104 protein-coding genes, 2 tRNA genes and 1 riboswitch (1 of these 107 only partly in view) are annotated in these 109,972 nt (G+C 66.7%); of the genes, 49 read left to right on the top strand and 57 right to left on the bottom strand.

Annotated elements, in window-relative coordinates:
- The 6 genes from AC3QL2_RS08295 to AC3QL2_RS08270 form a co-directional block, all read left to right on the top strand.
- Positions 1–236, top strand: the 3' portion of a protein-coding gene (locus AC3QL2_RS08295; protein WP_493234669.1) for a chaperone NapD. It extends 52 nt beyond the left edge of the window; the window shows 236 of its 288 coding nt (coding positions 53–288); its start codon lies off the left edge, out of view; it ends in the stop codon at positions 234–236.
- Positions 233–2,797 carry a nitrate reductase catalytic subunit NapA gene (napA, locus tag AC3QL2_RS08290; protein ID WP_493234670.1) on the top strand — a complete coding sequence of 855 codons (2,565 nt, stop codon included), beginning with the start codon at positions 233–235 and terminating at the stop codon, positions 2,795–2,797. The genes AC3QL2_RS08295 and napA overlap by 4 nt, the downstream gene beginning before the upstream one ends.
- Before the next feature lie 85 nt (positions 2,798–2,882).
- On the top strand, positions 2,883–3,806 hold the full coding sequence (napG, locus tag AC3QL2_RS08285; protein ID WP_493234672.1) for a ferredoxin-type protein NapG: 924 nt from the start codon (positions 2,883–2,885) through the stop codon (positions 3,804–3,806).
- Positions 3,807–3,808: 2 nt separating this feature from the next.
- A complete protein-coding gene (napH, locus tag AC3QL2_RS08280; protein WP_493234674.1) occupies positions 3,809–4,669 on the top strand; it encodes a quinol dehydrogenase ferredoxin subunit NapH in 861 nt (286 codons plus the stop codon).
- Positions 4,669–5,157 carry a nitrate reductase cytochrome c-type subunit gene (locus AC3QL2_RS08275; RefSeq protein ID WP_493234675.1) on the top strand — a complete coding sequence of 163 codons (489 nt, stop codon included), beginning with the start codon at positions 4,669–4,671 and terminating at the stop codon, positions 5,155–5,157. The genes napH and AC3QL2_RS08275 overlap by 1 nt, the downstream gene beginning before the upstream one ends.
- 23 nt (positions 5,158–5,180) lie before the next feature.
- Entirely contained in the window at positions 5,181–5,840 is a 660-nt protein-coding gene (locus AC3QL2_RS08270; protein WP_493234677.1) for a NapC/NirT family cytochrome c, read from the top strand.
- Between the two features lie 177 nt (positions 5,841–6,017).
- Here AC3QL2_RS08270 and AC3QL2_RS08265 read toward each other — a convergent pair whose 3' ends face one another.
- Together AC3QL2_RS08265 and AC3QL2_RS08260 are read right to left on the bottom strand one after the other, a co-directional pair.
- Positions 6,018–7,136, bottom strand: a complete 1,119-nt coding sequence (locus AC3QL2_RS08265) for a phosphoserine transaminase (RefSeq protein ID WP_493234678.1) — start codon at positions 7,134–7,136, stop codon at positions 6,018–6,020.
- A gap of 10 nt (positions 7,137–7,146) precedes the next feature.
- Complete coding sequence (locus tag AC3QL2_RS08260) at positions 7,147–8,364, bottom strand: ATP-grasp domain-containing protein (RefSeq protein ID WP_493234679.1); 1,218 nt, start codon at positions 8,362–8,364, stop codon at positions 7,147–7,149.
- A 283-nt stretch (positions 8,365–8,647) separates the two neighbouring features.
- On the opposite strand from AC3QL2_RS08260, the gene AC3QL2_RS08255 reads away from it, so the two are divergent.
- The 4 genes from AC3QL2_RS08255 (at position 8,648) to AC3QL2_RS08240 (ending at position 12,395) form a co-directional block, all read left to right on the top strand.
- Positions 8,648–9,073, top strand: a complete 426-nt coding sequence (locus AC3QL2_RS08255; RefSeq protein WP_079435458.1) for a c-type cytochrome — start codon at positions 8,648–8,650, stop codon at positions 9,071–9,073.
- A 26-nt stretch (positions 9,074–9,099) separates the two neighbouring features.
- A complete protein-coding gene (locus AC3QL2_RS08250; protein WP_493234681.1) occupies positions 9,100–10,479 on the top strand; it encodes a cbb3-type cytochrome c oxidase subunit I in 1,380 nt (459 codons plus the stop codon).
- A 254-nt stretch (positions 10,480–10,733) separates the two neighbouring features.
- Positions 10,734–12,035, top strand: a complete 1,302-nt coding sequence (locus AC3QL2_RS08245; protein ID WP_493234683.1) for an ammonium transporter — start codon at positions 10,734–10,736, stop codon at positions 12,033–12,035.
- A 36-nt stretch (positions 12,036–12,071) separates the two neighbouring features.
- Positions 12,072–12,395, top strand: a complete 324-nt coding sequence (locus AC3QL2_RS08240; protein WP_493234685.1) for a hypothetical protein — start codon at positions 12,072–12,074, stop codon at positions 12,393–12,395.
- Here AC3QL2_RS08240 and AC3QL2_RS08235 read toward each other — a convergent pair.
- On the bottom strand, positions 12,374–13,807 hold the full coding sequence (locus tag AC3QL2_RS08235; RefSeq protein WP_493234687.1) for a bifunctional aminoglycoside phosphotransferase/ATP-binding protein: 1,434 nt from the start codon (positions 13,805–13,807) through the stop codon (positions 12,374–12,376). The two genes, AC3QL2_RS08240 and AC3QL2_RS08235, sit on opposite strands and share 22 nt — an antisense overlap.
- 143 nt (positions 13,808–13,950) lie before the next feature.
- A complete protein-coding gene (locus AC3QL2_RS08230; RefSeq protein ID WP_493234688.1) occupies positions 13,951–14,826 on the bottom strand; it encodes a toll/interleukin-1 receptor domain-containing protein in 876 nt (291 codons plus the stop codon).
- A 156-nt stretch (positions 14,827–14,982) separates the two neighbouring features.
- Here AC3QL2_RS08230 and AC3QL2_RS08225 point away from each other — a divergent pair, with 156 nt between their 5' ends.
- The 3 genes from AC3QL2_RS08225 (at position 14,983) to AC3QL2_RS08215 (ending at position 19,862) form a co-directional block, all read left to right on the top strand.
- Positions 14,983–15,222 (top strand): oxidoreductase-like domain-containing protein, encoded by a 240-nt coding sequence (locus tag AC3QL2_RS08225; RefSeq protein ID WP_493234689.1) that lies wholly within the window; start codon positions 14,983–14,985, stop codon positions 15,220–15,222.
- 49 nt (positions 15,223–15,271) lie between these two features.
- Positions 15,272–15,343: riboswitch (S-adenosyl-L-homocysteine riboswitch) on the top strand.
- Positions 15,344–15,431: 88 nt separating this feature from the next.
- The gene (gene metH, locus AC3QL2_RS08220; RefSeq protein WP_493234690.1) at positions 15,432–19,133 is read left to right on the top strand and encodes a methionine synthase; all 3,702 of its coding nucleotides are present in this window, start codon (positions 15,432–15,434) and stop codon (positions 19,131–19,133) included.
- Positions 19,134–19,226: 93 nt separating this feature from the next.
- On the top strand, positions 19,227–19,862 hold the full coding sequence (locus tag AC3QL2_RS08215; RefSeq protein ID WP_493234692.1) for a trimeric intracellular cation channel family protein: 636 nt from the start codon (positions 19,227–19,229) through the stop codon (positions 19,860–19,862).
- Positions 19,863–19,936: 74 nt separating this feature from the next.
- Here AC3QL2_RS08215 and AC3QL2_RS08210 read toward each other — a convergent pair whose 3' ends face one another.
- The 3 genes from AC3QL2_RS08210 to AC3QL2_RS08200 are packed head-to-tail and all read right to left on the bottom strand — an operon-like array spanning position 19,937 to position 21,590.
- Positions 19,937–20,734 carry a CbbQ/NirQ/NorQ/GpvN family protein gene (locus AC3QL2_RS08210; protein ID WP_493234693.1) on the bottom strand — a complete coding sequence of 266 codons (798 nt, stop codon included), beginning with the start codon at positions 20,732–20,734 and terminating at the stop codon, positions 19,937–19,939.
- On the bottom strand, positions 20,731–21,003 hold the full coding sequence (locus AC3QL2_RS08205) for a cytochrome C oxidase subunit IV family protein (protein ID WP_493234694.1): 273 nt from the start codon (positions 21,001–21,003) through the stop codon (positions 20,731–20,733). Before AC3QL2_RS08205 ends, AC3QL2_RS08210 begins: the two co-directional genes overlap by 4 nt.
- Positions 21,000–21,590 carry a cytochrome c oxidase subunit 3 family protein gene (locus tag AC3QL2_RS08200; RefSeq protein ID WP_493234696.1) on the bottom strand — a complete coding sequence of 197 codons (591 nt, stop codon included), beginning with the start codon at positions 21,588–21,590 and terminating at the stop codon, positions 21,000–21,002. The genes AC3QL2_RS08205 and AC3QL2_RS08200 overlap by 4 nt, the downstream gene beginning before the upstream one ends.
- Positions 21,591–21,737: 147 nt before the next feature.
- Here AC3QL2_RS08200 and AC3QL2_RS08195 point away from each other — a divergent pair, with 147 nt between their 5' ends.
- The gene (locus AC3QL2_RS08195; RefSeq protein WP_493234697.1) at positions 21,738–22,709 is read left to right on the top strand and encodes a diguanylate cyclase domain-containing protein; all 972 of its coding nucleotides are present in this window, start codon (positions 21,738–21,740) and stop codon (positions 22,707–22,709) included.
- Positions 22,710–22,727: 18 nt separating this feature from the next.
- Here AC3QL2_RS08195 and AC3QL2_RS08190 read toward each other — a convergent pair whose 3' ends face one another.
- Positions 22,728–23,042 carry a hypothetical protein gene (locus AC3QL2_RS08190; protein ID WP_493234698.1) on the bottom strand — a complete coding sequence of 105 codons (315 nt, stop codon included), beginning with the start codon at positions 23,040–23,042 and terminating at the stop codon, positions 22,728–22,730.
- A gap of 111 nt (positions 23,043–23,153) precedes the next feature.
- Between AC3QL2_RS08190 and AC3QL2_RS08185 the strand changes: the two genes are divergently transcribed.
- Entirely contained in the window at positions 23,154–24,416 is a 1,263-nt protein-coding gene (locus AC3QL2_RS08185) for an AmpG family muropeptide MFS transporter (RefSeq protein ID WP_493234699.1), read from the top strand.
- A 16-nt stretch (positions 24,417–24,432) separates the two neighbouring features.
- A complete protein-coding gene (locus AC3QL2_RS08180; protein WP_493234701.1) occupies positions 24,433–25,140 on the top strand; it encodes a uracil-DNA glycosylase family protein in 708 nt (235 codons plus the stop codon).
- Between the two features lie 83 nt (positions 25,141–25,223).
- On the opposite strand, the gene AC3QL2_RS08175 is transcribed toward AC3QL2_RS08180, so the two are convergent.
- The gene (locus tag AC3QL2_RS08175; RefSeq protein ID WP_493234703.1) at positions 25,224–26,768 is read right to left on the bottom strand and encodes a helicase HerA-like C-terminal domain-containing protein; all 1,545 of its coding nucleotides are present in this window, start codon (positions 26,766–26,768) and stop codon (positions 25,224–25,226) included.
- A gap of 160 nt (positions 26,769–26,928) precedes the next feature.
- On the opposite strand from AC3QL2_RS08175, the gene AC3QL2_RS08170 reads away from it, so the two are divergent.
- Together AC3QL2_RS08170 and AC3QL2_RS08165 are read left to right on the top strand one after the other, a co-directional pair.
- A complete protein-coding gene (locus tag AC3QL2_RS08170) occupies positions 26,929–28,467 on the top strand; it encodes an extracellular catalytic domain type 2 short-chain-length polyhydroxyalkanoate depolymerase (RefSeq protein WP_493234705.1) in 1,539 nt (512 codons plus the stop codon).
- A 77-nt stretch (positions 28,468–28,544) separates the two neighbouring features.
- Positions 28,545–29,276 carry a YebC/PmpR family DNA-binding transcriptional regulator gene (locus tag AC3QL2_RS08165; RefSeq protein WP_493234706.1) on the top strand — a complete coding sequence of 244 codons (732 nt, stop codon included), beginning with the start codon at positions 28,545–28,547 and terminating at the stop codon, positions 29,274–29,276.
- Between the two features lie 113 nt (positions 29,277–29,389).
- Here AC3QL2_RS08165 and AC3QL2_RS08160 read toward each other — a convergent pair whose 3' ends face one another.
- Positions 29,390–30,304, bottom strand: coding sequence for a PEP-CTERM sorting domain-containing protein (locus AC3QL2_RS08160; protein ID WP_493234708.1), 915 nt, complete (start codon positions 30,302–30,304; stop codon positions 29,390–29,392).
- A gap of 265 nt (positions 30,305–30,569) precedes the next feature.
- On the opposite strand from AC3QL2_RS08160, the gene AC3QL2_RS08155 reads away from it, so the two are divergent.
- Both AC3QL2_RS08155 and AC3QL2_RS08150 read left to right on the top strand, forming a co-directional pair.
- Positions 30,570–31,346, top strand: coding sequence for a ferredoxin--NADP reductase (locus AC3QL2_RS08155; RefSeq protein ID WP_493234710.1), 777 nt, complete (start codon positions 30,570–30,572; stop codon positions 31,344–31,346).
- Positions 31,347–31,430: 84 nt separating this feature from the next.
- A complete protein-coding gene (locus AC3QL2_RS08150) occupies positions 31,431–31,865 on the top strand; it encodes a hypothetical protein (RefSeq protein WP_493234711.1) in 435 nt (144 codons plus the stop codon).
- A gap of 79 nt (positions 31,866–31,944) precedes the next feature.
- Here AC3QL2_RS08150 and infA read toward each other — a convergent pair whose 3' ends face one another.
- The 12 genes from infA to ybgC all read right to left on the bottom strand — a co-directional run bounded on the left by infA (position 31,945) and on the right by ybgC (position 40,114).
- The gene (infA, locus tag AC3QL2_RS08145; RefSeq protein ID WP_079435438.1) at positions 31,945–32,208 is read right to left on the bottom strand and encodes a translation initiation factor IF-1; all 264 of its coding nucleotides are present in this window, start codon (positions 32,206–32,208) and stop codon (positions 31,945–31,947) included.
- An 840-nt stretch (positions 32,209–33,048) separates the two neighbouring features.
- Positions 33,049–33,124: transfer RNA gene (locus AC3QL2_RS08140), tRNA-Lys, on the bottom strand.
- Between the two features lie 43 nt (positions 33,125–33,167).
- Positions 33,168–33,243: transfer RNA gene (locus AC3QL2_RS08135), tRNA-Lys, on the bottom strand.
- A 127-nt stretch (positions 33,244–33,370) separates the two neighbouring features.
- Positions 33,371–34,072, bottom strand: a complete 702-nt coding sequence (gene queC, locus AC3QL2_RS08130; protein ID WP_493234713.1) for a 7-cyano-7-deazaguanine synthase QueC — start codon at positions 34,070–34,072, stop codon at positions 33,371–33,373.
- Between the two features lie 73 nt (positions 34,073–34,145).
- Positions 34,146–34,805, bottom strand: coding sequence for a 7-carboxy-7-deazaguanine synthase QueE (gene queE, locus AC3QL2_RS08125; RefSeq protein ID WP_493234715.1), 660 nt, complete (start codon positions 34,803–34,805; stop codon positions 34,146–34,148).
- 61 nt (positions 34,806–34,866) lie between these two features.
- Positions 34,867–35,613 carry a tol-pal system protein YbgF gene (ybgF, locus tag AC3QL2_RS08120; protein WP_493234717.1) on the bottom strand — a complete coding sequence of 249 codons (747 nt, stop codon included), beginning with the start codon at positions 35,611–35,613 and terminating at the stop codon, positions 34,867–34,869.
- Entirely contained in the window at positions 35,613–36,170 is a 558-nt protein-coding gene (pal, locus tag AC3QL2_RS08115; protein WP_493234718.1) for a peptidoglycan-associated lipoprotein Pal, read from the bottom strand. Before pal ends, ybgF begins: the two co-directional genes overlap by 1 nt.
- Before the next feature lie 46 nt (positions 36,171–36,216).
- Positions 36,217–37,503 (bottom strand): Tol-Pal system beta propeller repeat protein TolB, encoded by a 1,287-nt coding sequence (gene tolB, locus AC3QL2_RS08110; protein ID WP_493234719.1) that lies wholly within the window; start codon positions 37,501–37,503, stop codon positions 36,217–36,219.
- Positions 37,504–37,519: 16 nt separating this feature from the next.
- On the bottom strand, positions 37,520–38,575 hold the full coding sequence (gene tolA / locus AC3QL2_RS08105) for a cell envelope integrity protein TolA (RefSeq protein ID WP_493234720.1): 1,056 nt from the start codon (positions 38,573–38,575) through the stop codon (positions 37,520–37,522).
- Positions 38,572–38,979 carry a protein TolR gene (gene tolR / locus AC3QL2_RS08100; RefSeq protein ID WP_493234721.1) on the bottom strand — a complete coding sequence of 136 codons (408 nt, stop codon included), beginning with the start codon at positions 38,977–38,979 and terminating at the stop codon, positions 38,572–38,574. The genes tolA and tolR overlap by 4 nt, the downstream gene beginning before the upstream one ends.
- A gap of 15 nt (positions 38,980–38,994) precedes the next feature.
- Complete coding sequence (gene tolQ / locus AC3QL2_RS08095; RefSeq protein ID WP_481119819.1) at positions 38,995–39,669, bottom strand: protein TolQ; 675 nt, start codon at positions 39,667–39,669, stop codon at positions 38,995–38,997.
- On the bottom strand, positions 39,656–40,114 hold the full coding sequence (gene ybgC, locus AC3QL2_RS08090; RefSeq protein ID WP_493234722.1) for a tol-pal system-associated acyl-CoA thioesterase: 459 nt from the start codon (positions 40,112–40,114) through the stop codon (positions 39,656–39,658). The genes tolQ and ybgC overlap by 14 nt, the downstream gene beginning before the upstream one ends.
- 307 nt (positions 40,115–40,421) lie before the next feature.
- Here ybgC and dksA point away from each other — a divergent pair, with 307 nt between their 5' ends.
- From dksA to AC3QL2_RS08035, 11 genes are all read left to right on the top strand, one after another.
- Entirely contained in the window at positions 40,422–40,856 is a 435-nt protein-coding gene (dksA, locus tag AC3QL2_RS08085) for an RNA polymerase-binding protein DksA (protein WP_481115969.1), read from the top strand.
- Positions 40,857–40,900: 44 nt separating this feature from the next.
- Positions 40,901–41,959, top strand: a complete 1,059-nt coding sequence (locus AC3QL2_RS08080; protein WP_493234723.1) for a CobW family GTP-binding protein — start codon at positions 40,901–40,903, stop codon at positions 41,957–41,959.
- Positions 41,959–42,321 carry a hypothetical protein gene (locus AC3QL2_RS08075; RefSeq protein ID WP_493234724.1) on the top strand — a complete coding sequence of 121 codons (363 nt, stop codon included), beginning with the start codon at positions 41,959–41,961 and terminating at the stop codon, positions 42,319–42,321. The genes AC3QL2_RS08080 and AC3QL2_RS08075 overlap by 1 nt, the downstream gene beginning before the upstream one ends.
- Before the next feature lie 84 nt (positions 42,322–42,405).
- Positions 42,406–43,842 carry a hypothetical protein gene (locus tag AC3QL2_RS08070; protein ID WP_493234725.1) on the top strand — a complete coding sequence of 479 codons (1,437 nt, stop codon included), beginning with the start codon at positions 42,406–42,408 and terminating at the stop codon, positions 43,840–43,842.
- Positions 43,843–43,854: 12 nt separating this feature from the next.
- The gene (locus tag AC3QL2_RS08065) at positions 43,855–44,763 is read left to right on the top strand and encodes a metal ABC transporter substrate-binding protein (protein WP_493234726.1); all 909 of its coding nucleotides are present in this window, start codon (positions 43,855–43,857) and stop codon (positions 44,761–44,763) included.
- Between the two features lie 10 nt (positions 44,764–44,773).
- Positions 44,774–45,343, top strand: coding sequence for an ATP-binding cassette domain-containing protein (locus tag AC3QL2_RS08060; protein WP_493234727.1), 570 nt, complete (start codon positions 44,774–44,776; stop codon positions 45,341–45,343).
- Positions 45,340–46,131, top strand: a complete 792-nt coding sequence (locus AC3QL2_RS08055; protein ID WP_493234728.1) for a metal ABC transporter permease — start codon at positions 45,340–45,342, stop codon at positions 46,129–46,131. The genes AC3QL2_RS08060 and AC3QL2_RS08055 overlap by 4 nt, the downstream gene beginning before the upstream one ends.
- 325 nt (positions 46,132–46,456) lie before the next feature.
- Positions 46,457–47,431, top strand: a complete 975-nt coding sequence (locus AC3QL2_RS08050; protein WP_493234729.1) for an STAS domain-containing protein — start codon at positions 46,457–46,459, stop codon at positions 47,429–47,431.
- Between the two features lie 83 nt (positions 47,432–47,514).
- Positions 47,515–48,054, top strand: coding sequence for an ATP-dependent protease subunit HslV (gene hslV, locus AC3QL2_RS08045; RefSeq protein ID WP_481119810.1), 540 nt, complete (start codon positions 47,515–47,517; stop codon positions 48,052–48,054).
- Complete coding sequence (gene hslU, locus AC3QL2_RS08040) at positions 48,051–49,388, top strand: ATP-dependent protease ATPase subunit HslU (protein ID WP_493234730.1); 1,338 nt, start codon at positions 48,051–48,053, stop codon at positions 49,386–49,388. The genes hslV and hslU overlap by 4 nt, the downstream gene beginning before the upstream one ends.
- A 149-nt stretch (positions 49,389–49,537) precedes the next feature.
- Positions 49,538–50,410 (top strand): AEC family transporter, encoded by an 873-nt coding sequence (locus AC3QL2_RS08035; protein ID WP_493234731.1) that lies wholly within the window; start codon positions 49,538–49,540, stop codon positions 50,408–50,410.
- 16 nt (positions 50,411–50,426) lie between these two features.
- Here the strand turns inward: AC3QL2_RS08035 and AC3QL2_RS08030 are convergent, their stop codons facing one another.
- From AC3QL2_RS08030 to AC3QL2_RS08020, 3 genes are read right to left on the bottom strand one after another with little or no spacing between them, the layout of a single operon-like run.
- Entirely contained in the window at positions 50,427–50,828 is a 402-nt protein-coding gene (locus tag AC3QL2_RS08030) for an RNA-binding S4 domain-containing protein (protein WP_493234733.1), read from the bottom strand.
- A complete protein-coding gene (locus tag AC3QL2_RS08025) occupies positions 50,825–51,367 on the bottom strand; it encodes a response regulator transcription factor (protein WP_493234734.1) in 543 nt (180 codons plus the stop codon). Before AC3QL2_RS08025 ends, AC3QL2_RS08030 begins: the two co-directional genes overlap by 4 nt.
- On the bottom strand, positions 51,364–52,629 hold the full coding sequence (locus AC3QL2_RS08020) for an ATP-binding protein (RefSeq protein WP_493234735.1): 1,266 nt from the start codon (positions 52,627–52,629) through the stop codon (positions 51,364–51,366). Before AC3QL2_RS08020 ends, AC3QL2_RS08025 begins: the two co-directional genes overlap by 4 nt.
- Positions 52,630–52,918: 289 nt before the next feature.
- On the opposite strand from AC3QL2_RS08020, the gene AC3QL2_RS08015 reads away from it, so the two are divergent.
- Together AC3QL2_RS08015 and AC3QL2_RS08010 are read left to right on the top strand one after the other, a co-directional pair.
- Positions 52,919–53,137 (top strand): Nif11-like leader peptide family natural product precursor, encoded by a 219-nt coding sequence (locus tag AC3QL2_RS08015; protein WP_493234736.1) that lies wholly within the window; start codon positions 52,919–52,921, stop codon positions 53,135–53,137.
- Between the two features lie 257 nt (positions 53,138–53,394).
- Positions 53,395–53,601, top strand: a complete 207-nt coding sequence (locus AC3QL2_RS08010; protein WP_493234737.1) for a cold-shock protein — start codon at positions 53,395–53,397, stop codon at positions 53,599–53,601.
- A gap of 204 nt (positions 53,602–53,805) precedes the next feature.
- On the opposite strand, the gene AC3QL2_RS08005 is transcribed toward AC3QL2_RS08010, so the two are convergent.
- The 7 genes from AC3QL2_RS08005 to AC3QL2_RS07975 all read right to left on the bottom strand — a co-directional run bounded on the left by AC3QL2_RS08005 (position 53,806) and on the right by AC3QL2_RS07975 (position 62,834).
- Complete coding sequence (locus tag AC3QL2_RS08005; protein WP_493240412.1) at positions 53,806–55,431, bottom strand: cation acetate symporter; 1,626 nt, start codon at positions 55,429–55,431, stop codon at positions 53,806–53,808.
- 41 nt (positions 55,432–55,472) lie between these two features.
- Entirely contained in the window at positions 55,473–55,784 is a 312-nt protein-coding gene (locus AC3QL2_RS08000; protein ID WP_493234740.1) for a DUF485 domain-containing protein, read from the bottom strand.
- A 104-nt stretch (positions 55,785–55,888) separates the two neighbouring features.
- Entirely contained in the window at positions 55,889–57,520 is a 1,632-nt protein-coding gene (locus AC3QL2_RS07995) for an electron transfer flavoprotein-ubiquinone oxidoreductase (RefSeq protein WP_493234742.1), read from the bottom strand.
- A 93-nt stretch (positions 57,521–57,613) separates the two neighbouring features.
- Positions 57,614–59,404 carry an acyl-CoA dehydrogenase C-terminal domain-containing protein gene (locus tag AC3QL2_RS07990; RefSeq protein WP_493234744.1) on the bottom strand — a complete coding sequence of 597 codons (1,791 nt, stop codon included), beginning with the start codon at positions 59,402–59,404 and terminating at the stop codon, positions 57,614–57,616.
- Between the two features lie 79 nt (positions 59,405–59,483).
- Positions 59,484–60,419: an electron transfer flavoprotein subunit alpha/FixB family protein gene (locus tag AC3QL2_RS07985; protein WP_493234745.1), complete on the bottom strand. Its 936-nt coding sequence runs from the start codon at positions 60,417–60,419 to the stop codon at positions 59,484–59,486.
- A gap of 2 nt (positions 60,420–60,421) precedes the next feature.
- Positions 60,422–61,171 carry an electron transfer flavoprotein subunit beta/FixA family protein gene (locus AC3QL2_RS07980; RefSeq protein ID WP_493234747.1) on the bottom strand — a complete coding sequence of 250 codons (750 nt, stop codon included), beginning with the start codon at positions 61,169–61,171 and terminating at the stop codon, positions 60,422–60,424.
- Between the two features lie 22 nt (positions 61,172–61,193).
- A complete protein-coding gene (locus tag AC3QL2_RS07975; protein WP_493234749.1) occupies positions 61,194–62,834 on the bottom strand; it encodes an acyl-CoA synthetase in 1,641 nt (546 codons plus the stop codon).
- Positions 62,835–63,069: 235 nt separating this feature from the next.
- On the opposite strand from AC3QL2_RS07975, the gene AC3QL2_RS07970 reads away from it, so the two are divergent.
- The 3 genes from AC3QL2_RS07970 (at position 63,070) to AC3QL2_RS07960 (ending at position 66,494) form a co-directional block, all read left to right on the top strand.
- Complete coding sequence (locus AC3QL2_RS07970) at positions 63,070–65,160, top strand: PAS-domain containing protein (RefSeq protein ID WP_493234751.1); 2,091 nt, start codon at positions 63,070–63,072, stop codon at positions 65,158–65,160.
- A 16-nt stretch (positions 65,161–65,176) separates the two neighbouring features.
- Positions 65,177–65,896 carry a response regulator transcription factor gene (locus tag AC3QL2_RS07965; protein WP_493234752.1) on the top strand — a complete coding sequence of 240 codons (720 nt, stop codon included), beginning with the start codon at positions 65,177–65,179 and terminating at the stop codon, positions 65,894–65,896.
- A 121-nt stretch (positions 65,897–66,017) separates the two neighbouring features.
- Positions 66,018–66,494, top strand: a complete 477-nt coding sequence (locus tag AC3QL2_RS07960; RefSeq protein WP_493234754.1) for a copper chaperone PCu(A)C — start codon at positions 66,018–66,020, stop codon at positions 66,492–66,494.
- Between the two features lie 36 nt (positions 66,495–66,530).
- Here AC3QL2_RS07960 and AC3QL2_RS07955 read toward each other — a convergent pair whose 3' ends face one another.
- The 4 genes from AC3QL2_RS07955 to AC3QL2_RS07940 all read right to left on the bottom strand — a co-directional run bounded on the left by AC3QL2_RS07955 (position 66,531) and on the right by AC3QL2_RS07940 (position 70,203).
- Positions 66,531–67,025: a CZB domain-containing protein gene (locus tag AC3QL2_RS07955; protein ID WP_493234755.1), complete on the bottom strand. Its 495-nt coding sequence runs from the start codon at positions 67,023–67,025 to the stop codon at positions 66,531–66,533.
- An 80-nt stretch (positions 67,026–67,105) separates the two neighbouring features.
- Positions 67,106–67,480 carry a hypothetical protein gene (locus AC3QL2_RS07950; RefSeq protein WP_493234757.1) on the bottom strand — a complete coding sequence of 125 codons (375 nt, stop codon included), beginning with the start codon at positions 67,478–67,480 and terminating at the stop codon, positions 67,106–67,108.
- The gene (locus AC3QL2_RS07945) at positions 67,473–69,167 is read right to left on the bottom strand and encodes an AAA family ATPase (RefSeq protein WP_493234758.1); all 1,695 of its coding nucleotides are present in this window, start codon (positions 69,165–69,167) and stop codon (positions 67,473–67,475) included. Before AC3QL2_RS07945 ends, AC3QL2_RS07950 begins: the two co-directional genes overlap by 8 nt.
- Before the next feature lie 139 nt (positions 69,168–69,306).
- Entirely contained in the window at positions 69,307–70,203 is an 897-nt protein-coding gene (locus AC3QL2_RS07940) for a LysR family transcriptional regulator (RefSeq protein WP_493234759.1), read from the bottom strand.
- A gap of 97 nt (positions 70,204–70,300) precedes the next feature.
- On the opposite strand from AC3QL2_RS07940, the gene AC3QL2_RS07935 reads away from it, so the two are divergent.
- A complete protein-coding gene (locus AC3QL2_RS07935) occupies positions 70,301–71,194 on the top strand; it encodes a DMT family transporter (RefSeq protein ID WP_493234760.1) in 894 nt (297 codons plus the stop codon).
- Between the two features lie 39 nt (positions 71,195–71,233).
- On the opposite strand, the gene ppnN is transcribed toward AC3QL2_RS07935, so the two are convergent.
- A complete protein-coding gene (gene ppnN, locus AC3QL2_RS07930; RefSeq protein ID WP_493234761.1) occupies positions 71,234–72,616 on the bottom strand; it encodes a nucleotide 5'-monophosphate nucleosidase PpnN in 1,383 nt (460 codons plus the stop codon).
- A gap of 296 nt (positions 72,617–72,912) precedes the next feature.
- Here ppnN and AC3QL2_RS07925 point away from each other — a divergent pair, with 296 nt between their 5' ends.
- Both AC3QL2_RS07925 and cowN read left to right on the top strand, forming a co-directional pair.
- Positions 72,913–73,557, top strand: a complete 645-nt coding sequence (locus AC3QL2_RS07925; RefSeq protein WP_493234762.1) for a Crp/Fnr family transcriptional regulator — start codon at positions 72,913–72,915, stop codon at positions 73,555–73,557.
- 86 nt (positions 73,558–73,643) lie between these two features.
- Positions 73,644–73,952, top strand: a complete 309-nt coding sequence (cowN, locus tag AC3QL2_RS07920; RefSeq protein WP_493234763.1) for a N(2)-fixation sustaining protein CowN — start codon at positions 73,644–73,646, stop codon at positions 73,950–73,952.
- Positions 73,953–73,961: 9 nt separating this feature from the next.
- Here cowN and AC3QL2_RS07915 read toward each other — a convergent pair whose 3' ends face one another.
- Positions 73,962–75,458: a diguanylate cyclase domain-containing protein gene (locus AC3QL2_RS07915; protein ID WP_493234764.1), complete on the bottom strand. Its 1,497-nt coding sequence runs from the start codon at positions 75,456–75,458 to the stop codon at positions 73,962–73,964.
- A gap of 255 nt (positions 75,459–75,713) precedes the next feature.
- The gene (locus AC3QL2_RS07910; RefSeq protein WP_493234766.1) at positions 75,714–75,929 is read right to left on the bottom strand and encodes a VF530 family protein; all 216 of its coding nucleotides are present in this window, start codon (positions 75,927–75,929) and stop codon (positions 75,714–75,716) included.
- A 166-nt stretch (positions 75,930–76,095) separates the two neighbouring features.
- On the opposite strand from AC3QL2_RS07910, the gene AC3QL2_RS07905 reads away from it, so the two are divergent.
- A complete protein-coding gene (locus tag AC3QL2_RS07905) occupies positions 76,096–76,503 on the top strand; it encodes an MAPEG family protein (RefSeq protein WP_493234768.1) in 408 nt (135 codons plus the stop codon).
- 18 nt (positions 76,504–76,521) lie between these two features.
- Here the strand turns inward: AC3QL2_RS07905 and lgt are convergent, their stop codons facing one another.
- The 4 genes from lgt to uvrA form a co-directional block, all read right to left on the bottom strand.
- Positions 76,522–77,307: a prolipoprotein diacylglyceryl transferase gene (gene lgt, locus AC3QL2_RS07900; RefSeq protein ID WP_493234770.1), complete on the bottom strand. Its 786-nt coding sequence runs from the start codon at positions 77,305–77,307 to the stop codon at positions 76,522–76,524.
- A 107-nt stretch (positions 77,308–77,414) separates the two neighbouring features.
- Positions 77,415–78,113 (bottom strand): YceH family protein, encoded by a 699-nt coding sequence (locus AC3QL2_RS07895; RefSeq protein ID WP_493234771.1) that lies wholly within the window; start codon positions 78,111–78,113, stop codon positions 77,415–77,417.
- Between the two features lie 101 nt (positions 78,114–78,214).
- Positions 78,215–79,123 carry a DUF1186 domain-containing protein gene (locus AC3QL2_RS07890; RefSeq protein WP_493234773.1) on the bottom strand — a complete coding sequence of 303 codons (909 nt, stop codon included), beginning with the start codon at positions 79,121–79,123 and terminating at the stop codon, positions 78,215–78,217.
- A 93-nt stretch (positions 79,124–79,216) separates the two neighbouring features.
- The gene (uvrA, locus tag AC3QL2_RS07885) at positions 79,217–82,042 is read right to left on the bottom strand and encodes an excinuclease ABC subunit UvrA (RefSeq protein ID WP_493234775.1); all 2,826 of its coding nucleotides are present in this window, start codon (positions 82,040–82,042) and stop codon (positions 79,217–79,219) included.
- Positions 82,043–82,108: 66 nt separating this feature from the next.
- Here uvrA and AC3QL2_RS07880 point away from each other — a divergent pair, with 66 nt between their 5' ends.
- The 7 genes from AC3QL2_RS07880 to AC3QL2_RS07850 all read left to right on the top strand — a co-directional run bounded on the left by AC3QL2_RS07880 (position 82,109) and on the right by AC3QL2_RS07850 (position 88,602).
- Positions 82,109–83,305: an MFS transporter gene (locus AC3QL2_RS07880; RefSeq protein WP_493234777.1), complete on the top strand. Its 1,197-nt coding sequence runs from the start codon at positions 82,109–82,111 to the stop codon at positions 83,303–83,305.
- Between the two features lie 33 nt (positions 83,306–83,338).
- Positions 83,339–83,965, top strand: coding sequence for a single-stranded DNA-binding protein (gene ssb / locus AC3QL2_RS07875; RefSeq protein WP_493234779.1), 627 nt, complete (start codon positions 83,339–83,341; stop codon positions 83,963–83,965).
- Positions 83,966–84,203: 238 nt separating this feature from the next.
- Positions 84,204–84,617: a VOC family protein gene (locus tag AC3QL2_RS07870; protein WP_493234781.1), complete on the top strand. Its 414-nt coding sequence runs from the start codon at positions 84,204–84,206 to the stop codon at positions 84,615–84,617.
- 324 nt (positions 84,618–84,941) lie between these two features.
- The gene (locus AC3QL2_RS07865; protein ID WP_493234782.1) at positions 84,942–85,409 is read left to right on the top strand and encodes a hypothetical protein; all 468 of its coding nucleotides are present in this window, start codon (positions 84,942–84,944) and stop codon (positions 85,407–85,409) included.
- Positions 85,410–85,670: 261 nt separating this feature from the next.
- Positions 85,671–86,936 carry an IS256 family transposase gene (locus tag AC3QL2_RS07860; protein WP_493236435.1) on the top strand — a complete coding sequence of 422 codons (1,266 nt, stop codon included), beginning with the start codon at positions 85,671–85,673 and terminating at the stop codon, positions 86,934–86,936.
- A 526-nt stretch (positions 86,937–87,462) separates the two neighbouring features.
- The gene (locus AC3QL2_RS07855; protein WP_493235377.1) at positions 87,463–87,984 is read left to right on the top strand and encodes a DinB family protein; all 522 of its coding nucleotides are present in this window, start codon (positions 87,463–87,465) and stop codon (positions 87,982–87,984) included.
- Between the two features lie 372 nt (positions 87,985–88,356).
- Positions 88,357–88,602, top strand: a complete 246-nt coding sequence (locus tag AC3QL2_RS07850; protein WP_493235376.1) for a GlsB/YeaQ/YmgE family stress response membrane protein — start codon at positions 88,357–88,359, stop codon at positions 88,600–88,602.
- A gap of 74 nt (positions 88,603–88,676) precedes the next feature.
- Here the strand turns inward: AC3QL2_RS07850 and AC3QL2_RS07845 are convergent, their stop codons facing one another.
- Positions 88,677–89,612 (bottom strand): AraC family transcriptional regulator, encoded by a 936-nt coding sequence (locus AC3QL2_RS07845; RefSeq protein ID WP_493235375.1) that lies wholly within the window; start codon positions 89,610–89,612, stop codon positions 88,677–88,679.
- Between the two features lie 218 nt (positions 89,613–89,830).
- Here AC3QL2_RS07845 and AC3QL2_RS07840 point away from each other — a divergent pair, with 218 nt between their 5' ends.
- Complete coding sequence (locus AC3QL2_RS07840; protein WP_493240372.1) at positions 89,831–91,144, top strand: cytochrome P450; 1,314 nt, start codon at positions 89,831–89,833, stop codon at positions 91,142–91,144.
- On the opposite strand, the gene AC3QL2_RS07835 is transcribed toward AC3QL2_RS07840, so the two are convergent.
- From AC3QL2_RS07835 to AC3QL2_RS07775, 13 genes are all read right to left on the bottom strand, one after another.
- Positions 91,120–92,853: a putative bifunctional diguanylate cyclase/phosphodiesterase gene (locus tag AC3QL2_RS07835; protein WP_493235373.1), complete on the bottom strand. Its 1,734-nt coding sequence runs from the start codon at positions 92,851–92,853 to the stop codon at positions 91,120–91,122. The two genes, AC3QL2_RS07840 and AC3QL2_RS07835, sit on opposite strands and share 25 nt — an antisense overlap.
- 52 nt (positions 92,854–92,905) lie before the next feature.
- On the bottom strand, positions 92,906–93,673 hold the full coding sequence (locus AC3QL2_RS07830) for an oxygen-binding di-iron domain-containing protein (protein ID WP_493235372.1): 768 nt from the start codon (positions 93,671–93,673) through the stop codon (positions 92,906–92,908).
- 29 nt (positions 93,674–93,702) lie between these two features.
- Entirely contained in the window at positions 93,703–94,311 is a 609-nt protein-coding gene (locus tag AC3QL2_RS07825) for a methyl-accepting chemotaxis protein (RefSeq protein ID WP_493235371.1), read from the bottom strand.
- 11 nt (positions 94,312–94,322) lie between these two features.
- Entirely contained in the window at positions 94,323–96,260 is a 1,938-nt protein-coding gene (locus AC3QL2_RS07820; protein ID WP_493235370.1) for a methyl-accepting chemotaxis protein, read from the bottom strand.
- A 35-nt stretch (positions 96,261–96,295) separates the two neighbouring features.
- Positions 96,296–96,829: a chemotaxis protein CheW gene (locus AC3QL2_RS07815; protein WP_493235369.1), complete on the bottom strand. Its 534-nt coding sequence runs from the start codon at positions 96,827–96,829 to the stop codon at positions 96,296–96,298.
- A 33-nt stretch (positions 96,830–96,862) separates the two neighbouring features.
- A complete protein-coding gene (locus AC3QL2_RS07810; RefSeq protein WP_493235368.1) occupies positions 96,863–98,515 on the bottom strand; it encodes a methyl-accepting chemotaxis protein in 1,653 nt (550 codons plus the stop codon).
- Positions 98,516–98,553: 38 nt separating this feature from the next.
- Positions 98,554–100,716: a chemotaxis protein CheA gene (locus tag AC3QL2_RS07805; RefSeq protein ID WP_493235367.1), complete on the bottom strand. Its 2,163-nt coding sequence runs from the start codon at positions 100,714–100,716 to the stop codon at positions 98,554–98,556.
- A gap of 2 nt (positions 100,717–100,718) precedes the next feature.
- Positions 100,719–101,027, bottom strand: coding sequence for an STAS domain-containing protein (locus tag AC3QL2_RS07800; protein WP_493235366.1), 309 nt, complete (start codon positions 101,025–101,027; stop codon positions 100,719–100,721).
- Positions 101,028–101,055: 28 nt separating this feature from the next.
- Complete coding sequence (locus AC3QL2_RS07795; RefSeq protein ID WP_374482802.1) at positions 101,056–101,424, bottom strand: response regulator; 369 nt, start codon at positions 101,422–101,424, stop codon at positions 101,056–101,058.
- A gap of 10 nt (positions 101,425–101,434) precedes the next feature.
- Positions 101,435–102,622 (bottom strand): methyl-accepting chemotaxis protein, encoded by a 1,188-nt coding sequence (locus AC3QL2_RS07790; protein ID WP_493235365.1) that lies wholly within the window; start codon positions 102,620–102,622, stop codon positions 101,435–101,437.
- 385 nt (positions 102,623–103,007) lie between these two features.
- The gene (locus AC3QL2_RS07785; RefSeq protein ID WP_493235364.1) at positions 103,008–103,646 is read right to left on the bottom strand and encodes a response regulator; all 639 of its coding nucleotides are present in this window, start codon (positions 103,644–103,646) and stop codon (positions 103,008–103,010) included.
- A complete protein-coding gene (locus AC3QL2_RS07780) occupies positions 103,643–105,148 on the bottom strand; it encodes a hybrid sensor histidine kinase/response regulator (protein ID WP_493235363.1) in 1,506 nt (501 codons plus the stop codon). The genes AC3QL2_RS07785 and AC3QL2_RS07780 overlap by 4 nt, the downstream gene beginning before the upstream one ends.
- 19 nt (positions 105,149–105,167) lie before the next feature.
- On the bottom strand, positions 105,168–108,659 hold the full coding sequence (locus AC3QL2_RS07775) for a PAS domain-containing sensor histidine kinase (RefSeq protein WP_493235362.1): 3,492 nt from the start codon (positions 108,657–108,659) through the stop codon (positions 105,168–105,170).
- Between the two features lie 496 nt (positions 108,660–109,155).
- Here AC3QL2_RS07775 and AC3QL2_RS07770 point away from each other — a divergent pair, with 496 nt between their 5' ends.
- Positions 109,156–109,782: a response regulator gene (locus tag AC3QL2_RS07770; protein WP_493235361.1), complete on the top strand. Its 627-nt coding sequence runs from the start codon at positions 109,156–109,158 to the stop codon at positions 109,780–109,782.
- Positions 109,783–109,972: the final 190 nt, after the last annotated feature.

Raw genomic sequence — 109,972 nt, 5'->3', positions numbered from 1 at the left:
CCGAAGCGGCGCTGCTCGCCTTTCCTGGTGTCGAGTGCCACGCCATGTCCGACGACGGCAAGCTGATCGTCACCGTCGAGGACGCGGATGGCACCGCCATGTCGGACACCCTGATCGCCATTCACCGGGTCCCGCAGGTGCTGGCCGCCACGCTGGCCTACGAACACCGCGACGATCCCCAGCTTTCGAATCAACAGTCCGAAACGAATTCCCCCTGCGAGGAGGCTCAATCATGACCATCAACCGACGCGACTTCATCAAGACCCAGGCGATCGCCGCGGCCGCCGCCACGGCCGGCGTTTCCCTGCCCGCCCTTGCCGCCAAGAAGGAGGGCGCGCCGGCGCCGGCCGACACCGGTAACGCCAACGCGGTGCGCTGGGACAAGGCGCCGTGCCGCTTCTGCGGCACCGGCTGTTCGGTGCTGGTCGGCGTGCAGAACGGCCGCGTGGTGGCCACCCAGGGCGACCCGGACGCACCGGTCAACCGCGGCCTGAACTGCATCAAGGGCTACTTCCTGTCCAAGATCATGTACGGCGAGGACCGCCTGACCCGTCCGCTGCTGCGCATGAAGGACGGCAAGTACAGCAAGGACGGCGAATTCACGCCGATCAGCTGGAACCAGGCCTTCGACATCATGGCCGAGAAGTGGAAGGCCGCGCTGAAGGCCGAAGGTCCGGGCGCCGTCGGCATGTTCGGCTCCGGCCAATGGACGATCTTCGAGGGCTACGCCGCCTCCAAGCTGATGAAGGCCGGCTTCCGCTCCAACAACCTCGACCCCAACGCCCGCCACTGCATGGCCTCGGCGGTGACCGGCTTCATGCGCACCTTCGGTATGGACGAACCGATGGGCTGCTACGACGACATCGAGCAGGCCGACGCCTTTGTGCTGTGGGGCTCCAACATGGCCGAGATGCATCCCATCCTGTGGACCCGCATCACCGACCGCCGCCTGACCAAGACCGACGTGCAGGTGCACGTGCTGTCCACCTTCGAGCACCGCAGTTTCGAGTTGGCCGACAACGGCATGGTCTTCGTGCCGCAGACCGACCTGGCGATCCTCAACTACATCTGCAACCACATCATCCAGTCGGGCAAGGTCAACCAGGACTTCGTCAAGGCCCACGTGAACTTCAAGCAGGGCGAAACGGACATCGGCTACGGCCTGCGTCCCAACAACCCGCTGGAGAAGGATGCCAAGTTCAACGGCTATCCCGGCGCCGACGGCAAGCCGAAGAACAACCCCAACGACGCCAAGCCGATCACCTTCGAGGACTTCAAGAAGTTCGTGTCCACCTACACGCTGGACTACACGTCCAAGCTGTCCGGTGTGCCGAAGGAGCGCCTGCTGAAGCTGGCCGAGCTGTACGCCGACCCGAAGAAGAAGGTCGTCAGCTTCTGGACCATGGGTTTCAACCAGCACACCCGTGGCACCTGGGCCAACAACATGATCTACAACGTCCACCTGCTGGTGGGCAAGATCGCCACGCCGGGCTCCGGCCCGTTCTCGCTGACCGGCCAGCCCTCCGCCTGCGGCACCGCGCGGGAAGTGGGCACCTTCTCCCACCGCCTGCCGGCCGACATGCTGGTCACCAACCCCGAGCACCGCAAGCACGCCGAGGAGATCTGGCAACTGCCGGAAGGCACCATCCCCGACAAGATCGGCCTGCACGCGGTGGCCCAGAGCCGTGCGCTGAAGGATGGCAAGCTCAAGGTCTACTGGACCAGCACCAACAACAACATGCAGGCCGGCCCCAACGTCAACCAGGAGATCTATCCGGGCTGGCGTAATCCGGCGGCCTTCGTGGTGGTGTCCGATGTGTACCCGACCGTGTCGGCGATGGCTGCCGACCTGATCCTGCCGGCGGCGATGTGGACCGAGAAGGAGGGCGCTTTCGGCAACGCCGAGCGGCGCACCCAGGTGTGGCGTCAGCAGGTCAAGGCGCCGGGCGAGGCCAAGTCCGACCTGTGGCAGTTCCTCGAGTTTTCCAAGCGCTTCAAGGTGGAAGAGGTGTGGCCGGCCGAGTTGCTCGCCAAGAAGCCCGAGTACAAGGGCAAGACCTTGTACGACGTGCTGTACGCCAACAAGGTGGTGAACAAGTTCCCGAAGAGCGACGTGCAGAAGGTGAACGAGCACGCCATCAAGAACTACACCAATGACGAAGCGGAGGCTTTCGGCTTCTACGTGCAGAAGGGCCTGTTCGAGGAGTACGCGCTATTCGGCCGTGGCCATGGCCACGACCTGGCGCCCTTCGACATGTACCACAAGGCCCGCGGCATGCGCTGGCCGGTGGTGGACGGCAAGGAAACCCTGTGGCGCTACCGCGAGGGCTACGACCCGTACGTGAAGGCGGGCGAGGGCATCAAGTTCTACGGCCAGAAGGACGGCAAGGCGGTGATCTTCGCGTTGCCCTACCAGGATCCCCCCGAGAAGCCCGATGCCGACTACGACATGTGGCTGTGTACCGGCCGCGTGCTGGAACACTGGCACACCGGGACGATGACCCGGCGCGTGCCCGAATTGCACAAGGCCGTGCCGGAAGCCCAGGTCTTCATGCACCCGGACGACGCCAAGAAGCGTGGCCTGCAGCGCGGCATGGTGGTCAAGGTCCAGTCCCGTCGCGGTGAAATGACCGCCCGCCTGGAAACCAAGGGCCGCAACAAGCCGCCGGTGGGGCTGATCTTCGTGCCCTTCTTCGACGAGTCCAAGCTGGTTAACAAGGTCACTCTCGACGCCACCTGCCCGATCTCCAAGCAGACCGACTTCAAGAAGTGTGCGGTCAAGGTGGTGCGCGCCTGAGACCTGGGGTAACGCGCGACGTGCTGCGTGGGGCCAGTGAGCTTGTCCCCGCGGCTGTCGTGCGCGCTCAACGAATGGACTGATCGTGGACTCCGCCCGCCAACCCGCCCGCAAGTCGCCCGCTGCCGAATCGCCGGCATCGGCGGCGCGGCGCCGTTTCGTCAACGGCGTGGCCGCTGCCGCCGGTGGCGGCTGCCTGCTGGCGCTCGGCGCGGGGCTGTACTCGCGCAGTGCGTCGGCGCTGCCGGCCCAGGCCTTGCGACCGCCGGGGGCGCTGGCGGAAAGTGATTTCCTGGCTGCCTGCGTGCGCTGCGGGCTGTGCGTGCGTGACTGTCCCTATCACATCCTCAAGCTGGCCGACCTCGGCGAGCCGGTGCCGACCGGCACCCCGTATTTCACGGCCCGCCAGCTCCCCTGCGAGATGTGCGACGACATCCCGTGCGTGAAGGCCTGCCCGACCGGTGCGCTGGACCGGGAGCTGACCGACATCAACCAGGCCCGCATGGGCCTCGCGGCCCTCGTGGACCACGAGAGCTGCCTGAACTTTCTCGGCCTGCGCTGCGACGTGTGCTACCGGGTGTGCCCGGTGATCGACAAGGCGATCACGCTGGAGACCCAGCACAACCCGCGCTCGGACCGTCACGCGATGCTGCTGCCGACGGTGCATTCCGATGCCTGCACCGGCTGCGGCAAGTGCGAGAAGTCCTGCGTGCTGCCGGAGGCGGCGATCAAGGTCCTGCCGCGCAAGCTGGCCCAGGGCGCGCTGCCGGCCCACTACCGCAAGGGCTGGGAAGAGAAGGCCCGCAATGGCGGCTCGCTGATCGGCGAACAGGTGGAATTGCCGGTGCGTGGCTTCGAAGGTTCGACCGCCGGGCGCAGCGCCACCGAGAGCGTGGCAGCCCCCGCCGCACCGGCGTCGGCGCCTGCGCAGGCTGCGTCCGCGCCGCCGGCCAAGGACACGTCCGGCGTGATCCGCCGTGGCGGTCTGGACTCTCACTGGAAGCCCTGACCATGGCCAGCCTGCCCGTGTCTTCCAGCGATTCTGCCGTGCCGCGCAGCCTGTGGCAGCGCCAGCGCTGGCTGGTGCTGCGCCGGCTGAGCCAGGCGCTGGTGCTGCTGGCCTTCCTGTCCGGGCCGTGGTTCGGGCTGTGGATCGCCAAGGGCAACCTGTCCTCGTCGCTGACGCTGGGCGTGCTGCCGCTGACCGATCCGCTGCTGGCGCTGCAGACCCTGCTGACCGGCCATCTGCCGTATGCGGCTGCGCTGACCGGCGCGGCCATCGTGCTGGGCTTCTATCTGCTGGTCGGCGGCCGGGTGTTCTGCAGCTGGGTGTGCCCAGTGAACGTGGTGACCGACAGCGCCGCGTGGACGCGCCGCCGGCTGGGGATCAAGACCGGCCGGGTGCCCGACGCGGCGACACGCTACTGGCTGCTCGGCGGCCTCCTCGTGGCGGCCGCCGTCACCGGCCGGCTGGCCTGGGAGTGGGGCAATCCGGTGTCCCTGCTGCATCGGGGGCTTATTTTCGGGATGGGCGGCGGGCTGTTCGTGATCGCCGGCATCTTTCTTTACGACGTGCTGGTGGCCAGCCGTGGCTGGTGTGGCCACCTGTGCCCGATGGGCGCGTTTTACGGGTTGCTCGGCCGGACCGCGCTGCTGCGCATTTCCGCCGTCAAGCGCCGCGCCTGCGACGACTGCATGGACTGCTTCACCGTGTGCCCCGAGCCGCAGGTGATCCGCCCGGCCCTCAAGGCGGTCGGGCAGGCCGGGCCGCTGATTCTTTCGTCCGATTGCACCACCTGCGGGCGCTGCATCGATGTATGTGACAAACAGGTTTTCAAAATGACTCATAGGTTCGACCAAAGGAGCGAGTGATGAACAAGCCGACCTTCAATTCCGCCCGTCTGCGGGCAGCCGCACTGGCCCTGACCCTGTCTGCGGCCCTCGCCCAGACCTTCTTCGCTCCCGCCGCGGTGGCCGCCACGGAGGCGCCCGTCAAGCTGCAAAGCCTGCGTGGGGCCGAAATCAACGCCAGCGATCCGGAAGGCGACGGCACCCGCTACGGGCGCGACCAGCCGCCGCTGCCGCGGGATTTCGTCCAGCAGCCGCCGCTGATCCCGCACCAGATCAAGGGCTACAACATCACCAAGAACTTCAACAAGTGCCTGGATTGCCACGCCTGGAGCCGCGCCAAGGAAACGGGCGCGACCAAGATTTCGGTGACCCACTTCAAGACCCGTGAGGGCGAAGAGCTGTCCAGCGTGTCGCCGCGCCGCTATTTCTGCGTGCAATGCCACGTGCCGCAGAGCGATGCCCGTCCGCTGGTGGGCAACACCTTCAAGCCCGGCGCCGGCATGCGCTGACGGCCAGACAGGGAGTCTGACAAATGGATACCAACAAGAAAGGCTTCATCAGCCGCATCCGCTCGGTGGGCTGGGGCTTTGCCGCCATGCTGTTCATCGGCGGCATCCTGTTCTGGGGTGCCTTCAACACCGCCATGGAATTCACCAACCGGGAAGAGTTCTGCATCTCGTGCCACGAGATGAAGGACAACGTTTACCAGGAGTACCGCAACACCATCCACGCCTCGAACCGCTCGGGCGTGCGTGCCACCTGCCCGGACTGCCACGTGCCGAAGGACTGGACGCACAAGATGATCCGCAAGATCCAGGCGTCCAACGAGGTGCTGCACAAGATCCTCGGTTCCATCGACACGCCGGAGAAGTTCAACGCCAAGCGCCTGGAGCTGGCCAAGCATGAATGGGAGCGGATGAAGAAGACCGATTCCCGCGAGTGTCGCAACTGCCACAACTTCGAGGGCTTCGACTACGCCGAGCAGGGCCGCCGTTCGTCGCGCATGCACCAGACCGGCCTCAACGAGGGCAAGACCTGCATCGACTGCCACAAGGGCATCGCCCATACGCTGCCGGCTGTCGAACAGTCCATCGGTTCGCCGAAGGATGGCGCGACGCCGGAGGAATTCCATCCGCCGCTGAAGCCCGAAGAGGCCAAGCCGGAGTCGGCCGACAAGGCGCCGAAGAGCTAGAACCTGTAGGAGGGGGAGCAGACGCCGGGTCTTCGGGCCCGGCCTCTGGGGAGTAGGCGGGCCGCATTGCGGCCCGTCTGCTTTTGGGCGACGGAAATCCCGGTCGGGGGAATCATTCTGTGGAGGTGCCGCTGTCCCGCGCTTGTCACAGCGGGGACGCGGCTCCCCACACGGTGCTTACGCAGCTGGTGCGCGGCGCCGGAAGCCGTCCATGAAGTCCACCAGTTTTTCGACGGCGGCCAGCTGCAGGCCGTTGTAGATGGATGCGCGGATGCCGCCGATGCTGCGGTGGCCCGTCAGGCCGGAGAAGCCGGCGGAGCGGGCCTCGGCGAAGAAGGCGGCCTCCAGTTCCGGAGTCGGCAGGCAGAACACCACGTTCATCTTCGAGCGGTCGGCGGGGGCCGCATGGCCGGCGTAGAAGCCGTGGCTGGCGTCCAGCACGCCGTACAGCAGCGCGGCTTTGGCGGTGTTGCGGCGGTCCATCTCGGCGAGGCCGCCGATGTCCTGCAGCAGCCAGCGGGTGACCAGCAGCACCACGTAGATGGCGAACACCGGCGGCGTGTTGAGGATGGAGTGGGCGTCGATCTGCGCGCGATAGTCGAGGAAGGCCGGCAGGTCGTCCGGCGCGTTGGCGAGCAGTTCGTCGCGCAGCACCACCACAGTTACGCCGGCTGGCCCGATGTTCTTCTGCGCGTGGGCGTAGATCATCGCGAAGCGGCTGTAGTCGCCCGGCGCCGACAGGAAATCGGACGACATGTCGCAGATGCGCGGCACGTCGTCGCGGCCGAGCAGACGGTGGAACTGCAGGCCCTCGACGGTTTCGTTGGAGACGTAGTGCAGATAGGGCGCCCGCGGGTTGAAGTCGAGCTCGTCGTCGGTCGGCAGTTGCCGGAAGCGACAGGACTCGCCGCTCCAAAGCACGCGCACCGGCCCAACCTTGCGCGCCTCGGGCAGCGCCTTGCCGCTCCAGTAGCCGGTGTGCAGGTAGTCGGCGGGTTGGCTGCTGCCGGCCAGCAGGCTCATCGGCAGCATCGAGAACTGCTGGGTCGCGCCGCCCTGCAGGAACAGCACGCGGTAGTCCGCCGGCAGGCCCAGCAGCGTGCGGACGTTGTTCTCCAGTTCGTCCACGACGGCGGCGAACCAGTCGGAGCGGTGGCTGATGCCGAGGATGGACAGGCCGACCTCGGGCACGGCCCGGATCGCCTCCTGCACCTGTTGCAGCACGACGTCCGGCAGTGCGCCGGGGCCGCCGGAGAAGTTGAGCGCGTTGAGCGGGTTGGGGCCAGGTGTGGTCATCGGCGGGCGCTCAGAGCGGCTTGGGCTGGGAAGCCTGGAGGCGGTAAAGATAATCCTCGAAAGCCTGCTTTACCTTCAGCATGTGCACCTGCTTGTAGGGGAAGAGTTCTTCCGGGTCCATCGCGTGGACGACCATCGCATGGTCGATCTCGAAGATCAGCAGCGCGCCGTCGCGGGTTTCGGCGCAATCGATGCAGATGTAGTCCAGCCCCGAGCGGCGGTGGATCGCCTCCAGCGCGGTGGCGTGCCGGGCCGCGAAGTCGGCGAAGCCGTCCATGAAGGCCAGCTCGGCGGCGCGCTTGGCGGCGTCCTCGTACATGCCGGCGTTGAGGTAATGGATCATCCAGTGGGCCGACACGCCCATGTGGCAGGCGAAGGGCCGGCCGTCGATCAGCGCCACGCGCAGCTTGCGGAACAGCCCGTCGGCGCCGCTGTAGTCGATGAAGTTCGACAGGTAGAAGCTGTCGTCGGGCTCGGCCGCCAGATAGGTGCCGATTTCGGCGGGCGTGTCGATGCGCGCCAGGCCGTGGCCGCCGTGGGAGCCGACGGGGCGCAGGATCAGCGGGAAGCGCCCGCCGGGGAAGGCCTCTTCGACGGCGCGGCGGCCATCGGCGATGGCCGCCAGCGTGGCGCGATCCACCGGCCAGGTGGCCGGGATCAGCAGGCCGGGAACGTCCTGCAGCAGCGTGCTGGCGGCTTCCCGCTCGACGTTCGGAATGTGCTGCGGGGCGTTGATGACCGGCTTCGGCCAGTTGGCCAGCAGGGTCACGAGGGCGTCCAGGATGGGCTGGCTGGTTTCGCTGACCGACAGGCCGACCAGCAGCGCATCGTGCTCCGGCAGGTCGGCGGGCAAGGGTTCGGCGGCGCTGACGTACTGGTAGATCAGCTCCACGTCGCTGTCCTCGAGCAGGCAGTCGATCGGCGTGTTCTCGGCCAGATCGCCGGCGTTTTGCAACACCAGCAGGCGGCAGCGGGCCGGCTGGCGGCGGGCCGGTAGCGTGTAGCGGCGCTGTGCCTGCAGCGCCTGGGCCTGGATCGTCAGGCCCAGCTCTCGCTCGCCGATCGTGAAGAAGGCGGTGGCCAGGTTCATCCACAGGCTTGGGTTGTCCTGGTCCTGCTGGGCTTGTTCGAGCAGTGCCTGGGCAACCTGGCGCAGGTCGCCGCCGGCGATGCTGAGGCGCAGGAAGGGCGCGAGGCCGATGAAGTCGAGTTCGGGGCGGAGCGTCATGGCGGGGCGCGGGGATCGTTCGGACGGTGGCGATTATCCGGCCTCGCCGCGGGGCTGACTACCGCCGTGTTTCACGGGGATGTCCGTTTGTCCTGCCAGTGCTTGCATACGGCATTCGGCAACGCCTGGCCGGTGGGTGTTGGCATATTCTCCTGGCGTTTCATGGTGACTCACGGCAGAGGCTCATCCGGCGCCCTTGACCCGAGTCAAGGACGCCAACCCCCGCGATCCGGAATATCCGGCCCAAGCTGCGCCGTGCAGCGAAGCCATCCAGGGAGGTTCCATGAGCGGGACATTCACAAAATCCATGGCGCGTAACATTTTTTACGGGGGCACCGTGTTTTTTGCGCTCCTGTTCCTCGCGCTGACCTTCGATTCGATGCAGACCATTCCCAAGCGGGATAACCACGCCAATCTCACGCCGGCCGTCGTGGCGGGCAAGAAAGTGTGGGAGACCAACAACTGCATCGGCTGCCACACCCTGATGGGTGAGGGCGCCTACTTCGCCCCCGAACTGGGCAACGTCTACAAGCGTCGCGGCCCCGAGTTCATCAAGGCGTGGATCCAGTCCCAGCCCACCGGTGCGCCGGGCCGCCGCCAGATGCCCAATTTCCACCTGACGGAACAGCAACTCAACGACCTCGTCGAATTCCTGAAGTACTCGTCGGAAATCAACACCGCCAACTGGCCGCCCAACATCGAAGGCTGATCGCCGATCTGAAAGGAGCCATCACCATGCAATATTCCTCCCAGTCGGTCGCGAAGCCATACTTCATCGCGGCCATCGGGTTGTTCCTCGGTCAGGTGCTGTTCGGCCTGATCATGGGTCTGCAGTACGTCATCGGGGACTTCCTGTTCCCCGCCATCCCGTTCAACGTGGCCCGGATGGTCCACACCAACCTGCTGATCGTCTGGCTGCTGTTCGGCTTCATGGGCGCGGCCTACTACATGATCCCGGAGGAAACCGAGACCGAGCTGTATTCGCCGAAGCTGGCGATCGCGATGTTCTGGGTCTTCCTCATCGCTGGCGCGGCCACCATCCTCGGCTACCTGCTGGTGCCCTACGCCGCTCTGGCGCACTACACCGGCAACGACATCCTCGAGACGATGGGGCGGGAGTTCCTTGAACAACCGCTGATCACCAAGGTCGGCATCGTGGTCGTCGCCCTGGTGTTCCTGTTCAATCTCACGATGACCATGCTGAAGGGCCGCAAGACCTCGATCAGCTTGGTGCTGATGATGGGCTTGTGGGGCCTGGCGGTATTCTTCCTGTTCTCCTTCTACAACCCGTCCAACCTGGTGCTCGACAAGTACTTCTGGTGGTGGGTCGTGCACCTTTGGGTCGAAGGCGTCTGGGAACTGATCCTCGGCTCCCTGCTGGCCTTCGTGCTGATCAAGGTGACCGGCGTCGACCGCGAAGTGATCGAGAAGTGGCTGTATGTGATCATCACCATGACCCTGGTCACCGGCATCATCGGTACCGGCCACCACTATTTCTGGATCGGTACGCCGGAATACTGGCAGTGGTGGGGTTCCGTGTTCTCCGCGCTGGAGCCGATCCCGTTCTTCGCGATGACCGTGTTCGCCTTCAACATGGTGAACCGCCGCCGCCGCGAGCACCCGAACAAGGCCGCCACCCTGTGGGCCCTGGGCACCGGTGTGATGTCCTTCCTCGGCGCCGGCGTGTGGGGGTTCCTGCACACCCTGGCTCCGGTGAACTACTACACCCACGGCACGCAGATCACCGCTGCCCACGGTCACATGGCCTTCTACGGTGCCTACGCGATGGTTGTTCTCACCATCATCAGCTACGCGATGCCGATCCTGCGTGGTCGCGCCGCCAACAGCGAGCGTTCCCAGGTGCTGGAGATGTGGGCCTTCTGGCTGATGACCGTGGCGATGGTGTTCATCACCCTGTTCCTCACCGCGGCGGGCATCCTGCAGGTGTGGCTGCAGCGTTACAGCAGCACCCCGATCCCGTTCATGGCAGCCCAGGACCAGATCTCGATCTTCTACTGGCTGCGTGAAGGCACCGGCGTGATCTTCCTGATCGGTCTGCTGCTCTACATTGTCAGCTTCTTCGTCGGCGGTAGCGAGAAGGCCAAGGCGGCCTGATCCTTCGCTTGCTGATGCAGTAATGCACAAAGCCCGGCTCCGGCCGGGCTTTGTGCATTTGTGGCGCCCATCTTGAGCAAGTGTTGGTCCGATGCCAGCAGCTTGCACCAGGCCGGTGCTTCATGTCGGATGAGTGGGCGATCGGGGGGCGCGAGACGGGCAAAAACACCGGCTTTTCGGTGAATCCGGCCCGGCACAGGATTTGCTGCATGTGCACATGCGCCACTCGGGCGCCCTGTCTGCTGAAAGTGTCCATGCCGAAGAGTTCTGCCCCGTCCGTCCTGGCGCGCCTTGCCGCGGTGCCATTCTTTTCCCTGCTGTTTTCCGGTGCCGCACTGGCCGCATCGCCGGGTCAACCGGATGGTGGCAACACCGCCTGGATGCTGACCGCCAGCGCGCTGGTGCTGTTGATGACCCTGCCCGGCGTGGCGCTGTTCTACGGCGGCATGGTCCGCCGCCGCAATGTGCTGTCCACCATGAGCCAGAGCGTGGCGATCGCCGCGGTGGTGACGCTGACCTGGAGCCTCGTCGGTTACAGCCTGGCGCTGCGTCCCGGTTCGGCCTGGCTGGGCGGACTCGACCGGCTGTTCCTCGACGGCCTGCAACTGGATGGCCAGGCTGGCGTCGAGGGCGCCGGCATCCCCGAATCCGTGTTTGCGATGTTCCAGCTGACCTTCGCGATCATCACCACCGCCCTGGTGCCGGGCGCTTTCGCGGAGCGCATGAAGTTCTCGGCGGTATTGCTGTTCGCCGCCCTGTGGTCGGTGCTGGTGTATGCGCCGGTGGCCCACTGGGTGTGGGCGCCGGGCGGCTGGCTGGCGAAGCTGGGGGCGCTCGATTACGCCGGCGGGACCGTGGTGCACATCAACGCCGGCGTGGCCGGCTTGGTCTGCGCTGTGGTGTTGGGGCCGCGCGAAGGTTTCGGCCGGCAGGCCATGACGCCCTACAACCTGGCCCTGACGCTGACCGGCGCGGCCTTGCTGTGGGTCGGCTGGTTCGGCTTCAACGCCGGTTCGGCGCTGGCTGCCGACAGCCGGGCCGGCATGGCGATGCTGGTCACCCAGCTGGCGGCGGCGACAGCAGCGGTGTCCTGGATGGGTGCCGAGTGGTTGATGCGCGGTCGGCCGAGCGCCCTCGGTCTGGTGTCCGGCGCAGTCGGCGGGTTGGTGGCGGTGACGCCGGCTTCCGGCTACGTCACGCCGCAGGCGGCAGTGCTGATCGGCCTCGTCGCCGGTGTCGGCTGCTACCTGGGTGCCACCGCGCTGAAACGCATGCTCGGTTACGACGACGCGCTGGATGCCTTTGGCATCCACGGGGTCGGCGGCATTCTCGGTGCGCTGCTCACCGGTTGGCTGGCCTCGCCGGCCATCGGTGGCGTGCGGGGCGATGTGCTGGCCCAGTTGGCGGGCATTGCCGCCACGCTGGCCTACAGCGGAGCCGCCACTTTCTGCGTGCTGCAGCTCATCGACCGCCTGGTGGGGCTGCGCGTGGACGAACGGACCGAGGTGGAAGGCCTCGATCTCGTCGAGCACGGCGAAACCATCAGCCACGCCTGATCAACTGATTTTCAACGGAACCGGAAAGGAATCGCCATGGAGTCCGATACCGTCATCTACGGCCTGCTGGGCCGCATCCACCTGCTGATGCGCAGGGTCAGCAACCGCATCACCGACGTGGAATACATGCGGGTAAACAAGGACTACGCGCGGGAGATCGTGCGCCTGGCCCGGGAGGCCGGCAATCCCGAATTGGCCGACCTGGCCGCGCGGCTGACGGTTGCCATGGAGCTGGAGGAGGCGCCAGCGGATGGCGACGCGGCCAACGACCCGGTGGCCCGAGGCCTCCTCGATCGGCTGCGCTCATCGCGGCCCAATTCCACCCACCCGACCGAGCGCTACGTCGGCTCCCTGCGCTGAGGCGGCGGGATGACGCGGGCCTGCTCGTCCGCGTCCAGTTCCTCGATCCACTCCAGCTGCCGTTCGAGCACTTCGACGGTGGCTTCGGAAGGATCGTTGCGGCGGGCTTGCAGGCGGCGGCGCAGCTCGTCCACGGGTGCCGTGCAGGCGAGGATCGCGAAATCGGCATCGTGCCCTTGCGCCAGCTCGGCAAAGGACTGGCGCTCGCTGCGCTTCAGAAAGGCCGCATCGACGATCACCGACCAGCCGGCGTCCAGCATCTGGCCGGCCAGCTCGGTCAGGCGCGCGTAGGTACGGCGGGTTGCCTCCGGCGTGTAGATGCCGCCGGCCACGCAGGAGCGGCTGCTGGCCAGTGGCGGCAGGTTGTACAGGCGCTTGCGTTCCACGTCGGAGCGCAGGCGCAGCGTGGCGGCGTAGGGATCGGCGCGCAGGAGTTCGGCGCTGAGGCTGCTCTTGCCGGAGCCCGACAGGCCGTGGGTGATCACCAGCCGTGGGCGCGGCGCGGCGCTCAGGCGCTCGGCCTGGGCCAGATAGTCGTCGGTGGTGTCGGGCTGGCCGGCGAAGGCGGCGACCTTGGCGCGCACCATCGCCTTGTACACCGCGTAGAAGCGCAGTACCGGCACCGCGTCGAAATCGCCGGACTCGGTCAGCCATTCGTTGAGCAGCCATGCGGCCAGATCTGGCCGGCGGTGGTCGAGCAGGTCCACGTAGGTGAAGGCCAGCTCGGAGGCCACGTCGATCCAGCGGAAGTCGTCGTTGAACTCGATGCAGTCGAAGGGGACCACGTCGCCGTGCAGCAGCACCAGGTTGCCCAGGTGCAGGTCGCCATGGCATTCGCGCACCCGGCCGGCCGCCTTGCGGGTGGCCATCCGCGGAGCGATACGCGCGAACTCGGCCTCGGTCCACGCTTCCAGTCGGTCGATGCGTGGCGCCGCATCCGGCCGCAAGCCGCGGATGGCGCTGAAGTTGTCGATGGCCGGGGTGCGGAGCTGAGCCGGCTCGCCGAAGCGGCTGCCGGCGGGTGCCGTCGCCGCGGCGCGGTGGAAGGCATGCACGACGCGGGCAAGGGCCGACAGATGGTCCGGCGTCAGCGCGCTGCGGGCACATACATGATCGAGGCGCTGGCTCTCGGGAAAGCGGCGCATCTTCACCGCCCATTCGCCGCTGTCGCCGACCGCCTCCAGGCCCAGGTAGAGCTCGGGCGCGAAGCGCCGGTTGAGGCGCAGCTCCTCCTGGCAGAAGAACTGCCGCCGCGCTGCCGAACCGTAGTCGAGAAAGGGCAGGATGACCGGCTTCTTCAGCTTCCACGCAAAGCCGTCGGCCAGCAGCAGCCAGGAGATATGGGTTTCGACGAGCTCCGCGCCGAGCTGGGCGCGGAAGGCTTCGAGCCAGGGAGGGAGCGGGGGGGACATGACGGCATTATCCTCCCCCTGCGTTGCCGCAAGAGGGCAAAACCGGCTAATCGCAGGTGGGGAAGGTGCTCATTCGCCTGCGTCGCTGCTCTCGGGACTCTCGGGAATGCGTTCGCCGGAGGCCTGTTCCGCTCCGTCTGGCGCTAACGCCGGCCGTGCTGCACGGTGACGGCGGCGGGGCCCGGGGTGGTGCCCAAGCCCTGCGGCAACCAGGGAAGCGCGTCGAAGGCGGGAAAGGTCAGCGGCTGGGGCTTGCCCTGCCGGCTCGCTTCCCACAGGTTGAGACGGGCCGTCGCCAGCTGGTCCTGCCACAGGCGCAGCGCGGCCAGCCAGGGATTGGCCTGCAGGACTTCGGGCCGGTCCTCCGGCTGGAAGTCGCCGGCCATCCCGGTGGTAGGGTGGTCGGCGAGCAGATTTCCAAGGAAGCCGAACTGCCATTGGAGCAGGGACAGCCAGTAATCGAACGGGGCGCGCTGCAGATGGTGCAGATGGCGTTCCAGCAGGTCCGGTGTGACGCTGTCGAGGGCGGCGGCGTCCATCGTGGCTTCGGCCAGGAAGTGGCGCACGTCGGCCTTGTGCAGCACCTTCGGGTAGATTCCCAGGTACTCCTGCTGGCCGGGCAGTTGCGCGCCCTCCGCCAGATAGATGCCGATCCGCTGGGAGCTTTGCCGGCCGTCGAAAAAGCCCAGTTCCCATGGCATCCAGCGCGACCGCCCGGTGTTCGGCCCGATCACCAGGATCAGGCTGGCGGCACGGCGCATGATCTTGCGCAAGCGCTCGGCCGTAATCGCATCGACGGTGTCGGGATCCATCTCGGGCGCGCTGTCCTGTTCATCGAGGTAGGCCTCGTAGCCCAGCGTGTCGCGGATGTGCCGGTACAGGTCGTGGGCCAGCTCGATGTCGCCGGCCTGATGGGAGACGAACACGTCGTACGGGTGGTCGGGGGGCGCCGTCCCTTCACTCTGCTGGCGGGGGTGGGAGGCGGTCTTGGGGCGCTTGCTGGTGATCTGTCGGGGCATCGGAACGCTCCTGTCGGTGGGCTCGATACCCGGCGGGCATCGCAGCCGATCGCAGTCTTGAATCTAGTCCAGCGCGGCGGGGGAATCCATCGACCGTTGGTGCCCCTCCGTGCCGCGTCGTCGTGCTATCGTCGCGGCCCCGCCGGAGCTGCCGCCATGACTGCGTTTGCCGATCCCTTCACCCGTCGCCCCACCAACCTTGCCGAGGCCGATGCGCAGGTTGCCGCGATCCGCGACCTGCTGGACGCGGCCGGGCTGGCGCATCGCAATCCGCCTCCGGCGCCGACCACCTGCTGCGGGCGCGGCTGCAACGGCTGCGTATGGGAAGGCTTTTACGCGGCCCTCGGCTGGTGGCGGGATGACGCCCGCGAATTGCTCGCCGCTGTCGCCGCCTGAACGCTGCCCGATCTTGGCAGATGGACTGAAAACCCCGTAAAATCCGCCCCTTGCCGAGGAGCGTTGCGACCTGCGAAACCCGTGGGCCAGGCTCGGCAATCATCAACGGCGCTCGCAAACCTTCCAGCCGGGTTTGCCGCGCCGTTCGCTTTTGTGCCGCTGCAGCGCGCGTCCCTCCCGGCTGACAAAATCCGTACCGAGGTAGATCCATGCAAGCCGACCGCACAGCTGAACTCCAGTCCGCCCTGACCCATCGCATCCTGATCCTCGACGGGGCGATGGGCACGATGATCCAGCAGCACAAGCTCGGTGAGGCCGACTACCGCGGCCAGCGCTTCGCCGATCATCCCAAGGACCTGAAGGGCAACAACGACCTGCTGGTGCTGACCCGCCCGGACGTGGTCGGCGGCATCCACCGGGCCTACCTGGAAGCCGGTGCGGACATCATCGAGACCTGCACCTTCAACGCCACCCGCGTGTCCCAGGCCGAATACGGGCTGGGCGACGTGGCCTACGAGCTGAATGTGGAAGGCGCCCGCCTGGTGCGTGAGCTGTGCGATGAATTCACCGCCGCCAACCCGGCCAAGCCGCGTTTCTGCGCCGGCGTGGTAGGCCCCACCTCGCGCACCCTGTCGATCTCGCCGGACGTGAACGATCCGGGTTTCCGCAACATCAGCTTCGATGCGCTGGTCGATGACTACTACGACTCGGCCAAGGGCTTGCTCGAAGGCGGCGCCGACATCCTGCTGATCGAGACCATCTTCGACACGCTGAACGCCAAGGCGGCCGTTTTCGCCGTCGAGAAGCTGTTCGCCGACATCAAGCAGCGCGTGCCGGTGATGATCTCCGGCACCATCACCGACGCCTCCGGCCGCACCCTGTCCGGTCAGACCGCCGAGGCCTTCTGGAACTCCCTCAGCCACGCCCAGCCGATCAGCTTCGGCCTGAACTGTGCGCTGGGTGCCAAGGAGCTGCGCCAGTACGTGGATGAGCTGTCCACCGTTTGCGACACCTTCGTGTCCGCCCACCCCAACGCTGGCCTGCCCAATCCGCTGTCGCCCACCGGCTACGACGAGACACCGGAGCAGCTGGCCTCCGAGATCGTCGAATGGGCGCGCTCCGGCCTGGTGAACATCGTCGGCGGCTGCTGCGGCACCTCGCCGGCGCATATCAAGGCGATTGCCGAGGCGGTGGCGCTGGTCACCCCGCGCAGCATCCCGCACATCGAGAAGAAGCTGCGCCTGTCCGGCCTGGAGCCCTTCAACGTCGGCCCGGAATCGCTGTTCGTGAACGTCGGCGAGCGCACCAACGTCACCGGCTCGCGCGCCTTTGCCCGCATGATCCTCGAAGGCCGCTTCGACGACGCGCTGGCGGTGGCCCGCCAGCAGGTGGAAAACGGCGCCCAGGTCATCGACATCAACATGGACGAGGCCATGCTGGATTCGCTGGCCGCTATGGAGAAGTTCCTCAAGCTGATCGCCTCCGAGCCGGACATCTCCCGCGTGCCGATCATGCTCGACTCCTCCAAGTGGAGCGTCATCGAGGCCGGCCTCAAGTGCATCCAGGGCAAGGGCGTGGTCAACTCCATCTCCATGAAGGAGGGCGAGGCCGAGTTCCTGCGCCAGGCGCGCCTGTGCCGCCAGTACGGCGCGGCGGTGATCGTGATGGCCTTCGACGAAAAGGGCCAGGCCGACACCTTCGCCCGCAAGACCGAGATCTGCGCCAAGGCCTACGCGCAGCTGACCAGCATCGGTTTTCCGCCGGAAGACATCATCTTCGACCCGAACATCTTCGCCATCGCTACCGGCATCGAGGAGCACGACAACTACGCGGTGGACTTCATCAACGCCGTGGCGTGGATCCGCGAGAACCTGCCCTACGCCAAGATCAGTGGTGGCGTGTCCAACGTGAGCTTCAGCTTCCGCGGCAACGACCCGGTGCGCGAGGCGATCCACACGGTGTTCCTTTACCACGCCATCAAGGCCGGCATGAGCATGGGCATCGTCAACGCCGGCATGCTCGGCGTCTATGACGACCTGGAGGCGGAGCTGCGCGCCAAGGTCGAGGACGTGGTGCTCAATCGCCACCCGGGCGCCGGCGAGGCGCTGGTTGAGTTCGCGCAGACCGTCAAGGAAGGCAAGGCCAAGGATTCCGGCCCCGACCTGTCGTGGCGCGAGCAGCCCGTCGAGGCGCGCCTGTCCCATGCGTTGGTGAAGGGCATCACCGACTTCGTCGTCGCCGACACCGAGGAAGTGCGCGCCAAGCTGGCCGCCGAAGGCAAGCCGCCGCTGTCCGTCATCGAAGGCCCGCTGATGGCCGGCATGAACGTGGTTGGCGACCTGTTCGGCGCCGGCAAGATGTTCCTGCCCCAGGTGGTCAAATCGGCCCGCGTGATGAAGCAGGCGGTGGCCCACCTGATCCCCTACATCGAGGAGGAAAAGGCCCGCACCGGCGCCCGCAGCAAGGGCAAGATCGTCATCGCCACGGTGAAGGGCGACGTGCACGACATCGGCAAGAACATCGTCGGCGTGGTGCTCGGCTGCAACGGCTACGACATCGTCGACCTGGGCGTGATGGTGCCCTGCGACAAGATCCTCGCCGCGGCGAAGGAGCATGGCGCCCAGGCCATCGGCCTGTCCGGCCTGATCACCCCGTCGCTGGAAGAGATGAGCCACGTGGCGTCCGAGATGAAGCGCCAGGGCTTCGACGTGCCGCTGCTGATCGGCGGCGCCACCACCAGCCGCGCCCACACCGCGATCAAAATCGCCCCGCACTACGACCAGCCGGTGATCTACGTGCCCGACGCGTCCCGCGCGGTCGGCGTGGTCACCAGCCTGCTGTCCGAAGGGCAGAGCGCCAGCTACGCCGCCGAAGTGGCCGCCGACTACGAGAAGATCCGCGCCCAGCACGCCGGCAAGAAGGGCGTGGCGATGGTGAAGCTTTCCGATGCCCGCGCCAACGCCTTCAAGTGGAACGCTGACCCGGCCTACGTGCCGGCCAAGCCGGCCCAGCTGGGCGTGCAGGCCTTCGACATCGACCTCGCCGAGCTGGTGGATTACATCGACTGGGGCCCGTTCTTCCAGACCTGGGACCTGGCCGGCAGCTACCCGAAGATCCTCCATGACGAGATCGTCGGCGAAACCGCTCGCGAGCTGAAGTCCGACGCCGAAGTGATGCTGGCCCGCATGGTCGCCGAGCAGGACACCAATCCGTGGGTCAAGGCCCGGGCGGTGGTCGGCCTGTTCCCCGCCAATGCGGTGGGCGACGACATCGAGATCTACGCCGACGAGTCCCGCAGCCAGGTGCAGATGACGTGGCGCGGCCTGCGCCAGCAGCACGAGCGCCCGGCCGGCAAGCCCAACTACTGCCTGGCCGACTTCGTGGCCGGCAAGGGCAGCGGCGTGGCCGACTATGTGGGCGCCTTCGCGGTGACCGCCGGCCTCGGCATCGAGGGCCGCCTGGCCGCCTACGAGCGCACCCACGACGACTACCACGCGATCATGCTGAAGGCGCTGGCCGACCGCTTCGCCGAGGCCGCCGCCGAATGGCTGCACGCCAAGGTGCGCAAGGAGCTGTGGGCCTACGCGCCGGCCGAGACGCTGAACTGCGACGAGCTGATCAAGGAAGCCTACCGCGGCATCCGTCCGGCGCCGGGCTACCCGGCCTGCCCGGACCACACCGTCAAGGGCGACCTGTTCACGCTGCTCGACGCCCCGGCCAACACCGGCATGGGCCTCACCGAGAGCTTCGCGATGACGCCGGCGGCGGCGGTCAGCGGCTTCTACTTCGCCCATCCGGACAGCTACTACTTCGCGGTCAGCAAGATCGGCCAGGATCAGCTGGCCGACTGGGCGGCGCGTACCGGTATGACGGTGGACGAAGCCCGCAAGTGGCTGGCGCCGCTGCTGTAATACGCTGACCGCGCAAAACGGTCTAGATTGGAGGGCGGCTGCGGCCGCCCTCCGCGCTTTTCAGGGCGCCGGATACAGGCGCCCGCTTTCGCCATGAAGATTGAACTGCTCCTCACCGCCATCGAAATCGCCGCGACCATCGCCTTCGCGCTGTCGGGCCTCATCGAGGCCACGCGTAAGCGCATGGACGTCGTTGGGGTGTTCTCGGTGACCTTCGTCAGCGCCTTCGGCGGTGGCACGCTGCGCGACATCTTGCTCGACCGCCGCCCGCTGTTCTGGGTGCAGCATCAGGAATACGTGTGGCTGGTGCTGGGGATGACGTTGATCACGCCGCTGCTGCTGCGCGCGCGCCGGCTGCAACTGACCGACACGCTGATGGAGGCCGCCGATGCCTGCGGGCTGGGCCTGTTCGCCATTTCCGGTGCGTCGGTGGCGCTGGCGGCGGGCATGCCGGGCATCGTCGCGGTGCTGATGGGGGCCATCACCGCGGTGTTCGGCGGGGTGCTGCGCGACGTGCTGTGCAACGAGATTCCGAAGGTCTTCCACGACCACCGGCCCTATACCCTGTGCGCCTTCATCGGCTGCAGCCTGTTCCTCGGCCTGCATGCACTGGATGTGACGCCGCAGCTGTCCACGCTGACCAGCATCTGCACCATCACCGGCCTGCGTCTGCTGGCCGTGGGCCGGGGCTGGCGGATTCCCGCCTGGCCGCCGGAGAAGGGGCGCTGAGGCGTCCGGGCTCGCTTGTCGGGGAATGAAAGGGGGCTGCGCGCTGCAAGAAAAGCGCTGGCGGCCCGTTGGGCTCAGCGCCCGAAGGTCGCCTTCACCACTTCCAGCAGCGCGTCCGCCACGTCCTCGTCGTCGGTGAGGCTTTCCACCAGTGCCGAGCGGCAGGCGTCCACCGGGTCGAGGCCGACCTTGACGAGCTTGGCGGCGTAGACCAGCAGGCGCGTGGACACGACTTCTTCCAGGTCCACGTCCTTCAGGCTGCGCAGGCGCTGGGCGATGGAGACGAGCTGGCGGGCCAGTAGCGGATCGCAGGCGGTCTCGCCGACGAGGATGGTCTCCTCGCGGCTGGCCGCCGGGAAGTCGAAGCGCAGGCTGACGAAGCGCTGGCGCGTGGACGGCTTGAGGCCCTTGAGGAAATTCTGGTAGCCCGGGTTGTAGGACATCACCAGCATGAAGCGCTCCGGCGCGTGCAGCACTTCGCCGGTGCGCTCGATGGGCAGCGTGCGGCGGTCGTCGGCCAGCGGGTGGATCACCACCGTGGTGTCGCGGCGGGCTTCCACCACTTCGTCCAGGTAGCAGATGCCGCCTTCGCGCACCGCGCGGGTCAGCGGGCCGTCGCACCACACCGTTTGGCCGTCGCCGAGCAGGTGGCGGCCGACCAGATCGGCGGCGGTGAGGTCGTCGTGGCAGGCCACGGTGTACAGCGGCAGGCCCAGGAGGGCCGCCATGTGGGCCACGAATCGGGTCTTGCCGACGCCGGTGGGGCCCTTGATGAGCAGCGGCAGGCGATTCTTCCAGGCCTGCTCGAAGACCGTGATCTCGTTGCCGGCGGCTTCGTAGAAGGGGATTTCGGTGGGCAGCGGTGCGTTCATTTGAGGGCGATCCAGTAGGCGATGGCGATCAGCGCCGAAACGAGCAGCAGCCAGCCGAGCAGCAGGCTGCGCCAGAAGAATTTGACCCCGCGCAGGCCCATGAAGTCGAGCACCACGAGGCGGCCCTTGACGAAGCAGATGGCCAGCAGCGCGGCCATCGCCAGCGGGCCGGCGAGCCCGAGGCGGGCGCCGAACTCGCCGATACCCAGCGTGCCCAGCGTGGCGAGCATCAGCACGACCCAGACGGAGTTGAGGTGACGGGTGTTCATCGCATCACATAGACGAGGGGGAAGAGGACGATCCACACCAGGTCCACCATGTGCCAGTAGGCCGCGCCGCTCTCGATGCCGTTCATGTCGGCCGGGCCGTAGGCGCCCTGGCGGGTCTTCACCCACAGCGCGACGAGGATCACCAGGCCGAGGATCACGTGCATGAAGTGGAAGAAGGTCAGCGACAGGTAGAACATGTAGAAGGTGTTGGTGGACAAGTTGATGCCGGCGCTGAACTTGTCGGCGTATTCGAAACCCTTTACCACCAGGAAGCCGCCACCGCACGCGATGCCGGCGAGCAGCCAGCGTGCGCCGGTGGCCGAACGGCTGCGTCCGACCGCCTCGACGGCGCGCGCCACGCACCAGCTGGCGGTGATCAGCAGCACGGTGTTGACGGCCCCGGCTTCGCGGTTCAGCGTCTTCTGCATCTCGTTGAACAGCTCGACGTTGTGCGCGCGGCCGAAGGCGTAGGCGGCGAAGAACACGCCGAAGGCGAGCAGCTCGGCGAGGATGAAGAACCAGATCGCCAAGTCCCCCGGCGGTGCGGCGGCCGGGGTGGCGGGGGAGGTTTCGGGGGCGATGTCCATGCCGGCAGTGTCGTCCTGCCCGGGGCGCAAAACCTTGATCTGTCCCAAGTTCCGGGTCAGCTTGTTACCTGCTGTGCAGGAAGGCCGACTTCTCCCGTGGACTGCGCTACTATTACTTTCGATATAAAGAAATCGAGAGAGTGCACGATGCGGATTCTGCTGGTGGATGATTCGCGCGCGGTGTCTGCCGTGATGGCTGCCCGCCTGACCCTTCTTGGTCACGAGGTGACGCAGGCCGAGAACGGCGAGCAGGGGGTCGAGCGTTTCTGTTGCTGTCCGCCGGACCTGGTGCTGATGGATGTGGAAATGCCGGTGATGAACGGCTTCGTGGCGGCCGAACGGATCCGTGCGCTGGAAGCCAAGCAGGACTGGGCGTGGACGCCGATCATCTTCCTCACCGCTTCCGATACCCCGGAGAACCTGGTCACGGCCATCGAGGCCGGCGGCGATGATTTCATCGCCAAGACGGTGCCCGAGGCGGTGCTGCAGGCCAAGATGAAGGCCATGGCGCGCATTGCCGGCCTGCGCAAGCAGCTCTTTGAGGCCAACCACAAGCTGGAGGCCCTGGCTCACCAGGACGGCCTGACCGGCATCTACAACCGCCGCTACATGGATCTGCGCCTCGACCACCAGTGGGACGAGGCCCAGCTGTGCGGCTCGCCCTTCGGCCTGCTGCTGATCGACGTGGACAACTTCAAGCGCTACAACGACCACTACGGCCACCAGGCCGGTGACGATTGCTTGCGGGCGATTGCTGCTGCGATGGCGGGCGTCGTCGAGCGCACCATCGCCAGTGAACTGAGCCGGGATGCGTTCGTCGCCCGCTACGGTGGGGAAGAGTTTGCGGTGCTGCTGCCCCGGTGCTCCGAGACGGATTACTTGCATGTCGCCGAGCAGCTGCTCGAGTCCGTGCGCCAACTAGCGATTCCCCATGCGCTCAATGCGGACTGGGGCATCGTGACGCTGTCGGTGGGCGGGGCCTACGTGGAGCGCGCGGAAGGCCGCCTGGCCTTGCTGTTCCGCAACGCCGATGCCAATCTCTACCAGGCCAAGCGGGATGGGCGCAATCGCGCCGAGGTGTGTGCCGCCGCCGAAGCCGTCGTAGCGACGGGCAACTAGGACGCTCGAGCGGGCGCTTCAGCCGACCACGAAGGCCGGTACGTCTACACGTACGGCTGGCCGGTCGAGGGCCATGCCGACGCAGGCCGCGAAGCGCCGCGCCCAGTCGCCCCCCTGGGCAAAGCGCGCCTCCCCGGCATACTTGGCAACGTTGAGGATCACGTCGAGGATCAGCACCTTGCCCATCGGGTTGCTGGGCGTACATTCCAGCGCCTCGAACTCCGCCATCAGCCAGGCCCGCGCGGCTTCGCCTGTGAGCCCGGCCGTCTCGTCGGCGTGCACGGTGAATTCGTATTCCCGGTCGGTCCGCAAAACGACGCTGACCTGATGCATGCTGCCTCCTGTTGTTCTTCTGTCTTGCATGGGTGCATTTTTCGGCGCCGCATCAACGGAAGCAAGTAACCGATTGTTATCATTCACGGTCCGTTCCAAGCCGTGCCTCCCATGACCGAATCCCCCTGGCGTGCCCTTGCCAACCGCCGCATGCTGATTTGCGTGCTGACCGGCTTTTCTTCCGGGCTGCCGCTGTACCTGCTGCTCAACCTCATCCCGGCCTGGCTGAAGACCGAGGGGCTGTCGCTGAAGGCCATCGGCGCCTTTGCGCTGATCCAGTTTCCCTACACCTGGAAGTTCGTCTGGTCGCCTTTCCTCGACCGCTACGCGCTGCCGCTGCTCGGCCGCCGGCGGGGCTGGATGGCGGCGACCCAGGTGCTGCTGCTGGCGGCCATCGCCTGGCTGGGCAGCATGTCGCCGACGGCCAACCTCGGCATGGTGATCGGGCTGACGGCGCTGATCGCCTTCCTGTCGGCCACCCAGGACATCGTGCTCGACGCCTACCGGCGCGAGCTGCTGCCGGAGATCGAGCTGGGCATCGGCAACGCGATCCATGTCAATGCCTACAAGCTGGCCGGCCTGGTGCCGGGTTCGCTGTCGCTGGTGCTGGCGGATCATCTGCCGTGGGCCGAGGTGTTCCTGGTGACGGCGCTGTTCATGGCGCCGGGCCTGGCGATGACGTTGCTGGTGAAGGAGCCGGCGGCGGCGAGTAGGGCGCCGCGCACGCTGCGCGACGCGGTGGTGGAGCCGTTCCGGGAGTTCTTTGGCCGCCACGGCGTGAGGTCCGCGCTGGTGGTGCTGGCCTTCATCTTCCTCTACAAGCTTGGCGATTCCCTGTGTACCGCGCTGGCGACGCCCTTCTACCTGGACATGGGCTTCTCGAAGACAGAGATCGGCCTGGTGGCGAAGAACGCCGGCCTGTGGCCGAGCGTGATCGGTGGCCTGCTGGGTGGGCTGTGGATGGTCAAGTTGGGCATCAACCGCGCCCTGTGGGTGTTCGGCTTCGTCCAGTGGCTGGCGATCTACGGTTTCGCGTGGCTGGCCTGGCTCGGCCCGGCCGAGGCCGACGCCGGCCGTCTGGGCGTGCTGGCGGTGGTCATCGGCCTGGAGGCGCTGGCGGTCGGGCTCGGCACGACGGCCTTCGTCGCCTATATGGCGCGCACCACCCATCCGGCCTACACGGCGACCCAACTGGCGCTGTTCACCAGCCTGATGGCGGTGCCGCGCACCTTCATCAACGCGTCCGCCGGCTGGCTGGTGGAAAGCCTGGGCTGGTTCGATTTCTTCATGCTGTGCGGCGTGCTGGCGGTGCCCGGCATGCTGCTGTTGTTCAAGGTCGCGCCGTGGCGCGAAGCGCAGGTCGCGACCGCCTGATCTTCTTGTTCCTGATATGACGCCTCTCGAATCCGCTGCCCGCACCCTGTGCGACATCCTCGACCCGATGCGCTTTGCGGCGCCCGTGTCCCACGTCTATAACCCGCTCAGCTACGCGTGGGCGCCCAATGCGGTGTACCTGCAGCGTTTCGGCCAGGGCCGCAAGAAGGTGGTCTTCGTCGGTATGAACCCCGGTCCGTTCGGCATGGTGCAGACCGGCGTGCCCTTCGGCGAGATCGCGGCGGTGCGCGACTGGATGGGCATCGAGGCGGAGGTCGTGAAACCGGCCGAAGAAAACCCCAAGCGCCCCATCGAGGGCTTCGGCTGTGCCCGTTCGGAGGTCAGCGGGCGGCGCCTGTGGGGCTTGTTCGCTGAGCGCTTTGGCACCGCAGAAGCCTTCTTTGCCGAGCATTTCGTCGCCAACTACTGCCCGTTGGCCTTCTTCGATGGCGGCCGCAATGTCACGCCGGACAAGCTGCCGGCGGCCGAGCAGGGGCCACTGCTGGCGGCCTGCGACGCGCATCTGCGCCAGGTGGTGGAGGCTTTGCAGCCGGAGTGGGTGATCGGGGTCGGCGCGTGGGCCGAACAGCGCGCCCGTGAGGCGCTGGCCGGCCTGCCGCTGCAGTTCGGCCGGGTGCTGCACCCCAGCCCGGCCAGCCCGGCAGCCAACCGGGGCTGGAGCGAGGCGGCGACCAAGCAGCTGGAGGCGCTGGGCATCTGGTAAGGCCCGGGCACCGCTGTGTGCGGCGGCGTTGCCGTTTGTGACTGGCGTGGGGCACTGACGGCGCCCACGCCTGCGCGGACTGCTTAGCGCCGGCGGCCGCTGTTGCCGCCGAGGATGGAGCCCAGCACGCCGCGCACGATTTCCCGTCCGATCGTCGAGCCAACGGTGCGCGCGACGCTGCGGGCGGCGGTTTCCGCCAGGCCAGGGTGGCGCCCGCCACGCGGCCCGGTGCTGCCGAACAGGATGTCGCTGAGGCCGCCGAAGAGGCCGCCGCCGCTGCTTTCCTCCTGCGCAGGCGCCGGTGCGCCGCGGGTTGCTGTGCCGTTTGCCGCCGGGGCGCCATTGGTGCCAGCGGCCGCGCCGGTCAGTTTCTCGAAGGCCGACTCCCTGTCCACCATCTGTTCGTAGTGCCCGTAGATCACCGAGCTTTCGATAGCGCTCTTGCGTTCGGCCGCCGTCAGCGGGCCGAGGCGCGACTCGGGGGCGACGATGAAGCCGCGCTCGACGATGGCCGGGCGGCCCTTTTCGTCGAGGAAGGAGATCAGCGCCTCGCCGACGCCCAGTTCCATGATGGCGGTCGCCGCGTCGAATTCCGGGTTGGCGCGCATGGTTTCGGCGGCGGTCTTGACGGCCTTCTGGTCCTTCGGCGTGAAGGCCCGCAGCGCGTGCTGGACCCGGTTGCCGAGCTGGCCGAGCACGGACTCGGGCACGTCCAGCGGGTTCTGGGTGACGAAATAGACGCCGACGCCCTTCGAGCGGATCAGGCGCACCACCTGCTCGATCTTCTCCAGCAGGGCCTTGGGGGCCTCGTTGAAGAGCAGGTGGGCTTCGTCGAAGAAGAACACCAGCTTGGGTTTGTCCACGTCGCCCACTTCCGGCAGTTGCTCGAACAGTTCGGCGAGCAGCCACAGCAGGAAGGTGGAGTACAGCTTGGGCGAGTTGTAGAGCTTGTCGGCGGCGAGGACGTTGATCACGCCGCGGCCGTCGGCGTCGGTCTGGATCAGGTCGGCGATGTCGAGCATCGGCTCGCCGAAGAACTTGTCGCCGCCCTGGGTCTCGATCGTCAGCAGGCCGCGCTGGATGGCGCCGATGGAAGCCGCCGAGATGTTGCCGTACTGGGTGGTGAAGTCCTTGGCGTTGTCGCCGACGTACTGGATGGTGGCGCGCAGGTCCTTCAGGTCGATGATCAGCAGGCCCTGGTCGTCGGCGATCTTGAAGACCAGTTGCAGTACGCCGGTCTGCGTCTCGTTGAGGTTGAGCAGGCGCGCCAGCAGCAGCGGGCCCATGTCGGAGATGGTGGCCCGTACCGGGTGGCCGGCCTCGCCGAAGACGTCCCAGAACACCGCGGTGTTGGCACGTGGCGTGAATTCGTCGATGCCGATGGCGGCCAGGCGTTCCCGTAGCTTGGGAGAGTCGCCGCCAGCGGCCCCGATGCCCGACAGGTCGCCCTTCACGTCGGCCATGAAGACCGGCACGCCGATGCGCGCGAAGGACTCGGCCATCTTCTGCAGCGTGACCGTCTTGCCGGTGCCGGTGGCACCGGTGATCAGGCCGTGGCGGTTGGCCAGCTGGGGCAGCAGGTGGATTTCCTTGTCCTTGGTCTTGGCAATGAGCAGCGGTTCGGTCATGGGGTGCTCCAGGCAAACGGGTGAAGCCGAGAGGGTAGCGGGATTGGGGCGCTTCGGCCAGTTGGGCAAATTCGTCGAATGACAATCTTTTTGTCATTGTGCTGCGCAGCACGGGCGTCTAGTCTGAACAGATCTCACTCGTCATGATCAGGAGCTGTCCATGAATTTCGTTTTCCTGTTGTCGCGCCCGGCGGCACTTCGTCTGGTCGTCCTGCTGGGGATTGCCCCGGCCTTGCAGGCCGCAGACCTGCCCGAATTGAACATCGATCTCAAGCAGACCACGGTGTCCGGGATTTCGTCCGGGGCTTTCATGGCGGTACAGATGGGGGTTGCCCATTCCGCCGCCGTGAAAGGTGTAGCGGCGACTGCCGGGGGCCCGTACTTCTGTGCGCTGCAGGATGCGCTGGGCGGCGCCGGCGTGAGCCGGGCGATCCGGCGCTGCATGCAGGGCGATCCGGACTATGGTGTGACGCCAATTACTGCCGACACGCTGGGGCAGATGCAGGCATCGGCCCGTGCCTGGTCGGCCCGCGGGCTGATCGATCCGGTGGATGGCCTGGCGGCGCAGACCGTGTGGCTGTTCCACGGCTACAACGACGGTATCGTCAAGAAACCGGCCAACGACGCGCTGCGTGACTGGTACGGCGGTTTCACGCCGGCCGGTCAGGTCTTCTACAAGGACGATCTCAAAGCGGGCCATGCGCAGATCTCCGCCGCCTGTACCGATGCGACCAGCGGAAGCTGCAATCCCTGCGCGCAGACCGGTGGCAAGTTCATCAACGCCTGTGCCGACAAACCCGCGGACAGCGGGCTCTACGACGCCGCCGGCGCGGCGCTGCAGCTCTTCTACGGTCCGCTGCAGCGTACGGTGACGGCCCAGCTGGGCAGCAGCCTCGAGGCCTTTGAGCAGACTCCGTATGCGCGGGATCGCCAGGGGGCACCGGTGATGCCGATCCGCTTGGCACTGGGGGACACCGGCTACGTTTATGTGCCGCAGGCCTGCAAGGCCGGCGAGCCCTGTCGCTTGCACATCGCTTTTCATGGCTGCATGCAGGACGCGGGATCGATTGGCACGCAGTTCGCTCTCGGGGCCGGGTTCAACGAATGGGCGGACAAGAATCGCATCGTCGTGCTGTATCCGCAGGCGCGTGCCACGGTCGGTGCGCCGATGGCGCCGGTCAATCCGATGGGCTGCTGGGACTGGTGGGGTTACAACGATTTCCTGTACGACAGCAGCGCCGGTCGCTATGCCCAGAAAGGCGGCGCGCAGATCGCTGCAGTGTGGCGGATGGCCGAGAAGCTGGCCGCCCGTGTGGTGCCCGTGGAGGCCGTAACCCCCGCCGCCAGTGCGCCGGCGCTGCAGGTCGTGGATCGTAGTGCCAGTCAGGTGGCCTTGGTGTGGACGCCGGTGCAGGGCGCCACGGCCTACCGTGTGGCGCGTGCGACGGCGGGGGCGGCCGAGGCCGAGGTGGTGACGCTCCCCGCATCCCGAACGAGCTTCGTGGATGGCGCCCTGAGCCCGGACAGCGCCTATCGCTACCGGATCAGTGCTGAGCTTGGTGGAGGCGAGATTGCCTCGTCCGGTGCCGTCGAGGCACGAACCGGCACGCCGGCGCCCGCCTGTGATCCGTACTTCTCGTTGGCCAAGAACACGGCGGTGACGAAGTCGAAGCGGCCGACCACGCAGACCTGCCCCTGATCGATAGCGCGCGCATGGGCAGCCCGCCTGCCCGTGCGCTATACTTTAAAGCTTTCGATTTATAGGTTTAGCGCATCATGGCGGGTCATTCCAAGTGGGCCAATATCCAGCATCGCAAGGGCCGGCAGGACGAAAAGCGCGGTCGCGTCTTCTCGCGGCTGGCTAAGGAAATCACCGTCGCGGCCCGCATGGGTGGAGGCGATGCCAGTTTCAATCCGCGCCTGCGCCTGGCGGTGGACAAGGCCAAGGCGGTGAACATGCCCGCCGACAACATCGACCGGGCGGTCAAGAAGGGCACCGGCGAGCTGGAGGGCGTCACCTACGAGGAGGCCCGCTACGAAGGCTATGGCATCGGCGGCGCCGCGGTGATGGTCGATTGCCTGACCGACAACAAGACCCGTACCGTGGCCGACGTGCGCCACGCCTTCAACAAGTATGGCGGCAACATGGGCACCGACGGCTGCGTGTCCTTCCAGTTCAAGCACTGTGGTCAGCTGCTGTTCGCGCCGGGCACGTCGGAAGATGCGCTGATGGAAGCCGCGCTGGAAGCTGGCGCCGACGACGTGGCGACCAACGACGACGGCTCCATCGAAGTGCTGACCGATCCCTACCAGTTCGGCGAAGTGAAGGAGGCTCTCGAGAAGGCCGGTTTCGCCGCCGAGTTCGGTGAAGTGACGATGAAGCCCCTCAACGAGACCGAGCTGGCCGGCGACGACACCGTGCGCATGCAGAAGCTGCTCGATGCGCTGGAGTCCCTCGACGACGTGCAGGCCGTGTATACCTCGGCGGCGATGGACGAAGAGGCGTAAGGCCCGCTTTCTTCGCTGAGGCCGCCTCTCCTTGTGGAATGGCGGTCCATAAAAAAACCGGCAGCGCCCTGAGGCGGTGCCGGTTTTTTTGTGCCCTGTTACGGGGCGGGCGTTCAGACAGCTTTGCGGCGCGTGCGCAGCAGCGCGGCGGCGGACAGGCCGGCCAGAGCCAGGGTGCCCGGTTCCGGCACATTATTGGTGGGCGGCGTGGTGGTCAGCGGCGTGGCGGCCGGATCGCGGACCCACAGGCTGATGTGCGACAGGCCAGCCGGATTCTTGAGGCCATCCTTGCCGCCGGTACGCAGCGTGCCGCTTACGTCATAGGTGCCGGACCAGTTCATGACAGGATCGTCCACTTCGGGTGCGGACATGCCGAACTGTTCGGGCGTGAAGTCGTAAACCGAGAAGGCATCGCCGGCCTTGAACACCAGCGCGAACTGGTCGAAGTAGTTGCGGCCGAGGATGGTGCTGGTGCGCTGCGCCACTGTGGCGTCAGGCGTGAAGGCCCAGGTTCCCTTGCCGGCACCGGTGATGGTGGCCGTGAAGAAGGAACTCAGCACGATGTCGGTGTAGCCGCCGACGCTATTGGCGGTGAAGCCCCAATTGCCGTTCGTCTGCTCGAACTTGCCAAGCATGATCCAGCCCGGGTCATTGACCTGGCCATTCTTGTCCAGATCCTGCAGCGGGGATTGGGGGGTGATGAAGGCGCCACCCGGGAAGAGCGTGCTGCCGCTCTGGTTCTGCAGGCCGCCGTTGAGGACGCCGTCACCTGCGTAACCGAGGTTGGTCGTGGGGTAGAAGGCGTCGTTGCCGGAGAAGGCGCCGGCACAGTTGGCCGCGCCCACGCTGCCGGAGTAGATGGTTTGCAGCGTGGCACTGCCCGAAGTGTCGGAATACTGGCTGACGCTGGTGATCTTGACGTCGCTATCCTTGCAGGACATCAGGGCTGCGGCGCTGGCATGGGCGGAAACCGACAGAAGCCCGCCGGCGAGGAGAAGCTTGCTTGCTGCAGAGAGAGTCTTGTTCATGAGCGTGGAGGCCTGTGGTCGGTCTTCGCGTCAGCGAGATTGTTTGTAAAAAGGCTAATACTGCCTAGCAGAATGACTGCTTTATACGCATGGATTGCCTTTTCGTCCGTGACGAAAGTCGGCCTTCTGCCCGTTTTGCGCTGCAGGAAACACTTTGCGAAAGATTTTTCACGTTTGACTGGGGAGTCGGAGGCACGGACGGTGTGGCCATGGGTGTCCCGCGATAGAATTCGACGCTTGTCCCTTCGTTCTTTTTTGCGACACCATGGCCGCTTACATCACCGAAAAAGTCCTGTCCGTTCATCACTGGAACGACACCCTGTTTTCCTTCACCACGACGCGCGATCGGGCGATCCGTTTCGAGAATGGTCAGTTCGTGATGATCGGCCTGGAGGTGGACGGTCGTCCGCTGACCCGCGCGTACTCGATCGCCAGCGCCAACTATGAGGAAACCCTGGAGTTCTTCAGCATCAAGGTGCCCAATGGCCCTCTGACGTCTCGTCTGCAGCACCTGAAGCCGGGGGATGATCTGCTGGTGTCGCGCAAGCCCACCGGCACCCTGGTGCTGCACGATCTGCTGCCGGGCAAGCATCTGTACCTGTTTTCCACGGGCACCGGGCTGGCGCCGTTCATGAGCGTGATCCGCGATCTGGATGTGTATGACCGCTTCGAGAAGGTCATCCTGATCCACGGCGTGCGCACCGTCAGTGAGGTTGCCTACGAGCACTACATCACCAACGAATTGCCGCACCACGAGTTCCTCGGCGAGGCCGTGCGGGACAAGCTCATCTACTACCCGACCGTGACGCGGGAGCCTTTCCGTAACCAGGGGCGGCTGACCGACCTGATCGAAAGCGGCAAGATCTTCGAGGACATCGGTCTGCCGCCGCTGGATCCGGCCGTGGATCGGGTCATGATCTGCGGCAGCGCTGCAATGCTGAAGGATTCTCGCGATCTGCTCGACAAGCGGGGTTTCAAGATGTCGAAGCGGATCGGCGAGCCTGGTGACTACGTGATCGAGCACGCCTTCGTGGAGAAGTAAGGCGCAGGCACCGAGCTTCGGAGAATTTGTCGAAAAGGGGCTGGTCCAAGCGGCATCGCCTTTGTCCACGCAGAGGAGGGTGTCATGCCGAAGCAAGCCTTGCTGTTGTCTTCGTTGCTTGTGGCCGTTATCTGTCAGGCCGACGTGTCGGTCAATGTCGGAGATGTTCTGGATGGTGGCGCAAGCGTCTTGTCCAAATCGGACGTCGAGTCGCAACTGATCGGCTCCTGGATCACTTTTACCGGTAACTCGGGAGCCGAATTCAACCTGAATCCGATGCCTGAAGGAAATGTCCGCGGCCAGGTTCGTGGCTTCAAGGCGACGGCACCTGGTCGAGGCAGCTGGAAACTGGGGGATGACGGGAAATTGTGCATCGATTTCCATTTTGCCTTTGGTTCGCTGGTAGGCGACTACAACCGCTGCCAATTCTGGCTGACGAACGGGAAGCAGTACTGGGCTGCAGGTTCCGCGACAGACAGGGCAGCGCCGGTCCTGGTGATCAGCAGCGTCAAGAAATAGCCTGTTGATCGTTTTCCGGCAGGTACAAAAGAGAAGGCCCCTGCAATCCGGCAGGGGCCTTCTCTTTTTGAATCAGTGCTCAGTAGCGGCGGGCCGGCGGCGGTGCCATGTTGCCGGTCTTGGGCGGCAGGTGGCGGAAGGTGATGCGACCCTTGCTCAGATCGTAGGGGGACATTTCGAGGGTGACTTCGTCACCGGCGATGATGCGGATGTGGTTCTTTTTCAGTTTGCCGCCCGCGTAGGCGATCAGGTTGTGCTCATTATCGAGGGTGACGCGATAACGCCCGTCGGGGAGAACTTCGGTAACCTTGCCGTGCATTTCGATAAGTTCTTCTTTGGCCATGTACATGCTCCATATGGTGGCCGTGCGGCATCCCGGGACGGGGCGCGTCGGCTGTGGCCCGCCACCGCCTTGGTGGGCCAGATTGTGCCAGGGCCTGGAAGGGCGGTGGCTATCGAATGTCGGCGCGGAGATTGGCGGGCCGGCGAATAGGGTGCCTGCGCGTAGCGTTGCAGGCGAAGATGAAGAGTGCGTTGCAGTCAGTCCACTCCATCGGCAAACATGACGCCGGATCGGCAGGGAACTGGCGGAGCCTAAAAACATTGGGCCACCGCTCTGGGTGGCCCAAGTCTTTGAAATTCTGGATGGTCGTCGAACGACCAGAACGCTCGACCCATGAATCAAGAGCCCGCTGACTTAGGTAATGAGCGGGAAGGGCAACTCACCGAATCTTCAAAACCTCCCAATATGATAGTCCCGAGGGAAGGCGCATGGCAAGTTTTTGTCCTCTCTTCCAGTTGCAGAGAGAAAAATAAGTCATTGTTATGTTTTGTTTTTCTGTCTTTATCTGGCGGGTGGTCGTGCTGCCTGGCGTGTTCTGGAGCGCGGTTGCCGAGGGGCGGCACAAAAAGAAAACCCGAGAGGCGCTGGCCGCTCGGGTTGAAATCCACACCAATGGAGGAGGGGTGGAGGAGACGCTTGAATCATAGCCAATAGTGTTGTGCAGTGCAACATTTTTCTATTGAGCGTGGTGCGATGTTTCTTCTGGGGCTTTGTGCGGTGGGGCTGCTGAAGCCGATGACACGTCGCGTATAGAAGAGCGGGGTTGGGGGGGCGCGGGCTTGGTCCTGTGGACGGAAAAGCAAAAGGCCAACCCCGAAGGATTGGCCTTTTGTCTGAATCTGGTGGGTTGTGAGTGGCTCGAACACTCGACCTACGGATTAAGAGTCCGCTGCTCTACCAACTGAGCTAACAACCCAATCTTGCTTCGGAGCCGGTGATTTTCATGCTCCCACCTTCTCTGGTGGGTCGGGCGAGATTCGAACTCGCGACCAACGGATTAAAAGTCCGCTGCTCTACCGACTGAGCTACCGACCCCGGAAGAGATGCGCATTATAGCGCCGAACTCAGCCTTGTCAACCGGTTTGTGACTGTGGGTCTTGCTGGGGCGTGTCCTGCGAGTGTAATGGGCGTGAGAGGCAGGGAGTGGGGGCTTGTGTGCCTGCTACGCCCGCCCGAAGGCTTGGCGGTAGGGGGTCGGATCGGCTAGACCGGCGGCCTCGAAGCCCGCCCGGCGCAGCCGGCAGGCGTCGCACAAGCCACAGGCGCGACCGTCATCGTCAGCCTGGTAGCAGGACACCGTGAGACCGTAATCGACGCCCAGCGCGGTGCCGCGCTGCACGATGTCGGCCTTGGAAAGGTCGATCAGCGGCGCGTGGATGTGCAACCGTTGGCCTTCGACGCCAGCCTTGGTGGCCAGATTGGCCATTTTTTCGAAGGCCTCAATGAAGGCCGGCCGGCAGTCCGGGTAGCCGGAGTAGTCGACGGCGTTTACTCCCACGTAGATGTCCTGCGCGCCGAGGACTTCTGCCCAGGCCATGGCGATGGACAGCATGATGGTGTTGCGGGCAGGCACGTAGGTGATCGGGATGCCGCCATCGACGCCGTCGGTGGGCACCGCGAGGGCCGGGTCGGTGAGGGCGGAGCCGCCGAACTGGCCGAGGTCCACGTGGGCGACCCGGTGGGCGACGGCGCCCAGTGCCTTGGCGACGCGCTGGGCGGCGGCCAGTTCTGCGGCGTGGCGCTGGCCGTATTCGACGGATAGCGCGTAGGCGTCGAATCCTTCAGCATTGGCAATGGCGAGGCAGGTGGCGGAATCGAGGCCGCCGGACAACAGTACGACGGCGCGAGGACGTGGGGTGTTCATGGAGTCTCCGGGCAAGTCGGAAAATGGTAACGCCGACCGGTGGTCGGCGGGGCAAAACCGTGACGGTGGCGGCTCAGCGGCCCGGTTCGTTGCCCCAGATGATCTTGTGCAGTTGCACCTGCATGCGAACCGGCAGGCGGTCGCGCAGGATCCAGGCGGCGAGGTCGGCCGGTTTCAGCAGGCCCTGTACCGGGGCGAGAAGGACCGGGCAGCGTTCGGTCAGGCCGTATTCGGCGATCCGGGCCTTGGCCCATTCGTAGTCGGCTTCGCCGGCCAGCACCAGCTTGAGTTCGTCGTGGAGGGTCAGCAGCGGAATGTTGCTGAGCAGGTTGCGTTCCGATTCGCCGGAGCCGGGGGCCTTGAGGTCGACGATGCGCGACACGCGCCGGTCGACGCCGCTGATGTCGAGGGCGCCGCTGGTCTCCAGCGAAACGGAGTAGCCCGCGTTGCACAGGGCGCCGAGCAGGTTCAGGCAGGCTTTTTGGGCGAGCGGCTCGCCGCCGGTCACGCAGACCGTCTGACAACCGTAGCTGGCGATTTCGGCGAGGACGTCGTCGAGCGTGCGGGTGGTGCCGCCGGTGAACGAGTATTCGGTGTCGCACCAGCTGCAGCGCAGCGGGCAGCCGGTGAGGCGGACGAAAACTGTGGGCAGTCCGCTCCGAGAGGTTTCCCCCTGCAGCGAATGGAAGATCTCGGTGATACGCAGCGTGAGGGGGCGGCCGGATGAAGACATGGTGCTGGAAAAAATAATGCCGCCCCGCACGATGCGGGGTGGTGGGTTGCTTCTGGTGGAATTACTTCTTGAGGCGCTGGCGGGCAATCTGTGCTGCCGAGCTGCTGGGGTACTTGGCGAGCAAGCGTTCCAGGCTCTTGGTGGCGCCCTTGGCGTCATTGAGCGCCTGCTGGGCGTTGGCCAGGCCAAGCAGGGCGTCGGGCGCGCGGGTGTCGTCCGGCCACTGGTTGGCGACCTTGGCATAGTGCTCGGCGGCACCGGCATTGTCCTTGGCCTGGTACTGCGCGCTGGCGGCCCAGAAATGGGCGTTCGGCTGGAAGCTGCTGTTCGGGTAGTTCTTGATGAAGGCGTTGAAGCCTCCGGCGGCGTCCTTGTACTTGCCGCCACGCAGCAGGTTCAGCGCAGCTTCGTAGTCGCGGGTTTCCGCTGCGGGGTCGACGGCTGCAGCCGGCTGCGGCGTGGCCTGCTGGGCCCCGTCGGTGGCGCCCGGTGTTGTTTCGAGCTTGCGCAGGCGGTTGTCGAGGTCGACGTAGAAGTCCTTTTGGCGCTTGTTGGCGTTGGCCAGATCATTGGTCAGCACTTCGTTCTCGCCGCGCAGGCGGGCGATCTCGGTCTTCAGTTGCTCGATCTGGTTGGCGAAGTCGAGCTGGGCCCGGTTGTTCGCGTCTTCGAGCTTGGTGATGCGGGTGTTGAAGTCGTCGCGCATCTTGATGATGCGCGCCCGCGCTTCGTCATCGTCGAACAGGCCGGCATGGGCGTGGGCGCTGAACAGCCCGACCAGCAGTAGCGGCAGGAGACGGCGGACCATCAGAATTCACCCGAGTAGAGCATGTCGCCACGGCGGTTGGCGGCCCAGCAGGATTCGGTGGCTTCACCGCAGCTGGGCTTTTCCTCGCCGAGGCTGACCGATTCGAGCTGGGCTTCGGACACGCCGAGTAGCGTCAGCGCCTTTTTCACCGCGTCGGAGCGCTTCTGGCCGAGGGCCAAGTTGTATTCGCGGCTGCCTCGTTCGTCGGTGTTGCCCTGGATCAGCATTTTCATCTTCGGGTTGGCGAGCAGGAACTTGGCGTGGGCCTCGATCAGCGCCTGGTATTCGCTCTTGATCACGTAGCTGTCGTAGTCGAACAGCACGCTGCGCTTGGACAGGATGCTCTTCGGATCCTTCAGCGCGGCGATGCCGGTGCCGCTGGCGCTGCCCGCATCCACCGGCACGACGCGGCTGTTGTCGATGCCGGCAGTGGATGCGCCGCTGGAGCGCTCCTCGACGGCCGCCCCGGCCTGGTCGGCGTCGGTCTTGGGGGCGGACGAGCAGGCGGCCAGCAGGCCGACGGCGATCAGGGACAGCGTGAGGCGGGCGAACTTCATGGTGGGCTCCGTGGGCAGTCGGGCGGGTTAGGGGGCGTTGGTGTTGTCAGTTGCGCGGCTGCGGACCCCAGGCGGGTTCGCGCACGTCGCCGGATTGTACCGACAGTCGTTGTTTCACACGACCGTCCGCAGATACCGCCGCCAGTACGCCGCGGCCGCCGGTTTCGGTGGCGTAGAGGATCATGCGGCCGTTGGGGGCGAAGCTCGGCGATTCGTCCTTGGAGGTGTCGGTGAGAATCTGGGTCTGGCGGGAGGCCAGGTCGAGCATGGTGATCTGGAAGCGCCCGCCGTTGCGGGACACGTACACCAGGCTCTTGCCGTCCGGCGACGGACGCGGGCTGACGTTGTAGCTACCCTCGAAGGTGACGCGCTCGGCAGTGCCGCCGCCGGCCGACACGCGGTAGATCTGCGGGCTGCCGCCACGGTCGGAGGTGAAGTAGATCATGCCGTCGATGGACCAGGACGGTTCGGTGTCGATGCCGGCCGACGAGGCCAGGCGCTGCACGCCGGAACCGTCGGCGTTCACGCTGTAGAGCTGGGACTGGCCGTCCTTGGTCAGCACCACGGCCAGGCGGCGGCCGTCCGGCGCCCAGGCGGGGGCCGAGTTGGAGCCCTTGAAGTTGGCCGCCACGTTGCGCTGACCGGTGGCCAGGGAATGCACGTAAACCACCGGTTTCTTGGACTCGAAGGACACGTAGGCCAGACGGGTGCCGTCCGGCGACCAGGCCGGGGAGATGATCGGCTCTTTCGAGGCGAGGGCGGTCTGGGCATTGCTGCCGTCGGCATCGGCGATCTGCAGCTCGTAACGCGGGCCGACCTTCAGCACGTAGGCGATGCGGGTGGAGAACACGCCGGGTTCGCCGGTCAGCTTCTCGTAGATGAAGTCGGCGATGCGGTGGCCGGTGGCCCGGTACTGGTTGGGGGCCATCGTCATGGCCTGGCCGCCGAGGCTGGCCTGCTTCTGGCTGTCGTGGAGCTGGACCTGAACCTGGTAGCGGCCGCCGCCGCCCGGGCTGACGGTGCCAACAGCAACCGCGTCGGCACCGCGGGAGCGGATGTTGCCGTAATCTACCGGAGCATTGGCGCCCATCGGGGACGGGCCGAGTTCGACCATCTTGAACAGGCCGCTGCGCTCCAGGTCGGCACGGACGACGTCGGTGACGGCGCGGGGCAGCGCATTTTCGCCTTCGAAGGCGGCAACGGCTACCGGCATGCGGTTGGCGCCGGCGCCGGTGATCTCGATGGCCAGTTGCGCCTGGGCTGCGGTGGAGGCCAGGACCAGCGCGCAGCCCGGGACGGCGCTGCGCAGGACGGTCAGGATGCGTTCATTCATGGGCATGGCTCGTGGGTTAGTCGCGGAGCGGATAGAACTTCAGTTCCAGCGTACGGTTGAACAGTTCGGGCTTGTCCGGCTTGGGCAGCGGGCTGGACTTCTGGATGGCCCGCTCGATGGCGCCGTCGAGTTGCGCATTGCCGGTCGAGCGCTTCAGGCGTACCTCGATCACCGAGCCGTCGGGCAACTGATCAACGGCGAAAACAGCGAGTGGGTCACCGCTGACGCCCGGCGGCAGCACGATATTGCCCTTCACCTTGGCGCGGATCTTCTCGATGTAGGCCTCGATGGCCTTGCTGCGCGCCGCGCTGGCTTTGGCTCCGGCAACCCGCGCAAGTTCCTCCTGGAGCTGCTTGCTCTGGTTGGCGTTTTCGCTGTCGCGGGCCATCAGCTCGCGCATGCGGCGGTCTTCCAGCTCGCGGCTGTGGTCGGCTTCCGCCTTCGAGTTCTTGTCAGTCTTGGTGTTCTTGTCCACCGGCTTGGCCGTTTTGTCCGTCCTGGATGGCTCAGGCTTGGCTTCGGGCTTCGGCTTGGGTTCCGGCTCGGGTTTCTTGGGCTCGGGCTTTTTCGGCTCCGGCTCGGGTTTCTTGGGCTCGGGCTTTTTCGGCTCCGGCTCGGGTTTCTTCTTCGGCTCCGGCTTGGGTTCGGGTTTCGGCTCGGGCTTCTTTTTGGGCTCGGGTTTGGGTTCCGGCTTGGGCTCAGGCTTCGGTTCGGGCTTCGGTTGCGGCTTTTTGTGCTCCGGCGTCTTGATAGCGATATCCGGCTGCTTGCGCGGAGGCGGCTCGTGGGCCGGCTCCGGCGCAGGTTTGACCACCGCTCGCGGCGGAGGCGGGGTGGGGCGGGGCCGTGGCGCCTCTTCTTCCACAGGGGGCGGAGGTGGTGGCGGCGGCGGTGCGGGCGAAGCGGCCGCCGGCAGCGGCGCGCCGACCAGGTCCACTTCGACGGTTTCTGGCAGGCGGTTCTGCCAGCGGACCCCATAGAACAGGAACAGGCCGAGAGCGATATGGACCGCGGCGGCCAGCAGCAGCGACGCCCATTTGCCCCGTTCGTTGGCGGGTGGGGCAGGATTCATTGCTTGCCGACCTGGGTTTGCAGGCCGACCTTGCTGACGCCCGCGTTACGCAGGTCGTTGAGGGTGTTCATCACCTGCTCGTACTTGACGCTTTTGTCCGCGGCGATGACCACCGGCTGGTCGGGTTTGGCGGATATGGCGGACTGCACTTCGGCGATCAGGTCCTGGCGGCTGAAGCTCTTCTCCGGTGCATTGCCGGAGGTGCGCAGGCTCAGTTCGCCATCCGGCTTGACCTGGACGATCATCGCATCGGTGGGTGGAGCGGGGACCTTGTCCACGCTGGGCAGGTTCACCGAGCCGGACTGGATCATCGGTGCGGTGACCATGAAGATGACGAGCAGCACCAGCATCACGTCGATGTAGGGCACGACGTTGATCTGGTTCATCAGGCGGCGTTGACGCATGGCGGGGGGCTCCGGTCAGCGTAGTTGGCGCTGGAGGATGTTCAGGAATTCCTCGGTGAAGCTCTCGAAACGGATCGCGATGCGGTCGATATCGTGGGCGAAGCGGTTGTAGGCCACGACGGCTGGGATTGCCGCGAAGAGGCCGATGGCCGTGGCGACGAGGGCCTCGGCGATGCCCGGCGCCACGTGGGCGAGGGTGGCGGAGCCCACGTTGGAGAGGCCGCGGAAGGCGTTCATGATCCCCCACACGGTGCCGAACAGGCCGACGTAGGGCGACACCGAGCCGACCGAGGCGAGGAAGGCCAGGTGGGCTTCGAGGTCATCCACCTCGCGCTGGTAGGTGGCGCGCATGGCCCGGCGGGCGCCGTCCATGATCGCCCCGTGGTCGAGGTTCTTGCCGCGCAGCTTGGCGAATTCCCGGTAGCCGGCCTCGAAGATGCGCTCCATGCCGGCCGCTTCGTGGCGGCTGGTGGCTGCGCTCTGGTACAGCGCGTTGAGGTCGCCGCCGCTCCAGAAATCGCGTTCGAAGACGTCGGTCTTCTTCTTGGCGTTACCGATCTGGAACCACTTGCGAAAGATCCAGTACCAGGACATGAAGGACACGGTGCCGAGGATTGCCATGACGAGCTTGACGAGCAGGCTGGCGTTGGCGATCAGGGACAGGATGGAAAGGTCTTCAGTGACGTTCATCGGTTTCAACCAGGGTGGCGAACAGGGCGCGTACGGCGGGGGGAATCGGGGTGGGGCGTTTGGTGCTGCCGCGGATGCAGGCGATCGTGATGTTTGCCGCGAAAATCAGTGTGCCTCCGCAGCGGATCTGCTGGGCGAAGTTCAAACTGGCATGGCCGAGCTTGCTGATGGTTGTATTCACGTCGAGCAGGTCGTCGAGGGCTGCGGCGCGCAGGTAGTCGGCCTGTACGGCGCGCACCACAAATAGGATATCCTGCTCGGCGGACAAGCGGTTTTGCTCGAAACCCGCCGCCCGCAGGACTTCCGTGCGGGCGCGCTCGCAGAACTTGAGGTAATTGGCGTAATAGACGACGCCGCCGGCGTCGGTGTCTTCGTAGTACACCCGGACCGGCAGCGAAAAGAGCCTCTTGCCCTCAACCGGCGCGGGGGGGGTCGATGCGTGCATCGCAGCATTTTACCTTAGGGAAGGGCTGCCACGCAGCGGCTGTGGCGAATCAGTGTTTCAGAATGTAGGCGGAGACTTGCCGGTGATCGGCGGGGCGCCGTTGTAATTGCAGTGATCCTGTGCATAGAATCGCGCTCTTGATAAAACTGGTGCGTTTCGTGCATTGGTTAATGCGCAGCGTTTCTGCGCGTGATGGGCGGATCGTGGCAAATGGGCCGCGTATCTTGCGAGAGTCGCGAAAAGGGCCCACATTCGGGATTGCCTTGGGCGCCCGGGTCCGACAGTCGATTCATGGGAGGAATGAGACATGGTTGCAACCACGACAAGCAATGAGAAGCTGCTTACCGAGGCCGAAATTCTGGCCATGCCGGAAGACGATTACATGAACCCGGCCCAGCTGGAGTTTTTCCGGGACCGTCTCACCAAGATGCGTGATGGGCTTCTCGAGAACGCGGCCAGCACGGGTGCCAACCTGCGTGAGAACGAACTGGTGGCCGATCCGGCCGACCGTGCGACGGTCGAGGAAGAACATGCACTCGAACTGCGCGTGCGTGATCGCGAGCGCAAGCTGCTGAAGAAGATCGACGAGGCCCTCGGCCGCATCGCCGAAGGCGATTACGGCTGGTGCGAGGAAACCGGTGATCCGATCGGCATCGGCCGGCTGCTGGCCCGTCCGACGGCGACCCTGTCGATCGATGCGCAGGAGCGTCGCGAGCGGACCCAGAAGCTCTACGGGGAATAAACCGTCCCCTGGCCCCGCCGTCGGGTGGGGCCGCAGCTGATTTCATGAGCGCTCCGGCGAACCGCATTCCTGTAACCCTGCTCACCGGTTTCCTGGGAGCGGGGAAGACGACCTTGCTCAATCAATTGCTGCGCCGCCCCGAAATGGCCGGCAGCGTGGTGCTGATGAACGAGTTTGGTGCGGAGCCGATCGATCATCTGCTCGTCGAGCACCTGGACGAGAACCTCGTCCTGCTCGAGTCGGGCTGCATCTGTTGTTCCGTGCGTGGCGACCTGGCCCGCGCACTGCGCGATCTTTTTATGCGCCGGCTGCGTCGCCAGTTGCCCGCGCTGGATCGCATCGTCATCGAGACCACCGGATTGGCGGACCCCGCACCGGTGATCTTCACCCTGATGCGGGATTTCTTCATCGCCGAGCGCTATCGCCTGGATGGTGTCGTCACCGTCGTGGATGCTCAGTTCGGGCTCGACCAGTTGGGCGTGCGGCCAGAGGCCGCCAGGCAGGTCGTGTTGGCGGATCGTCTGGTGATCTCCAAGTGCGATCTGGCCGAGGCTTCGGCAATCGAGGCGCTGGCGGCACGGCTGGCCGTGCTCAACCCCGGAGCGCAGCAGATCCGCGCGGTGTCCGGCGCCGTCGAGCCAGCCGATATCATCGATTGTGGTCTGCGGGATGGCGAGGCCTCCCCCGCGGTGCTCCGCTGGCTGGCCGAAGAGGCGGTACGCACTGCCGGCCGGAGTCTTTCCTACACCTCCGTCCGTCCGCGTAGCGCTGATCCGCTCCGCCATGACGAGGCCGTGCGCGCCTTTGTCGTGAGCCTTGATGTGCCGGTCGCATGGGGCGACTTTTCGGCTGCCCTCGATGCATTGCAGACCCGCCATGGTCCGCAGCTGCTGCGCATCAAGGGCCTCGTCCATGTGCGCGGCGAGCACGCGCCGCGCGTCGTGCAGGGTGTGCATCACCTGCGCTATCCCGAAACGGCGTTGCCGGACTGGCCGGACGACGACCGCCGCACACGTCTGGTCTTCATTGTGCGCGAACTCGATCAGGCCGTCGTCGAAGCGGCCTTCGAGCGTTTTCGCCTGCCTGGTAAGGCGGCTGCGTGATGCGCATCGGCGCCCGTCCTTCCGCCCTGTTCCGCAGCGTGCTGGCGCTGCTGCTGGTGTGCGCGCAGGTGTTCGCGGCGGCCCACGCGGTAAGCCACGTCGGCGAACTGGCGGGCCTCGCCCGCGACGAATCCATCGCCGCGTCGGCGCCTTTCGAGGGCGGTGTGCCGGCCGCCGAGCGCCACGAACGCTGCCTGTTGTGTCTGGCCGCCGCCGATCTGGCGTCAGCCCTGCCGTCCACGCCGCCATCCCTGCCGCCTCAAACGTTGCCACCGGCCCTGCCGGCGGACAGCCCGGTGGCCGGTCGCGTGGCGCGGCTGCCGCGTCCCCATAGCCGCGGTCCTCCCACCTCTCCTGTCTGATCCGTTTTCCGACATCTGGACCGGTGCGCCTGTTGTGGCTGCGCCGGCCCGCCCCTATACGGACCGATCCCAGGAGATCCGACCATGACTTTCGTACGTCCGGGCGTGCTGTGTGCCGCCCTGGCCGCGGCCTTTCCCGCCGTAGCATCTGCCGCCACTGACACCGACCTGAAGCAACTCCGCGAGCAACTGCGCGAGCTGCGCCAATCCTATGAGCAACGTATCCAGGCGCTTGAGCAGCGTCTGGCCGAAACCGAGAAGCAGGCCAGTCAGGCCGCCGCCAGTGCGGCGGAAGCGGGCACGACGGCCAGTGCCGCTGCCCGCTCCGTGGTGCAGGTGGAGAGCCGGGCCGCCGAAGCCCAGGCCGCAGTTGACAGCGTGGCGCGTCGCCCCGCCGCGGAAAGCGCCTTCAACCCGGCGATCTCGCTGATCCTCGACAGCAAGTTCACGCGCCTGCAGCGCGACCCCGCCTCCTATCGCATCGACGGCTTCATGCCGTCGGGCGGCGAGGTCGGGCCACCCCGCAAGGGCTTCTCCCTCGGTGAGTCCGAGCTGGCCTTCTCGGCCAACGTGGACCACCTGTTCCGCGGCAATGCACGCTTCTCGTTGGCCGAAGACAATGGCCAGGGCACCGTCGAGGTGGAGGAGGTCAACGTCGAGACGCTGGCTATGCCGTCCGGCTTCAAGCTGAAAGCCGGGCGCTTTTTGTCCGGCGTCGGCTACCTCAACCAGCAGCATCCCCACGAGTGGGATTTCACCGATGCGCCGCTGGCCTACAAGGCCTTCTTCGGGCCGCGCCTGCAGAACGACGGCCTGCAACTGCGCTGGGTCGCACCGACCGAACTGTTCATGGAGTTCGGTGCTGAAGTGGCGAGTGGCGAACGCTTCCCCGGTGCCGAGCGCAAGGCCAACGGCGCCGGCTTGTGGACGGCCTTCGCCCATGTCGGCGGGGATATCGGTGATTCGTCGGCGTGGCGTGTCGGCCTGTCCCATGTGCATAGCAATCCGCGCGAGCGCAGCTTCGAGGACAACGGCGTCAACAACGTCTTCTCCGGGCGCAGCCAGACCTGGATCGCCGACTTCATCTACAAGTGGGCTCCCAACGGCAACAGCAGCGTGACCAACCTCAAGTTGCAGGGCGAATACTTCCAGCGCCGTGAAACGGGTGAGCTGACCTACGACACGGATGGCACCGCAGCCCTGTCGGCAGCCCGTTTTCGTCCGTCCGGCGGCTACCTGCAGGCGGTCTACCAGTTCATGCCGCAATGGCGCGTCGGTGTGCGTGGCGACTGGCTGCGCAGCGGCACGACGGACCTGGGCACGCTCAGCGCGGGGGATCTCCCGATCCTCGCCGGCTACGACCCGCGCCGCCAGTCGGCGATGGTGGATTGGTCGCCGTCGGAGTTCTCGCGCCTGCGCCTGCAGGTGGCGCGCGACCAGTCGCGCAACGGGGAAACCGACAACCAGGTCTGGCTGCAGTACATCATGAGCCTCGGCGCCCACGGCGCCCACACGTTCTGAGGAGTGCAAAGAATGTTCTCGAAAGCAATTCTGCGTCTGGCCGTCGTCCTGATGGCCTTTGCCGCGATGCCGGCGTCGGCCGCCCTCAACGTCTTCGCCACGGTGCCCGAATGGGCCGCGCTGGCCCGGGAGATCGGGGGCGACAAGCTGAATGTGTTCTCCGCCACCAATGCGCTGCAGGACCCGCACCGCATCGAGGCCAAACCCTCGCTGATCGCCCGCGCCCGCAGTGCCCAGCTGGTGATCGCCACCGGCGCCGACCTGGAGGTCGGCTGGCTGCCAGTGGTCCTGCGGGAAGCCGGCAATGCGGCGATCCAGCCAGGGCAGCCGGGCTATCTGGAGGCGGCTTCGACGGTTCGCCTGCTGGAGGTGCCGGCACGTCTCGACCGGGCCGACGGCGACGTTCATCCGGGCGGCAACCCCCACATCCAGACCGATCCGCGCAATCTCCTGAAGGTGGCCGACGCGCTGACTGCCCGGCTGACCCAGCTGGATCCGGCCAACGCGGTCGCCTACAAGGCTGGCCTGGCCCGCTTCAGCGAGCGCTGGAAGGCTGCGATGCTCCGTTGGGAGCAGGCTGCCGCGCCGCTGCGCGGCGTGCCGGTGTGGGTCCAGCACCGCTCCTTCCCCTACCTGGCCGACTGGCTGGGCCTGAAGGAACTCGGCGCGCTGGAGCCGAAGCCCGGCGTCGAGCCGTCGAGCGCCCATCTGGCCGGCATCCTCGAGCGCCAGAAGGCAACGCCGGCGCGCCTGATCCTGCGCCCCGCCTATTCCCGCCCCACCGCATCGGAATGGCTCGGCGAGCGGGCGCATGTGCCGGTCGTCGTGCTGCCGTTTACGGTGGGCGGTGATGCCGAGGCCGGCGACCTGTTCGCGCTCTTCGACGACACGATCCGGCGCCTGCTCGCCGGGCTGAAGTAAGGATCGCGGAATGGCCGACGATCTTCTGCTGCGGGTGAGCGGACTGGTGGCGGGCTATGCCACACCGGTGGCCGGCCCCCTGAGTTTCGCATTGCACCGGGGCGAGATCCTCGGCCTGGCCGGCCCCAACGGGGCCGGCAAATCCACGTTGCTGAAAGCCCTGTGGGGCGGCGTGAAGGTCTTCGAGGGCCAGGTGGAGAAAGCGCCAGACCTGCAGATCTCCCATCAGGCCCAGGGCTTCGACGATCTGCGCGGCGTGCCGCTGACCGGACGGGAGCTGCTGGGCCTCACCGGCGCCAGCGCGGATGGCCTGCCGTCCTGGCTCGCCGAAAGGCTGGACCGGCGCCTCGATCGCCTGTCCGGCGGCCAGCTGCAGTTCCTGCGCCTGTGGGCCTGCCTGACGGCGCCGGCCGACCTGATCCTGCTCGACGAGCCGACCAATAACCTGGACCGGGCCGGCGTGGCCTACCTGGTCGACTGGCTGGGGCATGCCCATGCGGGGCAAGGAATCGTCATCGTGTCCCATGACCACGGGCTGATCGATGAGGTGTGTACGCGTGTCGTGGAGATTGGCGCATGAGTTTCGATCTGTTGTTCGATCCGCTGTTCCGCGTTCCCTTCATTACCGGCCTGCTGCTGGCCGGGCTGTTGCCACTGCTCGGCATGTACCTGCGCCTGCGCAACGAATGGCTGGCGGCACTCGCCTTCGCGCAGATGGCTTCGGCCGGGGCACTGCTGGCAATGGTGTTCGACTGGCCGATGGTGGCCGGCGGGGTGCTGGCAGCGCTGCTGGCGGCCTTGCTGAAAGGGCTCGCGGCGCGCGCCGGCGCCAATGCCTATGCGCTGATGATGCTGTTGGCGTGGGCCGGCGGCGTGCTGCTGGTGGCCAACCATCCGCTCGCCGAGCAGGCCGGCCACGCACTGTTCGATGGCCAGCTGTACTTCACCGGCGAAGGCCATCTGGCCGCCGCTGCGCTGGTGTGTGTGGTCGTGTTGCCGCTATTGGCCTGGCTGTCCCGGCCGTTGCTGCTTGGGCGTTTCTTTCCGGCCTTCTATCGGGCGCGGGGGCGTGATGAGCGGCCGCGCCTGATGCTGTTCGACCTGCTCGCCGGTCTGGCGGTGGCCCTGGCCACGGTCAGCCTCGGCGTGATGGCGGCCTTCGCGCTGGTGTTCGTGCCGCCGCTGATCGCCTATCGCTTCGGCAGCAGCTGGCGGGCCGGTCTGGTCTGGTCGGCGCTGATCGGTATGGGCGGCTACACCTGCGCCTTCGTGGCTTCCCTGGGCTTCGATCAGCCTTTCGGGCCGGTCTGTGCATTACTGATGGTTATGCTGTTTGTGATCTCGTCCGTGAAATACAACCGGATGTAAAACAGAGAAGGGGTGCCTTGTTGAGTGGTATCCTCTTTAATCGTCAAAACCAGTGACCGCGGAGGATAGTGGAGTGGTGCTACCGTTTTTCGGCAAGAAGCCTGCACCTGCCGGAAGTCCTGCACCCCGTTCCCGGGCTTCGACGGCTTCTGCTGTAGCGCCGGTTCCCCCGTCTCCGTCGGCAGGCCCGCGAGCTGCGTCTTCCCGTGCTCCGGGGCCCCGTACCGAGGCCTCGTCCCTCGAGTTCACCGTCGCTGGTGGCGACCTGAACCGGGTTCTGGCCCAGTGTGCCGAGAAGGTGCATCTCGAGGAAGGCGTCGAGGAGATGTCTCCGTCTGCCGAAGAGGCGGCCATCCTTTATGCCAATGGCGGCTACGATGACGCGCGCTCGGTGCTGGAGCACGCGCTCGACACGACCATCGCTGGCGACGCACGCTTCGTGCTGTGGGGCATGTTGCTCGACCTGCTGCGACTGACCGGCCAGAAGGATCGTTTCGAGAACCTGAGCCTTACCTTCGCCACTGAATTCGAGCGCTCGCCGCCGGCTTGGCAGGATCTCTCCCTGCAGAGCTCGCGTAGCAGCGAGGCCAAGGTCCAGACCGTGAATCTGTCCGGCGTGCTGGGAGCCCAGGCGGCCGCCCAGTTTGCCCAGCTGATCCAGATCGGCATGCGCACCGGCGCATTGCGGATCGACCTGACCCGCCTGCGCAGTGTGGACAATGCCGGTGCGGACTTGCTGTTGCGCGCCGTGCGTGGCTTGCGTCGGGCCAAGATCAAGCTGTCCCTGATCGGCGCCGCGCACTTGGCGGCGGTGCTGGGCGGCATGGTGAAGAGCGGCACGCGCGAGAACCAGACCATCTGGCTGCTGTTCCTTGAGATCCTGCAGTACACCGACCAGCAGGAGCGCTTCGAGGAGCAGGCCCTTGAGTATGCGATGACCTTTGAGGAGTCGCCGCCGTCCTGGGAGCCGCCGCCGGCCGTGACCGACAGCCAGACGGGTGCGGAAGCGCTCGATGTCGAGATGAACGACATCTATGTGCTGGAGGGGGAGGTGACCGGCCCCAATGCCGACATCCTGCGCAAGATCGCCAGTTTTGCCCACAACCGCAACAAGGTGGATGTGGACTGCAGCCGCCTGCGCCGGATGGACTTCGTGTCCGCCGGCACGCTGTTCAATGTGATCTCGCAGCTGCACGCCCAGGGGCGGCTGGTGGTCCTGAAGAGCGTCAATTCGATGGTGGCGGCGTTGATGCAGGTGATGGGCCTGCACCAGGTGGCGCGCATCGAACTACGCGGCTGACATCCCGTCCGGACGCCGGTCCGGTCCGCGAATTTGCGGTGCGCAGGGCTTGCAATCCTTTTTTCTGCCCCCAGATCGGTCCGATGGAACAATATCACGGCACTACCATTCTCTCGGTCCGGCGCGGCCGGCACGTGGCCCTCGGCGGCGACGGCCAGGTCACGCTCGGCAACATCGTCATCAAGGCCAGCGCCCGCAAGGTCCGCAAGCTGTACCAGGACCGCATCCTGGCCGGCTTTGCCGGTGGCACCGCGGACGCCTTCACGCTGTTCGAGCGCTTCGAGGCCAAGCTCGAGAAGCACCAGGGCAACCTTGTGCGCAGTGCCGTCGAACTCGCCAAGGACTGGCGTACCGACCGCGCGCTGCGCCGCCTGGAAGCCATGCTGGCAGTGGCCGATCTGGACAGCTCCCTGATCATCACCGGCAATGGCGACGTGCTGGAGCCCGAGCAGGGCATCGTCGCCATCGGCAGCGGTGGCGCCTACGCCCAGTCGGCGGCCCGCGCCCTCATCGAGAACACCGAGCTGACGCCCGAAGAGGTCATCAAGAAGTCCCTGACCATCGCCGGCGACCTGTGCATCTACACCAACCAGTGCCATACCATCGAGGTGCTGACCCCATGACCCAGATGACGCCTCCGGAGATCGTCTCCGAACTCGACAAGCACATCGTCGGCCAGGGCAAGGCCAAGAAGGCCGTGGCTGTGGCTCTGCGCAACCGCTGGCGGCGTGCCCAGGTGGCCGAGCCGCTGAAGAGCGAGATCACCCCCAAGAACATTCTGATGATCGGGCCGACCGGTGTCGGCAAGACCGAGATCGCCCGTCGTCTGGCACGCCTGGCCAACGCGCCCTTCATTAAGGTCGAGGCGACCAAGTTTACCGAGGTCGGCTACGTGGGGCGCGACGTGGACACCATCATCCGCGACCTGGTGGAAATCGCCATCAAGGGCCATCGCGAACAGGCCATGAAGAAGGTCCGCGACCGCGCGCTGGATGCCGCCGAGGATCGCGTGCTCGACATCCTGCTGCCGCCGGCCCGCCCGACCATCGGTTTCGGCGAGGAAGCCCCGGCTGCCGAAGACAACGCCACCCGCCAGAAATTCCGCAAGAAGCTGCGCGAGGGCGAGCTCGACGACAAGGAAGTCGAGCTCGAAGTGTCCGTACCCGGTATGACCGCCGAGATCCTCGCGCCCCCGGGCATGGAGGAACTCACCGGCCAGCTGCAGAGCATGTTCCAGAACATGGGCGGTGGGAAGAAGAAGTCCCGCAAGCTGAAGATCAGCGAGGCCATCAAGCTGCTCGCCGACGAAGAAGCCGCCAAGCTGGTCAATGAGGAAGACCTCAAGACCGAGGCGTTGCGCATGGTCGAGCAGAACGGTATCGTCTTCCTCGACGAGATCGACAAGATCGCCACCCGTTCCGACAGCCACGGCGCTGACGTATCCCGTCAGGGCGTGCAGCGCGACCTGCTGCCGCTGGTGGAAGGCACGACGATCAGCACCAAGTACGGGATGATCAAGACCGACCACATCCTGTTCATCGCCAGCGGGGCCTTTCACCTGTCCCGCCCGAGCGACCTGATCCCCGAGTTGCAGGGCCGCTTCCCGATCCGCGTCGAGCTGGAGTCCCTGTCGGTCGAGGATTTCGAGCGCATCCTGACCCAGACCGACGCCTGCCTGACCCGTCAATACGAGGCCCTGCTGGCCACCGACGACGTCAGCCTCGAGTTCGCGCCGGAAGGCATCCGCCGCCTGGCCGAGATCGCTTTCCAGGTGAACGAGAAGACCGAGAACATCGGTGCCCGCCGCCTGTACACGGTGATGGAGAAGCTGCTCGAGGAGCTCGCCTTCGAAGCCGGCAAGGCTGGTTCGCAGCAAGTGCTGGTCGATGCGGCCTACGTGGATGCGCGCCTGGAGGTCCTGGCCCAGCGCGAAGACCTCGCCCGCTACGTGCTGTAAGCCATCGGGCTTGCGCGATGGCATTCGATGAGGGGCTGCCGGGCAGCCCCTCATTTCATTTGCAGGATGAATCGCGTATATGTCTTGAGGCGCGCAGCCACTGGGAGGGGGCGGCGTGTCGCTTCCCTCAACTACTTGCTTGCGCCCCCATGTTCCTCCGCATCGTTTCCATCCTGTTTCCGCTGTTCGCCATCACTGCCGTCGGCTACCTGGTCGGCAAGCGTTCCCGCCCCGACCTGTCCCACGCCAACAAGCTGAACCTGGACGTCTTCGTGCCGGCGCTGGTGTTCGCGGCGCTCGCCAACAAGTCCTTCCACATCGTCGAATACCTGCCGCTGCTGTGGGTGACGTTGGCGCTGGTGATCGGTTCGGGTCTGCTCGGCTGGGCGGCGGCCAAGCTGTTCGGCTATGCGCCGAAGACCTTCATGCCGCCGATCATGTTCAACAACTGCGGCAACCTGGGGCTGCCGCTGGCGGTGCTGGCCTTCGGCGAGCAGGCGCTGGCGCCGGCGGTGGTGATGTTCATGGTTTCCAACCTGCTGCACTTCTCTTTCGGTGCCTGGCTGCTGGATCACCACACGCGGCTGATCAATGTCTGGAAGGTGCCGTCGGTGCTGGCCACCGTGGCCGGCCTGGCGGTTGGCATCGCCGGCATCGAGGTGTGGCAGCCGGCGATGCTGGCGATCAAGATGCTCGGTGACATCTCGATTCCGCTGATGCTGTTCGCGCTGGGGGTGCGCCTCACCGAGTCACGCATCGCCGAGATCCGCCTCGGCCTGCTCGGCGCGGTGACGCGGCCGGTGATCGGCATGGTGCTGGCGGCCGGGCTGATGCTGCTGGTGCCGCTGGCGCCCCAGGAACGGGCGCTGCTGATGGTGTTCGGCGCGCTGCCGCCGGCGGTGCTCAATTACATGTTCGCCGAGCGCTACCACCAGGAGCCGGAGAAGGTCGCGTCCATCGTACTGATCGGCAACCTGGCCTCGCTGGGCTTCCTGCCGCTGGCCCTGGCCCTCGGCCTGTAAGCCCGGGCCCGCAAGTTCAATAGCCGCTGGTGAAGCGCCCCATCTGGCGGCGGTCGCGCTTGGTCGGGCGGCCGTGCAGGTCGGCGCCCGGCGTGGCGGCGAGCTGGCGCTGTTCCTTCTGGTTTTCCCGCGCGGCAAGGCTGTCGGCGGTTTCCTCGTAAAGGCCCTGCGCAACCGGGGCGCTGCCACGCTTGTCGGCGATGCCCTTCACGATCACCTTGAAGTGGGTTTCGGCGAGCTGGATGTCCACGGTGTCGCCGATCTTCACTTCCTTGGCCGGTTTCACGCGGATGCCGTTGAGCTGGATCTTGCCGCCATCCACGGCCTCGGTGGCCAGCGTGCGGTGCTTGTAAAAACGTGCCGCCCACAGCCATTTGTCGAGGCGGACGCGATCGTCGGGGTTGTCTGAGGGTTTCATTCCTTGACCGGCCGCTTGGCCAGTTTCCGTTGCAGGGTGCGTCGGTGCATTTTAAGCGCACGCGCCGTGGCTGACACATTGCCGTCGTGTTCGGCGAGTACGCGCTGGATGTGCTCCCACTCCAACCGGTCCACCGACATCGGGCTGGCGGCCACCTCGTCGTCGATGACCACCTCGGTGGCGTCTAGGGCTTTCAGGATCGCGTCCACGTCGGCCGGCTTGGCCAGGTACTGGGTCGCGCCGAGCTTGATCGCATCCACGGTGGTGGTGATGCTGGCGTAGCCGGTGAGGACCAGGATGCGACAGTCCGGATTGACTGCCAGCAGCGGCTCGATCAGGCGCAGCCCCGAGCTGCCGCCGATGTTGAGGTCGAGCACCACGTATTCCGGCTCGTGCTGGCGGGCTAGGGCCAGCGCCGTCTCGGGCTCCTGGGCGCCGAAGACGGCGAAGCCGCGCTGGCCGAGGGCGCGGGTCAGCACGCGGTTGAAGGCGGGATCGTCGTCGATGACGAGGATGTGGGGTGCGTCCAGTGGAGTCATGGGCGAAGGGCCGGCAGGGGAAGGGTGAGGGTGGCCTCGGTGCCGCAGCCGGGGCGAGGGGCGAAGCGGATCTGCCCACCGCAGCGCTCGACAGCGCCGAAAGCCAGCAGCAGGCCGATGCCGAGCCCTTCGCTGCGGCTGTCCAGGGCCTCACGGCCGGCCTGGGGCTGCAGCGCGGCGGGCATGCCGGGGCCACGATCGAGGACGCGCACGAGCAATGCATCGGCGGCGACGCTTGCCTCCAATTCGACGCCAGCCGGGCAGGCATCGGCGGCGTTGTTGATGAGGTTGTGGATGGCCTGCTCCAGCGTGGCATCGGCGACCAGGGCCGGTGCCGGCTGGCCGCAGTCGCAGCGGATGGCCAGCGGGACGCGGGGGCGCAGGCGTTGCCAGCGTTCGGCGATGCGCAGCAGCCAGGCATCGGCGGGCATCGCTTCGCCGCCCTCGGCACGCAGGCTGCCGGCGCGCAGGGTCAGGCCGCCGAGGATGGTCTTGCATTGGGCGATCTGCTCGCGCAGCAGCTCGGCATCCGCGCGGGTGTCGTCATCCAGCTGCGGATTGCGGGCCAGCTCCCCGGCGACGATCGCCATCGTGCCCAGCGGCGTGCCCAGCTCGTGCGCGGCGCCGGCGGCCAGGTTGCCGAGGGCGACGATGCGTTCGTTGCGCAGGCGGGCTTCCCGGGCTTCGGCGAGAGCCAGGTCGCGCAGGCGGATCGCGGCGGTCATGCGCACCACGTACCACACGATGACGCCGGCCGACAGCGCGAAGGTCAGCCACATGCCAGCCAGGTGCCAATGCACGGCCAAGCCGGAGTCGTAGATGTCGAGCTGTTCGTTGAATTCCCACAGGATCGAGTAGGCGGCTACGGCCAGCATCGCCAGCAGCCACGCCCAGACGGCCGACAGGCTGGCCGCGCCGATGGCCACCAGCGGCAGCAGCAGGGAGATCAGCGGATTGGTCGCGCCACCGGTGAAGTAAAGGAAGGCGCTCCAGCCGAGGAGGTCGATGGCCAGCTGCAGGAACAGCTCGATGCCGCGCACCTCGCTGAGACGGCGCGCACGCAGCAGGCTGGCCCCGTTGAACAGCGCCAGCGCCAGCCAGATGTCGAGCAGCGGGCGTACCGGCAATGGGATGTCGAGCAGCCACGGCACGGCGACGATGGTCGTCAGCATGCCGCCGAGGGACAGCCACCGCAGGCTGATCAGGCGGCGCAGGGCGTCGGCGGGGCGGAGCGGTCGGTCGGCGAGCATCGGTAGCGGCATCGGGCCATTATCCCCGAAGCGGAGAAGGGTAAGTGCCGGCAGGCAATGGGTGACAGGCGCCGGGGGGAACGGCGTGCCTGCCGGTGGAACGCACTGTAGCGGGCGGGGCGGCCGGCGGGAATGCGGTCGATTGTCGCAGGTGGCGCATTCCTTGCTGTCTGCCTGATGACGCCCGGTTTCACAGGCGTTTTTGGAGGGCTTGCGACGACAAAATCCATTCCTGCCGGAGGGATTTGTCGGAAACCTCGCAGTCCGAGCGTTCGATGAGTTATTGCACAGGAAGAACCATATGGCTATCAAGGACATCAAGGCCTTTTCCGATCTGGCCCGTACCAACCCCGAACTGAAGGACAAGCTCGCCGCTTGTCAGAAGATCCGCGAAATGCTGACGCTGGCGAAGGAGTACGAGTTCAACCTCGACGAGCAGGAACTCTATCCGCCCAACGAGCCGCAGTTTACCGCGGAGCAGCTGTCCGAGCGTATGGTGAAGGCATTGCTGCGCGCCTGACCTGCGAAGGCCATCGTGGCGTGGCAGATGGCGCGGCAGGATGGCCAGAGCTATTTTCGTGTCGTGATGCAAATAGTGTTTGCGTTGGCGCAGGTTTCAGTGCACAGTGCGGCCTTGCGATCTTCAAGAAGTAGTGTTGTTGTTGTCTGGTTCAGTATCCGCAGTCCTGCGGTTGTCTTCCCTTCATCACCCCGCCGTCTTGAGCTTCGCCCTGCCCTTGGGGCAACTCCCTAGTTTTTTCTTTAAGGATTTTCAAAATGGCAACTGGTACCGTGAAGTGGTTCAATGACGCTAAGGGCTTCGGTTTCATCACCCCGGAAGGTGGCGGCGACGATCTGTTCGCTCACTTCTCCGCCATTCAGTCCAAGGGCTTCAAGACCCTGGCTGAAGGTCAGCGCGTGATCTTCGACATCGTGTCCGGCCCGAAGGGTCAGCAAGCTGCCAACATCCGCGCCGCCGAGTAATTCCGGCCCTGCGGAGCGGTCCTGCCAAGTGCAGGATCGCGGCACAAAAAAAGCCCGGCATCTGCCGGGCTTTTTGCATTTCCGGGCCCCGCTTTGCTTTCTTCATTGCAGCGGGGCACAGGGGCAAAAAAAGCGGGCGCCCGAAGGCGCCCGAAACATTTCCTCGAGGGGGAGTGAGGAAAGATAAGGGATCGGCTGGCGTCCTCAGTGGGCGCTGGCCGCTGCAGCGCCGATGCCGGTCTGGGAGCGCACGTACTGGTCTTCGAAACCGGATTTGTCGGTCTTGGCGCGGGCGCTGCTGTCGGTCACCGAGAACAGCCAGGTGAAGAAGAAGGCCAACGGCATCGAGAACAGGGCCGGTTGCTCGTACGGGAAGATCGGTGCGGCGTTGCCGAGCACCACCACCCACACGGCCTTGGACAGCACCACCAGGGCCACCGCCGACACCAGGCCGACCAGGCCGCCGAGCAGCGCGCCGCGGGTCGTCAGGCCCTTCCAGTACATGGACAGGATCAGGATCGGGAAATTGGTGGAGGCGGCGATGCCGAAGGTCAGGCCGACCAGGAAGGCGATGTTCTGCTTCTCGAAGAGGATGCCGAGCAGCACCGCGACCACGCCGAGGCCGACGGTGGCGATCTTGGATACGCGCATTTCCTGGGTTTCGCTGGCGCTACCTTTGCAGATCACCCGGGCGTAGATGTCGTGGGCGATCGCCGAGGCGCCAGCCAGTGCGAGGCCGGACACCACAGCCAGGATGGTGGCGAAAGCCACTGCCGACATGAAGCCGAGGAACAGGTTGCCGCCCACCGCCTTGGCCAGGTGCATCACCGGCATGTTGCCGCCGCCGATCAGCTTGCCGGCGGTGTTGCCGCCCTCGAAGAAGTCAGGGTTGGTGCCGACGATGACGATTGCCATCAGGCCCAGCGCGCACACCACCATGAAGAAATAGCCGATGCAGCCGCTCGCCACGAAGACGCTCTTGCGGGCCTCCTTGGCGTTGGGCACGGTGAAGAAGCGCATCATGATGTGCGGCAGGCCGGCAGTACCGAAGACCAGGCCGAGGGACAGGGACACCGCGTTGACCGGGTCGGCCAGCAGGGAGCCGGGGCCCATGATCTTGATGCCGTCCTTGTGTGCTTCCACGGCCTTTTGCGCGGCGGTTTCGAGGCTGAAACCGAACTGGCTCAGGGACAGGAACAGCAGCACGGTGCCGCCGAACAGCATCAGGCAGGCCTTGATGATCTGTACCCAGGTGGTGGCGATCATGCCGCCGAAGGTCACGTAGATCACCATCAGCACGCCGACGACGATCACCGCTGTGGTGTAGTCGAGGCCGAACAGCAGCTTGATGAGCTGGCCGGCACCGACCATCTGCACGATCAGGTAGAAGCACACCACGGTCAGCGAGCCGAAGGCGGCGAAGCTGCGGATGGTGCCCTGATCGAGGCGGTAGGAGGCGATGTCGGCAAAGGTGAACTTGCCGAGGTTGCGCAGGCGCTCGGCCATCAGGAACAGGATCACCGGCCAGCCGACGAAGAAGCCGATGGCGTAGATGAAGCCGTCCAGGCCCTTCGAGAAGGTCATCGCCGACAGGCCCAGCAGGGTTGCCGCCGACATGTAGTCACCGGCGATCGCCAGGCCGTTCTGGAAGCCGGTGATGCCGCCGCCGGCGGTGTAGAAGTCGGCGGTGGACTTGGTGCGGCTGGCCGCCCAGTAGGTGATGCCCATGGTGCCAACCACGAACACGAAGAACATGCCGATGGCGGTCATGTTGAGGGGCTGCTTCTGCACGGCGCCGATGGCGTCGGCGGCGTAGGCGGCGGCGCCCATCAGGGCCAGCAGCGTTGCACCGAGGAGTTGTTTACGGGCGATCACTTGGTGGCCTCCTGGACGATCTCGTTGTTGAGCCGGTCGAACTCGCCGTTCGAGCGGCTGACGAACCAGCCGGTGAGCAGCCAGGAGCCGATGATGATGGCGGCGCCGATGGGCACCCCGATGGTGAGGGTCGAGCCCGCCGAGATCGGCGTGCGCATCACATCCGGGGCGAAGGCGACGAGCATCATCATCGCGTAGTAGGTGATCAGCACGACGGCGCTGAGCAGGTAGGCGAAGCGGCTGCGCTTGCCTTCAAGTTCCGAGAAGAGCGGGTTGGCCCGCACTTTCCTGTAGATCTCCGCTGACATGGTTCCTCCTTTGGAAGGTGTTGAAGGTCTCTGGTTTTTCTAGTTGTTTGGGGGTGAGTGCTGTTCTCCCCCCGGTCCTGCTTTTTTATGGGTACTGCGGGGTCTTACATGTTCGGGTAGTTCGGGCCGCCGCCTCCTTCGGGCACCGCCCAGTCGATGTTCTGTGTCGGATCCTTGATGTCGCAGGTCTTGCAGTGCAGGCAGTTCTGCGCGTTGATCTGCATGCGCGGGCCGCTCGTGTCCTCGACGATTTCGTACACGCCGGCCGGGCAATAGCGGGTTTCCGGTGCGTTGTAGAGGGCCAGGTTGGTGGCGACCGGCACCGAGGCGTCCTTCAGGCGCAGGTGGCAGGGCTGCTCTTCGCTGTGGTTGGTGGCCGAGATGAACACCGAGGACAGGCGGTCGAAGCTGATCTTGCCGTCCGGCTTCGGATAAACGATCGGCGCACACTCGGAGGCCTTCTTCAGCTGGGTGTGGTCGGCGTGGTGGCGCAGCGTCCACGGTGCCCGGCCCTTCAGCAGGAAGGTGTCGATGGCGCTGTAGGCGATGCCGCCCCACAGCCCCCAGCGGAAGCTCGGGCGGATGTTGCGCACCGTGTACAGCTCGTCCCACAGCCAGCTCTTCTTCAGGCGTTCCGGGTAGCCGAGCACTTCGTGGCCGGTCTGTCCTTCGGCGCCGAGGTGGGCGAAGATCGCCTCGGCGGCCTCGATGCCCGACTTCATTGCCATGTGGGTGCCCTTGACCTTCGGCACGTTGAGGAAGCCGGCGGTGTCGCCGACCAGCACGCCGCCGGGGAAGGTCAGCTTGGGCACCGACTGGAAACCGCCTTCGTTGAGGGCGCGCGCACCATAGGCGATGCGTCGGCCGCCATCGAAGTACTTGCGGATCTCCGGGTGGGTCTTGAAGCGCTGGAATTCCTCGTAGGGCGACAGGTGCGGATTGCTGTAGTCGAGGCCGACCACGAAGCCGACCGCGACCTGGTTGTTCTCCAGGTGGTACAGGAAGGAGCCGCCATACACGTCGGACGGCACCGGCCAGCCGACTGTATGCACGGTGAGGCCCGGCTGGTGGACTTCGGGGCGGACTTCCCACAGTTCCTTGATGCCGATGCCGTAGGTCTGCGGATCGGCGCCGTCGCGCAGATTGAACTTGCTGAACAAGCCCTTGGTGAGGGAGCCGCGGCAGCCTTCGGAGAACACCGTCTGGCGCGCGTGCAGTTCGATGCCCGGCTGGTGGTTGGGGCCGGGTTCGCCGTTCTTCTCGAGGCCCATGTCGCCGGTGGCGATGCCCTTCACCGAGCCGTCCTCGTGGTAGAGCACCTCGGCGGCGGCGAAGCCCGGGTAGATCTCGACACCCAGTTCTTCGGCCTGCTGGCCGAGCCAGCGCACCACGTTGCCGAGGCTGACGATGTAGTTGCCGTCGTTGTGCATCTGCGGCGGCGTCGGCAGCTTGTAGGCCTTGTCGGTGGTCAGGAACAGGAAGCGGTCCTCCTTCACCGGCGTGTTGAGGGGCGCGCCGCGTTCCTTCCAGTCGGGGAAGAGTTCTTCCAGGGAACGGGTTTCGATGACCGCGCCGGACAGGATGTGGGCGCCGACTTCGGAGCCTTTCTCGACGATGCACACCGAAAGCTCGCTGCCGGCCTTTTCGGACAGTTGCTTCAGGCGGATCGCGGTCGTCAGGCCGGAGGGGCCTGCGCCGACGATCACCACGTCGTATTCCATCGCGTCACGGGTCATTGCTGCGTTCTCCGAACAAAAAGGGGCTCCTGCCCGCCTCCGGAGAGGCGGGGCACGGACCGGCCGTCAGGCCGGGAAAGGGGGGAAAGGCCTTTAGAAGAGGGCTTCTTCCAGGGCCAGCACCGACTCGGCGCCATTCACGATGGCATCCCGGTAGCTGTTGGCTTCGGGGATCACGTGCTGGGCGAAGTAGGCGGCGGTGGCCAGCTTGGCCTTGTAGAAGTCGCCATCGGCCGCATCCAGGCGGGTGGCGGCGATCTGCGCGGAACGGGCCATCAGCCAGCCGCCGACGACGATGCCGGTCAGCTTGAGGAAGGGCACCGAGCCGGCCGCGGCGGCTTGCGGGTTGGCGTCGTAGTTGGCGAGCAGCCAGTTGGTGGCTTCGTCCAGTGCGGCGATGCCGGTGCCCAGCGCGTCGGCCAGGCCCTTCAGCGTTGCGTTGTCGGAGCCACGCAGCGCGGAGGCGGTTTCGGCGATTTCGGCGAGCAGTTGCTGCATGCTCTTGCCGCCTTCCTTGGCGGTCTTGCGGCCGATCAGGTCATTGGCCTGGATCGCGGTGGTGCCTTCGTAGATGGTGATGATGCGGGCGTCGCGCATGTACTGGGCGGCGCCGGTTTCCTCGATGAAGCCCATGCCGCCGTGTACCTGCACGCCGTTCCAGGTGATGCCCTGGGCGTTCTCGGTGCACCAGCCTTTCACCACCGGGGTCAGCAGTTCGAGGCGGCGCTGGTTGGCGGCGCGCACGTCGGCGTCCGGGTGGCTCTTGGCGCGGTCCATGCAGCCGGCCACGTAGTAGGCGAGGGCGCGGCCCGCTTCGGTGCGGGACTTCATGTCCATCAGCATGCGGCGCACGTCCGGATGGTGCAGGATGGGCTTCTTCTCGCCGGATTTGTCGCCGATGATCTTGCCCTGGATGCGCTCGCGGGCGTAGGCCAGCGCGTGCTGGTAGCTGCGCTCGGAGACGCCGACGCCCTCCAGGCCGACGTTCAGGCGGGCGTGGTTCATCATCGTGAACATGTACTCGAGGCCACGGTTCGGCTCGCCGACCAGGTAGCCGATGGCGCCGCCCTTGTCACCAAAGGACATGACGGCGGTGGCGCTGCCGTGGATGCCCATCTTGTGCTCGATGGAGGCGCAGATCAGGTCGTTGCGCTCGCCGAGGCTACCGTCCGCATTGACGAGGAACTTCGGCGCGATGAACAGGGAGATGCCCTTCACGCCCGGAGGGGCGTCCGGCAGGCGGGCCAGCACGAGGTGGACGATGTTCTCGGCCATGTCGTGCTCACCCCAGGTGATGAAGATCTTGGTGCCGCTGATCGCGTAGCTGCCGTCGCCGCGAGGTTCGGCCTTGGTCCGGATGGCGGCGAGGTCGGAGCCGGCCTGCGGCTCGGTGAGGTTCATCGTGCCGGTCCATTTGCCGGACACCATGTTGGGCAGGTAGGTCGCCTTCAGCTCGTCGGAGCCGTGGTGGGCAATGGCTTCCACCGCGCCCAGCGTCAGCATCTGGCACAGGGAGAAGGAGATGCTGGCGGACTTCCACATTTCCAGCACGGCGGTGGACACGGTCACCGGCAGGCCCTGGCCGCCGAATTCGGTGGAGGCGGGCATGCCGTTCCAGCCGGTTTCACAGAAGGAGGCATAGGCTTCCTTGAAACCGTCGGCGGTGGTCACCACGCCGTTGTTCCACTTGTTGCCCTGCTTGTCGCCCACGGGGTTGAGCGGATCGACGACTTCGGTGGCGAACTTTCCGGCTTCCTCGAGGATGGCCTCGACCAGGTCGGTGGACACGTCCTCATTGCCGGGCAGACCGACGATTTCCTGCAGGCCGGCCAGCTCGTTCATGGCGAACAGCATGTCCTTCACGGGGGCGACGTAATTGCTCATGGTGTTTCCTTGCGAATTCGGTAGATGGGTTTGTCGCCGTGGGCGGCGGCTTCACGTGCGGCCCACGGGGAGAGCGTGCTTACAGGGCGGACGCCAATTGCGGCACGGCCTCGAAGAGGTCGGCGACGAGGCCGTAGTCGGCCACCTGGAAGATCGGCGCTTCCGGATCCTTGTTGATCGCGACGATCACCTTGGAGTCCTTCATGCCGGCCAGGTGCTGGATGGCGCCGGAGATGCCGACGGCCAGGTAGAGCTGCGGCGCGACGATCTTGCCGGTCTGGCCGACCTGGTAGTCGTTGGGCACGAAGCCGGCATCGACGGCGGCGCGGCTGGCGCCCATGGCGGCGCCGAGCTTGTCGGCCAGAGGTTCGAGCACGGCGCGGTAGTTGTCGCCACTGCCGAGGCCGCGGCCGCCGGAGACGATGATCTTGGCGGCGCCCAGCTCAGGACGGGCGGACACGGTCAGCTCGCGGCCGACGAGCTTGGACAGGCCCAGGTCGGCACCGGTAGCGATAGCTTCCACGGCAGCGGAGCCGCCTTCGGCGACCGCGTCGAAGGCGGTGGTGCGCACGGTGATGACCTTGACCGCGTCAGCGGACTTGACGGTGGCCAGCGCATTGCCGGCGTAGATCGGGCGCACGAAGGTGTCGGCGGACTCGATGGCGACGATGTCGGAAATCTGGGCCACGTCAAGCAGCGCGGCGACGCGCGGCAGTACGTTCTTGCCGAAGGTGGTGGCGGGGGCCAGCACGTGGCTGTAGCCGCCGGCCTTGACCACGTCCACCAGCAGCGCGGCGAGGTTCTCGGCGCTGTGGTCGGCGTAGGCGGTGCCGTCGGCGAGTTTGACCTTGGCGACGCCGGCCAGCTTGGCGGCGGCTTCGGCAGCGCTGCCGCAGGCGGCGCCGGCGACCAGCACTTCGACTTCGCCACCCAGCTTGACGGCGGCGCTGACGGTGTTGAGGGTGGCGGCCTTCAGGCCGGTGTTGTCGTGTTCGGCAATGACGAGAATGGACATGTTCAGATCACCTTCGCTTCGTTCTTGAGCTTCTCGACCAACTGGGCCACATCGGCCACCTTGACGCCGGCACCGCGGGCGGCGGGTTCGACGACCTTCAACGTGCTCAGGCGCGGGGCCACGTCGACACCCAGGTCGGCCGGCTTGACGGTGTCGAGCGGCTTCTTCTTGGCCTTCATGATGTTCGGCAGCGTGGCGTAGCGCGGCTCATTGAGGCGCAGGTCGGTGGTGATCACCGCCGGCAGCGGCAGGGACAGGGTTTCCAGGCCGCCGTCGATCTCGCGGGTCACGCTGACGCGCTCCGCGCCGACTTCGACCTTGGAGGCGAAGGTCGCCTGCGGCCAGCCGAGCAGCGCGGCCAGCATCTGGCCGGTCTGGTTGGAGTCGTCGTCGATGGCCTGCTTGCCGAGGATCACCAGGCGCGGCTGTTCCTTGTCCACCAGGGCCTTGAGCAGCTTGGCGACGGCCAGCGGCTGCAGGTCGGCGTCGGATTCGACGAGGATGCCGCGGTCGGCGCCGATGGCCATCGCGGTGCGCAGGGTTTCCTGGCACTGGGCGACGCCGGCGGACACTGCGACCACTTCGGTGGCCTTGTTGGCTTCCTTCAGGCGCACGGCTTCCTCGATGGCAATTTCATCGAAGGGGTTCATGGCCATCTTGACGTTGGCCAGCTCGACGCCGGACTGGTCGGCCTTGACGCGGATCTTGACGTTGTAATCGACGACGCGCTTGACGGGCACGAGGATCTTCATGGGTTCTTGTCTCCGATTGTGTTTATTCGATCGCCGAGGCCGACTCGGCCTGCTGGCGCAGTACGAACTTCTGGATCTTGCCGGTGGAGGTCTTGGGCAGTACGCAGAACTCCACGAACTTGGGCACCTTGTAGCGGGCCAGGTGCTCGCGGCAGTGGGCGACGATGTCTTCCACCGTGACCTTGGCGTCTTCCTTCACCTCGATGTAGGCGGCCGGCACTTCGCCCCACTTCTCGTCGGGCTTGGCGACCACCGCGGCGGTCAGCACGGCCGGGTGGCGGTACAGCACTTCTTCAACTTCCAGCGAGGAGATGTTCTCGCCGCCGGAGATGATCACGTCCTTTGAGCGGTCCTTGATCTTCACGTAGCCGTCCGGGTGCATCACCGCCAGGTCGCCGGTGTGGAACCAGCCGCCGGAGAAGGCCTCCGCGGTAGCCTTTTCGTTCTTGAGGTAGCCCTTCATGACCAGGTTGCCGCGAAACATGATCTCGCCCATGGTCTCGCCATCGGCGGGGACCGGCTCCATGGTCTGCGGGTCGAGGACGGTGATGCCTTCCTGCATGTGGTAGCGCACGCCCTGGCGGCCGTTGCGTTCGGCGCGCTGGGCGATCGGCAGCTCGTCCCATTCCGGGTGCTTGGCGCATACGGCGGCCGGGCCGTAGGTTTCGGTCAGGCCATACACGTGGGTGATGTCGAAGCCGATGCGTTCCATGCCTTCGATGATCGCGGCCGGGGGCGCGGCGCCGGCGATCAGCGCCGACACCTTGTGCTCGATGCCGGCGCGCAGGCCTTCCGGCGCGTTGATCAGCATGCCGTGTACGATCGGTGCGCCGCAGAAGTGGGTCACCTTGTGGGTGCGGATCAGCTCGTAGATCAGCGCCACGTCCACCTTGCGCAGGCACACGTTGACGCCGGCGTTGGCGGCCAGGGTCCAGGCGAAGCACCAGCCGTTGCAGTGGAACAGCGGCAGTGTCCACAGATAGACGGCGTGCTGCGGCATGCCCCAGCTGATGATGTTGGAAGCGGAGTTGAGGTAGGCGCCGCGGTGGTGGAAGACCACGCCCTTCGGGTTGCCGGTGGTGCCGGAGGTGTAGTTGAGGGCGATGGCGTCCCATTCGTCGGCGGGCAACGACCACTTGAACTCCGGGTCGGCGTCGGCGAGGAAGTCCTCGTACTCGATCTCGCCGAGGCGGGTGTCGCCCGGGTATTCCGGGTCGAGGGCGTCGATGACCAGCGGCTTGGGGCCTTCCAGCAGTTCGAGGGCCGGGGCGATGATGGCGGCGAACTCGGGGTCGGTGATCAGCACCTTGGCTTCGCCGTGGGCCAGCATGAAGGCGATGGCTTCCGGATCGAGGCGGGTGTTGAGGGTGTTCAGCACGGCACCGACCATCGGCACGCCGAAGTGGGCCTCGACCATCGCCGGGATGTTGGGCAGCATCACCGCCACCGTGTCGCCACGGCCGATGCCGCGCTGGGCCAGGGCGCTGGCCAGGCGGCGGCAGCGGCTGTAGGTTTCGCTCCAGGTGAAGCGGCGGGCGCCATGGATCACCGACAGGCGGTTCGGATAGACCTGGGCGCTACGCTCGAGAAAGGACAAGGGCGACAGCGGGACATGGTTGGCCGCGCATTTGTCCAGCCCTTGCTCGTAGGGATTGTTCGACACCTGTTTTTCTCCTCTTGGTTCTTGGCGCCACGACTTGATGAGGCGGTGGCTCTGGGGCCCGTTCCCCGGGGCGGCCTTGTGGGCGGAATCCCGAAGATCGAAGAGGAGGTTCGCAAACAACCTTGTCGGAAGTTTCGTGAAAATGTACTCAATTTTGTCGGCCGTCTCCGCCGCCCGGGACGCTGGCTAAAATCGGATCAGGCAGCCATTCAGGCCGCACGGAAACAGGACAGCGATGAACGAGCAGGACAGGCCCGAACCCCCCGTCGAGGAACGTCAGCCCAGCGGTGAACACCCCGCAGACGGTGCGCAGCCGTCCTCCGACCGGCGCTACCGGGAGATGCTCGGGGCGGGGCTCGACCTGCTCGACCAGGGCGTCACCGTCTTCGACGAGGAACTGCGCATGGTGGCGTGGAACGGTGCCTTCCTGCGACTGCTCGACTTTCCGGCGGAGTTGGCCAGCCCCGGCGTGTCCTTCGAGGTCTTCATCCGCTACAACGCCGAGCGCGGCGACTATGGCCCCGGCGATCCGGAGGTGCAGGTGGCCGAGCGGGTGGCGCGGGCGCGCAGCTTCCTGCCCCACGTCACCGAGCGCGTGCGGCCCAACGGTCAGGTGCTGTCGATCCGCGGTTTTCCGTTGCCGCATCAGGGCTTCATCACGGTGTATACCGACGTCACCGAGCAGCGCCGCTCCCAGCAGCAGATTGCCGATCATCAGGCCGAACTGGAGGCGCACATCCATGTCCGCACCGAGGAGCTGACCCGCGCCAACGTCGAGCTGACCGCGGCGATCCAGTCCAACAAGGCGATCACCCAGGCCCTGCAGCGCAGCGAGCAGCGCCTGCGCGAGATCACCGACGCGATTCCGGCGGCGATCGCCTATTTCGACCGCAGCGGAATCTACCGCTATGCCAACAAGGGCTACGCGGAGTGGTTCGGCTGGTCGGCGCGTGAAGTGGAGGGCAAGCAGATCCGCGACGTCACCGGGCAGGAGGTGTACGCACTCGTCGCCGGTTACCTGGCCCGCGCGCTGGCCGGCGAGCAGGTGTCCTACGAATACACCCTCACCGGCCGCGACGGCATGCCGGCTCGCGCCAGCAGCACGCTGGTGCCGGACATCGGACCGGACGGCGAGGTGCAGGGCTGTTACGTGCACTCGGTGGACGTCACCGAGCAGCGCCGAACCGAGGCGGCACTGGCCCAGGCCCAGAAGATGGAAGCCATCGGCCAGCTCACCGGCGGCCTCGCCCACGACTTCAACAACATGCTGACGGTGGTCATCGGCAACCTGGTGGCGCTGAAGGAAAACCACCCCAACGATCCGCTCACCGAGAACTTCGTCGAGCCGGCCATGCAGGCCGCCAACCGCGGCGCCGAGCTGATCCGCCGGCTGCTCGGCTTCGCCCGCCGCCAGCCGCTGGAGCCGCGGCCGGTGGAGGTCAATGAGCTGATCCTTGGCATGTCCAAGCTGATCCGCCGCAGCCTGCCGTCCACCATCGCGGTCAGCACGGCCAGCCGCGAGCCCTGTCTGGTGGCGATGGTGGATGCCCACCAGCTCGAGAACGCGCTGCTCAACCTGGCGCTCAATGCCCGCGACGCGATGCCCAACGGCGGCGAGCTGCGTATCGAGTCGTCGCTGGAGCAGCTCAGCGTGCATGCCGCCGCCGACCTGGAAGTGCCGCCCGGCGACTATGTGCAGATCGCCGTCAGCGACAACGGCATGGGCATGGACGGCAGCACCCTGGCGCGGGTTTTCGAACCCTTCTTCACCACCAAGCAGTTCGGCATGGGCAGCGGCCTCGGTATGTCGATGGTGTACGGCTTCGTCAAGCAGTCGGGTGGCGGCGTTCGCATCCGCAGCCGCCAGGCCCGTGGCACCACGGTGGCCCTGCTGCTGCCCAGCATCGCCGAGGACGACCAGCACGACGCGCTGCCGGCCGGTTCCGACGTGAATGCCGCCGACCTGGCCGGCAAGCTGGTGCTGCTCGCCGAGGACGACGTGGACGTGCGTACCGTGGTGCGCATGCAGCTGGCCGAGCTGGGCTGCGCAGTGGTGGAGGCCGAGAACGGTGCCGAGGCGGCCGACATGGTGGAGAACATTCCGGCCATCGCGCTGGTGATCTCCGACGTGGTGATGCCCGGCACGATGGACGGCCGGGCCCTGGCGCGCTTCGTACGGCGCTTCCGCCCGGAGCTGCCGATCGTGCTGATGAGCGGCTTCGCCGAGGCTCAGGCCAGCGTCGAGGCCGACCCCGATCTGCCGCTGCTGGCCAAGCCCTTCTCCCGCGACAAGCTGCTGGCGGCCTTGCGTCCGCTGGCCGCATGAGCCAAGCTTCCGGGCTATGGCTCATACCCGTCCCCCAGAACTGATCTACGTGGTTGAGGACGAGGCGGCGATCGCGCGCCTCATCGCCGACACGCTGGAAAAATTCGGCTACCGGGCCGAGTTGTTCCGCACCGCCGAGGCCTTTTTCCACGGCCTGCGCCACAAGGCGCCGGAGCTGGTGATCCTCGACCTGGGCCTGCCCGATATGGACGGCATGGCGGTGCTGCAGCAGCTGCGCGGCAAGCACGCCTGCGGCTTGTTGGTGGTGACCGGGCGCAGCGACACCTACGACCGGGTCATGGGCCTGGAGCTGGGCGCCGACGACTACGTGGTGAAGCCCTTCGAGCCGCGCGAGCTGATCGCCCGCGTGCGCAGCATCCTGCGCCGCTACCCGGGCCAGGTGGTGCTGCCGGCCGACCCCAGCCAGCGCGTCGCCGAATTTGCCGGCTGGCGCTTCGAGCCGGGCAGCAACACCCTCACCAGCCCCAGCGGCGAGCAGGACACCCTCAGCACCGCCGAGGCCCAGCTGCTGTCGGTGCTGCTGGCCCACCCCAACCACATCCTGACCCGCGAGCAGCTGCTCGGCGGGCGTGACGTGTCGGCACTGGACCGCAGCATCGACCTGCGCGTCTCGCGCCTGCGTCGCCGCTTCGAGGAAAACCCCCAGCACGCCAAGCTGATCAAGACCGTCTACGGCGCCGGCTACCTGTTGGCGGCGACGGTGAACTGGTCCTGAGCCGGCGGTCGGGGCATCGCACATCGGCAGGCTGCGACAAATGGTCGCATCGGCCGCCGTCCCTTTCCGCACAAGCCGCCGGGCGCGCTAAGCTGCGGCCCCCGAACCAAGGAGTCATTCAGTGCACATCATCCACAAGCTCGCAGGGCTGGCATTGGCCGGCCTGTTCATCGGCAGCGCCGCCGCCGCGGACCTGGACGTCAAGGACCCGTGGGTGCGCGGCACCGTGCCAGCCCAGAAGGTCACCGGCGCCTTCATGCAGCTCAGCAGTCAGGGCGGTGTCACCGTCGTCGGCGTGGCCAGCCCGGCGGCCGGCCTCGTCGAGATCCACGAGATGGCGATGGACGGCGGCGTGATGAAGATGCGCGCTGTAACGCGCCTGGACGTGCAGCCCGGCAAGCCGGTCGAGCTGAAGCCGGGCAGCTACCACGTGATGCTGATCGATCTGAAGAAACCCCTGGCGGCGGGCGAGGTGGTGCCGATCACGCTGAAGGTGGAAGGCAAGGACAAGAAGGTCGAGTCGGTCGAGGTGAAGGCCTCGGTGCGGGCACTGACGGCCGCAGCGCCGATGGAGCACGATCACAAGCGCATGCACTGAGGCCGTTGCGGCCCGCGGGTCTGGCACCGGAGTCCGTCACGGGCGCGGTGCGCGCCGTGCCGGGCCGGCGGCCTCCTCGAACAGGCGGGTGATGGTCTGGCGCAGGCGTTGGGAGGCGCGGGCGTAGTCGCCGCCGGTGACCAGGCGGACGGCTTCGTCGTGCTGGCCGGCATTGAAGGCCAGCACGGCCTGGCCGGCGTAACGGTGGAATTCGGCGTGGTGGCGGCGCAGCTCGCTGAAGCTGTCGAGGGTGCCGAAGCGTTCCTGGCCGCGGCCATAGAGCCAGCGGCCGAGGGTGCTGCGCTTGTCAAGGAAGACCTGGTCGGCGGCGATGGGGCCTTTGCCGGGGCTGAACAGGCGGGCTTCGAGGCGGGCCTTCCAGCGCATGTGGGCCTCAATGGCGTCAATGGCGTCCAGGTCGATGGGACGACTGGTCGCCCCGGGCAGGACCGTCAGCGGCTCATCTTCCCGCTCCCCGTCGTTGGCCGTGTCATCGGTGCGCTCGCGGCGGAGCCATTTTTTCCAATCCATCCATCGACCTCGCTGTGTCTCGTGCCGGGGCCGTCCGGAAAGAACGTGCCGGGCCGCCGAGAGCTTAGTCGATATCTGATTTAAATATCCTCTGCGAATTGCTCCGATTGGGCGGTGGCGAGCACACCGCTGGCGCGCAGCATGGCCTTGTAGGCCTTCATGACCGGGCGGGAGATCATCGTCTCGGCGAGCAGGCGCTGCTCGTAGATGCGTTCCACCAGCGCGTCGTCCATGCCCTGGCGGGCAATGGCGATGAGGCGGTGGTCGGTGTCGTCGAGGATGTGGCCGGGGCGCTCCTTCACCGCATCGTAGATGACTGCGATGATCTCCTTCTCCTGCGGGTTCATCTTGCACTTGCCGTCGAGGATCTTGAGCATCACCGTCGTCGTGCAGTCGACGTCGCTGGGCGTCAGCGGTGCCTGCCGCGCCCAGGCCGCCGCCGGATGTTCAGGCATGGGCCACCTCCAGGCCGCGGAAGGTGGCGCAGCGCGTGAACGCGGCCAGGTCGGGCGGACAGGCCTTCTGCTTGCAGTACTTGGCGGTCAGCTTGGCGAGGCCCTTGATGTCGCGCCCGCTGGCATCGGGGAACAGCGTCGCCAGGCGTTCGATCAGCGCCGCGTCGAGGACCAGCCCGAACTGCTCGGCCATCACCTGCCAGATGCGCTGGCGCGCCGCGGCGTCGGGCGAGGCGTACTTGATGAGGGCGATGCAGCGCGACACGATGGCTTCGTCGATGTCGTCGATGCGGTTGGTGGTGAGGAACAGCAGGCCGTTGAAGTATTCGAGCACGCGCAGGAAGACGCCGACCACCGCGTTCATGGTGATGTTGTCGTCGCGCCGCTTGATGTACACGTCGGCCTCGTCGATGAGCATCACCGCGCCCCAGCGCTGGGCGCGGGTCAGCACTTCCTTCAGCGTGGTTTCCATGGCTGCCACGTTGAGGCCGAGCTGGCCCGAGTGCACCCGGTACAGCGGCCGCCGGATGATCTCGGAATACACCTCGGCGGTGAGGGTCTTGCCGACCCCCGGTGGGCCGGCGCACAGCACCGTGGTGCCGCCGGACTTGCCGGCCACGATGTCGTCCATCAGGAGGTCCATCTCGGCGGTAAGGATGTCGATCAGGTCGGTCTGCTCGGCGGGCAGGATCAGCTTCTGCTTGAGGGCCGGCTTGTACTCGTAGGGGTGGATGTCGCCGACGTGCACCCACAGGTAGTGGTGCAGGTCGAGGTGGAACATCAGGATGAAGAAGTGCACCGGCAGGCTGGTGAACAAGCCCTTGGGCATCGCGTCGCGGGACGCCTCCACCGCGTCGTCGGCCTTGTAGCGCAGGCTCTTGGCGGCGCGGCGCAGGTAGGGGCCGAGGATGTCGCCGGGGGCGTCGAGGGTCAGCACGCGGTCGGACAGGATGCCTTCGTCGTTCACCAGGCGCGCGTCGCCGCCGCTGGAGGACAGGATCACCACGTCCTTGCGCGACCAGTCGGTGTCCCGGTGGCTGGCGGTGGGGTTCTCTGCGTAGAGGGCGGTGCCGCGGCCGGAGAACTGTTCGCCGTAGCGGGCGCGCCAGTCGAAGTAGCGCTCGGCCATGTCGTCGTAGGCGGTGATCAGCTCCGGCGTTTCCTTCAGGTAGCCCTTGGCGGCGAAGATGCCGCCGACCGTGCGGTTGGCGATGTCGCTGGCGATGATGCGGATGTTGCTGGTGACGATTTTGCCGCGGGTGTTGGCCTTCAGCTCGATCAGCACCTTGCCGGTTTCCTCGTTGGAAGCCGGCGTGTAGTCGAGGCGGGTGACCACCCAGGCGGTCGGTTTGCCGGCGCTGGCGGCGCTGAACAGCCAGCCGCGGATCGCGTCGTCGGCCAAGTAGCGGGCGATGGCCGGCACCAGCAGCTCCAGGTCTTCCGATTCGAAGCGCATGCCGTCGCCAGCCAGCGCCTTACGCAGCGTGGAGATCTGCGCGGCGCGGGCACGCATCTCGGGGCCGGCGCCTTCGAACAGCACTTCGAGGAAATGCAGTTCGTCGTGCTCCATTTGCAGGAAGCTCACTTCGGCGCGGTTGCCGAAGCGCATCTGCTCCAGCAGCCAGGACAGGCGCGGGTGGGCCTGTACCAGGGCCTCGACGAACGGGCGTTCGAGCTGCAACTTCATCTGTGATTCCTCCGCATGGCTCGGAGGCTCTCACGCAAGTTTCGCGCCGCCGTGCAGACACTCGGCCAGCCCGGCTATTTCAGGCTTGCAGAGGGTGCGGGCGATGCCATCCGTGTGGGGAAGCCGACAAGGGCGTGCGTCAATGTGCGGTCTGCCCGCCGGCCAGCGCGTCCACCAGGGCCTGGGCATGGGGCGACAGGGCCAGGTCGCGGCGCACGACGATGGACAGGTCGCGGCTGGCCCAGGGTTCGTCCACGTCCACCACCGCGAAGGGGCGCTGGCGGCCGGCGCGCTCCGCCGCCGAGCGCGGCACCAGGCCCAGGCCGACGCCGGCGCCGGCCATGCGCAGCACGGCCTCGAAGCTGCGCACTTCGATGCGTACGTCCAGCCGACCGCCGGTTTCCGCCACGTAGTTCATCAGCCCGGTGTGGAAGGCGCTGCCGGTGTGCAGCATCACGAAGGGCTGGTCGAGGACTTCGGCAATGCGCACACGGGCCCGCGCCGACACCGGATGGCCGGGCGGGGTGACCAGCACGATGCGGTCCTGCCGGTAGGGGCGGGCGAGCAGCACGTCCGGCGGCACCTCGCCGGCCACCACACCGATCTCCGTTTCGCCGCTGGCCACGCAGCGCAGGATCTCCGGGCTGGTCATCTCCTTGAGGGTTACGCGGATATGCGGCTCGGCGCGCAGGAAGTCGCCGAGGTCGTCGGGCAGGAAGCAGTTGATGGCGTTGGTGTTGGCGTACAGGCTGACTTGGGCGCGCACGCCGCGGGCGAAGGGCGACAGGTCGGCGTGCATCTGTTCGAGCTGGGCGAACACCTGGCGGGCATGGCCGAGCAGCGCCTCGCCGGCACGGGTCGGGCGCAGGCCGCGGGCGTGGCGGTCGAAGAGGGCCACGCCGAGGCTTTCCTCCAGGCGCGCCAGGCGATGGCTGGCAGAGGACGGGGCCAGGTGGGCGCGCGCTGCGCCGCGGGTCAGGCTGGCCTCTTCGGCAATCGCCGCGAAGAGGCGCAGGTCGGTGAGGTCGTAGTGCAAGCTTTCGTCTCCGGCGAATACAGCCCCCGGATCTTACCAATTCCCCCCGTAGCGATCCGGTGGCCTAATGGGGGCCGTTCCAATTTGTCGAATGCTCATGAACCCCGGTCACCGTGTCGGGCTCATCTTCGCCGTTCTCGGCGCGGTGGGCTTTTCCTTCAAGGCCATCCTGATCAAGCTGGCCTATCCCTACGGCGTCGATGCGATCACCCTGCTGGCCCTGCGCATGGGCATGTCGTTGCCCTTCTTCATCGCTCTCGGCTGGCAGGACCAGCGCCGCCGCCAGCCGGAACCGCTGACCCGGCGGGATGTGCTGTTGCTGCTCGGCCTTGGCACCTCGGGCTACTACCTGGCGAGCTACCTGGACTTCCTCGGCCTGCACTACATCTCGGCGGCCCTCGAACGGTTGATCCTGTTCGCCTACCCGACATTGGTGGTGGTGCTGTCGGCGCTCTTCCTCGGCAAGCCGATCACCCGCCGGGCGATGGCCTGCATCGCGCTGTGCTATGCGGGCATTGCGCTGGCGCTGGCCCATGACCTGACGATCACCGGCACCGCCCGCGATGTGTGGATCGGCGGCAGCCTGGTGTTCGCCAGCGCGGTGTCCTACGCGCTGTACCTGATGGGTAACGGCCAGGCGGTGGTCAGGCTGGGCGCGGCGCGCACCACGGCGTGGGCGAGCACTGCCGCCTGCGTGCTGTGCCTGGCCCACTTCGCGCTGACCCGGCCCCTCGGCCTCTTGGTGCAGCCGGCGCCCGTGCTGTTGCTGGCGGCTGCAATGGCGCTGTTCTCGACGGTGCTGCCGGTGTGGATGGTGTCGGAGGCGATGCGCCGCCTGGGCGCTGGCCCAGTGTCGCTGATCGGCACCCTCGGGCCGGTGATCACGCTGTTCCTTGGCTGGCTGATCCTCACCGAGCCGATCGGGCTGTTCCAGCTGCTCGGCGGATCGCTGGTGGTGGCCGGCGTGGTGCTGGTGGGGAAGAAGGGTTGATCGAGCCTGGCCGGCGGGGCGGACCCGCCGGCTGGCTGCTCAGTCGTGCTTTTCGGCGACGATGCGGTAGCAGGGGTTGTACTTCTTGCCTGGCAGCTTCATGCGGCCCTGGGCCACGAAGGAGGCCATCAGCTCGTCCATCGGGCCCATGATCGTCGGGTCGCCGTGGATCTCGAAGCTGCCGTGCTTCTCGATCTCGCGGATGCCTTCGTCCTTCACGTTGCCGGCCACCACGCCCGAGAACGCGCGACGCAGGTTGGCGGCCAGCAGGTGGGCCGGCTGTTCCTTGTGCAGCTTGAGGCCGCGCATGCGCTCGTGGGTCGGACGGAAGGGCTGCTGGAATTCATGCTCGATGCGTAGCAGCCAGTTGAAGTAGTAGGCGTCGCGCCTTTCCTTGCGGAAGTTGCGCACCTGGTCGACGCCGCTCTTGATCTCCCGCGCCACCCGCGCCGGGTCGTTGATGATGATCTTGTAGCGCTGGCGGGCTGCGTCGCCGAGGGTTTCGGCGATGAAGCGGTCGATGCGCACGAAGTATTCCTCGGCGCTCTTCGGGCCGGTGAACACCAGTGGGAAGGGGATCGCCGCGTTGTCCGGGTGGAGCAGGATGCCGAGGATGTAGAGGATCTCCTCGCAGGTGCCGACGCCGCCGGGGAAGACCACGATGCCGTGGCTGGTGCGCACGAAGGCTTCGAGGCGCTTTTCCACGTCCGGCAGGATGACCAGCTCGTTCACCACCGGGTTCGGTGCCTCGGCGGCGATGATGCCCGGCTCGGTGAAGCCCAGGTAGCGGCCGCCCTTGATGCGCTGGGTGGCGTGGGCGATGGCGGCGCCCTTCATCGGCCCCTTCATGGCGCCGGGGCCGCAGCCGGTGCAGATGTCCATGCCGCGCAGGCCGAGCTGGTAGCCGACCAGCTTGGTGTAGTCGTATTCCTCGCGGTTGATCGAGTGGCCGCCCCAGCACACCACCACGTTGGGTTGGGTGATCGGCTGCAGCACGTTGGCGTTGCGCAGGATGTGGAACACCGCGTCGGTGACGCCGGCCGAAGTGCGGAGGTCGAACTTGGAATTGCCGTTGATCTCGTTGCCGACGTACACCACGTCGCGCAGCACCGCGATCAGGTGTTCCTGGATGCCGCGGATCATGCGCCCGTCCACGAAGGCGCTGGCCGGCGCGCCGTGGATGTCGAGCTTGATGCCGCGGGCCCGCTGCAGCACGCGGATGTCGAAGTTGCGGTAACGCTCCAGCAGCTCCTTGCCGTCGTCCATCTCGTTACCGCAGTTGAGCACCGCCAGGGAGCAGTTGCGGTATAGGGTGTTCAGGGCGCTGTCGCCCTGGTTCGACAATTTGGCGGCTTCCGAGCTGGACAGCACTTCCAGGCGCCCGGTGGGGGAGACTTGCGTGTCTACGGTTTCGTATTCCATGGCTGCGCTCTCATTGTCGTTGGGGGACCGGAACGGCAGCCTGCGGGACGTGAGCCTTCCCCCTGGCTGCCGGTGCGGCGCCGCTCGGGAGAGGTCGGACGACCGGCCACGCTGGCCGGTACGGGGGTAATGCGACACCCGTCCGAATCCAGAACAAGGCGACGCTCTGTGGGGCATCTTAACGTAGGGATATTCGTCCGGGAAAGCGGCGGATCTCACGGAAGGGGCGCCGGGCCTTGCTCCGGGGTGGCCTGGCGGGACTGGTCGGGCTGCCGCCGTGTGCTATGGTCATGGCCATGGCCGCCCCGCATCCCGATCCGCTGGCCGGCTTTCCGGCCGGTTTTCTCGATGGCTTCACCTCCCGCGAGGTGGGCAAGGGACAGCTGCTGGCGACGCCGGGACAGGCCCTGAACCAGGTCTTCATCGTGCGCAGCGGTCGTCTGCGGGTCTATCTGGCCAGCGATGCGCGGGAGCTGAGCCTGACCATCCTCGAGCCGGGCGACATCTTCACCACCCACACGCCGACCTTCGTGCGCAGCCTGGAGCCGGCGGCGCTGTCGGTGATCGGCATCCGCGAGTTCGCCGCCAAGCTGGCCGGAGCGCCGGCGGTGGCGCCGCTGATGATGAAGGTGCTGGGGCGCATCCTCGACAACGCGGTGTCGCTGGTGGAAGACCTGGCCTTCCGCGACGTGCCGGCGCGGCTGGCGCGCTTCCTGGTGCGCCAGGCCGAGCGGCGTGGCGAACAGGGTCCGGAGGGCTGCGTGCTGCCCATCGACCTGGGCACCGAGGACATCGCCTGCCTGCTCGGCACGACGCGCCAGTCGGTGTCCTCGCTGATCAACCAGTGGCAGCGGGAAGGCGTGCTGAGCCGCCGCGGGCGGCGCGCGCTGCTGATCCACGACCTGCCCGCGCTGGCCGCCCGCAGCCTGGCGCACGGCTAGCTACCGGCCGGAGTGTCGGCTGGCCGACGGAAGCTGCGGCGGCCTTTACGTACAGTCCGTTTCATCCATTTTTCAGGAGAAACGTGATGAAGCGGGAAAGCGAACACCTTCAGCCGTCCGGCCAGCCGGATCGTTACATCAGCTTTTGCGGGATCGATTGCGATCTGAATGCCCGGCGCCTGATGGAAGTCATCGATGCCCGGCTGCAGGAGCCGGGGCGCGGCAATGTCTTCTGGGACTATTTCCAGAAGAAGCGTCGTGGCGAAGGTGGGCCGCAGGTGGACGATCTGTTCCTGATCCACAGCAACATCAACCAGATCCGCGAGTTCCTGGAGGGCTGCGACGACGAGGCCGGCCTGGCGCTGCTCGAGCAGATCGAGGTGGAGTGCTGCTGAGCGCCGCGCTCAGCTGGCAAAGACCAGGCAGGCGCGCCCCACGTCCTTGGCCTGATACATGGCGTTGTCGGCGCTCTTCATCAGGCTGACGTCGTCCGCGCCATGGTCGGGGAACAGCCCGACGCCGATGGAGGCGGAGATCTGCAGCTCCAGTCCGTCCACCTCGAAAGGATGGGACAGGGCGCTGAGGATGCGCTCGGCGACGTGCCGGGCATCGGCCGGCGTGTCGATATGGGGCAGCAGCACGACGAACTCGTCGCCGCCCATGCGGGCCAGGGTGTCGGCTTCGCGAAGGCACTCGCGCATGCGCGCGGCGGCGGCGATCAACAGCTTGTCGCCGACCGCGTGGCCGTAGGCGTCATTGACCGGCTTGAAGCGGTCCAGGTCCACGAACATCAGGCCGGCCTGTGTGTGTTCCCGGCGCGCACGCGCCAGCGCGGAGTGCAGGCGGTCGGCGAACAGGGCGCGGTTGGGCAGGCGGGTCAGCGGATCGTGCTGGGCCATGTGGCGCATGCGCTCTTCGCTCTCCCGCAGTTCGCGCGTCATCGCCTGGGCGTGGGCGAAGGCGCGGCTGCGGCCGGTGACCAGCTGCCAGGTCAGCACGGCGAGCAGCAGGCTCAGGCTGGTGCCGGCCACGGCGATGATCCGTGTCGAGCCGAGGCCGCGCTGTTGCTCGAATTCCGGCGTGCTGCGGATGGCCAGCGTCCAGTTGTGGCGGGGAAAGCTGATGTACTGGAGCGTGGCGAAGCGCGGCGTGGCCTGCTCCTCCGATTCGGGGTGGGAGTCGAAAATCAGCGTTTCCGGCGTGACATCGCTGCCGTCGTAGATGCGCAGCGCAAGGCCGGGGATACCTTCTCCGTACAGGCTGGCCATCAGCGCCTCGAGCCGGAAGGCCACATGCACCCAGCCGCGCAGGGCCTGGCGGCGGGTCGCCGGGCTGTCGATGGGCTGGTCTTTGGCGTAGAGGGCCTGGTACATCGCGAAACCGGGTTGGCGGGGGACTTCATCCACCAGTAGCGTGATCTTGCGGGTCATCGCGGCGATGCCGGCGTCCCGCGTCTGCTGCATTGCGTCGCGGCGCAGAGGGTCGGCATACATGTCACGTCCGATGGCGCCCTGGTTGGCCAGCGTGTTGGGGGCGACATAGGCGATCGGCAGCGGTGCATCGTCGGCATGCCCCGGCGGCCGCGGGGTGTAGGCCATGATCTGCAGACCGGCAAAATCGGAGCCGTCGGTCAACACGTTCACATAGCGCCGGAAGTCGTCGGCACTGACCTGGCTAGAGGCCTCGAACAGGCCGCGGGCGCCGCGAAGCATCAGCTCACAGGCGGCCAGGCGCTGTTCGATACGGCCAGTGGTCTGGCGTACGCTGAACTCGAACTGGGCCCGCAGGTTGGCGTCGAGACCCTGCCGCTCATGCAGCCATAGCCAGCCGGTCAGGCACAGGGAGGTCAGGCCCACCAAAACGGGGAGCAGGCGTTCGAGGTGGCGCAGCGGAATCTTCACGCTCGACATGTTCCCGGCTTGGCAGACGGGGCGCCCGGCCGCAGGCCGTCAGCCCGGACTACGGGCGTGGCGGGGCGACGCAGGTGGCGTGACCGCATGGCAGGGCTCAGGGGGCTGGACGGACGGCTTTTCCTCAAACTGCAAATCTCCGTTCTTCTTGTTGTGAGCGGAATCGAGGATCGATGAAGTATTGAATTCGTAATATTTGTGGTTTTACGTCCTTGCACTATTAACTTTGGCACTCTTCGCAAAAAATCAGCTGCGCTGTTGCAGGTACAACCGCTCCACTTCGGCGCGGGCCCAGGGCGTGCGGCGCAGGAACTTCAGGCTGGACGGAATGCTGGGGTCGTTGTTGAAGCAGCGGATCGGGATGGCCGCGCCGAGGCTTTTCCAGCCATAGCGTGCGACCAGTTCGGTCAGCATGTGTTCGAGGGTGATGCCGTGCAGGGGGTTCTTGGGCTGGGTGCTCATGATGCTCACTTTGGGTTGATTCGGTCCGGCTGCCAAGCCAGGAAAACCCTGTGCACATCTTGGACAATCCCGGTGCGCTCACTTATGCTGCGCGCGTGTTCATGCATTATGGATGGCTTCGGCAGCCGCTGCCGGCGTTGCTCCACCTGCCCCCATGCGCGTTGCCATGCTCTATCCCCAGTTCGCCCTGGCGGCCTGGACCTTCGTGATCCTGCTGCTGATCGCTGTCAGGCGGCTCGGCGCCGGTTTTGCCGGTCGCGTCCGGGTGTCGGATTTCCGTTTCGGTGAATCGGCACAGGTGCCGCCCGAGGTGTGCCTGCCCAACCGGAACTACATGAACCTGCTGGAGCTGCCGGTGCTGTTCTATGTGCTGGGGTTGCTGTGCTACGTGACCGGCCAGCACTCGGCGCTGCAGCTGGGACTCGCATGGACCTACGTGGGGTTGCGGGTCGTGCATAGCCTGATCCACCTGGGCTACAACAACGTCTATCACCGCCTGGGGGCCTTCGCCCTCAGCAACGGGGTGTTGCTGGCCGCCTGGGTGCTGGCGGCCATCGGTCTGCCGGTGGATTGAGCGGCGCTGCGGCCAGCTTCAGGTTTCGTTGCGCTTGGTAGCCCACACAGCCATGGCGATACCGGCGAGGATCATCGGCAGGGACAGCCACTGGCCCATCGACATGCCGAAGGTCAGCAGGCCGAGGAAGTCGTCCGGTTCGCGGCCGAATTCGGCGATGAAGCGGAAGCTGCCGTAACCGATCAGGAAGGCCGCCGAGATCAGGCCGCGGGGGCGCGGTTTGGCGGCGAACCACCACAGGATCAGGAACAGGCTGACCCCTTCCAGCGCGAACTGGTAGAGCTGGGACGGGTGGCGCGGCAGGTTGTCCACCTGCGGGAAGATCATCGCCCACGGTACGTCGGTGACGCGTCCGACCAGCTCGCCGTTGATGAAGTTGCCGAGGCGCCCGGCGGCCAGCCCGAGGGGCACCAGCGGGGCGATGAAGTCGGTGACGGCCAGCCATGGGCGGTTGGTCTTGCGACCGAACAGCCACATGGCCACCAGCACGCCGAGGAAGCCCCCGTGGAAGGCCATGCCGCCCTGCCACACGGCGAGGATCTCGGCCGGATGGCTGAAGTAGTAGGCCGGCTTGTAGAACAGCACATAGCCCAGGCGCCCACCGAGGATCACCCCGAGCACGCCGTAGAACAGCAGGTCGTCGATCTGCTGCGCATCCCAGCCCAGCTCCGGCCGCCGTTTGGCATGGACCCGGCCGAGGGTCACGAAGAGGATGAAGGCGACGAGGTACATCAGGCCGTACCAGCGCACCGCGAGGGGGCCGATGGCGATGGCGACGGGGTCGAACTGGGGATGGACGAGCATGGGTTTCTTGGTCGGGGCGATGGGTCAAGGGCGCGTGGCCGGGGCGTGGCGCTGTCGGCGGGCGGCGTGGCCACCGTTCGGCATGTGCCTGCCGTGGTTCCGCACCCTCACTGGAACTGCTTGCGGAATTCCTCGAATTCGTTGGTCAGCCATTCCAGCTGCTGACGCAGACGGCGGACTTCCTCTTCGAGTTCCCCGACGCGGCTGCCGCGGGGGGCGGCCTGTTCTGCGGCCTCGAAGCTGTGGCTCTGCTGGGCGGCGGCTTCACCGCTCATCAGGTGGGTGTAGCGGGCTTCCTTGGTGCCCGGCGCCTTGGGCAGCTGGACGATCATCGGCGGGTACTTGTCGCCGAGTTTCTCCAGCACGTCCTCGACTTCGGTTGGGCTGCCGAAGGTGTGCATGCGCTCGCAGCGGGCGCGGATCTCGCCGAGGGTCTGCGGGCCGCGCAGCATCAGGATGGCCAGCACCGCCTGCATCGGCGGCGTGAGCGAATGGCGCAGGCGGATCTGGTGTTCCCACTTGGAGACGCGCGCCCCGGCCTGGTGGCGCTGGGTGACCAGGCCGCGCTCGGAGAGGCGGTCGAGGGTGGCCAGCACGGTGGCTTCCGACAGGTTCATCACCGGTTCGCGACCGGTGAGCTGGTTGCAACCGGTGACCAGCGCATTGACCGACAGCGGGTAGGTGTCGGGGGTGACGAAGGATTTCTCGATCAGCACCGCCAGCACGCGGACCTCGAAATCGTCCAGGTCGAAGCCGGCCTTGCTGTCGGAAGCGTCGGCGGGAAGGTCGGGCGTGGTGTCGGTCATGATGGGCTTCCAGTTCGTCGCGAGGCCGCCATGATAGCCGAGCATGGGTGTCGGCCCGATGGCAGCGGGATGTCGATGCCTATACGGTGTGTCTGAGACGCTCAGTTGGCGCCATGGCACTTCTTGTACTTGCGGCCGCTGCCGCAGGGACAGGGGTCGTTGCGGCCGACCTTGGCGCCGTCGCGAACGATGGGCTCGCGGATGGCGCCGAGGGGAATCGGGGCCAGCGCCACCGGCGGCATGTGGTGGATGTCCGGCCAGGCGGCGATCTCCGGGCGCAGCTCGTCGATCAGGCCATGGCCGGCCTCGCGCAGCGCGGCCAGCGCGTCGGCCGGGCTGCGGCGGATGTCGTCCTCCAACTGGTCGGCGTCCACATAGCTGTCGTCGATGAGGCCGGCGGCGAACCATTCATGGATCGTCGGCAGCTGCTCGACGGCGCCCAGGTCGGCCAGGTGGGTGACCAGTGCGTCGAGCAGCGGAAAGTCCTCGCCGCGCTCCGGCGTGTCCTGCAGGGCCTGGGCTTCACGGGTGCCGAAGTCGGTGAGGAAGTCCACTACCGGCCCGCGCGGGGTGAGGCCTTCGAGGGCGGCGAGGCTCATGGCTTCCAGCGCGGCGGCGCGGGCCCAGCGGCTGGCGCCGTCGTCGTCGGCCAGCGCGCTGAGGGGCGCGAGATCGCCGTTGCAGGTGGAGGCCAGCGCGCGGCCGTAGCTGTCATGGACCAGCTGGCCGAAGACAGTGTCCACCTGGCTCTCGTCCAGGTGGCCGAGTTCGATCAGCGGCCGGTAGGCACGGGTGTCGCGCCAGCGGGCGAGGAGCAGCATCGCGTACAGATGCAGCACGTAGCCGTCGGCCTGGGCCGGGGTCGGATCGGCGGCCAGCGCCTCCAGTTCGGCCACCAGCAGCGGGGCGATCTCGTCCCGGTGGGCGTCGGCGAGTCCGAGGGCGGCCAGCGGCAGCGGCGTGGCCAGGTATTCGAGTTGCGGGCGGAGGGAGGACCAGAGTTCGGACATGGCGCGATAAAAGTGCGACGAGACGGGTGATCAGTGTACTGGATGCCGCCCCCGGCGGTGGCACGGGGGCGGAGGGGAAAGGCGGGCGAGGGCTCAGGCGGCGGGCAGCAGCTTGGCCAGGTAGCGGCCGGTGTGGCTGGCGGGGTTTCCGGCGAGGGTTTCCGGCGTGCCGCTGCCGACCAGGGTGCCGCCGCCGTTGCCGCCTTCCGGGCCCATGTCGAGCAGCCAGTCGGCGGTCTTGATGACGTCCAGGTTGTGCTCGATGACGACGATGGTGTTGCCGTGGTCGCGCAGGCGGTGCAGCACCGACAGCAGCAGCTCGATGTCGGCGAAGTGCAGGCCGGTGGTCGGTTCGTCGAGGATGTACAGCGTGCGGCCGGTGTCGCGCTTCGACAGCTCCAGCGCCAGCTTGACCCGCTGGGCTTCGCCGCCGGACAGGGTGGTAGCGCTCTGGCCGAGGCGGATGTAGCCGAGGCCGACCTGCATCAGCGTGTCCAGCTTGCGGGCGACGATAGGCACGGCGTTGAAGAATTCCAGCGCCTGCTCGACGGTCATCTCCAGCACTTCGTAGATGGTCTTGCCCTTGTAGCGGATCTCCAGGGTTTCCCGGTTGTAGCGCTTGCCGTGGCAGATGTCGCAGGGCACGTACATGTCGGGCAGGAAGTGCATTTCCACCTTGATCAGGCCGTCGCCCTGGCAGGCCTCGCAGCGCCCGCCCTTGACGTTGAAGCTGAAGCGGCCGGGGCCGTAGCCGCGGGCCTTGGCTTCCGGCACGCCGGAGAACAGGTCGCGGATCGGCGTCAGCAGGCCGGTGTAGGTGGCCGGGTTGGAGCGCGGCGTGCGGCCGATCGGGCTCTGATCGACGTTGATGACCTTGTCGAAGTGATCGAGGCCGTGGATGTCGACGCACGGCGCCGCCTCGATGCTGCTGCCGTTCACGTGGCGGGCCACGTGAGCGTAGAGGGTGTCGTTGATCAGCGTGCTCTTGCCGGAGCCGGACACGCCGGTGACGCAGGTGAACAGGCCGACCGGGATGTCGATGGTGACGTCCTTCAGGTTGTTGCCGCTGGCGCCCTCGATGCGCAGGAACTTGTCGGGGTCGGCCGGGTGGCGCTTGTCCGGCACGGCGATGCTGCGGGTGCCGGACAAATAGGCGCCGGTCAGGGAGTCCGGATGGGCGGCGACCACCTCCGGCGTACCTTCGGCGATCACCTGGCCGCCGTGCTCGCCGGCGCCAGGGCCCATGTCCACCACGTAGTCGGCCATGCGGATCGCGTCTTCGTCGTGCTCGACGACGATCACCGTGTTGCCCATGTCGCGCAGGCGGCGAAGGGTTTCCAGCAGGCGGTCGTTATCGCGCTGGTGGAGACCGATGGACGGCTCGTCGAGCACGTACATCACGCCGGTGAGGCCGGAGCCGATCTGGCTGGCCAGGCGGATGCGCTGCGCCTCGCCGCCCGACAGCGTGTCGGCGGAGCGGTCGAGGGACAGGTAGTCGAGGCCGACGTTGATCAGGAACTGCAGGCGCGAGGAGATCTCGGAAACGATCTTCTCGGCCACCTGGGCGCGCTGGCCGCTGAGGCGCAGGCCGTCGAAAAACGCCTTGCTCTGGGCCAGCGGCAGGCGGCTGACTTCCGACAGGTTACGCTCGCCGATCAGCACGTAGCGGGCTTCGGTGCGCAGGCGGCCACCGCCGCAGGCCGGGCAGGGGCAGTTGGCGCGGTACTTGGCCAGCTCCTCGCGCACCGCGATGGAGTCGGTTTCCTTGAAGCGCCGTTCGAGGTTGGGAATGATCCCCTCGAAGGCGTGCTCCTTGAGCACCGGCTTGCCGCCGTCGGACAGGTAGCGGAAGGCGATCTTCTCTTTGCCGGAGCCGTTCAGCACCACTTCGCGAGTTTCCGTCGGCAGCTCCTCGAAGGGCGTGTCGATGCTGAAGCCGTAATGGTCGGCCAGGCTGGCGAGCAGCTGGAAGTAGAACTGGTTGCGGCGGTCCCAGCCACGGATCGCGCCGGAGGCCAGCGACAGGTCGGGGTGGGCGACGACCCGCTGCGGGTCGAAGAAATCCACGTTGCCGAGGCCGTCGCACTTGGGGCAGGCGCCCATCGGGTTGTTGAAGGAGAACAGCCGCGGCTCCAGCTCGGCCAGCGCGAAGCTGCACACCGGGCAGGCGAACTTGGCCGAGAACAGGTATTCCTTGCCGGAGTCCATCTCCACCGCGATGGCGCGGCCCTCGGCGTGGGTCAGCGCCGTCTCGAAGGATTCGGCGATGCGCCCGCGCAGGTCCTGGCGCACCTTCAGGCGGTCGACGACCACCTCGATGTCGTGGCGGCGGTTCTTGTCCAGCACCGGCAGGTTGTCCAGCTCATGCACGATGCCATCCACGCGCACCCGCACGAAGCCCTGGGCGCGCAGCTCGACGAACAGGTCGGCCTGCTCGCCCTTGCGGCCGCTGATCACCGGGGCGACGATCATCAGCTTGGTTTCCTCCGGCAGGGCCAGCACCGCGTCCACCATCTGCGACACGCTCTGCGCTTCCAGCGCGTGCTCCGGGTGGTCGGGGCAGTGGGGCGTACCGGCGCGGGCGTAGAGCAGGCGCAGGTAGTCGTGGATCTCGGTGACCGTGCCCACCGTCGAACGCGGGTTGTGGCTGGTGGCCTTCTGCTCGATGGAGATCGCCGGCGACAGGCCCTCGATGAGGTCCACGTCGGGCTTCTCCATCAGCTGCAGGAACTGGCGGGCGTAGGCCGACAGGGACTCCACGTAACGGCGCTGGCCTTCCGCGTACAGCGTGTCGAAGGCCAGCGAGCTCTTGCCCGAGCCGGACAGGCCGGTGATCACGGTGAGCCGGTTGCGCGGAATGTCGAGCGCGATGTTCTTCAGGTTGTGGGTGCGGGCACCGCGGATTCGGATGGCGTCCATGGGGCATTGTGGGCAGGGGCAACCTGTTAATATACGCCTCTTGACCCTCCCCACGCAGCACGTTTCATGGCTTCCTCCACTGACGACAAGATGAGCCCGGCCGAGCGCCGCGCCGGCCTTTCCCTGGCGGCGATCTTCGCGCTGCGCATGCTGGGCCTGTTCCTGATCCTGCCGGTGTTCGCGGTGCACGCCCACGGCATGCCCGGCGGCGACAACGTGGCCCTGGTCGGTATGGCCATCGGCGCCTACGGCCTGACCCAGGCCTTCCTGCAGATTCCCTTCGGCGCCGCCTCCGACCGCTTCGGCCGCAAGCCGGTGATCGTCTTCGGCCTGGTCCTGTTCGTGATCGGCAGCATCGTCGCGGCGCTGGCCCAGGACGTCCATTCGGTGGTCATCGGCCGCGTGCTGCAGGGCGCCGGCGCCATTTCCGCCGCGGTTACCGCGCTGGCTGCCGACCTCACCCGCGACCAGCACCGCACCAAGGTGATGGCGATGATCGGCTCGTCCATCGGCCTGGTCTTCGCGCTGTCGATGGTCGCCGCGCCGCTGCTGTATTCGGTGATCGGCATGAGCGGCCTGTTCTGGCTCACCGCCGGGCTGGCCGCGCTGGCGATCCTCGCCGTGATCTTCGTCGTGCCGGCCGCGCCGCCGGTGCCGCGGGCCACCGCGCGCTTCTCCGAAGTGCTCGGCAACAGCCAGCTGATGCGCCTCAACTTCGGCGTCTTCGCGCTGCACCTGATGCAGACCGCCATGTGGGTGCTGGTGCCCGCCGGCCTCGTGCGCGCCGGCCTGCCGGTGGCCGAGCACTGGAAGGTTTATCTGCCGGCGGTGCTGGTGTCCTTCACGGTGATGGTGCCGGCGGTGATCGTCGCCGAGAAGAAGGGCGCCATGAAGACCGTCTTCAACTCCGCCATAGCGCTGCTGCTGGCGGTGCAGGTCGGCCTGTATTTCGAGGGCAACGCCGGCATGTGGCCGCTGGCCATCCTGCTGACCCTGTTCTTCGTCGCCTTCAATGTGCTGGAGGCGACCCAACCTTCGTGGATTTCCAAGATCGCCCCGCCGCACGCCAAGGGCACGGCGCTGGGCATCTACAACACGCTGCAGTCCATCGGCCTGTTCCTTGGCGGCGCGCTGGGCGGCTGGCTGGCCCAGCACGTCGGCCCAGGCTCGGTGTCGCTGCTCGGCGGCGGTCTCGCGGTGGCCTGGCTGATCCTGGCCTCCGGCATGCCGGCACCGGTCCGCCGCAAGGTGGCCGCGGCCTGAGCGGCAGCCCTACAGAATTTTTAGGAGAGAAATATGGCTTCGGTCAACAAAGTGATTCTTGTCGGCAACCTGGGCAAGGATCCCGAAACCCGTTACGCCCCGAGCGGCGACGCGATCTGCAACATCACCCTCGCCACCACCGACACCTGGCGCGACAAGGCCAGCGGTGAGAAGCGCGAGGCCACCGAATGGCACCGCGTGGTGTTCTTCGGCAAGCTCGCTGAAATCGCCGGGCAATACCTGCGCAAGGGCAGCCAGGTGTACGTGGAAGGCTCCCTGCGCACCCGCAAGTGGCAGGACAAGGACGGCCAGGACCGCTACACCACCGAAATCCGCGCCGACGAGATGAAGATGCTCGGCAGCCGCCAGGGCATGGGCGGCGGCGACGAGTCGGCCCGCAACGAAGGCGGCTTCGGCGGCGGCCGCCCGGCCGGCAACTACGGCGGTGGCGGCAACCGCGACAGCGGTGGCAACTACGGCGGCGGGCGCGACAGCGGCGGCAACTATGGTGGCGGCGGCGGTTCGTCCTATGGCGGTGGCCGCGACAGCGGTGCTGGCTTCGGTGGCGGTTCCGCCCCGGCCCCCAGCGCCCCGGCCGCGCCCCAGCGTCCGGCCGGCGGCAATGATTTCGGCGGCTTCGACGACGACATTCCGTTCTAGACGCCTCTCCCGTCGAGGGAATGCAGAAACCCGGGCCGGCCAATGCGCCGCCCGGGTTTTTTATCGTCTGTCGCAGGGGCGTGTCAGAAATTCCGTGTTCAAGGTGCATGAGGCACCGGCAGTTATCGCGCCGTAGTGTCGTCGCCCTGAAATGAAGTCAGGTTTATGATATTGAACTGTATTTGTATACAGTTTATGGTCCGCTACTTAACTTCAACTGCATCTCAGGAGATCCCGCATGCTTGACCACATGACGTTCCGCGTTATCGATATCGCCCGGGCAAAGGCGTTTTATAGTGCGGCCCTGGAACCGCTGGGTTACAGCGTATGTTTCGAAGGCCAGTACGGCTCGAACATCCTCGGGTTTGCCTATCCAGACGCATCCGAGCCGGATGGCAAGAAGGCCGATGTGTGGTTCATCGACGGTCCTTCACCCTATGGCGGTCCGGCAGCAACGTCCGGTTGCCACCTCGCCTGGCGAGCCACGAATCGTGCGCAAGTCGATGCTTTCTACAAGGCCGCCATCGCCGCTGGCGGAAAATGCAATGGTGCCCCTGGGCTCCGACCGGACTATCACGCAAATTATTACGGCGCGTTCGTGATTGACCCTGAAGGCAACAACATTGAAGCGGTCTGCCATTTGCCCGAATAATTCAACAACATGGCCCCAACCCCCAGGTTTTGGGGCTCTCCTGCACGCAACATCGAGCCTCTGCGCTCAGCCTGACGGTCGCCAACGACCTCCCAGTCGAACACCGTCAGCCAAGGACCGGCCGCCAGGCCGGTTTTTCTTTCCTGACGACCCGCTTGCTTCCCTGCCTCTGCGCGCAGCGGGATGAGTTGGGGCCTCGTGCGGCGCCGATGAATGTCATTGAGATAATCTGTATGTAATATTCGTGGTGTTGCCGTTGGCATTCATGCAGGTGCGGGCCTTCATGGCCACGGCCACACCACTTCAATCTCAAGGAGCCTCACCATGACCCAGAATCTGGTCTCGATCACCTTTGCCCAGGCCGATATCGCCGCCATCGACACCATGCTCACCACGCTCGAAGCCAAGCTCGGTGCGCTCATCACGCTTTCCGCCGACGAGCGCCGCAAGGCCGTCAAGATGGGGGACAAGTCGGAAGCCTTCTGCCGTCAGACCGAGCTGGTGCTGCGCCAGAACCCCGGCATCGTGCCCAGCAATTTCGACCTCGCCGGCTTCCAGCAGGACATCATCGCCCTTGACGTCCTGCGCCCCCGCCTGCAACGTCTGCGCACCCTTGCCGACCGGGCCGACGACACCGAACTGGCCCTCGGCAGCGACATCATGAGCGCCGCCTACGATGGCTACGCCCTCGCCAAGGTCGGCGGCAAGGGTACGGCCCTCGACACCCTCAAGGAGTCCATGCAGACCCGCCTGTCCCGCAAGCCGCGCAGCGTCGCCAAGCCGGCAGCCTGACCGCCCCTCCGCCCGCCGGCCGACCCGCTTTCCGCAGCCGTCCGGCGGCCCGCCGACACCCTGCCGCGCCCCTGCGACGTCCGCCCGGCCCCTGCCGGGTCGCTCCGCACAGACAGTCCGCTCCGCCAGACATCCCCGGACGCCGATCCGACACCCTCCGAAGCCGTCCCGACCCTCAGAAAGCTCCTCGTGAGGAGCCCGGCGAGAGCCTGTCAGAATTTTTGTGTTTGAGGCATAACGTAAGCCCTGAAAGGGAAGGTTATGCCAAGGAAGAAACAGAAACAGCCCCTGCCCGCCGTTGCGGAGTTGCCGGAAGAGGCGAAGCGATGGCTGGAGCAGATGGTGACAGGTCCGATGACGGCAGAGGCGGTCGAGGACGTGATGCGCGGTTTCAAGAAGGCGCTGATCGAGCGGGCGCTGCAGGCCGAGATGAGCCATCACCTTGGCTACGCAGCGGGCGAGGAGAAGCCTGAATCGAGCGCCAACCAGCGCAATGGCACGAGCGGCAAGACGGTGCTCACCGACGAGGGGCCGCTGCGCATCGACGTGCCGCGGGACCGTGCCGGACAGTTCGAGCCGAAGTTGATCGGCAAGCACGAACGGCGCTTTACGGGTTTCGACGACAAGATCATTGCGATGTACGCCCGCGGGATGAGCGTGCGCGAGATCCAGGCATTTCTAATGCAGATGTACAACACAGAGGTGTCGCCGGACTTCATCAGCCAGGTCACCGACTCGGTGATGGAAGAAGTGCGGGAGTGGCAGAGCCGGCCACTCGAGGCGATGTACCCCGTGGTGTTCTTCGATGCTTTGCGGGTGAAGATCCGCGAGGATGCGGTGGTGTGCAGCAAGGCGGTATTCCTGGCGCTGGGCGTGCGCTCGGACGGTAGCCGGGACATCCTGGGCCTGTGGATCGAGCAGACCGAAGGAGCGAAGTTCTGGCTGAAGGTCTTCAACGACCTGAAGCTGCGCGGCTGCGACGACATCCTGATTGCCGTCACCGACGGTCTGAAAGGCATGGCCGAGGCGCTCGAAGCGGTGTATCCGCGCACGACGCTACAGACCTGCATCGTGCATCTACTGCGCAACAGCCTGGGCTACGCCGGCTATAAGGACCGTCAGGGGCTCGCCGATGCCTTGAAGCCGATCTACCAGGCGGTGAGCGTCGAGGCGGCGGAGGCGGCGCTCGAGGCGTTTGCAGAAGGGGAATGGGGGCAGCGCTTCCCGACCATCACGCTGTCGTGGCGACGGGCCTGGGAGCAGGTGATCCCGTTCTTTGCCTTCCCACCCGAGGTGCGCCGGGTCATCTACACGACCAATGCTATCGAGAGTCTTAATGCGCGGGTACGCAAGATCATCAAGACGCGGGGCCACTTCCCGACGGACGAGGCGGCGACCAAGTTGATCTGGTTGGCGCTGCGCAACATTACGGCCGAGTGGAAGAAGCCGATGCTGTACTGGAGGCAGGCGATGAACCAGTTTGCCATCCTCTACACCGATCGTTTCATCCCGGCGATGACACGATGAGCCGATTCTTCCTGCCCTGCCGCGGCAGGGCAGGAAGAATCGAACCGCCTTGAACACAAAATATCTGACACTCCCCCCGGCGAATGTCCTGCCCTATCCGCGAATCCCTCGCGAGCCCCTCCGGGACAGACCATCCCTATCCCGCCGATACTCCCGCCCTATTCGAAAGCTGCTCGCGAGGCCCACCGGGATAGGGGCCGACTGTCCGGGAGCTGCTCGCGAGCAGCCCGGAGACAGGACTGCCCTATCCCTCGCACCCAATCGAGGACTTCTGATATAGGACGGACTACCTCGGCGGTGGTCGCGACTACCTCCGGGATGGTCGCGAGTACCTCAGAGGAGGTCGCAACTCCATGGGACATGGCGGCGAGCACCTCCAGGACCCTGATCCGGCCCAGTCCAGACATCGCCAGACCTCGTTGAAGCAATAGATGCGTATCCCAGAAATACGTCGACATCATGCTTGCCGCCCTGTGTGGTGCGCAGTAGATTCGGACAGCGCACGGCACTGGGCAGCGCGCTCAAATTGGACAACGCCATTCTCCTCACCCTCATGCACCTCCAGACACCCCTCAAGTACAAGGCCTGGGCTGATCGTCGGACCCTGGATGCCGTGGCCCAGATCGACCGCGAGATTCATGTCGCCCAGTTCGATTTCGCCAGACAGCAGTTGAATCACATGGTCCGTGTCGAAGAACTGTTTCGCGCCCGGCTCACCGGCGGCGCCGAACCGCATGACTCAACCAATACGCCGGAACTGCCCCTCTTCGAAACGCTGGCTGCCCGCCTCAGCGCATCGAACCAGTGGCTGCAGGACTACGCACAGGCCTTGCATCCCGAGCACTTCGAACAGCGAATCCACTTCACCTTCGTCGACGGCAAGAAAGGGGCGATGAGCCGGGAGGAGGTGCTCTACCACCTGATCAACCACGGCACTTATCACCGCGGCGCGATCGGTCATGCGCTCGATCTCGCCAAGGCACCCCGGCCGGCGGACACGTTTACCGTCTTCATTCACGCAACTGAGCCTCACCGCCGGGAAGGCTGACATGGCGCTGCAGCCAACCCGCAGCGGCGTGTCGCCACTCCTGGCCGACTGAACGCCAAGGTGGGTGTCACCTTGATGTCCTCCGCCGACAAAGTCGTCGAACTTGAGCTTGGCCCCGAATGGGATGGCGAGTTACTAGCGTGCCCCCGCTCCGTCGTTGCCGCCGAGGGAGGAACGATGAAAGAGGTGTCCAGGATCAGGCCGCCTGTCCGGGATACGGACCCGAGCAGCGCGGAGACAGTCCCGTCCTATCTCCCGCGCCCAATCGAGGGCTTTTGACGCAGAACGGACGACCTCGGAGGAGCGCACGAACCCGGTGGACATGCGCCAGTTCGGTTCCTAAGCTTCAATGCAGGTAGCTTGGAGCACGCAATGAGTATTCTGTGGTTCCTGATCATTGGCTTGGTTGCGGGCTGGTTGGCCGGAACGCTGGTCAAAGGCGGCGGCTTTGGCCTCGTCGGCGATCTCGTCGTCGGAACAATCGGTGCGCTGGTGGGCGGGTTTCTATTCCGCGCACTCGGTGTTTCAGCGGGTGGGGGCCTCCTTGGAAGCCTTATCGTGGCAACTGTCGGTGCGGTCGTGCTGCTCTTCCTCATCCGGCTCATCAAACGTCCGTAGTCTCTCGGATATTCAATTCCGCCTTGCGTGGCTTTGCGTTTTCGGACACTTCAGCCACACCGTATCCCCGTCCCTCACACCCACAACCGATACATCCAGAACGACTCGTCCTCGATGAAGCGCCGGGCGAATTCCGTCGGTGCGAAGCCGGTGATGCGGCGGGATTCGCGGCTCATGTGGGCCTGGTCGGCGAAGCCTTCGTCCTGGGCGAGGGCGGCCCATTCGAAGGGGCGGCCGTTTTCGTAGCGTTCCCGTGCCGCGAAGAAGATGCCCTCGGTGCGCACGAGGGCCTGCCATTCGCGCAGGGAGCGGCCGCTGAAGGTCTTGATGCGTCGTTCGACCTGCCGCGGGCTGTGGGTCTGCCGCCAGTCGCGGGCCTGCAGTGCGAGGCGCTCGACCCAGTGGCGGCCGAGCTGGCGTAGCGACGGTGTGGTTGAGCTGCGCCCCTGCAGGGCTTGCCAGTGGGGTGCCAGGTGCTCTTCGAGCACGGCCAGCGTGGCGGCATCGTCGGGGGCGTGGGCCAGTGCGTCGAGAAAAGGGCGCCAGCGGGCGTCCAGCGCCGTGCCGGCGGGGACGAAGCGGTCGTGGATGGCGCCCAGATCCAGGCCGAACAGGGCTTTCGCCACATCCGGGGTGAAGCACATCACGCCGCCGCGCCCGCAGGTCGGCGCCCAGCTCACCCGCGGGCGGGACTGGCTGCCGGAGATGACCACCGGGTTGCCGAAGGGGGTCCAGCGGCCTTGGTCCGCGTCCGGCTCGACGAGTCCCACATCCATCTCCTGAAACCAGGACAGGGAGATCAGCGGCGAGGCCGGGAAATGGGACAGGCGCTGGGCATCGCTGAGGACCACGCCGCGGGTGTCGCGGCTCAGCACGGCCACGATGGCCCCCTGCAGGGCCGGCGGGGCGGGGTACAGCCGGGACCACGGGGCCGGATCGTCGGCCGGCAGCCGCGGCGCGCGGGTCAGCGGATGGGGGCAGGCGGCGAAGGGCGGCGGGCACGGGGACATGGGCCGACAGTATAGGCAGCGGTGCCGTTGTCGACATGTCGTTTGCGTTCAAGACGGCCCCGCCGGGCGGATCAACAATGGCCGCCATGAACACACCGACCTCTCCCCGCTGCCCGTTCCATTCGGGCTCTTCGTCCCCGGCGCCGTTGTCCGGCGCGCCGGGATCCTGGCCTCCGGGCCCCACCGCTGGCGTTACCGGCTGGAGCCTGCTGCGGCGCATGTCGCGCGACCTGTTCGGCGAGCTGTCCGCCTGGCAGGCGCAGTTCGGCGACGTGGTGCATCTGCGCATCTGGCCGGAGCACCAGGTCATCGTCACCGATCCCCAACTGGCGCGCGAGCTGCTGGTCAGCCACCACGACGCGCTGATCCGCTGGGAGCGCGGCATGCGCGTGTTTGCCCAGCTCCACGGGCACAGCGTATTCATCGCCGAAGGGAAGGCCTGGAAGGACAAGCGCCATGCGTTGCAGCCGGCTTTCTCGGGCAAGGCCGTGGAGGCTTTCGTGCCGACCATTGCCGCCGCCACGGCCGCGGCGCTGGATCGTTGGCCGGTGGACGGCGGCTTGCTGCCGATCGAGAGCGCGCTGACTTCGCTGACGATGGACGTGATCCTGCGCATGCTCTTCTCGAGCGAGATCGGCGACGAGGCGCGGGTGGCCGAGGAGGCGGTGCGCACCGTCAGCGCGGCGGCCAATGCGGAGTTCTACTGGCCGGCCAGTTCACCCGACTGGATGCCCTGGAAGCGCGACAAGCGGCAGGCGCTGGCGGCGCTCAACGGCCTCGTCGAGCGCCATCTGCAGGCCCGTCTGAAGCAGCCGGAGGACACCTGGCCCGACGACCTGCTGGCACGCCTGCTGCGGCTGCACCGGGACGATGGGCAGGCCTGGCCGCTGCAGGCGGTGCACGATGAATGCATGACGACCTTCCTCGCCGGCCATGAAACCGCCGCCGCGACGCTGAGCTGGTGGGCCTGGTGCATGGCGGCCCATCCGGAGGCCCAGGCGGCGGCCGCGGCGGAGGTCCGGCTCGGCCTTGGCGATCGGCCGCCATCCGCTGCCGATTTGCCGCAGCTACCCTATCTGGCCCAGACGGTGCAGGAGACGTTGCGCCTCTACCCGACGGCGCCGATGCTCAACAGCCGCCGCTCGACCCGGCCGATTGCGCTTGGGGACTGGCGTTTCCCGGCGGGGACGATGTTCATGCTGCCGGTGTTGCTGATGCACCGCGACGCGCGCTGGTTTCCCGAGCCGCTGCGCTTCCAGCCCGAACGCTTCGGCCCCGCTGCGGCGGATTTCCCGCGCGGCGCCTATCTGCCCTTCGGCGCCGGCCCGCGGGTGTGCCTGGGCCAGCACCTGGCGCTGACCGAGATGAAGGTGATCACCGCGATGATCCTGCAGCGCTTTACGCTGTCGGCACCTGCCGGCATGGCGCCGCCGCAGCCGCGCTTCCATGTGTCCCTGCGGCCGGAGCAAGCACTGCAGTTGCGGGTGAGCTCCCGCCAGCAGCCGGGCTATTCGACGGCGACTGCGGGCTGAGTGGTCGCGAGGGTGAGGAAGCGCGCGAAGTCACCGGCCGTCAGCGGGCGGCTGTACAGGTAGCCCTGCATCACGTCGCACTCGCAGGTGACCAGGAAAGCCCGCTGGGACTCGGTCTCGATGCCTTCGGCGATGACCCGCAGGCCGAGGCTGTGGCCCATCGCGACGATGGCCCGCACGATGCTGCGGTCCGCCTCGCTGGCGTCCAGATCGGTGATGAACATCCGGTCGATCTTGAGGGAATCGATCGGGAAGCGCTTCAGGTAGCCCAGCGACGAATAGTCGGCGCCGAAGTCGTCGAGGGCGATGCGTACGCCGAGGCGGTGCAGCGCATCCATCACGGCGAGCGTCTCGGCCTCGCCGTTGACCGCGACCCGCTCGGTGATCTCGAGCACCAGGCGTTCGGGCGGTAGCTGGGTCTCGGCCAGGATGTTGCGGATGGTGTCGGTGAGGCCGCATTCGTGGAACTGGTCGGCGGACAGGTTCACCGCGATGTTGATCGGCGGCAGCCCTTCTTCCCGCCAGCGGTAGGCCTGCCGGCAGGCCTCCTCGATGACCCAGCGCCCCACATCCACGATGAGGCCGGAGTCTTCCAGGATGGGCACGAACTCCAGCGGCGAGATCGAGCCCAGCGTGGGGTGCCGCCAGCGCAGCAGCGCTTCGGCGCCGACCACGTGGCCGTCCGAGATGGCGGCCTTGGGCTGGTAGTGCAGCTCGAATTCCTGGCGGGCCAGGGCCTGGTGCAGCGCGCTTTCCAGGATCAGCCGGCGCTGGCCGACCCGGTGCATGTCGGGGGTGTACAGGCTGTAAGCGCCGCCGCGGTGTGCCTCCACCTGCAGCAGTGCGGCGGTGGCGGCGAGCAGCATGTGCTCGGCGTCGTCGTCGCTGGAGCGGCGCGGACAGGCGCCGATGCGGCTGCTGATCGCGATGCGGTAGTCGCCGAGCTCGAACGGAAGCTCCAGGCTGTGGTTCAGGCGCCGGGCGATGGCGGCCAGCGCGGCCTCGCTGTCGCAGTGGGGCAGGGCCAGCGCAAAGCTGCCGTCGTCCAGGTGGGCCAGAAAATCCTCGGGGCCGACCTGGGTGGCCAGGCGCCGGGCCATCTCCTGCTGCAGCTTGTGGCCGGCGTCGGGCAGCAGGGTGCGGATCGCGTGGCTGCGGCGTCCCATTTCGATGAGCAGCAGGGCCGCGTTGGCCTGGTCGTGCAGCAGGGCTTCCAGGTGCAGCTCCAGGCGGGCCCGGTTGGGCAAGCCGGTGACCGGGTTCTGCTCGGCACGCTGCTGCAGCGTGGCCCGCGCGGTGCGCAGCTCCGCCTCGGCCCGGGCGTGGGCGATCTCCCGTTCGAGGATCGGCAGCAGCTTGGGCAGGTCGTGCTTGGCCATGCAGTCGCGGGCGCCGCGGTGCATGGCCTCCACGGCCTCGGCGGTTTCCATGGTGCCGGACATGATGATCACCGGCATCGCCGGTCTGCCGCCGCCGGCCGCCCCGATCATGTCGAGGGCGATGAGGGCATCCAGGTCGGGCAGGTGGTGGTCGCAGACGATCAGGTCCCAGCTTCCGTCGCGCAGGGCGGCACTCAGGCCGGCGCGGTTGGCGACACGGCTGAGCTGGGCCGGTATCGCGCTGTCGAGCAGCGCCAGGCGCAACAGCTCGGCGTCGTCGTCCGAGTCTTCGATCAGCAGGATCTGCAGCACGGCGTTCTCCTTGGGCATGGCTTTGCTCACTCAGCGCAGGGGCGGGCAATGAATGGGGGCGGCGATCTTCTCACGCCTTGGCTTGCAGTGGGCTGACCCCACGGCGCAGGCCGCTGCCCACGGGCAGCTCGTCGAACCAGTTGATGAAGCGCATCACGTCGGCGCCCTGGTAGATGGCGCCATGTTGCGGGCAGAGCATGTCGATCGGCAACTGGCTGGCCCGCTCGCACCAGTCGCGCTTGGCTTCCGCCGAACCCATCCAGCGGCGGTGGAAACCTTCCGCCTGGCGGATGTGGCGGTCGAAGTCCTCGACGAACAGCGGGTAGTCGCCGGTGAGGCGGGCGGCACCCACGTCGCCGCTGAAAAGGATGCGGGCCTTGCGGTCGTACAGGTGGAAGTTGCCGGAGGAGTGCAGGTAGTGGGCCGGCAGCGCTTCCAGGCTCAGGCGGCCGAGGCGGATCGTACCGCCCTCGTCGGGGATCTCGATGAAGGTGTCGTCCTTGCCGCCGAAGTGGGGCACGAATTCGGACCACAGCCAGCTCAGGTGGCACTTGAGTTCCGGGTTGAATTCCAGCCACAGGGCCAGCGACGAGATGATGTCCGGGTCCTGGTGGGAGGCGAACAGGGCTTCGATGTGGCGCGGATCGACGGCGGCGGTGAGGGCCGAGAAGACCGCCGAGAAGATCTCGGAGCCGCCCGGATCGGTGAGCAGCGCGCGCTGGCCGTCGACGACGAGGTATTCGTTGGTGTCGATCAGGTAGTCCGGGCGCTGCGGATCACGGGCGACGACAATCCATTGGTGCGCGCCATCCTGGAAGATGGAAGTGGTTTTTTTCATTGTTGTTCCTGTCGGGCGTTGGGGCCGCTTCAGCCGGCGTGGCGGGCGAGGGCCCGGCGCAATTGCTTGATGGTTCCCAGGATGGTGACGATGGCGTCTTCGATCTCGTCGGCGACCTGGCGCAGGCTGGCCGCCAGGGCCTGGCCATAGACGGCCTCGATCTTGGCCGCGCGGGACAGCGCGATGCCGGTGTTGCACAGGCGCAGCGCGTGGTCGAGCCGGTTGCCGAGGCCGAACCAGCGCTCGCTGCCGTCGCTGTCGATACGGGCCTGGCGGGCCTCGATGCGCATGGCGGCGCCGGCCAGGCGGGGCTGGATGGCGGGCGGGATCTGGTCGAGGTGGGCGACGTGCAGCCTGATGCGGGTGGATTCGGCGACCGCATGGACCAGGTCGCCGATGAAGTCGCCGAGCTCGTGCATCTGCCGGTCGAGCTGGCCGCTGAACTGGCGCAGCTCGCCGGAGACGATGCCGAAGCCGCGGGCCTGGCTGCCGGCCTGCTTGGCGGCCAGCATCGCGTTGAGGGCCACCAGGTTCACCTGGCTGGACAGGGCGGTGACCTGGCGGATGCCGGCGCTGATCTCGACGACCAGCTGCAGGGAGTGTCCTCCGGTGGGTGAAGGGGATGACGGAATTTCCATTGACGTCCTTGTCAGCGGTGGCCGGCCGGCGTTGCGGTCCGGAAATAGGCCACCAGTTGTTGCAGTTGCTCGGCTTGAGCGCTCATTTCCTCGGCGGTGGCGGCCAGCTCTTCGGAGGCCGCCGCGTTCTGCTGGGTGACCTGGTTGAGCTGGTGCATCGCGGTGCTGATCTGGCCGACGCCGCCGGATTGCTCCTCGGACGCGGCGGCGATCTCCTGCACCAGCTCGGACGTCTTGCGGATTGCCGGGACCATGGCCTGCAGCAGGTGGCCGGCCTGGTCGGCGAGGCGCACGGAGCTGCCGGCCACTTCGCCGATTTCCTGGGCGGCTTCCTGGGAACGCTCGGCCAGCTTGCGCACCTCGGCGGCGACCACCGCGAAGCCCTTGCCGTGCTCGCCGGCGCGGGCCGCCTCGATGGCGGCGTTGAGGGCCAGCAGGTTGGTCTGGTAGGCGATGTCGTCGATGATGCCGATCTTCTCGGCGATCTCCTTCATCGCGGCAACGGTCTGGGACACCGCGTCGCCGCCGGAGGCGGCCTCTTCGGCGGCCTTGGAGGCCATGCTGTCGGTGAGGCGGGCGTTGTCGCTGTTCTGGTCGATGGAGGCGGACGCCTGCTCGACGGTGGCCGACACTTCCTCGACGCTGGCGGCCTGCTCGCTGGTGGCCTGGGACAGGCTCTGGGCGGTGGCAGAGACCTCCTCGGAGGCGCTGCCGAGGCTGTCGGCGGTGCTGCGCACCTGGCCGATGATGTCGGACAGCTTCTCGCTCATGTCGCGCAGGGCGGCCAGCAGCTGGCCGGCCTCGTCGTTGCCATGCACTTCTATGCGGGTCGTGAAGTCGCCGCCGGCGATCACCCGGGCGGTGCTCACGGCCTGCTGCAGCGGGCGGCGCACCAGGCGGCGGATCATTCCGTACAGCACCAGGTTGAGGGCCAGCACCAGCAGCGTGGTGCCGCCGAGGATCACCGCTGCCAGCGCGCGGGATTCGCGGGTGAATTCATCCCGGTAGGTGGTGACCATGATCTCCCAGCCCCACGGTGCGTACACATCATGCACGGCGACCTTCTCGCGGGCCTCTGTGTCGCCGAGTTCCTTGTTGAGCCAGGGGTAGAAGGTGATGCCCTTCTTCTTGGTCAGGACTTCGCGGATGAACTCGCGGCCGCTGGAGTCCTTGGCGCCGAGGATGTTCTTGCCTTCGGCGGCGGGGTGGATATACACCAGGCCCGGATCGAAGCTGTTGTCGAGCACGGCGGCGTAGCCGGTCTCGCCGATCTTCATGCCGAGGAACTTGTCGCGCAGGCTCTTCATGCCGTCGCTCATGTTCATGCCGATGGCGAAGGCACCAATGATGGCGCCGTGGGCGTCCTTGATCGGCTGGTAGTAGGCGTAGTTGAACATGCCGTCGCGCTTGGACGGGCCCGCGTAGATGTCGCCGCGCAGCAGGCGTTCGTAGGCCGGGTGCTTGCGGTCGAGGCGGGCGCCCACGTTGCGCGCGCCATTGGCATCCTTGCCGGAGCTGGCGACGAAGAAGAAGTCGTCGCCCTGGCGCACCGAGATGGTGGCGACGAGGCCGGTGAGGGCGGTGAAGCGGTCGGCGGCCTCGATGTCGTTGTTGAGAATCAGGTTGCCGCTCTTCAGCTGCGGCAGCTGCTGGCTGCCGGACGGGATCAGGTGGCTGGCGTCCATGCTCATCGGGCCGCTGTAGGGCGCACGGTAGAGGGCCAGGTTGCGTTCCATGCCGAGGCGCAGGCTGTCGTCGGCGGTGGCGATGGTGTCGAGCAGGCGCTGGGTGGTGCGCTGCATCTCGGCGATGCCGCGATCCTCGAGGTAGCGTTCGGCGTAGTGGCCGATGACGCCCGCGAGGAGGAGCACCATGAGCAGGGACAGGGCGCTTTGAACCGCGATCAGACGGCTGCCGATGGCCATGTCCTTCCAGGACTTGAGTTGCATGACGGTCGTTCCTTGGGGGCGTGAGGGGCTGACGTTCAGGCTGCGAGGATTTCGGGTTCGCCGGCGGCGACCGACGCGAGGCCGGCCAGTTCGTCCACCGAGAAGGTGCGGCTCACGTCGAGGAGGATCACGAAGCGCTCGCCGATCTTGCCCATGCCGCGGATGAATTCGTTGCGGATATGCACGCCGAAGGACGGCGGCGGCTCCACGTCGGCGGCGGGGATCTCCAGCACCTCATTGACGGCGTCCACCAGCACGCCGAGTTGCTGGATACCGTCCTCGCTGTCCACCTCGACGATCACCACGCAGGTGCGCCGCTTGGGTTCGGTGAGGCCCTGGCCGAAGCGGGCCAGCAGGTCCACCACCGGGACCACCGAGCCGCGGAGGTTGATGACCCCGCGGATGTAGCGCGGCATCATCGGAACCTGGGTCAGGTGGGCGTATTCGATGATTTCGCGGATCGACAGGATGCCGATGGCGAACAGCTCGCCGCTGAGGTTGAAGGTGAGGTACTGCTCCCGTTCGGCGGCGTGCTCGGGGGTGGTGCTGGGATCGTGTCTGGGCTGCATGCGCGGGCTCCGTTGGGGGTGGGGGTAGGCCGCTCAGAAGCGGACGAAGTCCTGCGGGGACAGGTTCGCGCCGGCTGTCGCCAGTTCGCCCGGCAGGCTGTCGGCGCGTTCGATGGCGCGCTTGCGGCCCTTCTCGTGGCGCGGTTCGCTGCGCATCTGGCGCGGGGCGGGCGTGATGCCGCCGGTCTTGAAGAACTGGATCAGCTGCTGCAATTGCTCGGCCTGGGCGCTCATCTCCTCGGCGGTGGCGGCCAGCTCTTCCGATGCGGATGCGTTCTGCTGGGTGACTTGGTTGAGCTGGTGCATCGCGGTGCTGATCTGGCCGACGCCGCCGGATTGCTCCTCGGACGCGGCGGCGATCTCCTGCACCAGCTCGGACGTCTTGCGGATTGCCGGGACCATGGCCTGCAGCAGGTGGCCGGCCTGGTCGGCGAGGCGCACGGAGCTGCCGGCCACTTCGCCGATTTCCTGGGCGGCTTCCTGGGAACGCTCGGCCAGCTTGCGCACCTCGGCGGCGACCACCGCGAAGCCCTTGCCGTGCTCGCCGGCGCGGGCCGCCTCGATGGCGGCGTTGAGGGCCAGCAGGTTGGTCTGGTAGGCGATGTCGTCGATGATGCCGATCTTCTCGGCGATCTCCTTCATCGCGGCAACGGTCTGGGACACCGCGTGGCCACCGGAGGCGGCTTCTTCGGCGGCCTTGGAAGCCATGCTGTCGGTGAGGCGGGCGTTGTCGCTGTTCTGGTTGATGGAGGCGGAGGCCTGTTCGACGGTGGCCGACACTTCCTCGACGCTGGCGGCCTGCTCGCTGGTGGCCTGGGACAGGCTCTGGGCGGTGGCAGAGACCTCCTCGGAGGCGCTGCCGAGGCTGTCGGCGGTGCTGCGCACCTGGCCGATGATGTCGGACAGTTTCTCGACCATGTCCTGCAGGGCCTGCAGCAGCTGGCCGGCTTCGTCCTTGCGGCTCACCTCGATGCGGGTGCTCAGGTCGCCGTCGGCGAGGGCGCGTGCAATCCCCACCGCCTGGGCCAGCGGGCCGGTGATCGAGCGGGTCACGCTGATCGCCAGCGCAATGCCGATGGCGATGGCGATGGCGCTCAGTACCAGCATGCTCTTCAGGGCCATGTCGTAGGTGTCGCCGGCCTTGCGGGCGGCGATTGCGGTGGCCTTGGTTTCCTCATCGACGAACTTGGCCAGGCTGTCCAGCCATTCGCGCTGGGCCGGGCGAACCTCGCGGAACAGCAGTGCGGTGGCGTCGGCCGTGCGGCCCTGGCGGGCGATGTCGAGGACTTGCTCCTGCTGGCGGAACACGCTGGCGGCCAGGCCCTTGATCTTGGCGGCGAGGGCGCGCTCTTCGTCGCTGGCGTTGGCGGCGAGCAGCTTGTCCAGCTCGGCTTCACCGTCCAGGTAGCTCTTCTTGCGCGCGTCCAGGCGTGCCGTCTCGGTCTTGGTGACGCTGTCGTCCTGGCTCAGCAGCAGGTTGCGCAGGGCGATCGCCGAGTCGCGCAGGTTGTCCACCATCGCGTTGCTGACGCGGGCTTTTTCGCCGTAGACGGTGGTGATCTGCTGCACGCTGTCGTTGATGGTCATCATGCGGGTGGTGCCCGTGTAGACGATGGCGACGAGCAGGATCAGGACGAGCCCGAACCCGAAGGCCAGGCGTTGGCTGATTTTCAGATTGCTGAACATGGGTGTGTTCTCCGGCTGGGAATTCAGGAATGGGTGATTCAGGCGGCGGCGCGGTCGATGACCTGCTGCAGGAGGCGCGGAATATCGAGGATCAGCGCGACGGCGCCGCTGCCCAGGATGGTCGATCCGCTGATGCCCTGGACGCGGCTGAAGACGCGGCCGAGGGGCTTGATGACGGTCTGGATCTCGCCGTGCAGGCTGTCCACCACCAGCCCGGCGCGCTTGCCGCCGTACTGCACGACGACCAGGTTGCGGTCGGTATGGCGCTCGTCGGTGCCGGCCGGCAGGTCGAGGGCATCGCGCAGGCGGGTGTAAGGCAGGATCTGGCCACGCTGGTTGAGGTAGTCGCGGCGCGGGTCGGTCCGGTGTTCGACGGCGGGCAGCTTGATGCACTCGATCACCTGGTCGAGGGGGATCACGAAGGAGGCGTCGCCGACGCCGACCAGGAAGCCGTCGATGATGGCGAGGGTCAGCGGCAGGCGGATGCGCATCGTGCTGCCCTGGCCTTCGATGCTGTCGATCTCGATGCTGCCGTGCAGGGCTTCGATGTTCTTCTTGACCACGTCCATGCCGACGCCGCGCCCGGAGATGTTGCTGAGCTGCTCGGCGGTGGAGAAGCCGGGGGCGAAGATCAGTTTGTAGACGTCTTCGTCGGAGAGGTGCTGCTGGGGGCCGACGAGGCCTTTCTCTACAGCCTTCTTGAGGATGCGCTCGCGGTTGAGGCCGTTGCCGTCGTCGCTGACTTCGATCAGCACGCCGCCCGAGTCGTGGCGGGCGTCGAGGCGGATCGTGCCCTGGGCCGGCTTGCCGCGGGCCACGCGCAGCTCGGCGGCCTCGATGCCGTGGTCCATGGCGTTGCGCACCAGGTGCATCAGCGGGTCGCCGATCTTCTCGACCATGGTTTTGTCGAGCTCGGTCTCGGCGCCGTTGATGACCAGGCGGATGTCCTTGCCGAGGTCGCGGGCCACGTCGCGCACCACGCGCTGGAAGCGGTTGAAGGTCTCGCCGATCTGCACCATGCGCAGGTTGAGGGTGCTGTCGCGGACTTCCTCGATCAGGCGCGCCATCGTCGAGGTGGCTTCGAGCATGCGGCGGGCCTTCAGCTGGCCGGCGATCATGTTGGCGCCGGCGCCGGCGATGACCAGCTCGCCGACCAGGTTGATCAGCTTGTCGAGCTTGTCCGCATCGACGCGCAGGGTCTTGGCGCGGCCATTGTCGCGGGCCGGCTTGGCTCCGACGGCGGGAACGGCGGCGTCGATGACGGCGGGCAGGGCCGGTGTTTCGTCGGCGATGACCGGCACGAGGGCCGTCGTCGCGGCGGGGGCAGGTGCCAGCGCCCGTTCCAGCTCGGCGGCGTCGAGGGTGCCGCAGTGCACCAGTGCTTCGCCGAGGGCGGCCGTCTCCGGCGACAGGGCCGTCAGCATGGCGGCGTAGGCCTGCAGCGGGCTGTGGGGCGGCAGGATGTGGATGGTGGCGTCGTCGCGCACGAAGTCGAAGGCGCCGTCGATGTCGGCGTGGCTGGCGTCGCTCTTCAGGCTGATCTCGAAGCCCAGGTAGCAGGCTTCCGGGTCCAGCTCGCCGAGGGCCGGCAGTGCGTCCGGCAGGGTGACGATGCCCTCGATGTCGCCGAGGCTGCCCAGGTAGCGGATGAAGGACAGCGGGTCCATGCCGTGCTGCAGGACTTCCCGGCTGAAGCGCAGGGAGACATGCCAGTTGCCGGTGACGGCGCGGTCGCCGCCGCTTTCCATGGCAGGGGCGGCGGCAGGCGCGACTTCGGCGGTGGCCGCGGCGGAAACCGGCAGCGTGCAGGCGGTGGTGAAGCGGGCCAGCTGGCCGAGCAGGTCGTGGCCGATGGCATTGACGACCGGGTCGTGGCCGTGGGCCTTGTCGGCGACGCGCTGCAGCAGCGTGCCGATGTGGTCGCCGCTGGCCAGCAGCAGTTCGGCCAGCGGGCGGTCGATGGCGAGTTCGTTGCCGCGTACGCGGTCGAGGACGTTCTCGACGGTGTGCGTGAAGCCGACCACCTCGTCGAAGCCGAAGATGCCGGCCGAGCCCTTGATGGTGTGGGCGGCGCGGAAGATGGCATTGATGGTCTCGCCGTCGCTCGCGCCGTTCTCGATCTGCAGCAGGCCGTCCTCCATCTGTTCCAGCAGTTCGCGGGCCTCGAGGAGGAAGGTCGGGATGGCCTGATCGATGTCCATGTTCATTGGGCTCCGCTGGAGGTGGGGGCGGCCGGCAGCAGCGCGTCGAGGCCGCACAGGGCGAAGCAGTCGCGCACCGGCGTGCTGCAGGTTTCAAGGGTGCTGGCGGGCAGGCTGCGCAGGGCGGCCAGCACAACTTGCAGGCCGGCGCAGTCGATTTCGATGACGTCGCCGAGGTCGAGGCGGCAGGGCGTGCCGTCCGCCGGCAGGGCCAGCAGGGCGTCCTTGATGGCAGGGGCGGTGTAGATGTTCAGCTCGTCGCTGAAGCGGACGCGGATCTGGCCGTCGTCCCGGGCGATGTCGATGCTCATGGCGCTTTCCTGGATGCCGGCCGGCCGCTCAGGGCAGGATCAGCTTGGAGACGGCGTTGAGCATCTGCGCCGGGGCGAAGGGCTTGACCATCCAGGCCTTGGCGCCGGCGGCCTGGCCTTCGGCCTTCTTGGCTTCCTGGTTTTCGGTGGTCAGCATGACGACCGGGGTGAACTTGTAGCCGGGCAGCTTCTTCATCTCCTTGACGAAGGTGATGCCGTCCATGTTGGGCATGTTCACGTCGCTGATGACCAGATGCACCTTGCGGCCGTCGAGCTTGCCGAGGGCGTCCTTGCCGTCGCAGGCCTCGACGACGTCATAGCCGGCGCCCTTCAGGGCGATGCTGACGACCTGGCGCAGGGAGGCGGAATCGTCCACCACGAGAATGGTTTTAGCCATGGATGTACTCCTAGAAGAAGGTGATTTCTGAGGGGGCGTCGCCGGCGGCAGCGCCGCCGCCGTGGATCTGGCGTTCTTCGGCGGTGGCGTAGCTGCCGGACAGGCTGGCCAGCATGCGGTCCACCGGCAGGGGCTGCGGCCAGCCGCCGTGGGCGACGTCGGCGTGGCTGGCGGCCAGCTGGGCCGGCAGCGCGTCGATGCTGTCGCGGACGTGGCTGAGGATCTGGCTGACGCGGTCCTGGAACTGGAGCTGGACGAGGGCCTCGGAGACGTCGGACTTGATGCCGGCGCTCTCGTTGCGCAGCGTGTGGCTGGATTCGACGAGGCCGTCGATGATGTGGCGGAAGCCGCCGAGCACGTCGCCGATGGCCTCCTCCGAGGCCTGCAGCGCGCGGGCGTCATTGACGGCGGTGCTCTCGGCGCTGGCGACGGCGGCGGTGATGGCCTTGCTGATGGCGTCCACCGCGCTGCCCATGCTGACGCCGGTGGTCTTGGACTGGCCGGACAGCTTGCGTACCTCGTCGGCCACCACCGCGAAGCCGCGCCCGGCCTCGCCGGCGCGGGCGGCCTCGATGGCGGCGTTGAGGGCCAGCAGGTTGGTCTGGTCGGCGATGCCGGCAACATCTACCGCCATCTTCTGCAGCTCGACGATGAACTGCTGCAGGCGCTTCACCTCGGCCACCATCTCTTCCTTGTGGCGGTTGGCGGTCTGCAGGGATTCGATCAGGGACTGCAGGCGGCTTTCGCTGCGGGTGAACACGCCGAGCAGGCCGCCTTCGCCGTCGGCGGCGCCGGAGGCCGCGTCGGCGGTGCGCACCGATACGTCAAGGCGGTCCACGATGGCGGAGAAGGCGAGGGTCAGGCCGACCACGGCGCTTTCCATCTGGGAGCGGCCGCTCTCGATCTGGCGGCTCCACAGGGGGAACAGGCGTTCGGCCAGTTGGTCGAGGCTGGCCACGTAGGGCGTCAGTTTTTCCACTTGGGTCGTTTCCGTTTCGCGATGGCGTTGCTGGGTGGCGAGGGCGGCGTCCTGGCGCAGGCCGTGGCGGATCGCCCAGCCGATGCCGCCGCTGACCAGCAGCGTGGCGCCGGCGGCGACAAAGGTGGGCCAGGCGGGGGCGCCGATCACGGCCACGGCGAGGGCGCCGGGCAGGCCGGCGCCGAGGGCCGGCAGCGGGGAGGCGGCCAGGCGCGTCATGGCCGCGCTCCGGCGTGAAGGCGGGTGTCTGGCGTGCTGTCGATGGGGCCGCTGACCGTCATTGCTGAGTTCTCCTCGGGCGGCGCCATCGTCTGCGCGGGCGCAGGGAAGGGATGCCGCACTGATTTTTCTGCGCGCATTGCTGGTCGGGCGGGCCGCCGTCATGCGCCTGGATTACGGACGCAATGGTGCCGATCGCCGCGGCGAGCGAATATCGGCGGAGGCTTAAAGTTTTTGTCGGACGCGGCCGGTTGCCTGTAGGAGGATTCCTAGGGCCGGCGGGGACATGGGATGGATTTCAGCTGGCGCGCCGTGGCCGGCGGCCTGATTTGCCCAGGACGCGGGGGCGGCGGACGGCGGGCGAACGATGTCGCCCGCGGACGCTTCAGCGCAGCTCGACGAGCTGGTGCTCGATGGCGTAGTGGATCAGCTCGGCGCTGCTGCTCATGCCCATCTTCTGCAGGATGCGCGACTTGTGGGTGCTGACGGTCTTGACGCTGAGGGACAGGCGCTCGGAGATGGCGGTGATGGTGGCGCCGGCGACGATCATCTGGAAGATCTGGTATTCCCGGTCGGACAGCGTGGTGTGCGGCAGTTCGTTGTGGCGGGCGCTGTATTCGAGGGCCAGGCGCTCGGCCACCGCCGGGCTGATGTAAACGCCGCCGCCGGCGACCTTGCGCAGCGCACCGATGAGCTCGTCGCCGGCGTGCTCCTTGGTCAGGTAGCCGGCGGCGCCGGCCTTGATGGCGCGGACGGCGTACTGCTCTTCCTTGTGCATGCTGAGAACGAGGATCGGCAGCCTGGGGTATTCGCCCTTCAGCTGTTTGATCAGTTCGATGCCGCTGCGGCCGGGCATCGACATGTCGAGCAGCAGCAAGTCGGGCGGCGACTGGCGGACCTGGGCGAGGACCTCGTCGCCGGTGGCGGCTTCGGCGCACACGCTGAATTCCGGCGCGTCGCCGAGGACCTGCTTGAGGCCGGTGCGGACGATGCTGTGGTCGTCGGCCAGCATGAGACGGATCATCGGGGGTTGTCCTCGTGGTCGGGAGTGGCTGCACCCAGCGGGATGCATACCGAGATGGTGGTGCCCTGGCCGGGGGCGCTGCGGATCGTGCAGTGGCCGCCGAGAGCTTCGGCCCGCTCGCGGATGCCCAGCAGGCCGAAGGACGAGCGGGTGCCAGCGCTGGCCGGATCGAAGCCGCGGCCGTTGTCGCTGACGGTGATGTCGATGGCGTCGGTGTCCCGCTCCAGCGTGACCAGCACGCGGCTGGCGGCGGCGTGGCGGGCGATATTGGTGAGGCATTCCTGGATGATGCGGAAGGCCGCGGTGGCGCGGGGCTTGTCGGTCTGCAGGTCTTCGGCGGCGGCGGCGTCGAAGCTGCAGTCGATGCCGTGGCGGTGGCCGAAGCCTTCCAGGAACCATTCGACGGCGTCGCGCAGGCCGAGGTCGTCGAGCATCACGGGGCGCAGTTCGGAGGACATGCGGCGCACCCAGTCGACGGTGCTGTCGATCAGCTGGGTCATGCCGGCGAGCTTGCCGTGCAGGGCTTCGGCGTCGCCGGGCAGGCGCGCGCGCAGCCAGCCGGCGTCCATCTTGATGGCGGTGAGCAGCTGGCCCAGTTCGTCGTGCAGCTCGCGGGCGATGTGGGTGCGTTCTTCCTCGCGCACCGACTGCAGGTGGGCCGACAGCTCCTGGGAGCGGCGTCGGGCGTCGAGCAGTTCCTGCTGGACGCGCTTGCGGGCGCCGATGGGTTGGGCTGCGGTGACTGCGCCGACGATGCGGCCGTCCTCGATGAGCGGTGTGGCGACGAAGGAGACGGGCACCGGCGTGCCGTCCTTGTGCAGGTAGGTGTCGTCCTCGATGTGCTGGGTCTTGCCGCTGCGCAGCGCCAGCAGGCTGCCACAGCAGGCCGGGTCGGACGGCGGCGCGTCGGCCGCGGGGCGGTGGATGATGAAATGGATCTGCTTGCCGAGCAGCTCTTCCTCGGTCCAGCCGAGCAGGCGCTCGGCTTCCGGGTTCATCCACAGCAGCGCGCCATGGGCGTCGGTAGTGAACAAGGCCTCGCCGACGGCATTGGTGATGGCGCGCAGGCGCTTCTCGCTGAGGCGCAGGGCTTCCTGGGCGCGTTCGTGGTCGCGCTGGATGGCCGCTTCGCGCAGGGCCCGCTCGATGGCGGGTTGCAGGCGCGGCAGGTTGTCCTTGACGACGAAGTCGGAGGCGCCGGCCTTGATGAGGGCGGCGGCGGATTCCTCGCCGACGAAGCCCGAGACGGCGATGAAGGGCAGGTCGCAGCCCAGTTCATGCAGCAGTTCAAGGGCGGCTGTGGCGCCGAAGCGGGGCAGGTGGTAGTCGGAGATGACCACGTCCCAGGGCTGGGCGGCCAGTGCTGCGCGCATCTGGGCTGCGTCATCCACCCGCTGGAAGACGATGTCCGGCCAGTGCATTTCGAGTTCCAGCAGGATCAGGTCGGCGTCGTCGCGGGAGTCTTCGACCAGCAGGACATGCAGGCGGGCGGGGGGCGTCATGAAAGGTGGCGGTGGGGCATCAGGCCTTATTGTCCCTTGCGCTTTCCCGCTGCGGCAAGGTGAAGTGGATCGTCGCGCCGGCACCGACGGCCCCTTCGGCCCATACCCTGCCTTGGTGGCGGCGCACGACCCGCTCGACGGTGGCAAGGCCGATGCCGGTGCCTTCGAACTCGCTCTCCGCATGCAGGCGCTGGAACTCCTTGAACAGCTTGCGGGCGTAGGCGGGATCGAAGCCGGCGCCGTTGTCGGCGACGAAGAACTCCTGGCCTTGCTCTTCCGTCCGGCTGCCGAAGCGGATCTGCGCCTGGGGTGTGTGGCGGGTGAACTTCCAGGCGTTGCCGAGCAGGTTGTCGAGCAGGATGCGCAGCAGGCCGGCGTCGCCGAAGACGGTCAGCTCGTCCTGAACCTGGATTTCGACGTGGCGCTCCGGATCGTTGCGTTGCAGTTCATCCAGGATCTGGTGGGCCAGGGCGCTCAGATCCACCTGCTGGCGATGAACGGGGCCGCGGGCCACGCGGGACAGCTTGAGCATGTCGTCGATGAGTCGTCCCATGCGCTGGGCTGCGCGCCGTACGCGGTCGAGGTAATCGCGCCCGGCGTCGTCGAGGCGGTCCTGGTAGCGGCGCTGCAGGGCCTGGCTGAAGCCGTCGATGCCGCGCAGCGGGGCGCGCAGGTCGTGGGATACCGCGGAACTGAAGGATTCGAGCTCGCGGTTCGCGTCCTCCAGCGCGCGGGTCCGCTCGGCGACTCGCCATTCCAGTTCTTCGTTGAGCTGGCGCAGTTCGGCTTCGGCCTTCTGGCGCTGGGCGTTCTGGTGGGCGGCGTCGAAGGCGAAGGCCACGTCCTGGCACAGGTCGTCGAGGAGGGTGACGATCTCCGCTGTGAAGAAGTAGGGCTCCGGTGCGTACAGGTTGAAGAGGGTGATTTCGTCCTGGTGGCGGATGTGGAAGGCTGCCGACGAACGGTAGCCGCGGCGCAGCGCGGGGCCGCGCCAGGGTTCCATGGCCGGATCGGTGGCAATGTCGTCGCACAGCACGTGGCGGCCTTCTAGGGAAGCGCGCTGGGTGGGGCCCCGGGCGTCCGTCAGGCTTGCATAGATCGCCAGCGCCGCCTGGATGTAGCCGTCTTCGTGGCCCCAGTGGGTGATGTGGGTGGGCTGGCCGTCCTTCATCCGGCAGCTCCAGGCCATCACCAGCCCGCCATCCTCGACCATGATGCGGCACAGGGCCTGAAGGAGTTCTGCGCTGTCGCGGATCCGCACGATGGCCTGGTTGGCCTTGCTGAGCACGGCATAGAGGCGCGCCAGGTAGGCCAGCCGTTTCTTGGCACGGACTTGTTCGGTGATGTCGAGGTTGGTGCCGATCAGGCGCAGCCGGCGCCCGTCGACGTCGGAGGTGATTTCGGCGTGGCTGTCAAGGTAGCGGATCTCGCCGTCGGGGCGCCGGATGCGCATCTGGTAGGAGCACGGTTGACGGGTCGTGATGACGGTGTTCACGTGGGCGAGGACGGCGGGCAGGTCGGCCGGTACGACCATGCGCTTGAACTGTTCCAGGCTCGCGGCAACTTCGTTCGGCTCATAGCCGAACAGCCGGAAGCACTCGTCGGACCACAGCTGTTCGTCGGTGTCGAGGCGCCATTCCCAGCTGCCCAGGTGGGCGATGCGCTGGGCCTCGTTGAGGAAGACGTCGCGGCGGCGGATCTTTTCTTCGGCCCGTACGTGCTCGGTGATGTCGTGGGTGACACCGACGATGTTGCGGGCGGTCCCATCCGGTCGGTGGAATACCTTGCCTTGCGTGCGTACCCAGCGGCGGCTGCCGTCGGCCATGTTCAACTGGTGCTTGATGTCCAGCGGCATGCCGCCATTGAGGGCGGCTCCGAGGGCCAGCCTGACGTCCTGGTGCTGTTCGCGGGGAATGTGCGCGAAGACTGCGTCGAGGGTGGACAGGTCCGCTGCCGGGCCGAGGCCGAGTACTTCGGCGGCGTCCTGGGTCCATGCCAGCGTGCCGCTGGCGATGTCGTATTCCCAGCTGCCGATGCGTCCGATGTGTTGCGCTTTGCTGAGGTGCAGGCGGGTACGGGCCTGCTTGCTGACCGCCGGGCTGATGCGGCTGTACAGGAGCACTGAGCCGGCCAGCACCAGCATGCCGATCAGCAGCGCGGAGATGCGCAACTGTTCGAGCAACAGGTCGTGGATGTCGCCGGTATCCAGTTTCTGCACGATGCCAAGCCCGAATTCGGGCAGCGGCGCGTAGGCGGCGAGCACGGCATTGCCCCGGTAGTCGCGGGACAGGCCGAAGCCGTGTTCACCGTCCAACGCGCGGGAGGCAGGGATCCGTTCACCATCAACAAGTTTGGGTGCGCTGAAAACGTAAGGGGTCAGGCGGGTCGGGAAGCAGTCGACATTCGGACCGCTTGATCTGCACACGACAAGCTCGCCGGAATGACCGAGGTTGTCGGAGTGGTTAAGGACATCTGTGAGGCTGTCCAGGCGCGCCTGGACCACGATCTCGTTGGGCATGAGGGTGCCGGTGCCGACCGGGATGCGTACTTCGATCCAGTAGGCGTCGTTCCAGAACAGCCAGGTGCGGTGGTCGATGCGCTGGCGATTGAGCTCGACGCTGGAACGCTCGCCCGTGCTGGCCAGGATCCGGCCGTTGGCGCCCGTGACCCACAGGGCTTTCAGGCCCGAGGCCTGGCCGCTGATCAGGATGCGCTGCAGTTCGGTGTGCAGCACCGGGCCGCCGATCCCGAGCCGCACGAGGTTTTCCGTGCGGGCCAGCTGGATGCCCTGTTCCGCCGCTGTTGCGGCGTGACGGATCGTGCTGCCGAGGACGCTCATGTTGGCGCGCAGGGCGGACTGCAGGGTGTGGTGGAACAGGGACAGGGTCTGGCCGGCGAAGGTGCCCACGCCGATCAGCCAGGCCGCGATGGCTGCGATCAGCAGCATGGCGCTGCCCACGGCGAGCACCTGCCGGTCCTGGCGGTGGCGGTAGAAATTGCGCAGCCCGGGCTGGTTCAGCAGGGTCAGTCCCAGGCCCACGGCGAGGATCGCCAGGGCCAGCGCGGATGCCCAGTCGAGGGCAAAGTGGCGTCCGGCGAAATCGAAGAGGTCGAATCCGACGATGCCGTTCAGTACTTGGGCGGCACTGCCGAGCAGGATCAGAAGACACAGCCACTGCAGCAGCAACTGCAGTGCGAGGTGCGGGAGCTGGCTCCTGGCCTTCGGGAGGCCGGCCAACATGACGGCCGCGAGGGCCAGCGCGATGGCGTTGGTTGGTGACGGCAGGCTGGTCGGCGGGGAGGCCGTCTGCAGCGCGCGCAGTAGGCTCAGGGCGGCCAGGGTGCCGAGGGCGACGGCCAGCAGGGTCTGCAGCGTTCCCTGCCGTGGACAGCGGGTGTTGGCCGCCAGCAGGCTGGCGCCTGCCAGTGCGAAGCCGATGAGGGCTCCGCTGCCGGGTGAGCCGAGAAGGGTGAAACCCAGGCCCAGCCAGCCGGCCCATGCGGTAAGCATAAGCCCGGAAAATGCGCCCATCCGGCCGCTTCGATCTGCGTGCATTAGCACACTCGGGTATCCGTCTTCGCTTGAGAGGGCGGCAGCCTAACATCCGTACGGTTTGCCGGTGCAAGCGGCCACTTTCCGCACGGTGATTTTGCGAACGTCGACAAGTGGGTCATAATTCCGACGCCTTGTCGTGAATACGAACCAGCGAGCATGCGAAGCGGTGAGTTCTGACGTGACAAAGCCAGTCTTTTCAACGCTTTCGTGCTCGTGTCCCCGACCTTGCCGTACGCCTGTCTGAAGGTGCCCGCTGTCATGTTGAACATGACAATGGCGAACGGGGGCGGGGTGGCATATGCACGGAGACGATTTTTTAGGGTGATCTCTTCAAATCCTGCGGACCGGCGATCCTACGCCCATTTCCGGCGTACTGGTCGTGAGCTTTTCGTCATGTCCGTCTAAACTGATAAGATCTTTTGCAACCGCCGTCGTATTACCCTATTGATCCATGGCCGCCACGCCCGAATCTCCTGAAAAGGAATATTGCAGTACCTCCGAAGCTGCCCAGCGCCTGGGTTTGTCCTTGGGGACCGTTCAGCAGATGGTCGAGAACGGCCAGCTCGAGGGTTGGAAGACTGCGGGTGGGCATCGCCGGATTCGCGTGAGCTCCATCGAGGAGTTCCGGGCCCGCGCGATGGCGGGGGGCGGGCAGGGGACCCAGGCCCGTGCGCCAGGCGGTGCCCTGCAGGTGCTGGTGGCCGAAGATGACCGAATCCTGCAGAAGTTGTACGAGCATACTTTCGCGTCGTGGGGTCTGCCTCTGCAGGTGCGCCTGGTTTCCAGCGGCATCGACGGTTTGCTCGAGATCGGTCGCGAGGCGCCGGATCTGTTGATAACCGACCTCCGCATGCCCGGCATCGACGGTTTCGAGATGATCCGCCGCCTGCGCGCAGACCCGCAATTGCAGGATCTCGACATCGTGGTCGTCAGCGGCCTGACCGATGAAGACATTGCTGAGCAGGGCGGATTGCCCCCGGACGTCATCCTGTATTCGAAGCCGGTGCCGTTCCGGGAACTCAAGGGCTATGTGCAGGCCAAGCTCATGGCCTTGCAGCGGCGCGTGCGAGGGGCCTGAACGCTCCCGGGCAATTTCAGGACAGGAATCGATCGGCCCCGACAGACCCGCGCTGTCGGGGCCGGTCTTTTTTGGTGCTGCCGCAGTCCGATGCTTGCCGGGGGGGATGACAGACGCGGCCCGGCTGCGTGCCGCCGGCGGTCGATGCCCGGAACCGGATTCCATCCTGTTTGTCTGGAATTGAAATCGG

This window comes from Zoogloea sp. GW822-FHT05C07 (assembly GCF_058800215.1).
The sequence above is the reverse complement of the archived record's forward strand: the minus strand, read 5'-3'. Positions and strand labels throughout refer to the sequence as shown.

Bases quoted from the DNA above. Each gene is read 5' to 3' on its own strand.
- AC3QL2_RS07985 (WP_493234745.1), bottom strand. From the start codon at position 60,419: ATGTCCATTCTCGTCATTGCCGAACACGACAACACCGGCCTGAAGGCC.
- AC3QL2_RS07850 (WP_493235376.1), top strand. From the start codon at position 88,357: ATGAGTATTCTGTGGTTCCTGATCATTGGCTTGGTTGCGGGCTGGTTG.
- ppnN (WP_493234761.1), bottom strand. From the start codon at position 72,616: ATGGAATACGAAACCGTAGACACGCAAGTCTCCCCCACCGGGCGCCTG.
- AC3QL2_RS08275 (WP_493234675.1), top strand. From the start codon at position 4,669: ATGAACAAGCCGACCTTCAATTCCGCCCGTCTGCGGGCAGCCGCACTG.
- tolQ (WP_481119819.1), bottom strand. From the start codon at position 39,669: ATGAACGTCACTGAAGACCTTTCCATCCTGTCCCTGATCGCCAACGCC.
- AC3QL2_RS08215 (WP_493234692.1), top strand. From the start codon at position 19,227: ATGAAGATTGAACTGCTCCTCACCGCCATCGAAATCGCCGCGACCATC.
- AC3QL2_RS08150 (WP_493234711.1), top strand. From the start codon at position 31,431: ATGCCGAAGCAAGCCTTGCTGTTGTCTTCGTTGCTTGTGGCCGTTATC.
- AC3QL2_RS07865 (WP_493234782.1), top strand. From the start codon at position 84,942: ATGACCCAGAATCTGGTCTCGATCACCTTTGCCCAGGCCGATATCGCC.
- AC3QL2_RS07780 (WP_493235363.1), bottom strand. From the start codon at position 105,148: ATGACGCCCCCCGCCCGCCTGCATGTCCTGCTGGTCGAAGACTCCCGC.
- AC3QL2_RS08205 (WP_493234694.1), bottom strand. From the start codon at position 21,003: ATGAACACCCGTCACCTCAACTCCGTCTGGGTCGTGCTGATGCTCGCC.
- tolR (WP_493234721.1), bottom strand. From the start codon at position 38,979: ATGCGTCAACGCCGCCTGATGAACCAGATCAACGTCGTGCCCTACATC.
- AC3QL2_RS07895 (WP_493234771.1), bottom strand. From the start codon at position 78,113: ATGACCGACACCACGCCCGACCTTCCCGCCGACGCTTCCGACAGCAAG.
- AC3QL2_RS07925 (WP_493234762.1), top strand. From the start codon at position 72,913: ATGGCCGCCCCGCATCCCGATCCGCTGGCCGGCTTTCCGGCCGGTTTT.
- AC3QL2_RS07805 (WP_493235367.1), bottom strand. From the start codon at position 100,716: ATGGACATCGATCAGGCCATCCCGACCTTCCTCCTCGAGGCCCGCGAA.
- AC3QL2_RS07860 (WP_493236435.1), top strand. From the start codon at position 85,671: ATGCCAAGGAAGAAACAGAAACAGCCCCTGCCCGCCGTTGCGGAGTTG.
- AC3QL2_RS07880 (WP_493234777.1), top strand. From the start codon at position 82,109: ATGGCTTCCTCCACTGACGACAAGATGAGCCCGGCCGAGCGCCGCGCC.
- ybgF (WP_493234717.1), bottom strand. From the start codon at position 35,613: ATGGTCCGCCGTCTCCTGCCGCTACTGCTGGTCGGGCTGTTCAGCGCC.
- AC3QL2_RS07980 (WP_493234747.1), bottom strand. From the start codon at position 61,171: ATGAAGATCCTCGTGCCCGTCAAGCGCGTCGTCGATTACAACGTCAAG.
- AC3QL2_RS07870 (WP_493234781.1), top strand. From the start codon at position 84,204: ATGCTTGACCACATGACGTTCCGCGTTATCGATATCGCCCGGGCAAAG.
- AC3QL2_RS08200 (WP_493234696.1), bottom strand. From the start codon at position 21,590: ATGGACATCGCCCCCGAAACCTCCCCCGCCACCCCGGCCGCCGCACCG.
- hslU (WP_493234730.1), top strand. From the start codon at position 48,051: ATGACCCAGATGACGCCTCCGGAGATCGTCTCCGAACTCGACAAGCAC.
- AC3QL2_RS08260 (WP_493234679.1), bottom strand. From the start codon at position 8,364: ATGACGCTCCGCCCCGAACTCGACTTCATCGGCCTCGCGCCCTTCCTG.
- AC3QL2_RS08270 (WP_493234677.1), top strand. From the start codon at position 5,181: ATGGATACCAACAAGAAAGGCTTCATCAGCCGCATCCGCTCGGTGGGC.
- AC3QL2_RS08035 (WP_493234731.1), top strand. From the start codon at position 49,538: ATGTTCCTCCGCATCGTTTCCATCCTGTTTCCGCTGTTCGCCATCACT.
- AC3QL2_RS08175 (WP_493234703.1), bottom strand. From the start codon at position 26,768: ATGACCGAACCGCTGCTCATTGCCAAGACCAAGGACAAGGAAATCCAC.
- AC3QL2_RS08005 (WP_493240412.1), bottom strand. From the start codon at position 55,431: ATGGGCGCCGCCGCCTACGCCGCCGACGCCATCGGCGCCGTGCAGAAG.
- lgt (WP_493234770.1), bottom strand. From the start codon at position 77,307: ATGCTCGTCCATCCCCAGTTCGACCCCGTCGCCATCGCCATCGGCCCC.
- napH (WP_493234674.1), top strand. From the start codon at position 3,809: ATGGCCAGCCTGCCCGTGTCTTCCAGCGATTCTGCCGTGCCGCGCAGC.
- AC3QL2_RS08025 (WP_493234734.1), bottom strand. From the start codon at position 51,367: ATGACTCCACTGGACGCACCCCACATCCTCGTCATCGACGACGATCCC.
- AC3QL2_RS08020 (WP_493234735.1), bottom strand. From the start codon at position 52,629: ATGCCGCTACCGATGCTCGCCGACCGACCGCTCCGCCCCGCCGACGCC.
- ybgC (WP_493234722.1), bottom strand. From the start codon at position 40,114: ATGCACGCATCGACCCCCCCCGCGCCGGTTGAGGGCAAGAGGCTCTTT.
- AC3QL2_RS07995 (WP_493234742.1), bottom strand. From the start codon at position 57,520: ATGACCCGTGACGCGATGGAATACGACGTGGTGATCGTCGGCGCAGGC.
- AC3QL2_RS08255 (WP_079435458.1), top strand. From the start codon at position 8,648: ATGAGCGGGACATTCACAAAATCCATGGCGCGTAACATTTTTTACGGG.
- cowN (WP_493234763.1), top strand. From the start codon at position 73,644: ATGAAGCGGGAAAGCGAACACCTTCAGCCGTCCGGCCAGCCGGATCGT.
- tolA (WP_493234720.1), bottom strand. From the start codon at position 38,575: ATGAATCCTGCCCCACCCGCCAACGAACGGGGCAAATGGGCGTCGCTG.
- AC3QL2_RS07950 (WP_493234757.1), bottom strand. From the start codon at position 67,480: ATGCCTGAACATCCGGCGGCGGCCTGGGCGCGGCAGGCACCGCTGACG.
- AC3QL2_RS08165 (WP_493234706.1), top strand. From the start codon at position 28,545: ATGGCGGGTCATTCCAAGTGGGCCAATATCCAGCATCGCAAGGGCCGG.
- AC3QL2_RS07910 (WP_493234766.1), bottom strand. From the start codon at position 75,929: ATGAGCACCCAGCCCAAGAACCCCCTGCACGGCATCACCCTCGAACAC.
- AC3QL2_RS08065 (WP_493234726.1), top strand. From the start codon at position 43,855: ATGTTCTCGAAAGCAATTCTGCGTCTGGCCGTCGTCCTGATGGCCTTT.
- AC3QL2_RS08195 (WP_493234697.1), top strand. From the start codon at position 21,738: ATGCGGATTCTGCTGGTGGATGATTCGCGCGCGGTGTCTGCCGTGATG.
- infA (WP_079435438.1), bottom strand. From the start codon at position 32,208: ATGGCCAAAGAAGAACTTATCGAAATGCACGGCAAGGTTACCGAAGTT.
- AC3QL2_RS08075 (WP_493234724.1), top strand. From the start codon at position 41,959: ATGCGCATCGGCGCCCGTCCTTCCGCCCTGTTCCGCAGCGTGCTGGCG.
- AC3QL2_RS07820 (WP_493235370.1), bottom strand. From the start codon at position 96,260: ATGCAACTCAAGTCCTGGAAGGACATGGCCATCGGCAGCCGTCTGATC.
- ssb (WP_493234779.1), top strand. From the start codon at position 83,339: ATGGCTTCGGTCAACAAAGTGATTCTTGTCGGCAACCTGGGCAAGGAT.
- metH (WP_493234690.1), top strand. From the start codon at position 15,432: ATGCAAGCCGACCGCACAGCTGAACTCCAGTCCGCCCTGACCCATCGC.
- AC3QL2_RS07840 (WP_493240372.1), top strand. From the start codon at position 89,831: ATGTCGCGCGACCTGTTCGGCGAGCTGTCCGCCTGGCAGGCGCAGTTC.
- AC3QL2_RS07965 (WP_493234752.1), top strand. From the start codon at position 65,177: ATGGCTCATACCCGTCCCCCAGAACTGATCTACGTGGTTGAGGACGAG.
- AC3QL2_RS07845 (WP_493235375.1), bottom strand. From the start codon at position 89,612: ATGTCCCCGTGCCCGCCGCCCTTCGCCGCCTGCCCCCATCCGCTGACC.
- AC3QL2_RS08000 (WP_493234740.1), bottom strand. From the start codon at position 55,784: ATGTCAGCGGAGATCTACAGGAAAGTGCGGGCCAACCCGCTCTTCTCG.
- AC3QL2_RS08250 (WP_493234681.1), top strand. From the start codon at position 9,100: ATGCAATATTCCTCCCAGTCGGTCGCGAAGCCATACTTCATCGCGGCC.
- AC3QL2_RS08170 (WP_493234705.1), top strand. From the start codon at position 26,929: ATGAATTTCGTTTTCCTGTTGTCGCGCCCGGCGGCACTTCGTCTGGTC.
- pal (WP_493234718.1), bottom strand. From the start codon at position 36,170: ATGAAGTTCGCCCGCCTCACGCTGTCCCTGATCGCCGTCGGCCTGCTG.
- tolB (WP_493234719.1), bottom strand. From the start codon at position 37,503: ATGAATGAACGCATCCTGACCGTCCTGCGCAGCGCCGTCCCGGGCTGC.
- AC3QL2_RS07890 (WP_493234773.1), bottom strand. From the start codon at position 79,123: ATGTCCGAACTCTGGTCCTCCCTCCGCCCGCAACTCGAATACCTGGCC.
- queE (WP_493234715.1), bottom strand. From the start codon at position 34,805: ATGTCTTCATCCGGCCGCCCCCTCACGCTGCGTATCACCGAGATCTTC.
- AC3QL2_RS08265 (WP_493234678.1), bottom strand. From the start codon at position 7,136: ATGACCACACCTGGCCCCAACCCGCTCAACGCGCTCAACTTCTCCGGC.
- AC3QL2_RS07830 (WP_493235372.1), bottom strand. From the start codon at position 93,673: ATGAAAAAAACCACTTCCATCTTCCAGGATGGCGCGCACCAATGGATT.
- AC3QL2_RS07790 (WP_493235365.1), bottom strand. From the start codon at position 102,622: ATGACGCGCCTGGCCGCCTCCCCGCTGCCGGCCCTCGGCGCCGGCCTG.
- AC3QL2_RS07990 (WP_493234744.1), bottom strand. From the start codon at position 59,404: ATGAGCAATTACGTCGCCCCCGTGAAGGACATGCTGTTCGCCATGAAC.
- AC3QL2_RS08240 (WP_493234685.1), top strand. From the start codon at position 12,072: ATGGAGTCCGATACCGTCATCTACGGCCTGCTGGGCCGCATCCACCTG.
- AC3QL2_RS07800 (WP_493235366.1), bottom strand. From the start codon at position 101,027: ATGAGCATCGACATCGCCCGGGACGACGGCCAGATCCGCGTCCGCTTC.
- AC3QL2_RS07835 (WP_493235373.1), bottom strand. From the start codon at position 92,853: ATGCCCAAGGAGAACGCCGTGCTGCAGATCCTGCTGATCGAAGACTCG.
- AC3QL2_RS08225 (WP_493234689.1), top strand. From the start codon at position 14,983: ATGACTGCGTTTGCCGATCCCTTCACCCGTCGCCCCACCAACCTTGCC.
- AC3QL2_RS08070 (WP_493234725.1), top strand. From the start codon at position 42,406: ATGACTTTCGTACGTCCGGGCGTGCTGTGTGCCGCCCTGGCCGCGGCC.
- AC3QL2_RS07935 (WP_493234760.1), top strand. From the start codon at position 70,301: ATGAACCCCGGTCACCGTGTCGGGCTCATCTTCGCCGTTCTCGGCGCG.
- napA (WP_493234670.1), top strand. From the start codon at position 233: ATGACCATCAACCGACGCGACTTCATCAAGACCCAGGCGATCGCCGCG.
- queC (WP_493234713.1), bottom strand. From the start codon at position 34,072: ATGAACACCCCACGTCCTCGCGCCGTCGTACTGTTGTCCGGCGGCCTC.
- AC3QL2_RS07825 (WP_493235371.1), bottom strand. From the start codon at position 94,311: ATGGAAATTCCGTCATCCCCTTCACCCACCGGAGGACACTCCCTGCAG.
- AC3QL2_RS08235 (WP_493234687.1), bottom strand. From the start codon at position 13,807: ATGTCCCCCCCGCTCCCTCCCTGGCTCGAAGCCTTCCGCGCCCAGCTC.
- AC3QL2_RS07795 (WP_374482802.1), bottom strand. From the start codon at position 101,424: ATGGCTAAAACCATTCTCGTGGTGGACGATTCCGCCTCCCTGCGCCAG.
- AC3QL2_RS08015 (WP_493234736.1), top strand. From the start codon at position 52,919: ATGGCTATCAAGGACATCAAGGCCTTTTCCGATCTGGCCCGTACCAAC.
- AC3QL2_RS08245 (WP_493234683.1), top strand. From the start codon at position 10,734: ATGCCGAAGAGTTCTGCCCCGTCCGTCCTGGCGCGCCTTGCCGCGGTG.
- hslV (WP_481119810.1), top strand. From the start codon at position 47,515: ATGGAACAATATCACGGCACTACCATTCTCTCGGTCCGGCGCGGCCGG.
- AC3QL2_RS07905 (WP_493234768.1), top strand. From the start codon at position 76,096: ATGCTCTATCCCCAGTTCGCCCTGGCGGCCTGGACCTTCGTGATCCTG.
- AC3QL2_RS08190 (WP_493234698.1), bottom strand. From the start codon at position 23,042: ATGCATCAGGTCAGCGTCGTTTTGCGGACCGACCGGGAATACGAATTC.
- AC3QL2_RS08010 (WP_493234737.1), top strand. From the start codon at position 53,395: ATGGCAACTGGTACCGTGAAGTGGTTCAATGACGCTAAGGGCTTCGGT.
- uvrA (WP_493234775.1), bottom strand. From the start codon at position 82,042: ATGGACGCCATCCGAATCCGCGGTGCCCGCACCCACAACCTGAAGAAC.
- AC3QL2_RS08080 (WP_493234723.1), top strand. From the start codon at position 40,901: ATGAGCGCTCCGGCGAACCGCATTCCTGTAACCCTGCTCACCGGTTTC.
- AC3QL2_RS08060 (WP_493234727.1), top strand. From the start codon at position 44,774: ATGGCCGACGATCTTCTGCTGCGGGTGAGCGGACTGGTGGCGGGCTAT.
- AC3QL2_RS07955 (WP_493234755.1), bottom strand. From the start codon at position 67,025: ATGGATTGGAAAAAATGGCTCCGCCGCGAGCGCACCGATGACACGGCC.
- AC3QL2_RS07945 (WP_493234758.1), bottom strand. From the start codon at position 69,167: ATGAAGTTGCAGCTCGAACGCCCGTTCGTCGAGGCCCTGGTACAGGCC.
- AC3QL2_RS07775 (WP_493235362.1), bottom strand. From the start codon at position 108,659: ATGCTTACCGCATGGGCCGGCTGGCTGGGCCTGGGTTTCACCCTTCTC.
- AC3QL2_RS08180 (WP_493234701.1), top strand. From the start codon at position 24,433: ATGACGCCTCTCGAATCCGCTGCCCGCACCCTGTGCGACATCCTCGAC.
- AC3QL2_RS08230 (WP_493234688.1), bottom strand. From the start codon at position 14,826: ATGCCCCGACAGATCACCAGCAAGCGCCCCAAGACCGCCTCCCACCCC.
- AC3QL2_RS08185 (WP_493234699.1), top strand. From the start codon at position 23,154: ATGACCGAATCCCCCTGGCGTGCCCTTGCCAACCGCCGCATGCTGATT.
- dksA (WP_481115969.1), top strand. From the start codon at position 40,422: ATGGTTGCAACCACGACAAGCAATGAGAAGCTGCTTACCGAGGCCGAA.
- AC3QL2_RS08055 (WP_493234728.1), top strand. From the start codon at position 45,340: ATGAGTTTCGATCTGTTGTTCGATCCGCTGTTCCGCGTTCCCTTCATT.
- AC3QL2_RS08155 (WP_493234710.1), top strand. From the start codon at position 30,570: ATGGCCGCTTACATCACCGAAAAAGTCCTGTCCGTTCATCACTGGAAC.
- AC3QL2_RS07770 (WP_493235361.1), top strand. From the start codon at position 109,156: ATGGCCGCCACGCCCGAATCTCCTGAAAAGGAATATTGCAGTACCTCC.
- AC3QL2_RS08160 (WP_493234708.1), bottom strand. From the start codon at position 30,304: ATGAACAAGACTCTCTCTGCAGCAAGCAAGCTTCTCCTCGCCGGCGGG.
- AC3QL2_RS07785 (WP_493235364.1), bottom strand. From the start codon at position 103,646: ATGATCCGTCTCATGCTGGCCGACGACCACAGCATCGTCCGCACCGGC.
- AC3QL2_RS08050 (WP_493234729.1), top strand. From the start codon at position 46,457: ATGTCTCCGTCTGCCGAAGAGGCGGCCATCCTTTATGCCAATGGCGGC.
- AC3QL2_RS07815 (WP_493235369.1), bottom strand. From the start codon at position 96,829: ATGCAGCCCAGACACGATCCCAGCACCACCCCCGAGCACGCCGCCGAA.
- AC3QL2_RS08210 (WP_493234693.1), bottom strand. From the start codon at position 20,734: ATGAACGCACCGCTGCCCACCGAAATCCCCTTCTACGAAGCCGCCGGC.
- AC3QL2_RS08030 (WP_493234733.1), bottom strand. From the start codon at position 50,828: ATGAAACCCTCAGACAACCCCGACGATCGCGTCCGCCTCGACAAATGG.
- AC3QL2_RS07970 (WP_493234751.1), top strand. From the start codon at position 63,070: ATGAACGAGCAGGACAGGCCCGAACCCCCCGTCGAGGAACGTCAGCCC.
- AC3QL2_RS07810 (WP_493235368.1), bottom strand. From the start codon at position 98,515: ATGTTCAGCAATCTGAAAATCAGCCAACGCCTGGCCTTCGGGTTCGGG.